The sequence below is a fragment of the Bradyrhizobium sp. P5_C12 genome (genome assembly GCF_054049735.1).
The window spans coordinates 1-82,757 of record NZ_JBFULU010000034.1; the positions used below are offsets into that span (position 1 = coordinate 1).

82 protein-coding genes are annotated in these 82,757 nt (G+C 64.8%); 44 read left to right on the forward strand and 38 right to left on the reverse strand.

Translation table 11 applies throughout. The features are described 5' to 3' along the window. Nucleotides 1–90: 90 nt before the first annotated feature. The 10 genes from ACXJMY_RS26120 to ACXJMY_RS26165 all read right to left on the reverse strand — a co-directional run bounded on the left by ACXJMY_RS26120 (nt 91) and on the right by ACXJMY_RS26165 (nt 10,929). Nucleotides 91–741, reverse strand: a complete 651-nt coding sequence (locus ACXJMY_RS26120; protein ID WP_456622220.1) for a hypothetical protein — start codon at nt 739–741, stop codon at nt 91–93. Between the two features lie 57 nt (nt 742–798). Continuing rightward, nucleotides 799–996: a hypothetical protein gene (locus tag ACXJMY_RS26125; RefSeq protein ID WP_456622221.1), complete on the reverse strand. Its 198-nt coding sequence runs from the start codon at nt 994–996 to the stop codon at nt 799–801. A gap of 179 nt (nt 997–1,175) precedes the next feature. Beyond that, entirely contained in the window at nt 1,176–3,242 is a 2,067-nt protein-coding gene (locus tag ACXJMY_RS26130) for a phospholipase D-like domain-containing protein (RefSeq protein WP_456622222.1), read from the reverse strand. 213 nt (nt 3,243–3,455) lie between these two features. Continuing rightward, on the reverse strand, nt 3,456–4,862 hold the full coding sequence (locus ACXJMY_RS26135; protein WP_456622223.1) for a hypothetical protein: 1,407 nt from the start codon (nt 4,860–4,862) through the stop codon (nt 3,456–3,458). Between the two features lie 293 nt (nt 4,863–5,155). Continuing rightward, nucleotides 5,156–5,944 (reverse strand): fumarylacetoacetate hydrolase family protein, encoded by a 789-nt coding sequence (locus ACXJMY_RS26140; RefSeq protein WP_456622224.1) that lies wholly within the window; start codon nt 5,942–5,944, stop codon nt 5,156–5,158. After that, on the reverse strand, nt 5,941–6,960 hold the full coding sequence (locus ACXJMY_RS26145) for a 2-dehydropantoate 2-reductase (RefSeq protein WP_456622225.1): 1,020 nt from the start codon (nt 6,958–6,960) through the stop codon (nt 5,941–5,943). The genes ACXJMY_RS26140 and ACXJMY_RS26145 overlap by 4 nt, the downstream gene beginning before the upstream one ends. A 101-nt stretch (nt 6,961–7,061) precedes the next feature. Continuing rightward, nucleotides 7,062–7,490: a CBS domain-containing protein gene (locus ACXJMY_RS26150; protein ID WP_456622226.1), complete on the reverse strand. Its 429-nt coding sequence runs from the start codon at nt 7,488–7,490 to the stop codon at nt 7,062–7,064. Nucleotides 7,491–7,670: 180 nt separating this feature from the next. Then, nucleotides 7,671–8,993 (reverse strand): oxalate/formate MFS antiporter, encoded by a 1,323-nt coding sequence (gene oxlT, locus ACXJMY_RS26155; RefSeq protein WP_456622227.1) that lies wholly within the window; start codon nt 8,991–8,993, stop codon nt 7,671–7,673. A 263-nt stretch (nt 8,994–9,256) separates the two neighbouring features. Next, nucleotides 9,257–10,546 carry an oxalate/formate MFS antiporter gene (oxlT, locus tag ACXJMY_RS26160; RefSeq protein ID WP_456622228.1) on the reverse strand — a complete coding sequence of 430 codons (1,290 nt, stop codon included), beginning with the start codon at nt 10,544–10,546 and terminating at the stop codon, nt 9,257–9,259. Nucleotides 10,547–10,791: 245 nt separating this feature from the next. Beyond that, complete coding sequence (locus ACXJMY_RS26165; RefSeq protein ID WP_164938782.1) at nt 10,792–10,929, reverse strand: hypothetical protein; 138 nt, start codon at nt 10,927–10,929, stop codon at nt 10,792–10,794. 356 nt (nt 10,930–11,285) lie between these two features. On the opposite strand from ACXJMY_RS26165, the gene ACXJMY_RS26170 reads away from it, so the two are divergent. Then, on the forward strand, nt 11,286–12,617 hold the full coding sequence (locus tag ACXJMY_RS26170) for an Hsp70 family protein (protein WP_456622229.1): 1,332 nt from the start codon (nt 11,286–11,288) through the stop codon (nt 12,615–12,617). Between the two features lie 31 nt (nt 12,618–12,648). On the opposite strand, the gene ACXJMY_RS26175 is transcribed toward ACXJMY_RS26170, so the two are convergent. Both ACXJMY_RS26175 and ACXJMY_RS26180 read right to left on the reverse strand, forming a co-directional pair. After that, complete coding sequence (locus tag ACXJMY_RS26175; protein ID WP_456622230.1) at nt 12,649–13,092, reverse strand: SRPBCC family protein; 444 nt, start codon at nt 13,090–13,092, stop codon at nt 12,649–12,651. A gap of 171 nt (nt 13,093–13,263) precedes the next feature. Continuing rightward, the gene (locus ACXJMY_RS26180; protein ID WP_456622231.1) at nt 13,264–13,701 is read right to left on the reverse strand and encodes a DUF2147 domain-containing protein; all 438 of its coding nucleotides are present in this window, start codon (nt 13,699–13,701) and stop codon (nt 13,264–13,266) included. A 147-nt stretch (nt 13,702–13,848) separates the two neighbouring features. Here ACXJMY_RS26180 and ACXJMY_RS26185 point away from each other — a divergent pair, with 147 nt between their 5' ends. Together ACXJMY_RS26185 and ACXJMY_RS26190 are read left to right on the forward strand one after the other, a co-directional pair. Continuing rightward, the gene (locus ACXJMY_RS26185; protein ID WP_456622232.1) at nt 13,849–14,406 is read left to right on the forward strand and encodes a DUF2975 domain-containing protein; all 558 of its coding nucleotides are present in this window, start codon (nt 13,849–13,851) and stop codon (nt 14,404–14,406) included. Nucleotides 14,407–14,417: 11 nt separating this feature from the next. Then, complete coding sequence (locus ACXJMY_RS26190; protein ID WP_456622295.1) at nt 14,418–14,660, forward strand: helix-turn-helix domain-containing protein; 243 nt, start codon at nt 14,418–14,420, stop codon at nt 14,658–14,660. A 43-nt stretch (nt 14,661–14,703) separates the two neighbouring features. On the opposite strand, the gene ACXJMY_RS26195 is transcribed toward ACXJMY_RS26190, so the two are convergent. Further along, nucleotides 14,704–15,393: a hypothetical protein gene (locus tag ACXJMY_RS26195; RefSeq protein ID WP_456622233.1), complete on the reverse strand. Its 690-nt coding sequence runs from the start codon at nt 15,391–15,393 to the stop codon at nt 14,704–14,706. Nucleotides 15,394–15,671: 278 nt separating this feature from the next. Between ACXJMY_RS26195 and ACXJMY_RS26200 the strand changes: the two genes are divergently transcribed. After that, the gene (locus tag ACXJMY_RS26200; RefSeq protein WP_456622234.1) at nt 15,672–16,643 is read left to right on the forward strand and encodes a hypothetical protein; all 972 of its coding nucleotides are present in this window, start codon (nt 15,672–15,674) and stop codon (nt 16,641–16,643) included. A 129-nt stretch (nt 16,644–16,772) separates the two neighbouring features. Here ACXJMY_RS26200 and ACXJMY_RS26205 read toward each other — a convergent pair whose 3' ends face one another. Beyond that, complete coding sequence (locus ACXJMY_RS26205; protein WP_456622235.1) at nt 16,773–17,114, reverse strand: hypothetical protein; 342 nt, start codon at nt 17,112–17,114, stop codon at nt 16,773–16,775. Between the two features lie 70 nt (nt 17,115–17,184). Between ACXJMY_RS26205 and ACXJMY_RS26210 the strand changes: the two genes are divergently transcribed. Continuing rightward, entirely contained in the window at nt 17,185–17,763 is a 579-nt protein-coding gene (locus ACXJMY_RS26210; RefSeq protein ID WP_456622236.1) for an alpha/beta hydrolase family protein, read from the forward strand. A 24-nt stretch (nt 17,764–17,787) separates the two neighbouring features. Here ACXJMY_RS26210 and ACXJMY_RS26215 read toward each other — a convergent pair whose 3' ends face one another. Next, a complete protein-coding gene (locus ACXJMY_RS26215; protein WP_456622237.1) occupies nt 17,788–17,985 on the reverse strand; it encodes a hypothetical protein in 198 nt (65 codons plus the stop codon). A gap of 514 nt (nt 17,986–18,499) precedes the next feature. Here ACXJMY_RS26215 and ACXJMY_RS26220 point away from each other — a divergent pair. From ACXJMY_RS26220 to ACXJMY_RS26230, 3 genes are all read left to right on the forward strand, one after another. Further along, entirely contained in the window at nt 18,500–18,709 is a 210-nt protein-coding gene (locus tag ACXJMY_RS26220; protein ID WP_247990441.1) for a cold-shock protein, read from the forward strand. 98 nt (nt 18,710–18,807) lie between these two features. Next, nucleotides 18,808–19,050 carry a transcriptional regulator gene (locus tag ACXJMY_RS26225; protein WP_456622238.1) on the forward strand — a complete coding sequence of 81 codons (243 nt, stop codon included), beginning with the start codon at nt 18,808–18,810 and terminating at the stop codon, nt 19,048–19,050. A gap of 54 nt (nt 19,051–19,104) precedes the next feature. Beyond that, nucleotides 19,105–19,329 carry a hypothetical protein gene (locus ACXJMY_RS26230; RefSeq protein ID WP_456622239.1) on the forward strand — a complete coding sequence of 75 codons (225 nt, stop codon included), beginning with the start codon at nt 19,105–19,107 and terminating at the stop codon, nt 19,327–19,329. 63 nt (nt 19,330–19,392) lie between these two features. On the opposite strand, the gene ACXJMY_RS26235 is transcribed toward ACXJMY_RS26230, so the two are convergent. From ACXJMY_RS26235 to ACXJMY_RS26250, 4 genes are all read right to left on the reverse strand, one after another. Beyond that, on the reverse strand, nt 19,393–19,575 hold the full coding sequence (locus ACXJMY_RS26235; protein ID WP_456622240.1) for a hypothetical protein: 183 nt from the start codon (nt 19,573–19,575) through the stop codon (nt 19,393–19,395). A gap of 364 nt (nt 19,576–19,939) precedes the next feature. Then, the gene (gene frc / locus ACXJMY_RS26240) at nt 19,940–21,217 is read right to left on the reverse strand and encodes a formyl-CoA transferase (protein ID WP_456622241.1); all 1,278 of its coding nucleotides are present in this window, start codon (nt 21,215–21,217) and stop codon (nt 19,940–19,942) included. 66 nt (nt 21,218–21,283) lie between these two features. Beyond that, on the reverse strand, nt 21,284–23,017 hold the full coding sequence (gene oxc / locus ACXJMY_RS26245) for an oxalyl-CoA decarboxylase (RefSeq protein ID WP_456622242.1): 1,734 nt from the start codon (nt 23,015–23,017) through the stop codon (nt 21,284–21,286). Between the two features lie 66 nt (nt 23,018–23,083). Then, entirely contained in the window at nt 23,084–23,776 is a 693-nt protein-coding gene (locus ACXJMY_RS26250; RefSeq protein ID WP_456622296.1) for a GntR family transcriptional regulator, read from the reverse strand. Nucleotides 23,777–24,124: 348 nt separating this feature from the next. On the opposite strand from ACXJMY_RS26250, the gene ACXJMY_RS26255 reads away from it, so the two are divergent. From ACXJMY_RS26255 to ACXJMY_RS26305, 11 genes are all read left to right on the forward strand, one after another. Beyond that, nucleotides 24,125–26,254: an acetate--CoA ligase family protein gene (locus ACXJMY_RS26255; RefSeq protein WP_456622243.1), complete on the forward strand. Its 2,130-nt coding sequence runs from the start codon at nt 24,125–24,127 to the stop codon at nt 26,252–26,254. A gap of 205 nt (nt 26,255–26,459) precedes the next feature. Continuing rightward, nucleotides 26,460–27,302 (forward strand): IclR family transcriptional regulator, encoded by an 843-nt coding sequence (locus ACXJMY_RS26260; protein WP_456622244.1) that lies wholly within the window; start codon nt 26,460–26,462, stop codon nt 27,300–27,302. A gap of 105 nt (nt 27,303–27,407) precedes the next feature. Continuing rightward, complete coding sequence (locus tag ACXJMY_RS26265; protein WP_456622245.1) at nt 27,408–28,376, forward strand: Bug family tripartite tricarboxylate transporter substrate binding protein; 969 nt, start codon at nt 27,408–27,410, stop codon at nt 28,374–28,376. Then, nucleotides 28,373–28,858: a tripartite tricarboxylate transporter TctB family protein gene (locus tag ACXJMY_RS26270; RefSeq protein WP_456622246.1), complete on the forward strand. Its 486-nt coding sequence runs from the start codon at nt 28,373–28,375 to the stop codon at nt 28,856–28,858. Before ACXJMY_RS26265 ends, ACXJMY_RS26270 begins: the two co-directional genes overlap by 4 nt. Further along, entirely contained in the window at nt 28,858–30,357 is a 1,500-nt protein-coding gene (locus ACXJMY_RS26275) for a tripartite tricarboxylate transporter permease (protein ID WP_456622247.1), read from the forward strand. The genes ACXJMY_RS26270 and ACXJMY_RS26275 overlap by 1 nt, the downstream gene beginning before the upstream one ends. Nucleotides 30,358–30,401: 44 nt before the next feature. Next, nucleotides 30,402–31,202 (forward strand): NYN domain-containing protein, encoded by an 801-nt coding sequence (locus tag ACXJMY_RS26280; RefSeq protein ID WP_456622248.1) that lies wholly within the window; start codon nt 30,402–30,404, stop codon nt 31,200–31,202. 85 nt (nt 31,203–31,287) lie between these two features. Further along, nucleotides 31,288–33,090 carry an adenine deaminase C-terminal domain-containing protein gene (locus ACXJMY_RS26285; RefSeq protein ID WP_456622249.1) on the forward strand — a complete coding sequence of 601 codons (1,803 nt, stop codon included), beginning with the start codon at nt 31,288–31,290 and terminating at the stop codon, nt 33,088–33,090. A gap of 152 nt (nt 33,091–33,242) precedes the next feature. Beyond that, a complete protein-coding gene (gene gcl / locus ACXJMY_RS26290; RefSeq protein WP_456622250.1) occupies nt 33,243–35,033 on the forward strand; it encodes a glyoxylate carboligase in 1,791 nt (596 codons plus the stop codon). Between the two features lie 9 nt (nt 35,034–35,042). Then, nucleotides 35,043–35,828 carry a hydroxypyruvate isomerase gene (hyi, locus tag ACXJMY_RS26295; protein ID WP_456622251.1) on the forward strand — a complete coding sequence of 262 codons (786 nt, stop codon included), beginning with the start codon at nt 35,043–35,045 and terminating at the stop codon, nt 35,826–35,828. Between the two features lie 272 nt (nt 35,829–36,100). Continuing rightward, nucleotides 36,101–36,988, forward strand: a complete 888-nt coding sequence (locus ACXJMY_RS26300; protein ID WP_456622252.1) for a 2-hydroxy-3-oxopropionate reductase — start codon at nt 36,101–36,103, stop codon at nt 36,986–36,988. A gap of 128 nt (nt 36,989–37,116) precedes the next feature. After that, nucleotides 37,117–37,500, forward strand: a complete 384-nt coding sequence (locus tag ACXJMY_RS26305; protein WP_456622297.1) for a DUF1236 domain-containing protein — start codon at nt 37,117–37,119, stop codon at nt 37,498–37,500. A gap of 43 nt (nt 37,501–37,543) precedes the next feature. On the opposite strand, the gene ACXJMY_RS26310 is transcribed toward ACXJMY_RS26305, so the two are convergent. From ACXJMY_RS26310 to ACXJMY_RS26320, 3 genes are all read right to left on the reverse strand, one after another. Then, nucleotides 37,544–37,921 (reverse strand): VanZ family protein, encoded by a 378-nt coding sequence (locus tag ACXJMY_RS26310; protein WP_456622253.1) that lies wholly within the window; start codon nt 37,919–37,921, stop codon nt 37,544–37,546. Nucleotides 37,922–37,998: 77 nt separating this feature from the next. Next, a complete protein-coding gene (locus ACXJMY_RS26315; protein WP_456622254.1) occupies nt 37,999–38,607 on the reverse strand; it encodes a thiamine pyrophosphate-dependent enzyme in 609 nt (202 codons plus the stop codon). A gap of 10 nt (nt 38,608–38,617) precedes the next feature. Continuing rightward, the gene (locus ACXJMY_RS26320) at nt 38,618–39,184 is read right to left on the reverse strand and encodes a thiamine pyrophosphate-binding protein (protein WP_456622255.1); all 567 of its coding nucleotides are present in this window, start codon (nt 39,182–39,184) and stop codon (nt 38,618–38,620) included. A gap of 285 nt (nt 39,185–39,469) precedes the next feature. Between ACXJMY_RS26320 and ACXJMY_RS26325 the strand changes: the two genes are divergently transcribed. Further along, nucleotides 39,470–40,519, forward strand: a complete 1,050-nt coding sequence (locus ACXJMY_RS26325; protein ID WP_456622256.1) for a hydroxyacid dehydrogenase — start codon at nt 39,470–39,472, stop codon at nt 40,517–40,519. A gap of 117 nt (nt 40,520–40,636) precedes the next feature. Beyond that, complete coding sequence (locus tag ACXJMY_RS26330) at nt 40,637–41,086, forward strand: flagellar basal body rod protein FlgC (protein ID WP_456622257.1); 450 nt, start codon at nt 40,637–40,639, stop codon at nt 41,084–41,086. Between the two features lie 52 nt (nt 41,087–41,138). Here ACXJMY_RS26330 and ACXJMY_RS26335 read toward each other — a convergent pair whose 3' ends face one another. Continuing rightward, entirely contained in the window at nt 41,139–42,080 is a 942-nt protein-coding gene (locus tag ACXJMY_RS26335; protein ID WP_456622258.1) for an ornithine cyclodeaminase family protein, read from the reverse strand. Between the two features lie 221 nt (nt 42,081–42,301). On the opposite strand from ACXJMY_RS26335, the gene ACXJMY_RS26340 reads away from it, so the two are divergent. Next, on the forward strand, nt 42,302–42,514 hold the full coding sequence (locus tag ACXJMY_RS26340; protein ID WP_456622259.1) for a hypothetical protein: 213 nt from the start codon (nt 42,302–42,304) through the stop codon (nt 42,512–42,514). Between the two features lie 3 nt (nt 42,515–42,517). Here the strand turns inward: ACXJMY_RS26340 and ACXJMY_RS26345 are convergent, their stop codons facing one another. The 6 genes from ACXJMY_RS26345 to ACXJMY_RS26370 form a co-directional block, all read right to left on the reverse strand. Further along, nucleotides 42,518–43,096: an N-acetyltransferase family protein gene (locus tag ACXJMY_RS26345; protein WP_456622260.1), complete on the reverse strand. Its 579-nt coding sequence runs from the start codon at nt 43,094–43,096 to the stop codon at nt 42,518–42,520. A 6-nt stretch (nt 43,097–43,102) separates the two neighbouring features. Further along, nucleotides 43,103–45,460: an Orn/Lys/Arg family decarboxylase gene (locus ACXJMY_RS26350; protein WP_456622261.1), complete on the reverse strand. Its 2,358-nt coding sequence runs from the start codon at nt 45,458–45,460 to the stop codon at nt 43,103–43,105. A gap of 97 nt (nt 45,461–45,557) precedes the next feature. Further along, nucleotides 45,558–47,765 (reverse strand): xanthine dehydrogenase family protein molybdopterin-binding subunit, encoded by a 2,208-nt coding sequence (locus ACXJMY_RS26355; protein ID WP_456622262.1) that lies wholly within the window; start codon nt 47,763–47,765, stop codon nt 45,558–45,560. Nucleotides 47,766–47,772: 7 nt separating this feature from the next. Further along, nucleotides 47,773–48,789 carry an FAD binding domain-containing protein gene (locus ACXJMY_RS26360; RefSeq protein WP_456622263.1) on the reverse strand — a complete coding sequence of 339 codons (1,017 nt, stop codon included), beginning with the start codon at nt 48,787–48,789 and terminating at the stop codon, nt 47,773–47,775. Next, nucleotides 48,786–49,325, reverse strand: coding sequence for a (2Fe-2S)-binding protein (locus tag ACXJMY_RS26365; RefSeq protein WP_456622264.1), 540 nt, complete (start codon nt 49,323–49,325; stop codon nt 48,786–48,788). Before ACXJMY_RS26365 ends, ACXJMY_RS26360 begins: the two co-directional genes overlap by 4 nt. 138 nt (nt 49,326–49,463) lie before the next feature. Then, nucleotides 49,464–49,943: an Lrp/AsnC family transcriptional regulator gene (locus tag ACXJMY_RS26370; RefSeq protein ID WP_456622265.1), complete on the reverse strand. Its 480-nt coding sequence runs from the start codon at nt 49,941–49,943 to the stop codon at nt 49,464–49,466. A gap of 141 nt (nt 49,944–50,084) precedes the next feature. On the opposite strand from ACXJMY_RS26370, the gene ald reads away from it, so the two are divergent. Continuing rightward, on the forward strand, nt 50,085–51,200 hold the full coding sequence (ald, locus tag ACXJMY_RS26375; protein WP_456622266.1) for an alanine dehydrogenase: 1,116 nt from the start codon (nt 50,085–50,087) through the stop codon (nt 51,198–51,200). A gap of 9 nt (nt 51,201–51,209) precedes the next feature. On the opposite strand, the gene ACXJMY_RS26380 is transcribed toward ald, so the two are convergent. The 4 genes from ACXJMY_RS26380 to ACXJMY_RS26395 are packed head-to-tail and all read right to left on the reverse strand — an operon-like array spanning nt 51,210 to nt 55,907. Next, complete coding sequence (locus ACXJMY_RS26380) at nt 51,210–51,845, reverse strand: DsbA family protein (protein ID WP_456622267.1); 636 nt, start codon at nt 51,843–51,845, stop codon at nt 51,210–51,212. A gap of 17 nt (nt 51,846–51,862) precedes the next feature. Continuing rightward, nucleotides 51,863–53,773: a flavin-containing monooxygenase gene (locus ACXJMY_RS26385; protein ID WP_456622268.1), complete on the reverse strand. Its 1,911-nt coding sequence runs from the start codon at nt 53,771–53,773 to the stop codon at nt 51,863–51,865. Continuing rightward, entirely contained in the window at nt 53,770–54,417 is a 648-nt protein-coding gene (locus ACXJMY_RS26390; RefSeq protein WP_456622269.1) for a TetR/AcrR family transcriptional regulator, read from the reverse strand. Before ACXJMY_RS26390 ends, ACXJMY_RS26385 begins: the two co-directional genes overlap by 4 nt. Beyond that, nucleotides 54,414–55,907 carry an AMP-binding protein gene (locus ACXJMY_RS26395; RefSeq protein WP_456622270.1) on the reverse strand — a complete coding sequence of 498 codons (1,494 nt, stop codon included), beginning with the start codon at nt 55,905–55,907 and terminating at the stop codon, nt 54,414–54,416. The genes ACXJMY_RS26390 and ACXJMY_RS26395 overlap by 4 nt, the downstream gene beginning before the upstream one ends. Before the next feature lie 172 nt (nt 55,908–56,079). Here ACXJMY_RS26395 and ACXJMY_RS26400 point away from each other — a divergent pair, with 172 nt between their 5' ends. From ACXJMY_RS26400 to ACXJMY_RS26430, 7 genes are all read left to right on the forward strand, one after another. Next, the gene (locus ACXJMY_RS26400; RefSeq protein WP_456622271.1) at nt 56,080–57,339 is read left to right on the forward strand and encodes an ABC transporter substrate-binding protein; all 1,260 of its coding nucleotides are present in this window, start codon (nt 56,080–56,082) and stop codon (nt 57,337–57,339) included. A 90-nt stretch (nt 57,340–57,429) separates the two neighbouring features. Continuing rightward, nucleotides 57,430–58,332, forward strand: coding sequence for a branched-chain amino acid ABC transporter permease (locus ACXJMY_RS26405; RefSeq protein ID WP_456622272.1), 903 nt, complete (start codon nt 57,430–57,432; stop codon nt 58,330–58,332). After that, nucleotides 58,329–59,348 (forward strand): branched-chain amino acid ABC transporter permease, encoded by a 1,020-nt coding sequence (locus ACXJMY_RS26410; RefSeq protein ID WP_456622273.1) that lies wholly within the window; start codon nt 58,329–58,331, stop codon nt 59,346–59,348. Before ACXJMY_RS26405 ends, ACXJMY_RS26410 begins: the two co-directional genes overlap by 4 nt. A 132-nt stretch (nt 59,349–59,480) precedes the next feature. Beyond that, entirely contained in the window at nt 59,481–60,236 is a 756-nt protein-coding gene (locus ACXJMY_RS26415; protein ID WP_456622274.1) for an ABC transporter ATP-binding protein, read from the forward strand. Then, nucleotides 60,233–60,946, forward strand: coding sequence for an ABC transporter ATP-binding protein (locus ACXJMY_RS26420; protein ID WP_456622275.1), 714 nt, complete (start codon nt 60,233–60,235; stop codon nt 60,944–60,946). Before ACXJMY_RS26415 ends, ACXJMY_RS26420 begins: the two co-directional genes overlap by 4 nt. Before the next feature lie 205 nt (nt 60,947–61,151). Next, a complete protein-coding gene (locus ACXJMY_RS26425; RefSeq protein ID WP_456622276.1) occupies nt 61,152–61,331 on the forward strand; it encodes a hypothetical protein in 180 nt (59 codons plus the stop codon). A 111-nt stretch (nt 61,332–61,442) separates the two neighbouring features. Further along, a complete protein-coding gene (locus ACXJMY_RS26430) occupies nt 61,443–62,501 on the forward strand; it encodes a YeiH family protein (protein WP_456622277.1) in 1,059 nt (352 codons plus the stop codon). A 143-nt stretch (nt 62,502–62,644) separates the two neighbouring features. Here ACXJMY_RS26430 and ACXJMY_RS26435 read toward each other — a convergent pair whose 3' ends face one another. From ACXJMY_RS26435 to ACXJMY_RS26455, 5 genes are all read right to left on the reverse strand, one after another. Continuing rightward, nucleotides 62,645–63,517 carry an ABC transporter ATP-binding protein gene (locus ACXJMY_RS26435; RefSeq protein WP_456622278.1) on the reverse strand — a complete coding sequence of 291 codons (873 nt, stop codon included), beginning with the start codon at nt 63,515–63,517 and terminating at the stop codon, nt 62,645–62,647. Further along, nucleotides 63,514–64,416: an ABC transporter permease gene (locus ACXJMY_RS26440; RefSeq protein ID WP_456622279.1), complete on the reverse strand. Its 903-nt coding sequence runs from the start codon at nt 64,414–64,416 to the stop codon at nt 63,514–63,516. Before ACXJMY_RS26440 ends, ACXJMY_RS26435 begins: the two co-directional genes overlap by 4 nt. Beyond that, nucleotides 64,413–65,834, reverse strand: a complete 1,422-nt coding sequence (locus tag ACXJMY_RS26445; RefSeq protein ID WP_456622280.1) for an ABC transporter substrate-binding protein — start codon at nt 65,832–65,834, stop codon at nt 64,413–64,415. Before ACXJMY_RS26445 ends, ACXJMY_RS26440 begins: the two co-directional genes overlap by 4 nt. Before the next feature lie 181 nt (nt 65,835–66,015). Further along, a complete protein-coding gene (locus tag ACXJMY_RS26450; RefSeq protein WP_456622281.1) occupies nt 66,016–66,789 on the reverse strand; it encodes a Crp/Fnr family transcriptional regulator in 774 nt (257 codons plus the stop codon). Nucleotides 66,790–67,012: 223 nt separating this feature from the next. Beyond that, nucleotides 67,013–67,318, reverse strand: a complete 306-nt coding sequence (locus ACXJMY_RS26455) for a gamma-butyrobetaine hydroxylase-like domain-containing protein (protein ID WP_456622282.1) — start codon at nt 67,316–67,318, stop codon at nt 67,013–67,015. 223 nt (nt 67,319–67,541) lie between these two features. Between ACXJMY_RS26455 and ACXJMY_RS26460 the strand changes: the two genes are divergently transcribed. The 14 genes from ACXJMY_RS26460 (at nt 67,542) to chvE (ending at nt 82,713) form a co-directional block, all read left to right on the forward strand. Continuing rightward, the gene (locus ACXJMY_RS26460) at nt 67,542–68,315 is read left to right on the forward strand and encodes a ferredoxin--NADP reductase (RefSeq protein WP_456622283.1); all 774 of its coding nucleotides are present in this window, start codon (nt 67,542–67,544) and stop codon (nt 68,313–68,315) included. Nucleotides 68,316–68,418: 103 nt separating this feature from the next. Further along, nucleotides 68,419–70,161 carry a fumarate reductase/succinate dehydrogenase flavoprotein subunit gene (locus tag ACXJMY_RS26465; RefSeq protein ID WP_456622284.1) on the forward strand — a complete coding sequence of 581 codons (1,743 nt, stop codon included), beginning with the start codon at nt 68,419–68,421 and terminating at the stop codon, nt 70,159–70,161. Between the two features lie 29 nt (nt 70,162–70,190). Then, nucleotides 70,191–70,424, forward strand: a complete 234-nt coding sequence (locus tag ACXJMY_RS26470; RefSeq protein ID WP_008141081.1) for a 4Fe-4S dicluster domain-containing protein — start codon at nt 70,191–70,193, stop codon at nt 70,422–70,424. A 2-nt stretch (nt 70,425–70,426) separates the two neighbouring features. Next, nucleotides 70,427–71,404: a HEAT repeat domain-containing protein gene (locus tag ACXJMY_RS26475; RefSeq protein WP_456622285.1), complete on the forward strand. Its 978-nt coding sequence runs from the start codon at nt 70,427–70,429 to the stop codon at nt 71,402–71,404. Between the two features lie 131 nt (nt 71,405–71,535). Continuing rightward, nucleotides 71,536–72,708: a fumarylacetoacetate hydrolase family protein gene (locus ACXJMY_RS26480; RefSeq protein ID WP_456622286.1), complete on the forward strand. Its 1,173-nt coding sequence runs from the start codon at nt 71,536–71,538 to the stop codon at nt 72,706–72,708. Nucleotides 72,709–73,322: 614 nt separating this feature from the next. Continuing rightward, a complete protein-coding gene (ytfQ, locus tag ACXJMY_RS26485) occupies nt 73,323–74,288 on the forward strand; it encodes a galactofuranose ABC transporter, galactofuranose-binding protein YtfQ (RefSeq protein ID WP_456622287.1) in 966 nt (321 codons plus the stop codon). 116 nt (nt 74,289–74,404) lie between these two features. Beyond that, nucleotides 74,405–75,946: a sugar ABC transporter ATP-binding protein gene (locus tag ACXJMY_RS26490; RefSeq protein WP_456622288.1), complete on the forward strand. Its 1,542-nt coding sequence runs from the start codon at nt 74,405–74,407 to the stop codon at nt 75,944–75,946. Then, on the forward strand, nt 75,943–76,935 hold the full coding sequence (locus ACXJMY_RS26495) for an ABC transporter permease (protein ID WP_456622289.1): 993 nt from the start codon (nt 75,943–75,945) through the stop codon (nt 76,933–76,935). Before ACXJMY_RS26490 ends, ACXJMY_RS26495 begins: the two co-directional genes overlap by 4 nt. Then, nucleotides 76,932–77,912 (forward strand): galactofuranose ABC transporter, permease protein YjfF, encoded by a 981-nt coding sequence (gene yjfF / locus ACXJMY_RS26500; protein ID WP_456622290.1) that lies wholly within the window; start codon nt 76,932–76,934, stop codon nt 77,910–77,912. Before ACXJMY_RS26495 ends, yjfF begins: the two co-directional genes overlap by 4 nt. Then, nucleotides 77,909–78,685 (forward strand): FadR/GntR family transcriptional regulator, encoded by a 777-nt coding sequence (locus tag ACXJMY_RS26505; protein WP_456622291.1) that lies wholly within the window; start codon nt 77,909–77,911, stop codon nt 78,683–78,685. The genes yjfF and ACXJMY_RS26505 overlap by 4 nt, the downstream gene beginning before the upstream one ends. Continuing rightward, on the forward strand, nt 78,682–79,608 hold the full coding sequence (locus tag ACXJMY_RS26510; RefSeq protein ID WP_456622292.1) for a Gfo/Idh/MocA family protein: 927 nt from the start codon (nt 78,682–78,684) through the stop codon (nt 79,606–79,608). Before ACXJMY_RS26505 ends, ACXJMY_RS26510 begins: the two co-directional genes overlap by 4 nt. 2 nt (nt 79,609–79,610) lie before the next feature. Then, entirely contained in the window at nt 79,611–80,690 is a 1,080-nt protein-coding gene (locus ACXJMY_RS26515) for an aldose epimerase family protein (protein WP_456622293.1), read from the forward strand. Next, entirely contained in the window at nt 80,690–81,568 is an 879-nt protein-coding gene (locus ACXJMY_RS26520) for an SMP-30/gluconolactonase/LRE family protein (protein WP_456622298.1), read from the forward strand. The genes ACXJMY_RS26515 and ACXJMY_RS26520 overlap by 1 nt, the downstream gene beginning before the upstream one ends. Before the next feature lie 71 nt (nt 81,569–81,639). After that, entirely contained in the window at nt 81,640–82,713 is a 1,074-nt protein-coding gene (chvE, locus tag ACXJMY_RS26525) for a multiple monosaccharide ABC transporter substrate-binding protein (protein WP_456622294.1), read from the forward strand. Nucleotides 82,714–82,757 lie beyond the last annotated feature (44 nt).

Consider the following 82,757-nt stretch of genomic DNA (forward strand, 5'->3'; position numbering starts at 1 on the left):
ACGTTCGGTACTCCGACCGCGCACAATCGATAGACCTCGCGGTATGGGTCCCGGYCTTCGCCGGGACGACACTGGGAGGGTACCTGCGCGCTACTCCGCCGACAGCCGCACCATCTGGCGGCCGCCGTTCATTTCCTTGAGGTTGTTGACGAAGTTTTCCGGGCGCTGCCAGCGGTAAGGGACCTTCAGGCCCATGAACTCGGCGATGTCACCGATGAAACCGGTGCAGTTGGTGGTCTCGGCGTTCCAGACCGGCGAGCTCGCCTGCAATTTCTTGATGTAGGCGAACACGCGTTTCGCGTCGGCTTCGTTGAGGTAGACGCGGTAGCTGGCGGTCAAATAGTCCGGATCGAGATCGCCGTAGCTGGCGCCGGTCTCGGACGGCACCCAGGTCAGGTGACCGAGCACGTAGGCCCAGGTGTCGCCGGCAGGCGTGAGGCCCGCGACCTCGACGGCCTTCTCGCTGGTCTTGCCATACCAGATGAAGGCATGGCCCCAGCTCGCCGCTGTCCGCGCGCGGAAGTCGACGTAGTAGGGACCTTTCTCCGTGCGCGCGACCGGGCGCCGCGTCGATTGCGGTGCCGGTCGTGATGCGGTGTCGGCCGGGACAAGCGCATTTGCGTCGGCAATGCGCTTGTTCGCTTCATAGGCCGAGGCCGAGGGCGTCGTGCATGCGATCATGGCCGCGAGGGCGAATCCCGCGAGGATGCAGGGTCCCGATCGATCAGATGTGTTCGCCACTTTGTGCCCCTCGACTGCCGGCCGTTCACGCTGATGCAGCGATCGCCATGCTGCGCGTCAGTAGCGCGACACGACCGGGCCGGGCGCCTTGCCGATCGGGGCCTTTCCAATCGGGCTCTTGCCAATCGGCATCTTGCCGATCGGCGCCTGCTCCTGGGCATAAACGGGCTGCCGGCGCGGCAGATCCGCAGCGTTCGCCACCGTCACCAGAGCGAACGTAGCACCCACGACAAATACAATCTTCTTCACAGTCATACCCCTGAAGGTTTGGTCCAAACACGGCAGTGCCGTGCCCCCAGACACGCCTCACAGATGCGCGTCGGAATGCGTCCACAGTGCGGCGGACGCGCGACATGTTGGCGGCATATGTCGGCGTGCAGAGATGCGATGTGTGTCCGAATGTTTCGCTGCTGCGCGACGCCGGCGGCACCGCTTCAAGAGAACAGCAGGCGATCCTTGATCTTGTGTGCGACGGTGAAATCGTCGTCCCACCACGGCTTTTCGCCCGGGCCCGGCGGCCGTGCCAGATGCAGCTTCTCTCCCTTCTCGTTGGCCTTCTTGACGGCGACCCTGAACGAGTAATGGTCGAACAGGCTAAGGGCCTCGATCATGTAGGACACGGCGATGCGCCGGTCCCGGATGATCAGGAGATTCTCGCCGTTCTGGCGATCGGCGGGTTTGGAGAAATTGTAGGATCCCAGATAGACACGTGCCGTCGGCTTGTCGAAGTCGATCACGGTGAACTTGTGATGCATGCGCGTGCCGGTGCCGCCGGTCGGCTCCGACTTGAAGGGTTCCGGCACGTTCTTGCCGAGCTCGGCGGCGAACACCGGGACAACGTTTCCGTCCGGGTTCTGCACGTCGATGCCGCCCACCTCCTTGTCGGATATGCCGTAGACGAAGACGTTGCTGTTGGCGGTGAGATCGGTGATGGCGTCGCGCACGGAGCCCCCCGTCTGAGCCAGGAAGGCAAGCGAATAGAGCAGGGACGACGTCGCGCTCTTGAGGTCGGCCGCGATCTCGTCAAGCTTGGCGTTGGCGGCGCGGTGCGGCGAGAGCGCCACCTTGGCGTCGATGCCGGGAAGACCGAGATCCTGCCAGTCGGCGGAGGGGGTTGCGCCGAAGCCCGCGACGTTATTGCTATTGGCAACGTAGCTGTCGAAGGACGCGAAGGCGAGATCGACCGGCCTCTGACCAGTCACCACCAGGGCGTTGTTGGCCTGCACGTAGAAGCCGCGCCAGGACAGGTTGGTGGAGCCGAACACCACTTTCTTCACGGTCGGCCCGTTCACCGCGATCGTCTTGTTGTGCTGCAAATTGCCCATATGCTGGCGCAGCACGTTCGCGCGCCCGGCCGAGGCGACCAGGCGGACCTCCGCAGCGTTTTCCGCGGAACCGCTGTCGCCATGCGGGGAGCTGTCGTCGATGATGATCTTGAGCGACGGACCGAGCTGGACGAGGCGGTCGAGGATTTCGGGCAGATTGAAATCGTAGGCGACGACGCGGACTTCGGCATGGTCGGCGATCGCCTGATCGAGGGTTTCCAGGATCGCGGCGCGCGCCTCGAAACCCATCCAGGCCAGTGCGGCCTGCGTGTCGGGATGCGTGGGCTTGAAGTCGAGCCCGCCCGCGGCGAGCGGCGCCACCAGCGTGTTGATCGGGCCGTGCGCCAGATAGCGGTCGACGAAGGCCTGCGAGGAGATGAAGCCGCGGGTGAAGGTGACGTTGGCGATGCCGGGATAGGTCTCGCGCGCAAGCTGGATCGGCACCTGCTGCGCTTCGCCCTTGCTGAGGTTGCCCTGCGCGTCCATGAACATCGGCGTGACGCGATAGACGAAGTCGCCGACGAGCTCAGCGTTGCGCGGGAAATGCACCCAGCGGAATTTCTGGATCGGCGATTGCAGGGTCGGAAGCTTCTGCGGATTGACGTTGCCCGAGGCGTCGAGAAAGTTAAGCCGGTTGTTCAACGGAAAGAACTGACTGCCACCGGGCTCCTGGTACTCGATCGCGAAGCCGACGAAATTTTCCGGCGGCCGGCCGGTCTTCCAGTTCATCGCAACCAGCGTCATGCCGTCGCCGCGATGTAATTTCAGCGAGAACGGCGCATTGGCGTTGGTGCCGATGACCTGGAAGCCCGATGTCGAATTTGACGGAGCAGGCGCTATCACAGGCGGCGGCGTGACCACCGGCGGTGATGTCGTGGTCGGCGGCTTGGGCCGTTTCGGTTGGGTTGCGCCGGTCTTCTTGCTGCCCTTTCCAGTTTTGGACGCGCCGGCGATGGTCTTCTTCGCCTTGCTCGCCTTCTTGCTGGTCTTGGACTTGCCAGCCTTCGACTTGCTGGCCTTGGACTTACCAGCCTTGGACTTGCTGGCCTTCGCCTTGCGGGATTTGGATTTGGCCGCCTTCTTCGTCTTGGCTGCCGACTTGGCCTTGGAGCTTGGTTTCGATTTCTTGGCTTTGGATTTGGCCTTCTTGGCAGACTTGGTGGTTTTCCGGGCCATGGGCTCTTCCTCCGCTTATGAACGAGGGCCGGCATGTCGGGTAAGGGGCCGGCGATGAATGGCGATCGAGCTGACAATAATCTGAATCAAATATATTCGCGCCAAGATTGTATCACGGGCCAGGCGCCACGAAAATACCTCGTGATCTCATCGGCCGCCGACGTAGGTGAAATAGACGTGGGGGGAAGTGGGGGGAATAAGTGTGCCGGCGCCTCACCCGATCCTGTTCAGGCTGTTCCTGATCGTCGAGAAGATGCCGCCGATGTCCTTGCGCAGGCCGTCGAGCGCGTTGAAATTGTCGAAGATGCGGGCGAGCCGGTCTTCGACCTCGCGCTTGCTTCTGGTGAGCGCATCGACGCGCGAGGCCAGGGTTACCCCGCCATTGGCCTCGATCTCGCCGACCGTCTTGGCGAGGAGATCGCGGGTGGTGCTGACGTCGGCGATCAGGGCCTCGATGCCGAACACCGGGGCCTTCAGCGGGACGAGATCGGCCTGCGACTTTGAAAGTTCCGCCCTGAAGGCATTCAGCGTCGTCAGCGTCTCCTGCAACGCGCCGAGGCGCTGGCGCGACTGGAGCACGAAATCGTTCAGGGCGTTCTGGCGGTCGGCGAGGCTCTTGCCGTCGGCGTCGGTCTCGACCTCCGCGATCGCGCGCTCGAGCTGCGTCCGGCGCTGACCGAGCTCCTCGAAATCGAGCCGGATCGCCTTCAGGATGTTGAAACTGTCGTCGATGCGGGCCAGACGCTGCTCGATCTCGATCTTGTTGTTCGAGAGCGTCTCGACCCGTGCGCTGAGCGGCGCCTCGCCGCCGGTTTCGAGCTCGTTGATGGTTTTCGCGAGGCGGTCGTGGCTGAGGCTCAATTCGCCGATCAGGGCGTTGATGCCGGCCTCGGACGAGCGCAGCGGCACCAGCTCGGCGTGCGATTTCGCCAGATCTTCCTTGTACTGGTTCAGGGTTGCGAAGGTGTCCTGGACGGTGCCCACCCGCGACAGCATCGTCGATACGTCGCGGGCGATCTCCTTCAACCGGTCGGCGAGGTTGTTCTTGCGGTCGTCGGTCTCGAGATCGAGCAGGGACCGCTCGAGCTGGTTCTGACGGTCGCGGATCTCGGTGAAGACGGGCTCGACCGCGCGGCGCTGCTCGGCGACCTTGCCGACCATCTCGCGAAGCCCCTGCTGGCGGCGGCGGATCTCGGCGAGCTGGTCGTGCATGTCGGTGGATTCATTGCGGCCCTGCTGGAGCAGGGCGCGTTGCTCGGTCTCGCCCAATTTGTCGTGGAGCGCGGAGACGGCCTCCCGGGGATCGCTCTCGATCAGATGCTGGACGGTCGCGTCGAGGTGATTTTGCAGGGCGTGGGCGACGACGACGTCCTCCCGCGTCTTCCTGAGGCGGTCGCGCAGCGTGTTCAGGCGCCGGTCCTGGCGTGAGAGCCGCCAGACGGTTGCGCCGATCAGTGCGAGCGCCAAGGCCAGAAGTGCGCCGGTTGCGATTCGCTGCGGCATGGGCAGGCCCGCGAACAGGGCGGGCAGGTGGGCGATATCGTAACCAAACGCCTGCTGGGCGAGAAGCGCGATGGCGGCAAGCAGGACGAACCAGGCAACCAGGACAAACAGCCACATCGTGAATTCCTCACGCCGGCACACAATATCGCCATAGTTGCTATTGGAGAGCGGAACCGAGATCAAGGGGCGGGCGGGTTGCCGGACGCGTCAGCGAGCGCGATCCACAGCCGTCGGCGTCAGCCGATGGGTGGAGGGCGGTGCGGGTCTTGCCGAGTTTTCCCGAAGTTGGAGCGGCGGCGCACAGTCCCGTAGCCCGGATGGAGCGAAGCGCAATCCGGGTTCTGCGAGCCTCGAGGCGCCGGTCCCGGATTTCGCTTCACTCCATCCGGGCTACGGCACGGCGGTCGCAGCTACAGCCGAAACTCGTTGGTCAGCTCGCCGATGCCGTCGATCGCAACCGTCACGGTATTGACCGGCTCCTTCATCACGCCGACGCCGACGGACGTGCCCACCGCAATGAGGTCGCCGGGGAGCAGGGTCATGTCGTGCGAGATCCTGCTGACCAGCTCTTGCGCGCTGAAGATCATGTCCGCGATCGGATAGTTCTGCCGCTCCGCGCCGTTGAGAATGGTGCGCACCGTGAGTTTTGCCGGGTCGAGGCCGGTCGCGATGACGGGGCCGAACGGGCCGTAATCGTCGATGCCCTTGGCGCGGGCCCATTGGGCGAAGGTCGGGTCGCTGGTCAGGATGTCGTTGGCGGTGATGTCGTTGACGCAGGTGTAGCCGAAGATGAAGTTGTCGGCTTCCGCCGGCGAGACGCGGGCGCAGGTCCTGCCGATGACGATGCCGAGCTCGCCCTCATAGGTGGTCTTGCCGTCGTAATAAGACGGGCGGCGGATCACGGCGCCCGGCGTCGTGATGCTGGTGGTGGCCTTCAGGAGATAAAGCGGCTCCGGCGGCTCGGGCTGGTTCAGCTTGGCCGCAAGCGCATGAAAATTGTTCCAGAGCGCGACGATCTTGCTGGGCACGCAAGGTGCGAGCAGCTCGACCTCCGACAGCCCCAGCGTCTTGCCGGTGGCAGTGTTGCGGCCGAACATCTCGCCCTCATGCACGCTGATGCCTGACGGCGTCAGCGTGCCGAATCCGGCGGCGCCGGCGTGGCGGAAGCGGAGCCATTTCTTCATGTCGGCGGTCATCATGCCACCGCCAGCGCGCGAGGATCGGCCGGCGTCGAGATGCCGTCATAGAGGCCGGCGATGCGGGCGCGCTGCGTCACCATCGCCAGCACCGAGTCGAGCGCGGGCGTGGCCATCCCGGTCAGGCGGCCCATCTCCTGCACGACGGTGACGAGCGGATCGATCTCCATGGGACGGCCGCGCTCGAGATCCTGGAGCATCGAGGTCTTGTGCGCGCCGACCTTGCGGGCGCCTTCGATGCGGCGCTCGACATCGACGCGGAATTTGACGCCAAAGGTCTCGGCGATGCCTTGCGTCTCCACCATGATCGCACGCGACAGCGCGCGCGTGGCAGGATCGGTGCAGATCACGTCGAGGGTCGCGTGGGTCAGCGCGCTGATCGGGTTGAAGCAGACATTGCCCCACAGTTTTAGCCAGATCTCGTCGCGGATGCGGTCGAGCACCGGGGCCTTCAGGCCGGCGGCGACGAAGAGGTCGGCGAGGCGCTGCACGTCGGCGGTGATCTCGCCGGAGGGCTCGCCGAGCGGAAAGTTGTTGCCGTAGACGTGGCGGATCACGCCGGGCGCCTCGATCTCGGTCGCGGGATAGACGATGCAGCCGATGGCGCGCTCGGCCCCCAGCTCGCGCCATTGCCGCCCGCCGGGATCGATGCTCTCCAGCGTCGAGTTCTCGTATTGGCCGCCGTGCTTGTGGAAGTACCAATAGGGGATGCCGTTGACCGCGGTGACGATGCGGGTGTGGGGCCCAAGCAGCGGCTGCATCTTCTCGATCACGCCGGTGATCGAATGCGCCTTCAACGTGATGATGACGTAGTCCTGCACGCCGAGCTCGGCGGCATCATCGGTGCAGCGGGGATAGACGGTATGCGTCTCCTCGCCCGCGAGCAGCGTCAGGCCGCGCTCGCGCATCGCGGCAAGGTGCGCACCGCGTGCGATCAGGCTGACATCGGCGCCAGCGCGCGCGAGCTGAACCCCGAGATATCCGCCGATTGCGCCGGCGCCGTAGATGCAGATCTTCATGAAATCCTCGCGCGTGGCCGGAATTTTGGGACGAAAGATCCGGTCCGGCTCGGAAGGATCCGAGCCGGGGCCGGCAGTCGCAGGGGAAGGGTCGTTGCGCTTTAAGCTGCTGCTTGCGGCGTGCCGTTGATCGCTTCGTCGACGGCAGCCGCGATGTCGCGCATGCTGATGACGGAGACGAGGCTGTAATCGTCGATCACCGGCAGGTGGCGGATGTGATTGCGGTTCATCAGGTGCCGGACGTGCTCGATCGTATCGGTCGAGGAGCAGGACACGAGCTGCTGCACCGACACGAGCTGCGAGACCTTCACGTTGATGGCGTTGGCACCATGCTCCGCGACGGCGCGCACCACGTCGCGCTCGGTGAACATGCCGACGGCGGTGTTGCCTTCGGAGCGGACCACGTCCTTGACCACCAGGGCGCTGATGTTGTTGGCGCGCATCAGCTTGGCGGCGATACCCACCGTTTCGTTCATTCGCACCGTGACGACGCGCGGTGTCTTCTTGCGCAGAATGTCTCCGACTAGCATGGCGACCTCCCTGGGTGAATGATGGGACGAAGTGTGGTATACATAATGCCAATCGTCAAGCATTGGATTTGGCCGATCCGAAAATTCTTGCGGCAGGAATACTGACGTTTATCCACGCGCCCCAAAAGGAAAGGGGCGCATTGCTGCGCCCCTTTCCTTTTGTGCAGAGGCGTGTGGTTGCTACGCCGTCTCGGTCTTGGCGTTGCCCGCCGCGGTGCTCGCGCTCTCGGCTTCCTTGCCGAGGATGAAGGAACGCCGCAGCGGCTTGATCACGAACAGCGCCATCAGCGCGGCGGTCGCATTCAGCGCCACGGCCACCACGAACACGGCCTTCCAGCCGTAGGTTGCGGAGATCACGCTCGCGAGCGGGACCAGCAGCGAAGCTGTGCCCTTCGCCGTGTAGAGCATGCCGTTGTTGGTGGTGGCGAATTTCGAGCCGAACGTGTCGCCGCAGGTGGCGGGGAACAGCGAGTAGATCTCGCCGAACACGCCGAAGTAAACTGCGGTCGCGAGCACGAACACGATCGGCACATGGCCGTAGGCCGACAGCGTCAGGAGCATCACCGCGGCGGTGCCGAAGGCGATGAACATGGTGTGCTCGCGGCCAATCGTGTCGGAGACCCAGCCGAAGAACGGGCGGCCGAAACCGTCGAAGATGCGGTCGAGCGAGATCGCGAAGGTCAGGGCCGCCATCTGGAAGCCCGCGAGCGTCACCGGCGTATCGGCGATCTTGAAGTCGTGCGCGATCGGGCCGATCTGCGCCGCGGTCATCAGGCCGCCGGATGCGACCATGACGAAGACGAGGTACATCACCCAGAAAATGGGGGTGCGCAGCACTTGCGGCGGGGTGAAGTCGATCTTGGTCTGCGGCAGATTGAGCTGCTTCTTCTTCGGCGGAATCGAGAGCCGTGGCGGCTGGATGAAGAAGGCGAGCACGAACACGATCAGACCCTGGCCGATGCCGAAGGTGAGGAACGCGTGCTGGTAGCCGCTCGATGCGATCATCGTCGCGATCGGTACGATGGTGAGCGCGGCGCCCGCGCCGAAGCCCGCGGCCGTCGCGCCGGCGGCAAGGCCGCGGCGATCGGGGAACCATTTCAGCGCGTTGCCGACGCAGGTGCCGTAGACGGCGCCTGCGCCCATGCCGCCGACGATTGCAGCCGTGTAGAGCAGGGTGAGGCTGTCGGCATAGGAGTTGAGCACCCACGACAGCGCGATCATCACGCCGCCGAACATGATGACGATGCGCGGGCCGTATTTGTCGACGAACCAGGCTTCGACCGGAACGAGCCAGGTCTCGGTGACGACGAAGATGGTGAAAGCGAGCTGGATCGCGGCGCGTCCCCAATGGTGGGCCGCATCGATCGGATCGACGAACAGCGTCCAGCCGTATTGCAGGTTGGCGATCATCGCCATGCAGACGATGCCCATGGCCAGCTGGAACCAACGGAAACCGGTGCGAAGAGGCGCGGCCGTGACGGCGCCGTCCGTGCTGGAAATCATCAAGAACCTCCCAACGCGCCTGATTTGATGCGACCTGGGATTGCAAGATGACCCAGTGTCGCAAATATTGTGGCTTATCGTCGCAAGCGCGGTGAGGACATTGGTATACCATATTCCAGAAGGCAAGCCGAATCTTGTGACGCAGCGCAAGAAAACTGCGTGGTTCCGCGCGGTCGATGGTACCCGGAGGCGGATTCTGTAAAAACGAAAACGCCCGGCCGTGAGGCCGGGCGTTTTGCTTGAGTCGGTTGCGGTGGAGCGCGTCAGGCCGCAGTCGATTTCGCGACCACGATCTTGCGCCAGGGTTTCAGCACCGCGATCGCCAGCGCCGAGGCCAGGATGTTGGCGCCGGCCGCGATGATGAACACGCTGTCCCAGGTGCCCGACGACTGCTGCATGTAATTGGCGATCGGCACCAGCAGCGCGGCGGTGCCCTTTGCGGTGTAGAGCAGGCCCGCATTGGTGGTCGCGAACTTGGCGCCGAACGTGTCGGTGCAGGTCGAGGGGAACAGCGAGTAGATCTCACCCCAGGCGAAGAACACGAAGCCCGAGAGCAGCACGAACCAGATCGGATCGTGGCCCCAGAGATAGAGCATCCAGATGCCGAAGCCTTCCATGCCGAAGGCGATGAACATCGTGTTCTCGCGGCCGATCATGTCGGAGATCCAGCCGAAGAACGGACGCGTCAGGCCGTTGAGAACGCGGTCGATCGTGGCTGCGAACGTCACCGCGGTCATCGTCACCGCCATCAGCGTCACCGGAACGCTGTCAACCTTCCAGTCGACCGCGATCGGCTTCAGGTTCGCCGTCACCATCAGGCCGCCGGCGCCGACGATCACGAACATGAAGTACATCAGCCAGAAGATCGGCTGACGCAGCACCTCGGTCGGCTGGTAGTTGCGACGCGTCTGCACCAGCGCGGCGTTCGCCACCACGACCGGCACCTGGCCGGCCTTCGGCGCGAGCAGGAAGAAGGCGAGGATGCAGATGATGATGCCTTGTCCCAAGCCGAAATAGAGGAAGGTGGTCTGGAAGCCACTGTCCTTGATCATGGCCTGGATCGGCGCGACGGTCAGCGCGGAGCCTGCACCGAAGCCGGCCGCCGTGATGCCCGCAGCAAGACCGCGCTTGTCGGGAAACCATTTCAGCGCGTTGCCGACGCAGGTGCCATAGACGCCGCCGGCGCCGATGCCCGCGATGATCATGCCGAGATAGTAGCCGTTGAGCGAAGTCGCCTGGGCGTTGATCGCCCAGCCGGCGGCGCAGAGAATGCCGCCGATCAGCACGACGATGCGCGGACCGTATTTGTCGACGAACCATCCTTCGACCGGCACGAGCCAGGTCTCGAACAAGACAAACAGAGTAAAGGCCCACTGGATCGAAGCGCGATCCCAGCCAAACTTCTTCTGGATGTCGGGGACGAAGAACGTCCAGCCGTATTGATAATTGGCGATCATCACCATCGCCGCTACACCGACTGCCAGTTGCGCCCAGCGATACGTGTCGCTAACGCGCGCGGTAGTAGGGGCCGTTGCCTGCACCATGTCCGTCATAAAGCCTCCCGTGGCGCCTCTAATTTTTCTGCGAGCGCTGGAGTGGCATTCTTGTATTCATTATGCCAAGGTTCAAGCGCTGGTCCGGTCACCGTGCGCAAATGCCGCAGGACGTTCGCCGGCCGCGGCTGTGACTCGGGACAACGCAAATAGAAATGGCCCCGTCCTGCGGGGCCATTCATCAAAAGTAGTATGTGGACGGTTCTGAAACCGGCGCGTCGCGCTCGCAGCGCGGGAGGCGCTGCTTACAGGCCGAAGCGGGGCAGGTCGCCGTTGTGATTCGAAATCTCGGCGCTCGCCATCAGGAAGCGGTCGACCGCGGCCATGAAACGGGCGAACAGCGAGGCGGAGGGCGCGAGGGCGACGGAAGCGGTCTTGGACATTGGAAATTCCTTTCTTGAGACGGTCAGTACTGCTGTCTCATTTCGAAGGGCAATCTATGTATACCAGATGCCAATGTCCATGCATCCCATTGCATAGCAGCATTCAATCTACCGCATTGCAACATAATGATGCGTTAAAGCGGCCGCTTCGGGCTTAAAGTTGCCGCCGAAACGAGGCGCTGGCTCTAAAATGCCTGCCCCCGTGGCAAAAGACGTGGATCCAGGGGGCATGATCGGCCTGAAGCGCGCCATGGGAGCGAATTCCGACCGCGCCGCCGCGGACCGGGGCTCTTGGCAGGCTCATGCAAAGCCGCTAGTGGTCCGCCCCCTTATCCAATCATCTGTCAGAGTGGTTCATGTCGAGCGCCTCGCCCGCCGTCTCGATCGGCATCGATTTTGGGACCAGCAATACGGTCGTAGCGCTTGCGGCGGACGATCGCCGGGTCGAGGCCATCCGCTTCGATCATGGCGGGCAACGGCACAGCGTCTATGTGTCGGCGCTGTGCTTCTGGGAGGACCGGCCGGGAGCCGGAGCCCAGGCTGAAGGCGGCCCGTGGGCGATCGAGCAGTTCCTCGAGGGACGCCACATCTATCGCTTCCTCCAGTCGTTCAAGACCTTCGCAGGAAGCAGCAGCTTCAATTCCACCCAGGTGTTCCGCCAGCGCTACAAGTTCGAGGACCTTCTCGCCGCGTTCCTGCGCACGCTGGCGCGTCATGGCGGCGACCGGTTCGGCTTCGAGGCGGCAAACATCACGGTCGGCCGCCCTGTGCGCTTCGCCGGCGGCAATCCCGACGAGGCGCTGGCGATGGAGCGCTACCGGGCCGCTTTCGAGCGCCTCGGCGCCGGCCACGCGCGCTATGTCTACGAGCCTGTGGGAGCAGCGTTCTCCTTTGCCCGCCGGCTGGAGCGCGACGCCACGGTCCTGGTTGCGGATTTCGGCGGCGGCACCAGCGATTTCTCCGTGATGCGTTTCTCGCGCGCTGGCGGCAGCTTGCGCGCCGAGCCGCTTGGACACGCCGGCATCGGCATCGCCGGCGACACGTTCGACTACCGCATCGTCGACCACGTCGTCTCGCCGCGGCTGGGCAAAGGCTCCAGCTTCCGCTCGTTCGACAAGGTGCTGCCGGTGCCCAACAGCCACTACACCAACCTCGCGCGCTGGCATCAACTCGCGCTGATGAAGAGCAACGGCGATTTGCGCGAGTTGCGGGAGCTGTCGCGCACCGCGCTGAAGCCGGCCCTGCTTGAGGATTTCATCACCATCGTCGACCTCGACCTCGGCTTTTCGCTGTACCGCGCGGTGTCCGACGCCAAGGTCGCGCTGTCTGGCCGGGATGAGGTGGACTTCCACTTCAAGGGCGGCGGGGTCGACATTCGCTCGGCCATCACGCGGAAAAACTTCGAATCCTGGATTGCCGACGATATCGCCCGGTTGGGGGCCACCGTCGACAAGGTGCTGGGCGAGGCCGGAATCACCGCGCGCGAGGTGGAAAAAGTGTTCCTGACCGGCGGCACCTCCTTCGTGCCCGCCGTCCGAAAACTGTTCGCCGAGCGGTTCGGCAACGAGCGGCTGATGTCGGGGGACCAGTTCGAGTCGATCGCCTACGGCCTCGCTTTGATCGGGCACAGTCCCGACCCGGACCGCTGGACCGCGAGCGGCGGGCTTGCGCCGAAGGCGGGCGCGTAAGCATCACGGTCACGCGCCCGCAGCGCCGTTGTCATTGGTTGATCTCGGGCTCGACGAGCCGTGCCAGGTTGCGCAGCGATTCCTGCCAGCCGAGATAGCAGGCTTCCGGCGGGATGACGTCCGGGATGCCGGCCTGTGTGATGTCCACCTCGGTGCCGACCGAGACTTTCTTCAGCAGCACGGTCACCTGAATTTCGCCGGGCAGATTGGGGTCGTCGAATTTGTCGGTGTAGCGGAGACGTTCACCGGGGACGAGCTCGAGATATTCGCCGCCGAAGGCGTGGCTGTTGCCCGTCGTGAAATTCCGGAACGACATTTTGAACGTGCCCCCGACCTTGGGCTCGAGATGATGCACGGTGCAGGTGAAGCCGTTCGGCGGAAGCCATTTCGCCATCGCATCCGCCTCCAGGAAGGCGCGATAGACTTTCTCCGGACTGGTCGAGAGAACGCGGTGTAGACGTATCGTGCTGGGCATATTCTTTCATCCTCTTGCTTCGATGGGCCCGACCTCGGCGTCTACGGCCCATTCATGTCCCAAGGACGACCGGGATGCCCTCGATCCGACACGGCATCGCGGAAAACAGCGGCCGCCGAAATGGGCGGCCTTCGATGTTGCCTTTGACCTTGCCTTGGACCGATCTGCCGCTCACCGCGTCCAGTCTTCACCGGCGCACAGCGTTCCCATGCAGCCCTGGACGTTGAGATTGCCTGATGGCAGCAAGGTCACTGTGCTCGCGTAGGTCTTTCCGTCGTCGGCATTGTAGATCCTGCCTGACCATTTATTGGCACCTGCGGCCTGCATCTCGATGAACAGGGAGATGCCGACGATCTTGCGGCCGCGCAGCGCGGGATCGGCGTTATGGTCGTCGAGCTGTGCCTTCCCCGTCTTCTTGTCGATCGGCTCCTTGAGCCAGACGACCCGGCCGCACAGCGCACTGCCGCAGCGGCTGACCTTGATCTTCGCATCGCCCGACTGCGTCAGCCAGACGCCGGCTGGACCGCTGACCGTTGCGGCTTTGGCGTTTCCAAGCGGCGAGATGGACAGCAGCGCCGCGAGCAGGTGCCGGACGAGGAAGGAACGCATGGGAGCTCCGTTGTGAGTCGGTTGTCATGAAATATTTCATGATAAACGAGAAATATATCGCGTTTTAGGTTGAGTCAATTGGGCGTAACAGGCATATTAGGGGAGGGCGATTGCTTGGAAATTGCGGAGTGCCTGGAGATGAGTGTGGTGGGGATATCGGTACGCGAGGCCCGGCAGAGCTGGTTCCGACGTCTCGATCTTGCGTTCTGGGCGATCTGGGCGGCGCTGCCGGTGATGGTGTGGCTCGCTTATCGCGCAAACACGACCGCCTCCGCTTCGATCGCGGCGAGCCTCAGTCCCGAGCAGGTGAAATGCGCAGGGATCGTCGCCAACCCGCTCGACATGTCGCGCCACGGCCAGTTGCTGTTCTGGACGTTATTTGCGCTTCAGCTCTCGTTCTTCGCCGTGTTGATCGGCATCCTTCACCGCATGGTGCATCGTTTCGCGCGCGGCCGGATCTTCGTGTCCGAGACGCTTCAGGGGGTGTGGTGGATGGGGATCATTCTGGTGATCTGGCCGTTCGTCGACCTGATCACCAGCAACGCGGTGGCTTATGTCTTGCACGAGATCGGCGACATCAAGTTCTTCCTGCCGTCCTACAACATCGACATCGGCACGATCGCGGGCGGGGTGTTCCTGATGGCGCTGAAATTCGTCATCGAGCACGCCATCCTGCTGAAGTCCGAAAACGAACTGACGATCTGAGGTGAATGCTTGTGCCGATCGTCGTGAACCTCGATGTCATGCTTGCGAAGCGCAAGCGCCGCCTCGGTGACCTCGCCGACGCAATCGGCATTTCCATCCAGAACCTCTCGATCCTGAAGACCGGCAAGGCGCGGGCGATGCGCTTCTCGACCTTGGCCGCGATCTGCCGCGAGCTCGACTGTCAGCCCGGAGACATCCTCGAATATGTCGCGGGCGAGGAGGGGGGCGATGGGGATGCGGGCGAGGCAAGTTGAACGCGCTCAATCGAATCAAGTTCGCCCGGTGCGAGATCCGCCGTCAGATCGTTGCCACATCCAGCGGCGTCATCGTGAAGGCGAGCCGGTAGTGGCCGGTCGTTGGATCGTTCTGCGCGCCCAGAGCGCCGAGCGCCGCCGGCGAGAGTTGACCGGCGATCGCGTCCTCAATCACATCGCCATCGTAACCCGACAGCAGCACGATCCAGTCGGCGGCGCCGTCCTTGCCGCGGATCTGCTGCTCGATCGTGGCTGAATTCGTCCTGGGCGTGTCGGTCAGGAGGAGATCGGCGCCTGTCAGACCCGGCTTCTGCGCCAAGGCGCCGAGCGTCTCCGAGAGGTTCGCCTGCAACTCCGCCTCCCGTCCGACGGCTGGCGAGAGCCTGATGGTCGCGAGCGAGGTCGCGACACCGCCGCCAAAGCTCGCCACGATCCGGCACTGGCTGCGGACCATGCCGAGATGATGCGGCATCATCCTGGTCGACCACGGCGTCGGCGCGTTGAGGCGGTCGAGATATCCTTTCGATGTCAGCACGTCGTACCGCTCCAGCTCGTAGAGCACGAAGAAGCCGTCCGCGTCGGTCGCGCTGGTCCAGCGCGATCCGCGCCGGAAGCCGGCAATGCTCATCCGCTCCGGAAAATGCTCGTGCGAATGCCAGTCGCCGAACTCCGTGCGCTGCTCGGGGCGGACGTTCCACCACATCGCGACGGCGGCCTTTCCCAACAGTGACATGCTGACCTCGATCTTTTTCAAGTCGTTGCTCGCAGGAGCGCCGTCGAGAACCAAAGGACGACTGCGCTCGTTCTCAACACGTCCGGCGTCGCTTCCCACGTAGCGTTCGCGCTCGGCACCATCGGCCTCTTTTGCAGCGGCGTTCGATACGCTCCGTTCACACTTCGTAACGATCAAGCCGAACTTTAGCTCAACTCGGAGAGTAGCCATTTGTCGACAGCGTCTGGCGCCGGCGGCGACCTCGCTGTGCATCCATCGTAACCGAGGAGACCCGCGACATGAAGCAGACAACGCTGCGTTACCGGGCCTTGCGCCGGGTCCGCAGCCTGCCAGCGGAGATCGTCTCGAGATTGCTTGGAATGCCGGCCATCAGCCGGAAATTGGACAAGGCTTACGACAAGGCGCGATCATCTCACCGGTCGCGGCTGCCCAAACTCTCGTCGCTTGACGCGGAAATTGTCGCAGGGTTGGAGAAGAACGGCGTCTATATCACCTCGCTCGAAAAGCTGGATTTGCCCGGCACGGACGCGCTTTGGGCATCGGCGACCGAAATCGCGAACGCCTATTCCCTCCGCGCCAGAAAGGGCGAGTTTGGTGGCGAATACACGGTGCAGGTCGGCGCCGAAGACATGATGCGCCATCCGCATATCGTCCGCTGGCCTCTCGACGATCGCATCCTCAACATCGTCGAGGCCTATCTCGGCCTGCCTGCTGCATGTGACACGTTGAACTTCTTCTATACCGTCGCCGACGGCAGACAGGTGGCGGCACGCAGATGGCATCGCGATGTCGAGGACCGGCGGATGGTCAAGGTGATCGTCTACCTGCACGATGTCGACCTCGACACCGGCCCGCTCGAAATCCTGCACCGTCCCTTTCCCGGCAGCGACTCACTCGACGGTGCCAACTTTCCTGTCCTGACGCAGGAAATGCTGGAGGAGCGGCTCGGCACGACGCTGGAGAGCGGCGACGTGACGACCTGCATCGGCAGGGCCGGCACGGTGATCTTCACGGATGTCGCCAGTTACTACCATCGTGGGCGTCCGGCGATCGCGCGTGACCGCTGCGCGCTGTTCTACAATTTCTTCTCGCGCACGCCCCTTCGACCGTTCTTCTGCGAGCGGCATGTGTTCTCACGGAAGCAGCTTTCCGAGCTTGCTGCCGRCCAGTCTGCTCGCGCGCGCGACTGCTTGCTGTGGCGCTCTAACGTGCCTCTGTTCGCCCGCCTGGTGCCAACCGCGCCGCTTTGAACATCGACGGGGATCCGACGGGCTCAAGTGCCGCTCATGCCACCCGAGCGGCCGGTGCGGCGGGATCGGTGTCCACACCTGATCAATTGAAGCCACAATTTTGTTGTCCTTCTTCGCTCATGGGCTTGGTCAGGGGGACTTCCGTTGCGCAGCGCGCTTTTGGCTTTCGCCGTCACGCTCTCTTGTCTTGGCTCGCCTGCGCAGGCCGCGGGCATTCAGCTTCTCGAATCCGATCCCGCCCTGGCGGGCGCGATCTGGTATCCATGCGCGGCGGAGCCGACACATGTGGCGCTGGGCAGTCTTTCGGTCGGTGCCGATTTCGACTTGAAGGGCGTGAAGGATTGTCCGGTCACCGGCGCAAAGCTGCCGCTGGTCATTGTCTCGCACGGCCGGGGCGGGACGTTCGTCCAACAGCACGACACCGTGGAGGCGCTGGCCGATGCCGGTTTCGTCGTCGCCGCCATCAATCATCCTGGCGACACCTATAGCGACTCCTCGCGGCGCGACACCTTGTCGGTCTGGGGATCGCGCCCCCGCGGACATGGTCCGCCTGCTCGATTTCGTGCTGCACGACTGGAAGGACAGGGCGGTGATCGATCCCGCCAGGATCGGCTTCTTCGGTTTCTCGCTCGGAGGGGCTACCGGCCTCGTGCTGATGGGGACCAGGCCGGATTTTGCGAGGGTGGCGAGTTTCTGCAAGGAGGCGACCGGCGCTTGCGCACAGCTTCACAATGGTGAGACGCCGCCTGACCCGATACAGGATGCGCGCATCCGCACAGCCGTCATCGTTGATCCCGCGCCGGGCGTCCTGACGCGCGAGAACCTCGCCGCCGTCAAGGTGCCGTTCCAGTTCTGGCGGTCGCAGTTCGGCGGCCCGGGCGTGGGCGACGGTTCGGGCACGGCGCGCGTTGCAGAAAGCCTGCCGGGCAAGCCTGACATTCACGTCGTTCCGGCCGGCCACTTTGCTTTCCTCGCACCTTGCTCGGCCGAGCTTGCGGCGGCCATCCCGCGCATCTGCGCCGACGTGCCGGCGGGATTCGACAGGGTAGCCTTTCACCGCGAGTTCAATGCCGCCGTGGTGCAGTTCTTCCGCGGGCAACTCGGTGGCGGCGATCGCTGAGCGCTCAGTCGAGACTGAGCTGCATCATATCGGCGCCCTCAGGCCCGGAGAGCTGATCCAGGCATCGATCTGAATGGCCGTCTCGTCCTGCCGCACCCTTCGCAGCAACATCTCGCGGCGACGACCCGGAGGAAGCGAGCGCGCCTCCTCGCGCAGACGTTTGGCTTCATCCGCCAGCCGCTGCCTGAGGGATTGAGTCTGTTTGAAGTGACGCCGTCCCATGGTGTTGCTCCCTTGCTGAACAGGCGGGAGCGCAACCGGCGTTCTCATCACCGATGAAAGCCGCGTGCCGGGCGGTGATGGGCAATCGTAGCAAAAGACCCACGGCGCGTATGTCCACAAGGATACGTTGCTCGCCCGCAGGGGTGATTGGATCGGAGAAGGCAGGGGCCGCTATGACGTCGACCCGACATGGTCGCGCGGATGCGCTGATCGATGTGACGTGACCTGAAACCGTATATCAAATCGATGCTTGCGAAGGCTCGTTTGCCTCGCATCGGATGCCCGCAGGTCTTCGTCTTCAAGCCTGGAAATGTTCCACCGAAGCCGCGGGCGCAATTAAATCCGGGCAAGCCTTGCAAATGACGATGATGAGGTATACTTTAACGCAGTTCGTTCAGCCGCTGTGCCTTGTTGAATGCGCCCGCGGGCTCCTTTTCCAGAGACATCGACGAATTGAATCGGTTCTGCGTGAGTGTCACGCGGAATGCGCGCATGTGCGCTTTGGAGAAGAAAAATGACGACAGGTACCGTGAAGTGGTTCAACGGCCAGAAGGGCTTTGGATTCATTCAGCCCAACGACGGCGGCAACGATGTGTTCGTTCACATCAGCGCAGTCGAGCGGGCTGGTCTTGCGGGTCTCGCCGAGGGCCAAAAGGTCAACTTCGAGGTCAAGACCGACAAGATGCGGGGCAAGGTCAGCGCTGAGAATCTCTCGCTGGCTTAAGGCCTCTGGGCCGTTTCACGGATGTACTGAAACGGCCATGCTGCCCGCTCGATCCCAGGGATTGAGCGGGTTTTGTCTGTTGCGGAGCAGGGTGAGGGATGAGCGCCAGGAAATCGGCAGAACCGACACCCGAAAGCATCGCGCGTTCGAACCGTCAGCGTTTGGCTGCTGAAGAAGGAGCGCGGGCGATGGCGGATGCGGGAAAGCAAGCCGTCGATGTTCGCAAGAACATGGCTCGGCTGCGAGAGCTGCGCGAAGCCAAGGAAGCGGCCGACGCCACCCTTCAAGCATCGTTGCCGGCGCCCGCCCCGACGAAGCGCAAGAAGAAGGTGACGCCATAGCCGCGTTCCATAGCGCCGACGACAATCTGGAGAGGGCCGGTCACATGCCAAAGAGTGCGGGTCGTGCCTAGAGTCAAGTCGGACAGCGGTGGCACCATCACCTTCTTTCTCGCGCTGGGCGCGGGCCGGCAGATGTGTCGTCTTGCGACGACATTTCTGACGCAGAAGCAGGCGTTCAGCTACCTTCACAAGAACCGGACCGAATTCGAGCGCATGGCGCGGGCGCAGCTGGCTTCGGGGGACGTCGAGGACGGGATCGTCGTGCTCTCGATGCTGTAGATCAGGCGCGGATTTTGGCGCGCCTTCAGCGTGATCCGCGATCGCCGTCCGGTGCCGGCGCTCCTATTCGGAGCGGCTTGCCGGCTTGGCCTCGCGGGCCAATCGCTCCGCCTTCAGCCGCTCGCGATTCTCGTGCAAGGAGTTCTGGTCCTTCGCATAGTCATTGATCGGCTTCTGCGTTTTCGCAGGCTTGAACGCCTTGTTGGCTTCACGCTTGGCTCGATCAGAGGATTGATCTCTCAACATTTCGACCTCGATTTGATCAACGAGCGTGGTCCCGACGAGTGCCGGACGACGCCTCCCGCTTGCCAACTGAGTGTATCGACTTGTCCCCCTCCGGGCGAGAGGGCGGCCAATTCTTCGGCGTGGGGCGGGTCTTCTGCGAGGTGCTCAGTCACTCGCTGTGGAGACGGCGCGCCCGCATTTCCGAGAGCACACCGGTCGAGAGAATAACGGCGGGCCACCGGATCGGTTCCGCGGGGACCAATCTTTAATTCCACGTTGGCTGGTCCAGCGCGGGAAGCGTGCCGATTGCGGGACGCAGTCGCTCTCGCCGCCAACAAAAAAGGCCGCCGGAACCGGCGGCCTTTCGTGCATCTGGTTAACCCGCTTACTCCGCGGCCTGCTTCTGCGGCGGGTCGAGCGCGCCGGACTTGTGGATCTCGGCGACCTGGTGGTCGCTGAAGCCGAGCACGCTGCGCAGGATCTCGTCGGTGTGCTCGCCGAGCAGCGGGGAGCGCTCCACGTCGCTCGGGCTATCCGACAGCTTGATCGGGTTGCCGACCGAGATGTACTTGCCGCGGGTGGGGTGGTCGACCTCGACCACGGTGCCGGTCGCGCGGAGCGACTGGTCCTCGGCGATCTCCTTCATCGACAGGATCGGGCCGCAGGGGATGTCGTCCTTGTTGAGGATCTCCATCGCCTCGAACTTGGTCTTGGTCATCGTCCACTGCTCGATGCGGCCGAAGATCTGGTTCAGGCGCGGCAGGCGCGCCGCCGGCTTGGCGAAGTTCGGGTCGGTCTTCCAGGTCGGCTCGCCGATCACGTCGCAGATCTTCTCCCAGACCGGGGCCTGGGTGATGAAGTAGATGTAGGCGTTGGGGTCGGTCTCCCAGCCCTTGCACTTCAGGATGCGGCCGGGCTGGCCGCCGCCGGAATCGTTGCCGGCGCGCGGCACTGCGTCGCCGAACGGAATGCCTTCGCCGAACTGGCTGTATTCCTTGAGCGGACCGTGCGCGAGACGCTGCTGGTCGCGCAGCTTGACGCGCGCGAGATTGAGCACGCCGTCCTGCATCGCCGCGGTGACGCGCTGGCCCTTGCCGGAATGCGTACGCTGATAGAGCGCGGTGACGATGCCGAGCGCCAGGTGCAGGCCGGTGCCGCTGTCGCCGATCTGCGCGCCGGTGACGAGCGGCAGGCCGTCGCGGAAGCCAGTGGTGGAAGCCGCGCCGCCGGTGCACTGCGCGACGTTCTCATAGACCTTGCAGTCCTCGTAGGGGCCGGGGCCAAAGCCCTTGATCGAGGCGACGATCATCTTGGGGTTGATCGCCTGGATCTTCTCCCAGGGGAAGCCCATGCGGTCGAGCACGCCGGGGCCGAAGTTCTCGACCAGCACGTCGCACTTCTTGATCAGCTCGGTCAGGACTTCCTTGCCCTTGGGGTTCTTGGTGTCAAGCGTGATCGAGCGCTTGTTATGGTTGAGCATGGTGAAATACAGGCTGTCCACGTTCGGGATGTCCTGCAACTGGCCGCGGGTGATGTCGCCCACGCCCGGGCGTTCCACCTTGATCACGTCGGCGCCGAACCAGGCGAGCAGCTGCGTGCAGGTCGGTCCGGACTGGACGTGGGTGAAGTCGAGAATGCGAACGCCCTCGAGCGCCTTGGTCATCGTGTTGCTCCGTACTCTGTCTGCCCCTGCATCCGGCAGGGAATAATAAGGGTTGAAGGGGAGGACTTACTTTTTCTTCTGCAAGACGCTCTGCGGATTGAGGTTGCCGATACGGCCGCTCTCAGAGCCGGCAGCCGGATCGATCACCGCGTTGATGAGCGTCGGCTTGCCCGAGGCCATCGCCTCGTTGACGGCGCGCTTGAGCTCGTCGGGCGAGGTGGCATTCACGCCGACGCCGCCGAAGGCTTCCATCATCTTGTCGTAGCGCGCGCCCTTGACGAACACGGTCGTCGCCGGATCGGCGTTGACGCTGTTGACGTCGGTGCCGCGATAGATGCCGTCATTGTTGAAGATGACGACGCAGATCGGAAGGTTGTAGCGGCAGATGGTCTCGACCTCCATGCCGGAGAAGCCGAAGGCCGAGTCGCCTTCCACCGCGAGCACGGGGTGGCCGGTCTCCAGCGCCGCCGCAATCGCCTGGCCCATGCCGATGCCCATCACGCCCCAGGTGCCGACATCGAGGCGCTTGCGCGGCTTGTACATGTCGATGACGCCGCGGGCGAGGTCGAGCGTGTTGGCACCCTCGTTGACGAGGATCGCCTCGGGATGATCCTTGATGACGTTCTTCAGCACGCCGAGCGCACCGTGATAGTCCATCGGCGACTTGTTGTTCATGAGCTTCGGCGCCATCTTGGCGACGTTCTCTTCACGCTTGGACACGATGGCCTTGGTCCATTCGGCCGGCGGCGCGGTCCAGCTCGAACCCATCGCCTGGTTGAACGCCGCGACGACGGAGCCGATGTCGCCGACGACAGGCGCGACGATCTCGACGTTGGAGTCCATTTCCTTCGGCTCGATGTCGACCTGGATGAACTTCTTGGGCGCCTCGCCCCAGCTCTTGCCCTTGCCGTGCGAGAGCAGCCAGTTCAGCCGCGCCCCGATCAGCAGCACGACGTCGGATTCCTTCAGCACCGTCGAGCGCGCCGCGCCGGCGCATTGCGGATGCGTGTCGGCGAGCAGGCCCTTGGCCATGCTCATCGGCAGGAAGGGGACGCCGCTCTTCTCGACGAAGCTCTTGATCTCCTCGTCGGCCTGCGCGTAGGCCGCGCCCTTGCCGAGAATGATGAGCGGACGTTTCGCGCTCTTGAGCACGTCGAGCGCGCGCTTGATCGAAGCGGGCGAGGGGATCTGCGCGGGCGCAGCATCAATCACCTTGACCAGCGACTTCTGGCCGGCATCGGCGTTCATCACCTGGCCGAACAGCTTTGCCGGCAGGTCGAGATAGACGCCGCCCGGACGGCCCGAGACCGCGGCGCGGATGGCGCGGGCGAGACCAATGCCGATGTCCTGGGCGTGCAGCACGCGATAGGCCGCTTTGCACAGCGGCTTGGCGATCGCGAGTTGGTCCATCTCTTCGTAGTCGCCCTGCTGGAGGTCGACGATCTCGCGCTCGGACGAGCCCGAGATCAGGATCATCGGGTAGCAGTTGGTGGTGGCATGCGCGAGCGCGGTCAGACCGTTGAGGAAGCCGGGCGCCGAGACCGTGAGGCAGACGCCGGGTTTCTTGGTGAGGTAGCCAGCGATGCCGGCCGCGTAACCGGCGTTCTGCTCGTGGCGGAACGAGATCACGCGGATGCCTTCGGCCTGCGCCATCCGGCCCAAATCCGTGATCGGGATGCCCGGCACATTATAGATGGTGTTGATGCCGTTCAGCTTGAGCGCGTCGATGACGAGATGGAAGCCATCCGTCAATTCCTGCTCGGTGCCCGGTGCTTCGGACTTGGTCGCGGTATTCAGCATGGGCCTTGTCTCCCTGGTCTCAAGGTCGTTGGGGCGAATTGTTCGCCCTTCTGGTGAAGTTGCTAGTTAAAACAGTTCCTGGCCGTGTGCCTCGACGTAGGCGGCGAGCCCAAGCGTGTGGTCACGCGCACGCTTCTCGGCGAGTTCGGTGTCGCGCGCTTCGAGTGCTTCGATCATGCCGAGATGCTCGGGCAGGGAGGTCGCGGTGCGATCCTTCCGTCCGATCGTCAATTGCCGGTAGCCGCGCACATGCAGCAGCAGGTCGTTGGTGAGATCGACCAGCACCGGCGATTCCGACAGCGAGATCAGCGCCTGGTGGAAGGCGATGTTGGCGCGCGAATATTCCTCGACATGATCCTCGGGCAGACGGTCCTTGCCAAAGTCCTTGAAGAAGTCGCGCAGCGCCGTGATGTCCTTCTTGCGTGCGGTCGTCGTGATCAGGCGCGCGGCCATGCTCTCCAGCGCCGCCCAGGCGCGGATCATGTCGACGATCTCGCTCTTGGTCCGGCGCACCACCATGATGCCGCGGCGCGGCACCGTCTTCACGAAGCCGTCCTGCTCGAGCATCGCGATCGCTTCGCGGATCGGCGTGCGGCTGACACCCAGGCGCTCGGACAGCGCGCGCTCGTCGAGCATGACCGGCTCGGGCGTCGAGTAGATGTCCATCTTGAGGATGGCTTCCTTCAAGGCGTCATACGCCTTGCTCTTGAAGCTGCTCTCCGGGGCAATACGAACGATTGCGATGTCTGCCTCGGCCATGTTCGGCAACGCCTTGGTTGGTTTCCGCAGTGACACGACGATTCTCCTCCAGTGGGAGTCGTCTTTTACAGGAATATTAACCGGAAAGTTTTTGGCATACCACATGCCAGCATGTCAAGCTGCCTATTTTTTGCAGCGTTCTAAGCGATGCCACAGCTTGACAAGTTGGCTTCTGGCATACCAAATGCCATCGCCAGCCATTTTTGATCCAAACCGGCGGAGTAATCTCGGCGTTTGTGCCACTCCGTTCCGCCGCATGGAACAGAGCGCGGCGAATGGCAAGCATCACGTGCAGCCGCGACACGCGCGCTTTGCAAACCAAGAACTGAAGGTCAAGGGAGAAGCCACATGTCCAATTCCAAAGACGCCGTCCGCAAGGTCCTTGACCAGGCCAAGGCGGACAACCGCACCAGCCTGACGGCGCCTGAAGGCAAGCTGGTCTGCGACGCCTACGGCATTCCGGTGCCGAAGGAGGGCGTGGCGAGGTCGGCGGGCGAGGCCGGCAAAATGGCCTCCTCGATGGGCTTCCCGGTGGTGATGAAGATCGTCTCGCCGGACATTCTCCACAAAACCGAAGCCGGCGGCGTCATCGTCGGCCTCAAGACGGCCGAAGACGCCGAGAAGGCCTACGAGACCATTCTCGGCAATGCCAAGAAGTACAAGGCCGATGCCAAGATCGAGGGCGTCCAGGTGCAGCAGATGCTGGCCGGCGGCACCGAAGTCATCGTCGGCTCGATCACCGACGGCTCGTTCGGCAAGCTGGTCGCCTTCGGCCTCGGCGGCGTGCTGGTCGAAGTCTTGAAGGACATTACCTTCCGCCTCGCGCCCGCGACCAAGGAAGACGCGCTCTCGATGCTCGACGGCATCCAGGCGCATGAGATTTTGAAGGGCGTTCGCGGCGGCGAGGCGGTGAACCGTACGGCGCTCGCCGACGTCATCGTCAAGGTCTCGCAGCTCGTCACCGATTTCCCCGAGATCGTCGAGCTCGACCTCAATCCCGTGTTTGCGACGGCGAAGAGCGCGATTGCGGCCGACGTGCGCATCGTCGTCGACTTCGCCTATGTGCCCAAGCCGAAGCCGCGCCCGACCGAAGAGATCGTCGCGGCCATGAGCCGCATCATGCAGCCGAAGGCGGTCGCCGTGGTCGGCGCCTCCGCCGAGGACGGCAAGATCGGCAACTCCGTGATGAAGAACCTCATCAACGGCGGCTACAAGGGCGACATCTATCCGATCCACCCCAAGGCCACCGAGATCCTCGGCTACAAGGCCTACAAGAGCGTCAAGGACGTTCCGGGTGTGATCGACACGGCTGTATTCGCGATCCCCGCGAAGTTCGTGGCGGCGGCGCTCACCGAGTGCGGCGAGAAGAAAATCCCGGGTGCGGTGCTGATCCCGTCGGGCTTCGCTGAAGCCGGCGCGCCGGAGCTTCAGGCCGAGATCGTCGAGGTCGGCAAGAAGTACGACATCCGCCTGATGGGGCCGAACATCTACGGCTTTTACTATACGCCCGCCAATCTCTGCGCGACCTTCTGCACCGCCTATGACGTCAAGGGCCACGCGGCGCTGTCGTCGCAGTCGGGCGGCATCGGCATGGCCATCATCGGCTTCTCGCGCTCGGCCAAGATGGGCGTCTCGGCGATCGTCGGCCTCGGCAACAAGTCCGACATCGACGAGGACGATCTGCTGGCCTTCTTCGAGCAGGATCCCAACACCAACCTGATCGCGCAGCACTGCGAGGACCTCAAGGACGGCCGCGCCTTCGCGGAAGCCGCCAAGCGCGTCTCCAAGAAGAAGCCGGTCGTCGTGCTCAAGGCCGGCCGCACTTCGGCCGGCGCCAAGGCGGCGTCCTCGCACACCGGCGCGCTCGCCGGCAACGACAAGATCTACGAGGACGTGCTGGCGCAGTCCGGCGTGATCCGCGCCCGCAGCTTGCGGCAGCTGCTCGAATTCGCCCGCGGCGTGCCGGTGCTGCCGACGCCGAAGGGCGAGAACGTGCTGATCATCACCGGCGCCGGCGGTTCGGGCGTGCTGCTGTCGGACTCCTGCGTCGACAACGGCCTGTCGCTGATGTCGATGCCGCCGGATCTGGATGCGGCCTTCCGCAAGTTCATCCCGCCGTTTGGCGCGGCCGGAAATCCTGTGGATATCACCGGCGGCGAGCCGCCGATCACCTATGTCAACACCGTCAAGCTCGGCCTGTCGGATGAGCGCATCCATTCGCTGATCCTCGGCTACTGGCACACCATCGTGACGCCGCCGATGGTGTTCGCCCGCAACATGGTCGAGGTGAAGAAAGAGATGGAGGCCAAGGGCTTTGTGAAGCCGATCGTGGCCTCGCTCGCCGGCGACGTCGAGGTCGAGGAAGCCGCCGAATATCTCTACCAAAACGGCATCCCGGCCTATGCCTACTCCACCGAGCTTCCGGTCGAGGTGCTCGGCGCCAAGTACAAATGGGCGCGCGGGGCAGGGCTGCTCTGAGCTTGCTTCGCCTCTCCCCGCTTGCGGGGAGAGGCCGAATTGCGAAGCAATTCGGGTGAGGGGGACTCTCCACGAGTCTAACTGTCACCGTCCTCGCGGAGACTCCCCCTCACCCTGACCCTCTCAGTGCGAGCGAAGCTCGTCGCGGCCCCGCAAGCGGGGAGAGGGAAAAAAGAATAGGGCGAGGGAGAACGGTCAGGTCGCGATGAGCAAGAACGTGATCCGGCGCAAATCGTTTGAGCCCAGGTCGCCCGCAGAGGCCGACCACGAGGGCCGTGACGGCGGCGTGCAATCGGTCGATCGTGCGCTGTCCATCATCGAAACGCTGGCCGAGGACGACGAGGGCTATCGCCTCAGCGACCTCGCCGTCCGCACCGGCCTGTCGGCCTCGACCGTGCACCGCCTGCTGGCGACGCTGGAGAGCCGCCGCTTCGTGCAGTTCGACCGGGCCGAATCCAAATGGCATGTCGGCGTCCGCAGCTTTACGGTCGGCGCGAGCTTTGCGCGGCGGCGCAATTTCACCGCCCAGGCGATTCCTTACCTGCGCAAGCTGCGCGATCTCACCCGCGAGACCGCCAATCTCGCCGTCGTCGATGACGAATTCATCATCGTGCTCACCCGCATGGAAAGCCGGGAGATCATGCGTTCGCTGACCAAGGTCGGCGGCCGCGTCCCCATGGTGACGTCAGGCGTCGGCAAGGCGGTGCTCGCGACCTATTCGGACGACGACGTCGGCGCCGTCATCCGCCATCACGGCATGCCCCGCCTGACCGAGAAGTCGATCGTGCGGCCGAGCGACCTGTTCAAGGAGCTCGCGACCATCCGCAAACAGGGCTTCGCGATCGACGATGAGGAGGCCTGCATGGGCCTGCGCTGTATTGCCGCAGTGGTCTACAACCACTGCGCCGAGCCGCTCGCGGCGATTTCCGTCTCGGGCATGACCAGCCGCCTGACCGACGACAGATTGTCGGGAATCGGCCAAATCGTGCGCGAAGTCGCCGGCGAGCTGACGGTTGCGCTCGGCGGGGTCATGCCGGCGTCTGGCTAACAGGAAACCCGGGCCCTATCGCTGGACAGTATCGGTCGTTTTGGCTGATATGCGACCAAACGACACAATGCGGCGAACGTCCGCATGAGCCCGGAGAATGCCCCCATGTTTCGATGTCCCGCGCGCCTCGTCGGCGCAGCCGTCGCGCTGACCCTTGCGGCAGCCACGCCGGGTTTTGCCCAGCAGCTCGAGCTCAAGCTGATGGCGCCGGCGGCACCGGGCGGTGGCTGGGACCAGACCGCGCGCTCGATGCAGCAGGCGCTGGTCGCCGCCGGCGTCGCGCGCAGCGTGCAGGTCACCAACGTTCCTGGCGCAGGCGGCAGCGTCGGCATCGCGCAGTTCGTCAACGGCGCCAAGGGCGACGGCAATCAGTTGATGGTCAACGGCTTCGTCATGGTGGGCGCACTCGCCATGAACAAGTCGCCGGTGACGCTCGATCAGGTGACGCCGATCGCGCGCCTCACCGAGGAAATCCAGGTGATCGTGGTGCCGGCGAATTCGCCGATCAAGACTGCGCAGGATCTGGCCGCTGCGGTGAAGGCCGATATCGCCAAGGTGACCTTCGCCGGCGGCTCGGCCGGCGGCGTCGACCATGTCATGGCGGCGTTGTTCGCTGGCGCCGTCGGCGCCGACGCGAAGAAGATCAACTACATCCCGTTCTCGGGCGGGGGCGAGTCGCTTGCCGCCATTCTCGGCGCGAAGGTCACCGCCGGCATTTCCGGCCTCAGCGAATATGAGGGGCAGATCAAGTCCGGCAAGCTGCGCGCGATCGGCGTGACCTCGGAGAAGCGCATCGCAGGCAGTGACATCCCGACCTTCAAGGAGCAGGGCATCGACCTCGTGATCGCCAACTGGCGCTCGGTGGTCGCGCCTCCCGGCATCACGCCGGAGCAGCGCAAGACCTTGAGCGATGCGGTCGAGAAGATGGTGAAGTCGGACGCCTGGAAGGAGATCCTCAAGCAGAAGGGCTGGGAGGACGCCTATCTCGGCGGCGACGCTTTCGCCGACTTCCTGAAGAAGGAAACCGTTCGCGTCACCGACGTGCTGAGGTCAGTCGGCCTGGTCAAGTCATGACCTCGGGCGATCCCGTGCAGCCGCCGCGGCGCGTCGATCGCGCCGGCATCGTCATCGCCGCATTGCTCGCAGGTCTCGCCGCAGTGCTGGTCTGGGACGCGCGCGGCCTGCAATCCACAGCGATGTACGGGATGGGGCCCGAGGCGATGCCGGTCGTGATCGCCACCGGCCTCGCGCTGCTCGCGATCGGCAATTTCATCGACGCGCTGCGCGGCAATTTGCCGGCGCGCGAGAGCGCCGATCCCGTGCCTGTTGTCTTGATCCTCGCTGGCCTTGCGCTGCTGATCGCCATCATCGGCTTCGGCGGCGGCTTCATCCTGGCGACATCGGCGCTGTTCGTCACGACGTCGGCGGCGTTCGGACGCCGTGCCGTCCTTGCCGACTCCGTCATCGCCATCGTGATGTCGACCCTCATCTATCTCGCGTTCGACCGGCTGTTGACGCTGAGCCTTCCCGCCGGCCCGCTGGAGCGACTGCTGTGATGGACACCTTTGCCGCGCTGGCCCATGGCATGGCGGTCGCCGTCCAGCCGATGAATCTGCTCTATGCGCTGATCGGCGTGTTCCTCGGCACGGCCGTGGGCGTGCTGCCCGGCATCGGCCCGGCATTGACGGTCGCGCTGCTGCTGCCGGTGACGTACAAGCTCGATCCCGGCGGCTCGCTGATCATGTTTGCCGGCATCTATTATGGCGGCATGTATGGCGGATCGACCACCGCGATCCTGATCAATACGCCCGGCGAGAGCGCGTCCATGGCGACCGCGCTCGAAGGCAACAAGATGGCCAAGGCCGGCCGCGGCGGGCCGGCGCTTGCCACATCCGCGATCGGGTCCTTCGTCGCCGGCACCATCGCCACCATCGGCCTCGCCTTTCTCGCGCCGTGGCTGGTCGATTTCGCCGTGCGCTTCGGCCCGGAGGATTATTTCGCGCTGATGTGCGTCGCCTTCATCACGGTGTCGGCGACCTTCGGAGATTCACCGATCCGCGGCCTGACCAGCCTTTTCATTGGTTTGACACTCGGCCTGGTCGGCATCGACAAGCTGACCGGTCAGGCGCGGCTCGCGTTCGGCGTCCCCGAACTGCTCGACGGCGTCGAGGTGACGACGCTCGCGGTCGGCCTGTTCGCGGTGGGCGAGGCGCTCTACGTCGCCTCGCGCCGCCACCACACCGAGGAGAAGCTCGAACCGGTGCGCGGCTCGCTGTGGATGACAAAAGAAGACTGGAAGCGATCGTGGAAGCCGTGGCTGCGCGGCACCATGTTCGGCTTCCCGATCGGGGCGCTGCCCGCCGGCGGCGCCGAGATCCCGACCTTCCTGTCCTATTCGACCGAGAAAAGGCTGACGAAGTACCCGGAAGAATTCGGTAAGGGCGCGATCGAGGGCGTCGCGGGGCCGGAAGCCGCCAACAACGCCTCCGCCGCCGGCACGCTGGTGCCGTTGCTGACGCTGGGATTGCCGACCTCGGCGACGGCCGCGATGATGCTGGCTGGCTTCCAGCAATACGGCCTCAACCCGGGGCCGCTGCTGTTCGCTGAGCGGCCTGACCTGGTGTGGGGCCTGATCGCCAGCCTGTTCATTGCCAATTGCATGCTGCTGGTGCTCAACCTGCCGCTGGTTGGCCTGTGGGTGCGGCTGCTCGCGATCCCGCAGCCGTGGCTCTATGCCGGCATTCTCGTGTTCGCGACCATGGGCACCATCGCCGCAAAGCCCTCGGTGGTCGAATTGTCGATGCTCGCTGGCTTCGGCGTGCTCGGTTTTCTGATGCGCCGGTTCGATTTTCCGATCGCGCCCGTCGTCGTCGGCCTGATCCTCGGCCCGATCGCCGAGAGCCAGTTGCGCCGCGCGCTCGCGATCAGCCTCGGCGATCCCATGACGCTGCTCCAGAGCCCGATCTCGGCGACGCTGCTCGGCATCGCGCTGGTTGCGCTCTTGGCCCCATTCGTGCTGAAGGGGATGGGACGCTTCAAGGCGAACGAGGACTAGCGGTCCCGGCGCGCGTGCTGCGTCCATCTGGTCGAGGAAACGCCATGCCGTCGGAACTTCGCTCGCCCCGTCTCGCCGTCCTGATCGATGCCGACAATGCCTCCGCAAAGATCGCGGATGGACTGTTCGAGGAGATTGCCAAGATCGGCGAGGCCAGCGTTCGCCGCATCTACGGCGACTTCTCCAATGCGCGATCCAGGGGGTGGGCGGACATCCTGTCCAAGCACGCCATCATCCCGCAGCAGCAGTTCGCCTATACGACAGGGAAGAACGCGTCCGACATCACCCTGGTCATCGACGCCATGGACCTGCTTCACAGCGGCCGGTTCGATGGCTTTTGCCTGGTGTCATCCGACAGCGACTTTACCCGTCTGGCGGCCCGCATCCGGGAGCAGGGCATCGATGTCTTTGGGTTCGGCGAACAGAAGACGCCGGAGAGCTTCCGGCAGGCCTGCCGAAGGTTCGTCTACACCGAGAACCTGCTTGCCGCCCCGGCGAACACCCAGGACGCCGCCTCGAGATCGACGTCGCTTCAACCGCTTGATGCCGCGACTCCCATCATCAAGAAGGTCATCACCCAGATGGAGAGCGAGGACGGCTGGGTGACGCTCGGCGAAGTCGGCCGGCAACTCGCCAATCTGGCGTCCGATTTCGATCCGAGAACGTTCGGGTTCCGCAAGCTGAGCGACCTCGTGCGGAAGACGAACTCGTTCGAGATCGACGAGTCAAAGGGCCGCTCGATGCGGATTCGGGTCAAGCCCGCTGCCGCAGCACCGCCGAGAAGGCGGAACCCGCGCAGGCCTGCACGGGCGGGCGCGGCGGGCGGCTCGGCGCCTAAGGCGTAAGCAGGGCCTGCCGTTATATTTGCGCTTGCCCGCTATGGCGCGGGGCGTAACCATCGCGGGGCCGTAACGCCACGCGAGGGGCCCGATGACCAGACTTACCCGCTTCGCCGTCGCACCGCTGCATTCGATGACCCGGCGTCTGGCCGATGTCGCCTCCGCGCGCGTCGCACCGGATCTCGTGGTCACGGGGGCCCGGGTGCTTTCGACCTATTCGGAGCGCATCCACGCGAACCGCGAGGTCTGGATCACCGGCGGCCGTGTCGCCGCGGTCAAGCCGGCCGGAACAGCCAAGAAGGCGTGGAGCGGCGTCGCGACCTACGACGCGGCCGGCGGCATCATCGCGCCGGGGCTGGTCGATCCGCATATCCACATCGAATCCTCCATGGTGACGGCCTGCGCCTATGCCGAGGCAGCACTGCTGAATGGGACCACCACGATCTTCTGCGACAGCCACGAGATCGGCAACGTCATGGATGTCGCCGGTGTCGAGGCGATGCTGGAGGACGCGCGCGAGGCGCCGCTCTCGATCTTTTTGACGGTGCCGTCGACCGTCCCGGCCACGTCGGCGGAGCTTGAGACCGCGGGCGGCGATCTCACGCCGGACAAGATCGCCGGCCTGTTCGATCGCTGGCCGGAAGCCGTCGCGCTCGGCGAGAAGATGGATTTCGTGCCGGTCACGATGGGCGACGAGCGCAGCCACGCCATCCTTGCCGCGGCGCTCAAGCGCGGCCGCCCGGTGTCCGGCCACGTCTACGGCCGCGAATTCGTCGCAGCCTATGCGGCGAGCGGCGTCACAGATACGCATGAGGCGATCGACCGCGACATCGCCGATGATCTGCTCGACGCCGGCGTCTGGGTCTTCCTGCGCGGCGGCCCGCCGACCACGCCGTGGCACTCCCTGCCGCAGGCGATCCGGACGATCACCGAGCTCGGTGCCTCGCACAAGCGCACGGCGGTGTGCACCGACGATCGCGATGCCGACGATCTCCTGCTGTTCGGTCTCGACTGGGTGGTGCGCGAGGCCGTGAAGGCCGGGATGTCGCCGGAGCAGGCCTGGTCGATGGGCTCGCTGCACGGCGCCACGCGCTTCGGCATGGAAGGCGATATCGGTGGGCTCGGCGGCGGCCGCCGCGCCGATCTCGTGCTGATGGACGACAATCTCAAGCCGCAATGCACCTGGTATGGCGGCGAGCTCGTGGTGGAGGATCGCAAGATCACGCCGCGTCTCGATCAGGCGCTGTCGCAGCGCTATCAATATCCGAAGGCGGCGTACGCCACGGTGAAGCTGCCCGAGAAGGTCAAGCTCACGCCGGAGCTGCCGGCCAAGGCCTGCACGGTCAACGCCATCAAGACGGCGCTGCCGGGCATCACGCTGATCCATGAGAAAGTCGCGATCGAGCCGGCAAAGGACTGGCCGTCGCTGTTCGCGCGCTATGGCCTGTGCTTCGTCACGGTGGTCGAGCGCCACGGCAAATCGGCCGGCAACGTCGCCTATGGCCTGTTGAAGGATTTTGGCCTGAAGCGCGGCGCGGTGGCCTCCAGCGTCGGGCATGACAGCCACAACATCATCGTCGCCGGAACCAACGAGGGCGACATGCAGGTCGCGATCGCGGCCATCAAGGAGCACCAGGGCGCCGTCTGCGTCGTCGCCGACGGCAAGGTGAGGGCGCTGGTGCCGCTGCCGATCGCGGGGCTCTTGTCCGACAAGCGCGTCACCGAGGTGGCGGAAGAGGTCAAGGCATTGAAGAAGGAATGGGCGGAGGCCGGCTGCACCATCCCCTACATGGGCTTCAATTTGATTCCGCTATCGGTCATTCCGGAAATTCGCATCACGGACAAGGGCCTCGTGCTGGTGCCGCAGATGGAACTGGCGCCGCTGTTCGAGTGATTTCTTTCATCCGTTTCGCAATGTAACCGATTGAGACCACCACGGTTTTTCCGCGGCTGCCGCATCGTGGAAAATAAAATCGATCTCGTTGAGCGGAGCCGACGCACGCCCGATGATCACGCTCGAACCAAGGCAACCGAGCGAGGTCCGATATGGCGAAGATGCGAGCTATCGATGCAGCCGTCCGTATTCTGGAGAAGGAAGGCGTCTCGACGGCCTTCGGCGTTCCCGGGGCCGCGATCAATCCGCTTTACTCGGCGCTGAAGAAGCGCGGCTCGATCCGCCATATCCTGGCGCGGCATGTCGAGGGCGCTTCCCACATGGCGGAAGGCTATACGCGGGCGAAGGCCGGCAATATCGGCGTCTGTATCGGTACCTCCGGGCCGGCCGGCACCGACATGATCACCGGGCTCTATTCGGCGATCGCCGATTCCATTCCGATCCTCTGCATCACCGGGCAGGCGCCGCGGGCGCGGCTCTACAAGGAGGATTTTCAGGCCGTCGACATCGAGTCGATCGCAAAGCCGGTGACGAAATGGGCGGTGACCGTGCGCGAGCCGGCCTTGGTGCCGCGGGTGTTCAGCCAGGCGTTTCACGTCATGCGTTCGGGCCGGCCGGGCCCGGTGCTGATCGATATGCCGCTCGACGTGCAGCTCGCGGAGATCGAGTTCGATGACGAGACCTATGAGCCGCTGCCGGTCTACAAGCCGACCGCGACGCGCAAGCAGGTCGAGAAGGCGCTGGAGATGCTCAACGCGGCCGAGCGGCCGCTGATCGTGGCCGGCGGCGGTGTCATCAACGCCGATGCCTCGGACCTGCTGGTGGCCTTCGCCGAGATCACCAACGTGCCGGTGGTGCCGACGCTGATGGGATGGGGCGCGATCCCCGACGACCACGTGCTGATGGCCGGCATGGTCGGCCTTCAGACCAGCCACCGCTACGGCAACGCCACGATGCTGGAGTCGGACTTCGTGCTCGGCATCGGCAACCGCTGGGCCAACCGCCACACCGGCTCCGTCGAGACCTACACCAAGGGCCGCACCTTCGTGCATGTCGACATCGAGCCGACCCAGATCGGGCGGGTGTTCAATCCTGATCTCGGAATCGTCTCGGACGCGAAGGCCGCGCTCGAGCTGTTCGTCACCGTCGCCAGGGAGTGGCGCCGATCAGGCAGGTTGCGCGAGCGCCAGGCGTGGCCCGCCACCTGCCGCGATCGCAAGCGTTCGATGCTGCGCAAGAGCCATTTCGACAACGTTCCGATCAAGCCGCAGCGCGTCTACGAGGAGATGAACAGGGCCTTTGGCCGCGACACCTGCTACGTCACGGTGATCGGCCTGTCGCAGATCGCCGGCGCGCAATTCCTGGGCGTCTACAAGCCCCGCAACTGGATCAATGCCGGGCAGGCAGGACCGCTCGGATGGACGTTGCCCGCTGCCCTCGGCGTGCGCGCGGCATGCCCGGATCGCGACATCGTCGCGCTGTCGGGCGATTACGACTTCCAGTTCCTGATCGAGGAGCTCGCGGTCGGCGCGCAGTTCAATCTGCCCTACATCCACGTCGTCGTGAACAATTCCTATCTCGGCCTGATCCGCCAGGCCCAGCGCGGCTTCGATATGGACTATCACGTCCAGCTCTCGTTCGAGAACATCAACGCGCCCGAGCTCGGCGGCTATGGTGTCGATCACGTCGCGGTCGCCGAAGGGCTCGGCTGCAAGGCGATCCGCGTCACCGACCCGAAGGACGCGCAGGCCGCCTTCGTGACGGCGCGCGAATTGATGGCGAAGCACCGCGTGCCGGTGGTGGTCGAGTTCATCCTCGAACGCGTCACCAACATCGCGATGGGCACCGAGATCGACAACATCGTCGAGTTCGAGGAGGTGCTGGACTTGGCCCTCGACGAGGTCGGGACCAAGCAGCCCGGCGTGCTTCAGCCGGCGGAATAGGGGAATATCATGCCGAAATTCGCCGCCAACCTCACCATGCTCTTCAACGAGATGCCGTTTCCCGACCGCTTCGCCGCGGCGAAAGCGGCGGGCTTTGCCGGGGTCGAGTATCTGTTTCCCTATGATTTCGACAAGGCGATGCTGCGTGAGCAGCTCGAGGCCCACGGGCTGACGCAGGTGCTGCACAATCTCCCCGCCGGCAATTGGGCGGCGGGCGAGCGCGGCATCGCGATMCWGCCGGATCGCGTCAGTGAATTCCGTGACGGCGTGTTTCGGGCCATCGACTACGCCAAGGCGCTGGATTGCGAGCAGCTCAACTGCCTCGTCGGCATCGCGCCCGCCGATGCCGATCCGCGCGAGCTCAACGAGACGCTGGTCGGAAATCTGCGCTTCGCGGCTTCGACGCTGGCGCGGGAGAACATCAAGCTGCTGGTCGAGCCGATCAACACGCTCGACATTCCCGGCTTCCACCTCAACGGCACCGAGCAGGCGGTGCAGCTCATCTCGGAAGTGCGGTCCAACAATTTGTTCATCCAGTACGACATCTACCACATGCAGATCATGGAGGGCGATCTCGCCCGCACCATGCAGGAATATCTCCCCCAGATCGCCCACATCCAGCTCGCCGACAATCCCGGCCGTCACGAGCCGGGCACCGGCGAGATCAACTATCCCTTCCTGTTCCGCCACCTCGACGCGATCGGCTATCGCGGCTGGATCGGCTGCGAATACAAGCCGCGCACAACGACGCTGGAAGGCCTGTCGTGGCACGCGGCGCAGACGTTCGAGACGTGAGAGCGCGCTGATGTGGCCGCGGTGACAGTGCCCTCCCTCTCCCGCTTGCGGGAGAGGGCTGGGGTGAGGGTGTCTCCGCGGTGGGACCGCAGAAATGCACCGAGAAAATCCCCCAGCGGACAGAGCCCTCACCCGGCGCTACGCCATAGCCGAGGCTTTGCCTCGGCGCCTCTTAAGAGACGGCCGCCGAAGGCGGCCTATGCCTCTCCCGCAAGCGGGAGAGGTGCATCGAGCCCGTGGACGGACTTAGCCCAAATCTAGAGGAATTAGACATGATCGACATCGGCTTCATCGGACTCGGCACCATGGGACGGCCGATGGCCGGCCATCTCCTGGCCGCGGGCCATCGCGTGCTCCTGCATGACGTCGCGCCGGTCGCGCCCGAGCTGATCACAGCCGGCGGCGTCGCCTGCAAGTCGAGCAAGGCGGTCGCGCAGGAAGCCGATGCCATCATCATCATGGTGCCGGATACGCCGCATGTCGAAGCGGTGCTGTTCGGCAAGGACGGCGTCGCGGCCGGGATCTCCAAGGGCAAGATCGTCATCGACATGAGCTCGATCTCGCCATTGGCGACCAAGGAATTCGCCAAGAAGATCGAGGCGCTGGGCGCCGACTATCTGGACGCGCCGGTGTCGGGCGGCGAGGTCGGCGCCAAGGCTGCGAGCCTCACCATCATGGTCGGCGGGCCCGAGCGCGCTTTCAACACCATGAAGCCGGTGTTCGACAGGATGGGCAAGAACGTCACCCGCGTCGGCGCCAATGGCGACGGCCAGACGACCAAGGTCGCCAACCAGATCATCGTCGCGCTGACGATCGAGGCGGTGAGCGAGGCGCTGCTGTTTGCGTCGAAAGCCGGCGCCGATCCTGCGCTGGTGCGGCAGGCCCTGATGGGCGGCTTCGCCTCGTCGCGGATTCTCGAAGTGCATGGCGAACGCATGGTGAAGCGCAATTTCGCTCCGGGCTTCCGCATCGAGCTGCACCAGAAGGATCTCAACCTCGCGCTCGAAGGCGCGCGCGCGCTCGGCCTGTCGCTGCCGAGCACGGCGGTGGCGCAGCAATTGTTCTCGTCCTGCACCGCGCATGGCGGCAAGGGCTGGGATCACTCGGCGATGGTGCGGGCGCTGGAACTGATGGCGGGTCACGAAATCGCCGCAGCGTAAAATGTTCCTCGGGAACATTCTTCGGGAACAGTCTTCAGTGCGATGGCGCCGTCTTTCGCCGCGCGAAAACCGGAACAATGGCCGGGCCCCGCGGTTGAAGGCGGACAACAACACTGGAGAGTGTGGACATGAAGACCCGTCTTGCAATTTCGTTGGCTGCCGTGTCGCTGCTGGCGTCGAGCGCAGCCTTTGCCCAGTCGACGACCGAACAGGGCGCCCGGGACGGCGCACGCGCGGGCGGCGACGTCGGCGGCCCGGTCGGCGCGATGGTTGGTGGCACCGTCGGTGCGGCCGTTGGTGCCGGCCTGGAAATTCCGAATGCCATTCTAGGCGGAATTCCGCGCGATGATTCGGTGGTGATTCACGAGCGCGTCGTGGTCGGCGAGCCGCTGCCCCCGACGGTGGTGCTGCGCCCGGTGCCGAACTACACCGAGTATCGCTATGCGGTCGTCAACGATCGCCGCGTGATCGTCGAGCCGCGCACGCGTCGCGTCGTCAAGATCATCGACTGATCGATCACAGCTTAGGCTGTGAAAAGTCGGGCCCTGTGGAGCGTCACTCCGCGGGGCCTTGGCTTGTGACGGCGGAGCTTGTGCGGAAGCGCGTCATGACCCAATCGGCGGCGGCCGCGAGCACGAAGCCGAAGCACGCCGTGAGCGCGTCGACCAGAAAATCCTCCAGCCGCGCATGGCGTCCGGGCGCCCAAAACTGCATCAGCTCGAGCAGGCCGATCAGGACCACCGCAACGGCTGTGGTCGCCAGGCGCCGCCGCGGATAGGCGAGGCCGAAGGCCAGTCCAACGAGGATGAAGGCGATCGCATGTTCGCCGTCCTGGCCGAGGTCGGAATGCGGCCTCAGGCCGGGCGGCCCGAGGGTCGCGAAAGTGACGGCGGCAGCGAGCAGCCAGGCAAAGGAACGAACCAAAATGGACATCCGGTCCGCATAGCACGGATTTGCAACAGGCTGTTGCGGGGCCGGGATCAGATCGCCGTGTAGTTAATGACCAAACGTTAAAGGGGTTCGCGCACGCCGAGCCCGTGCATGAAGCGCTCCCTGATCTGCACGGGATCGCGCCTTGTGGCGCCGATTCCGGGCTTGTCGTCGATGCGGACTGCGACCAGGCTCGGCTCGGACGCAGACATTGCTACGTCGACCAGGCGCTCGAAATCCTCCTCGTCCGCGGCCCAGGCGCTGTTGGCAAGGCCGGAGCCTGCGGCGATGGCGACGATGTCGGCTACGTTCGCGGCCGGTGTCGGCTGCGCGCCGGTGATCTGGTAGATGCCGTTGTCCATCACGATCATGACAAGGTTCTTCGGCGTCAAGGTCGCGATGGTCGAGAGCGCGCCGAGCTGCATCAACAGCGAGCCGTCGCCCTCGAGCGCGAAGACGCGGCGGTCGGGCTGGGCCAGCGCCACGCCGAGCGCAATCGGGAAGGCGAGGCCCATGCTGCCGAGCATGTAGAAGTTCTGCGGGCGGTGGCCGGCGGCCCAGAGGTCGAAATTGGTGTTGCCGATGCCGCCGATCACCGCCTCCTCGTGCTTGAGTTTTGCGATCAGGCGCGAGGTCACGTCGAACCGGTTCATCACCTTGGTGTTGCGCGTGTCCATATCTGAACTCATTGGGGCCGCCTCACTTGTCGAAAACCTTGCCGCCCGTGAGCAGCGGGTTGAGGATCAGCGCCACCGGAGCCTGTGTCGTGACGGCCTGCTTGATCGATCGGTCGGCGATGAATTCGAGCTCGTCGAGGCGGGTGATGGTGTGATGCTCCAGCGCCAGCGAATCCAGCACCGGGCGCATGGTGCGGCAGACCAGCGACTGGCCGTAATTGAATTCGCCGAGCGTGCCGCGCTCGGAGACGAACATGATCAGCGGGATCTGGTAGGGCACCGCGAGCGAGGCGAGCACGTTGGCGAGCGTGGCAAAGCCGGAGGTCTGCATCAGCACCGCGCCGCGCCGTCCGCCCATCCAGGCGCCCGAGACGATGCCGACCGCTTCCTCCTCGCGGGCCGTCGCAAAGGTCGTGAAGAAGGGATCGGCGTGCAGGTTCTTGATCAGGGGCGTCAGCACGCGGTCGGGAACGTAAGGCACGAGACTGATCTCGTTCCGCTTCAGGGTTTGCAGGACGATGCCGTGCCAGCTCCCGTCGCTGGACGCTTCTGTCGCCTGGGGCGAGGACTGCTGCTCCGCAATCGCCATTGCGTTCTCCCTTGGCGGCTTTCCTTGGGCCGCGCATGCTTCTTGGTCTTGAGCCTTTGATCTTGGCTTTTGATCTTGGGCCGTCGCGGCGGTCTGCCGAACTTGACGGAGCGAGCGGGATTGTCAACATGTCCCGGCCGGCACCGTGATCTGCGCCAGACGGCCTGCCGTGGCCGGCACCGCCATGTCATAAGCGGCGACAATGAAAAAGCGGGAGGGAGGCATGGGAGGGCGCGCGCCGCGCTGACCTTGCGGATCTCCCTCGAGCGAGCCGGAAGGGTCCTGATGTCCGTCAACAGCAAGCGCGTCTTCTACTCCAATTATTTGGCCAATCCGATCTATATCGACATCCTGAAGGCGCGGCCCGACGTCCGGCTCGATCGCATCGAGAACGAGAGCCCCGAAGATTTCTATGCGCCGATCATCAGCGCCGCCCATGTCTACCAGATCGGCGCGGCCCGCGACGAGCTCGCGCCGCACTTCCATGTCGATGCCGCCTTCCTGAAGCGTACGCCGAACCTGCTGCTCGTCTCCAGCAATGGCGCGGGCTTCGACCCCGTCGATGTCGAGGCCTGCACGGACGCGGGCGTGCTGGTCGTCAACCAGTCCGGCGGCAACGCCCATTCGGTCGCCGAGCATGCGCTGGCGATGATGCTGACGCTGTCCAAGCGCATCATCCAGTCCGACCGCCGCCTGCGCCGGGAGCGCGACGTCAACCGCAATGAGCTCGTCGGCAACGAGGTCGAGGGCAAGACCGTCGGCATCATCGGGCTTGGCAATGTCGGCCGCCGCATCGCCGCGCTCTGCAAGGGGCTGCTCGGCATGAAGGTGCTGGCCTACGATCCGTACCTCACGGTCGACGTGATGGCCGAGCGGGGCGGGGAGAAGGTCGAGCTCGACGAGCTCTTGCGCCGCGCCGATTTCGTCTCGATCTCCTGTCCGCTCGACAAGCGCAGCCGCGGCATGATCAGCGTGCGCGAATTTGCGCTGATGCAGCCGCACGCCTACTTCATCACCACGGCGCGCGGTTTCATCCACGACGAGGACGCACTGCTCCAGGCGCTGCGCGACAAGCGCATCGCCGGCGCCGGTCTCGACGTCTGGTCCAAGGAGCCGCCGCCGCCGGAGCATCCGCTGCTCCAGCTCGACAACGTGCTGGCGAGCCCGCACACCGCAGGCGTGACGATCGAGGCGCGCCGGAACATGGGCCGGATCGCGGCCGAGCAGGTTTTGGACACGCTCGACGGCAAGCGCCCGCCGCGCATCATCAATCCCGAGGTCTGGCCGCGCTATGCCGAGCGCTTCAAGCAGGCCTTTGGCGTGACGCCGGGGTAGGAGCGCGCGAAGTCTGATCGCGCTCCGATCGTTGGTTACAAGGATGAAAACAGAAAGCGGCGGATTTTACTGATGGCGTGAATGAACACGTATGACTTGTCCTGTAGATAAGGGTCCATGAGCATATTTTCGATTGCGACATCCGGACTTTCTGCAGCGAGTTTGCGCGTGAGCGTGGCCGCGAGCAATATCGCCAATATCAGCACGACCGGCCCGCTACCTGCATCAGGCGGATCGAGCACATCGGCCGGTGCGGGCAGTTCGGGCATTGCTCCGACGTTTCCGGCGGCCTACGTGCCGTTGCGGGTCGATCAGGTCTCCCAATCGAGCGGCTCGACGCCGGGCGGGACGGTCGCGACCGTGTCGACGGTTTCGCCGAGCTATACCGTGCAATCCGACCCGAGCGCTCCCTTCGCAAACCAGGACGGTCTGGTCGCCGCGCCCAATGTCGATCTCGTCAGCGAATTCGCTGAGCTTGCGACCGCAAAGTACAGCTTCATTGCCAATGCGAAGGTCATTGAAGCCTACTCTGAGACTGAAGACACACTCCTCGATATCAAGGCGTGATGGCCGATGCCGGCTCGTCCGCCTCTACCGGCGTGACGTCGGGGTAGCGCGTCTACCCCAGCTTTGCGCCGAGTTGCTGGAACACGGCCTCGCAGGTCATGAGGTCGAGATGGCCGCCTCCTGCGTTCTTGAAGAACGTGACATCGGACGGTGACGTTCGCCCCTGTACGCGACCGCCGGCGAGATCGTAGAGGTCGCCGAGGACATCCTTCTCGCTGATCGCACCGCTGGCGATCGGCTGCAGAATGTCGCCGACGCCATGGAAGGCGGATTCCCGCCTGTCGACGAAGACGCGCGACCGCTTTGCGGCGTCGTCATCCGCCTCGCGGGTTTGCGGCGTATAGCCGCCGACCAGGTCCAGATGCGTCCCCGGCCGCAAATTTCGTCCCTTGATCAGCGGTGCGTGCGACCGGGTGCAGGTGGTGATGATGTCAGCCTCGCGCGTCGCGGCGTCGAGGTCTGCGGTTGTTTCCGCCTTGACGCCGTCCGCCGCCAGCCGCCCGGCGAGCTCGGATGCCCGTTCCGGGCTTCGGTTCCAGATCAGTACCCGTTGCAGCGACGGCCGCACTGTTCGATGCCCCCGGACCAGCCACTCGGACATTTCGCCGGCACCGACGACAAGGAGCGTTTCGGGATTGGGGGCAGCGAGAAGTTTCGCGCCCAGCGCTGAGTCGGCGGCAGTGCGCCAGTGCGTGATCTCGGTTCCATCCATCGCCGCCAGCGGCCGTCCGTTGGTGCCGTCGAACAGCACGCATACGGCCTGCACCGCCGGCATCTTCCCTTCCGCGAGATTGGCGGGAAAGCTGGTGAACATCTTGCTCGCCATGTAGCGGCCGGGATCGACCGCGCTGCGGATGACGTATTGCCCCGTCTCGCTGCCGAGGAAGGCGTCAAGAACCTCCATCTTCGGCCGGCGATGCGCTTCTTCCAGGGCGGCAATGAGGATCGGGAATGTCAGGACCTTCGTAACGTCGGTGTCGGAGACAAAGTGCAAGGCAAAATCCTCGTTGGCGAAGGCCGGCGCCGGCCTCAATTTCTGGTTCTGGGGGCAAGCCTTGGGCCGCCTCCGAAACCCGCATTTCCGCTTAAACGCCCACAACGGGTTCCGCAACGAATCTTCCGCCGGGCTCATCGACTTTGATCCGCGTCAAAATCTCCTTTCCCCGTCCCGGCTAAATGGGACTAGAGTGCCGGCGGAGCAGCAGGGAGGTCCCCATGTCAACTTATGTCGTCAAGTTCATGAAGGACGTGCTCGGCCAGTACGGCCGGGAGATCGAGGTCTGCCAGGGCGCGATCGAGATCGACGCCGCCGACGAGGACGAAGCCAGGGAACGCGCGAAGGCCAAGTTCTGCAAGGACCAGGCGTTGCACCACTGGTCGCTGCATGCCGACCGTATCCAGATCAGACCGGCCGATTTTCCGTCCTGAGGCCTAGCGGCCGGGTGCCATCGCCGGCGGCGGCGCGGTTGTGCCTGCGCCGAGCGAGCGCTGCACCATGACGGTGTCGGACCAGCGGCCGTGGCGATAGGCGACACCGCACAGCAGGCCGGCGCGCGCGAAGCCGAACTTCTCGTGCAGCGCCAGTGAGGGCGCATTGTCGGCATCGATGTAGCCGATCATCTGGCGGAAGCCGGCCGCGGCACAAGTGTCGATCAATTCCTGGAGCAGCAGCCGTCCGATCCCGCGGCCGAGATGCTCCTGATGGACATAGATCGAGTGCTTGGCCGTGTAGCGATAGGCCGGGCGCTTGCGGAACAGCACCGCATAGGCATAGCCGACGACCTCGCCGCGAAAAGTCGCGACCAGATGCGGCAGGCGGGTCTGCTTCAGATTCTTGCGCCGGTCACGCAGATCGTCGGGCTCCGGCGCGCCGGTTCCCTCGACATCGCGTGGCACCCCATTGCGGACGTGATGGCGGTAGATCGCCAGCATCGCTTCGATATCGCTTTCGCGTGAGGGCCGGACCAGGACCGGCTCGTCATCCGCGCGGATTGCGGCTGTTTCGTTCATCGGCACCTACTCGGTAACGACGTAAGTGTAGAGGCCGATGCGGCCGGTCGCATCGATCTCCTTGTAGACGCCCTGGATTTCGACATCGAAGCCCGGAAACGTATTGAAGCAGGTCTCGAACATCTTGAGATAATCGACCATGGGCTTCGCCCGTTCCGTCAGCCGCTCGCCGGGAACAATGGTGGCGATGCCGGGCGGATAGACCACGAAGGGCGTGGTGGCGATGCGGCCCGCGATCGCCTCGATCGGCAAATAGTCGACGTCGTTCTTGAACAGATAGCGCGCGGCATCACGGGGCGACATCGCAATCTCAGGCATGTGCTCGGGCATGAATTGCCGGGCCTGCAGCGCGCTGACGTCGGCGGCGCGGAAGAAGCGGTGCATCTCGCCGCAGAGGTCGCGGAGCCGCACGCCGGCATAGCGCGCCTGCCGCCGCTGATAGAATTCCGGAATCGCGTCGGCCAGCAGCGCATTGTCGTCGTGCAATCTCTTGAACGCCACGAGGCCGGAGATCAGCGTGCCGGCCTTGCTCGCCTCGACGCCGGGCGTGAGCAGGAAGAGCAGCGAGTTGAGGTCGTTCTTCTCGGGCACGATGCGGTTTTCGCGCAGATATTGCGCGACCACAGGGGCGGGGATGCCGTGCTCGGCATAGGCGCCGGTGGTGCGGTCGAAGCCGGGTGTGAGCAGCGTCAGTTTGTTCGGATCGGTCATGGCAAAGCCTTCCGCGAGGCCGGGAAAGCCATGCCAGGTGCTGTCGGGCGAGAGCTGCCACAGGGCGGGATTGGTGGCGAGCTCGTCGGTGGAGAGCGTTTCCCAGGCGACGTTGTGCGCAGCGCCGGGGCGGCTGACGTCGGGAATCGCGACGCGATCGGGAACGAACGGCTCGAAGAACCAGCGGCGGTCCGGATTCTGTTCCTTCTCCTCGAACTCCCGGCGCATCGCCCGGATTTTCTTGCGCAGCTCGATGCCGAGGCGGATCGTGTCGTCCCACAGCACCTCGCCGGAGCGGCCCTTCATCATCTGCGCGCCGACGTCGAGCGAGGCGAACAGCGGATAGAATGGCGACGTGGATGCGTGCTGCATAAAACTCTCGTTGAAGCGGCGGTGCTCGACGCGCCGCTTCTGGCCGCGGATGTGACGGTCCTTGATGTGGATCTGGGAGGCCTGCGAGAAACTCGCGAGCTGCTTATGCGTCGACTGCGTCGCAATGATGCCCGGCGCTTCCGGGGGGAGGTTCGCGAGGCCCATGGCGAAGCGGCCGGCATAGAGCGGGTGGAATTTCATGAAGCCGGCCCAGGCCTCGTCGAACAGGATGTACTCGCAGAGATGGCCGATGCGCTTCAAAATCATCTCGGCGCTGTGGATCGAACCGTCATAGGTGCACTGCTCGACCACGGCGACGCGGAACGGCCGCTCCTTGCGCCAGGCCTCCTTGTCCTCGACCAGCGGATGATTGCGGATCGCCTCGCGCAAGGCTTTCTCGTCGAGCGCGTCCCAGCGCATCGGGCCGATCAGGCCCCAGGCGTTGCGGATGGTCGGCACATAGATCGGGATGCCGCCATTGATCATCAGCGCGCCGTGATGGGCGGCCTTGTGGTTGTTGCGGTCGAACAGCACGAGATCGCCGTCGGTGACGAGCGCGCCGAGCGCGACCTTGTTCGAGGTCGAGGTGCCGTTGAGCACGAAATAGGTCTTCTCCGCGCCGAAGATCGCCGCTGCTTCCTTCTGCGCCTTCAGCGCCGGGCCCTCATGAGTGAGGAGGTCGCCGAGGTCGAGCACGGAATTGTCGAGATCGTCGCGGAACACGGATTCGCCGAGATGCTCGACGAAGACGCGGCCGATCGGGCTGCGGTTGTAGAACACGCCGCCATTGTGACCGGGGCAGGTCCAGAGCTGGTTGCCTTCCTCGGCATAGTCGACCAGCGCGCCGAAGAACGGCGTCTTCAGTGTCTCGGCATATTGCTTCAGCCGGCTGATCAGGTTCTTGGCGATGAAGGTCGGCGTCTCCTCGGACAGGAAGACATAGCCGTCGATGAAATCGAGCACCTCGACCGGCAGATCCTCGAACCGCTTGCGCCGGATCAGCAGGATGATCGGGAAGTCGAGGCCGCGGCGCCGCATCAGATTGATCAGCGCCGAGGTCTTGCCCTCCAGGCCCTTCTTGCCCCAGTCCACCACCATGCAGCCGATAGCGGCGTCGGTCTGCACCGCCATCTCGGCGTCCTCAAGCTTGCGGGCCCGGACCACCTCGAAGCCGGAGCGCTGGATCTCCTCGATGATCTGGTTGAAGCGGACGCCCTCGAGGTCGTCGGCGTCGAACACAGGTGCGGCGAACAGGAAGTTGAAGCGCTTGAAATAGTCCATGTCGTGTCCCGAATCTACAGAGACTGGCAGGTCTCTGCACTTTCGATGACAGTTATATGACAGCCGCCCGATCCAGCGGGGATCGGGTAACGGGAGATCAGTCCAGCAACTTGTCCAGCGTGATCGGGAAGCGCCGGATGCGCTTGCCGGTGGCGTGATAGACCGCGTTCGCGATCGCCGCAGGCACGCCGACGATGCCGATTTCGCCAATGCCCTTGACGCCCAGCTTGTTGATCCGGTCGTCGGGTTCGTCGACGAAGATGACGTCGATGTCGTGAATGTCGGCATTCACGGGAATGTGGTACTCGGCGATGTTCGCGTTCATGATCCGGCCGAAGCGGTGATCCATCACCGTCTCCTCGTGCAGCGCCATTCCGATGCCCCAGACCACGCCGCCCATGATCTGGCTGCGGCCGGTCTTGGTATTGATGATCCGGCCGGCTGCGACGGCGCTCACGACACGCGCGACGCGGATGACGCCCAGTTCTTCGTCAACCTTGACCTCGGCGAAGACCGCCGAATGGGTGTTGCGCGCGTGCGACTTGTCCTCCGAGAAATGATTGAGCTTCTCTTTCTCGATCCGCTCGAGCTTGCCGTGACGCATCGCGTCGGCGATCGAGACGGCACGAGCCTTGTCGGCGGCCCTGGCGATCGTGCCATCGACAAGGATCACATCGGGCGCATCGACGCCGCCGAGGGGCGAGGCGGGCATCGCCTTGGCGAGCCGTGCGAGCTCCTGGCGAATGTCGTCGGCCGCGCCCAGCACGGCGTGCGCGGCCGACGCCGCCATCCAGGAACCGCCTTCGACAGGGGCCTGCGGCAAGGCCGAGTCGGCAAGCTTCACGTCGATATTCTCGATCGGCAGCCCGAGGGCGTCGGCGGCCACCTGTGCCACGATGGTGTAGGTGCCGGTGCCGATATCAGACGCGGCGCAGGACACCTCGGCATGGCCGTTCGACGTCAGCACGATACGCACCGCGACCGGCATCTGCAGCGCTTCCCACACGCCCGTCGCCATGCCCCAGCCGACCAGCTCCTTGCCGTCGCGCATGGAGCGCGGCGCAGGATTGCGCCGGCTCCAGCCGAAGGCCTCCGCGCCGCGTGCGTAGCATTCGCGCAGTTGCTTGCTGGTGTAGGGCAGGTCTTCACTCTGGTCGCGGTCCGAATAGCACTTCAGCCGCAGCTCGACGGGATCGAGCTTGAGCGCGACGGCCAGCTCGTCCATGGCGCATTCGAGCGCGCAGACGCCGGAAGCGGCCCCTGGCGCGCGCATGTCGCAGGGGGTGGAGACGTCGAGGCGGACGAGCTTGTGCGCGAGGCGCGTGTTCGGGCTTCGGTAGAGCTGGTCGGCCCAGCCGGCGTCGTTGCGCGAGAAATCCTCGTAGCGTGAGGTGATGGCGGTGGCCTCGTGCGTGACGGCGTCGAGCGTGCCGTCGGACTTCGCGCCGAGCCCGATGCGTTCGATGGTCGCCGGCCTGTACCCGAGTCCATACATCTGCTGCCGCGTCAGCACGACGCGAACGGACCGCTTCAGCGCGAGCGCACCAAGCGTTGCCAGCACCACCTGATATTGCGGCCGCAAGCCTGAACCGAAGGCGCCGCCGACATAGGGCGAGACCACGCGGATATCATCCGGCTTCTTGTCGAAGACGCCGCAGAGAAACTTTTGGACGTTCTGGACGCCCTGCGTCTTGTCGTAGACCGTGAGCCTGCCGTCCCCGTTCCAGACCGCCGTGGTCGCGAACAGCTCCATCGGGTTGTGATGCTCGGTCGGAATGAAATAGTCCGCTTCGTGCCGCACGGCAGCCCCGGCAAGCGCCGCTGGAGCATCACCGCGCGGCTTGTGCGGCTTCTCCACCTCGGCGGCCTTGCTGCGCTCGGCTTCGAGATCGGTCGCAAACGCCTGGTCCTCCTGGTATTCGACGCGCACCAGGGTCGCGGCGAATTTTGCGGTTTCCCAATTCTCGGCCACGACCAGTGCGATCGGCTGGCCGTTGAACTTGATCGTGTCGTCATACAGTGGACGGAAAGGCGAGCCTTGCTCGGGCGCCACCTCGTCCTTCCAGGCCTCGTCGTTGTCTGCGAGTGGCGGGCGGTTGGCATGCGTGAACACGTCGAGCACACCCTTCACCTTCAGCGCCTCGGCGGGGTCGAGGCGGGCAATGCGCCCGCTTGGAATGGTGGAAGCGACGACGAAACCATGGACGAGGCCGTCGGCCGGAAATTCGCCGGCATATTTGGCGGCGCCGGTGACCTTGGCCCGGCCGTCGACGCGGGACGTTGGTGTTCCGACATAGGCGTTCATCGGTCCCTCACGCGATCTTCTTGTGAGCCTGGGATTGCGGCGTGGCGCTCGCGGCCTGCGTCAGCGTCCGCACGATGGCGCGGCGCGCGAGCTCGATCTTGAAGCCGTTATGCGACCGGGCCGTTGCTCCCTGCAGCAGGAGATTGGCAGCGCGCGAGAAATGCTCCGGCGTCGCGGCCTGGCCGCGCAGCGCCGCTTCGGCTTCGCGGCTGCGCCAGGGCTTGTGAGCCACGCCGCCAAGCGCCACGCGTGCTTCGCTGATCGCGTTGCCCTCCATCTCGAGCGCAGCTGCAACCGAGACCAGGGCGAAGGCATAGGACAGCCGGTCGCGGATCTTCAGATAGCTGTAGTTCTCGGCAAAACCGCGTGGCGGCAGTTCGATCGCCGTGATGATTTCGCCGGGGCCGAGATTGGTATCGACGTGAGGCGTGTCGCCGGGAAGTCGATGGAAATCGGTCAGGGCGATGGTGCGCTCGCCGGAGCGGCCCGCGATGTGCACAAGCGCGCCGAGCGCGGCCAGCGCCACGCTCATGTCGGACGGGTTGGTCGCGATGCAGGCGGCGCTCGTGCCCAGGATCGCATGATTGCGGTTGAGGCCGTCGATCGCCGAGCAGCCGCTGCCGGGAGTTCGCTTGTTGCACGGCGTCGCGGTGTCATAGAAGTAGGCGCAACGCGTTCGCTGCATCAGATTGCCGCCGACCGAGGCCATGTTACGCAACTGCGCCGAGGCACCCGCCAGGATGGCGCTTGCGAGCAGGGGATAGCGCTGCTCGATCAACGGATGGTAGGCGAGGTCCGAATTCGGCACCAAGGCACCGATGCGCAGGCCGCCGTCGCCCGTCTCCTCGACCTTGCGCAGCGGCAGGCGGGAAATGTCGATCAGGCGGGAGGGGCGCTCGACATTCTCCTTCATCAGGTCGATCAGGTTGGTCCCGCCGGCAATTAGTTTAGCTCCGGGATCGGCGGCCAGCAGCCGGATCGCGTCGGCAACGTCGGTGGCGCGGGAGTACTGGAAGTTGTTCATGGCCGGCCCATTGCCTGCTGGATGGCGGCGACGATGTTCGGATAGGCGCCGCAGCGGCAGAGATTTCCACTCATCAGTTCCCGGATCTCGTCGGCGTCGCCGGCGCGGCCTTCGGCCAAGAGGCCGGCCGCCGAACATATCTGGCCCGATGTGCAATAGCCGCACTGGAAGGCGTCGTGATCGATGAAGGCCTGTTGCAGGGGATGCAGCGTGCCGTCGCTGGCGAGGCCTTCGACGGTCGTGATCTCGGCGCCGTCCTTCATGACGGCCAGCGTCAGGCAGGAATTGACGCGGCGGCCATCCACCAGCACGGTGCAGGCGCCGCATTGGCCGTGATCGCAGCCCTTCTTGGTGCCGGTCAGCCCGAGATGGTCACGCAAGGCATCCAGGAGCGTGGTCCAGGGCACCAGGTCGAGCGTGCGCCTGACGCCATTGACGACGAGATCGATCGGAATGCGTTCGGCGATCTGATGCGTGGCATCGGCCGAGTCTTGGGCCAAGTCTTGGGCCGTGTCTTGGGCCGTGTCTTGGGCCATGTCTTATTCCTTGCGACGGAGCCGGGCGGAGAGGTCAGGCGTGCTGACGCGAGGGCGTGTCGCCTCTGCTGGCCAATAGCGCCCAACTGACGACCGCTCGCTTGGTTCCCGACGGGCTCTACTGTCCCCGGACTGCGGTCAGCGCTTCGCCTCGCCGAACACCACGGTCGGCACGGCGCGGTTGACGATCTCGCGCAGCGCGAAGCTCGATTGCACCCGCGCCACGCGCGGCAGGCGCGACAGTTCGGTGCGGTGGATGCGCTCGAAGTCCTGGATGTCGCGGGCGAGCACGATCAGGATGTAGTCGTCGGTGCCCGACATCAGGAAGCAGCGCACCACGGAGGGGCACTTCACCACCTCCACCTCGAACGCCTTCAGCGCCTCGTCGCTCTGGCTCTCCAGCGCGATGCGCACCAGCACCGTCGTGGTGAGGCCGAACTGCCTGAGGTCGAGCGCGGCCTGGTAGGCCTGGATGTAGCCGTCGTCCTCCAGCGCCTTTTGCCGCCGCGCCAGCGCCGTGCTGGACAAGCCGACCTTGTTGGCAAGCTCGGTGTGGCTGGCCCGTGCATTGGTCGTGAGTTCCGCAAGGATGGCGAGATCTTTCCGGTCGAGGGCCAAGGTTTCGTTTCCAGCGTGAAAGGGCGTTTGCGCGCCCGAAACCGGCGCGGGGAGGCCGAACCTAGCGGATATTTGCACGAAACCAAACCTCACCCGTCGCTACCATGACGTTGTGAATCGGAACGTTGGAAGGAGCCCGGGATGCGCGTCGGTGTGCCCAAGGAAATCAAGGTGCAGGAATATCGCGTCGGGCTCACCCCGGGCGCCGTCCGCGAATATGTTGCGGCCGGGCACCAGGTGACGGTCGAGACCGGCGCCGGCAGCGGCATCGGCGCCTCCGATGAGGTCTATCGGCGCGCAGGGGCCGCGATCGCCGGGACCGCCCGCGACGTCTTCGCCAACTGCGAGATGATCGTGAAGGTGAAGGAGCCGCAGCGCAGCGAATGGGCTCAGCTTCGCGAAAGCCAGATCCTGTTCACCTATCTCCATCTCGCGCCGGATCCCGAACAGGCCAAGGGCTTGCTCGCCTCCGGTTGCACCGCGATCGCCTATGAAACCGTCACCGACGCGGACGGTCACCTCCCCCTGCTGGCGCCGATGAGCGAAGTCGCCGGCCGCCTCGCCATCGAGGCCGCCGGCGCCGCGCTCAAGCGGTCGGCCGGCGGCCGCGGCTTGCTTCTGGGCGGCGTGCCCGGCGTGCAGCCGGCGCGCGTGGTCGTGCTCGGCGGCGGCGTGGTGGGAACCCAGGCCGCGCGCATGGCGGCGGGCCTTGGCGCCGAAGTCACGGTGATCGACCGCTCGATTCCTCGTCTTCGCGAGCTGGATGATGTCTTTCTCGGGCGGGTGCGCACCCGCTTCTCGACCATCGAGGCGGTCGAGGAGGAGGTCTTTGCCGCCGACGTCGTGATCGGCGCGGTGCTGGTGCCCGGCGCGAGCGCGCCAAAGCTCGTCACGCGCGCGATGCTCAAATCGATGCAGCCCGGCGCGGTGCTGGTCGACGTCGCCATCGACCAGGGCGGCTGCTTCGAGACCTCGCATGCGACCACGCATACCGATCCGACCTACGAGGTCGACGGTATCGTGCATTATTGCGTCGCCAACATGCCGGGCGCGGTGCCGGTGACGTCCAGCCAGGCGCTAAACAACGCGACCCTGCCGTTCGGCCTGATGCTTGCGAACAAGGGCTTTGCCGCGGTGCTGGAAAATCCGCATCTGCGCAACGGGCTCAACGTCCACCGCGGTCGTATCACCAACAAGGCGGTGGCGGAGAGCCTCGGGTTGGAATTCGCTCCGGTGGAGAGCGGGCTGGCGGCGTAGGGGCGCAGCCTATACCGGCTTGCGGTGACGGCTGCCGAGCGCGGCCGCGATGGTCTCGGGCTTCTCGATGCGCCCGATCAGCATGTCGATGCGGTCGCCGCCCCAGAACAGCTCGCCATTGAACACCATGGTGGGAACGCCGAACACGCCCAGCGCCTCGGCTTCATCGATGATGCGATCGTGCTCGGCACGGGCAGGGCCGTGAACGTAGGATGCGAATTCGCTGGCCGATCCGCCGCATGCGGTGACGACGCCGGTGATCTCTCCGAGATCATCGATCTCCAGCTCGTGGCTCCAGAAGCGGCGAAACACCGTGTCGTGGTAGGGACGGAAAAAGCCGTGGCGTTGCGCGAACAGCATGCCGACGCTGGAATAGAACGCGTCGTAGATCCGTCGCGGGCCCTTCATGACGAGCCCTTGCGCATTGGCGTAGCGACGTGCGTCCATATAGGCGTAGCGCACCTTGCGCCAGAAATGCGGCGTGCGCTCCTCGACCGTCCCCATGAATTCAGCGACGCGCAGCGTATAGGGCAGCCACTCCAGCTCGACGCCATGCGTCTCCTCGAGCGCGAACAGCCGCTTGTTGGCGACGAACGCGTAGGGGCTCTTGTAGTCGGTGTAGATGCGTACGCGCGGCTTGGGCATCGGTCTCTCCCTACAGTCTACCCCTTCGTCAGCTTGTACTGCCTCAAATCCGGATCATGCGTCATGCGCCAATAGTCGACGAAGCGCCACGGCATCGCGGAAAACACGCGGCCGCTTGAGTTGCGATAGTAGGTCGTCATGCCCGGATGGGTCCAGATCATGCCCTCGTGCTCGGCGTCCACCTTCCGGATGTAGTCGTCGTGCACGTCCTGGCGGACGTCGATGGCGGAAACGTCGTGCTCGATCATGTCGACCAGACAGGCGGAGATGTAGCGGCTCTGGCATTCCGACTGAAAGATCACGCTGCCGCCATGGGCGGGGCCGGAGTTCGGCCCCAGCATGCAGAAGAAGTTGGGAAAATCGGGCACGGTGAGGCCGAGAAACGCGGTCGGATTGTCGTGGCCCCATTTGTCGCGCAGATTCTTGCCGTCGCGGCCGGTGATGTCGAGGCGGGCCGCCATTTCCGTGACCTTGAACCCGGTCGCGATCACGATGATGTCGGCCGGGCGGTGCTCGCCGTCGGCGGTGACGATGCCGCCCTGATCGAAATGGTCGACCCCGTCGGTGACCAGCTCGACATTCGGCCGCGTCAATGTCTTGAACCAGTTGTTGTCGAGCAGGATGCGCTTGCCATAGGGCGGGTAGGTCGGCACGCATTTGGCAATCAGGTCGGGGCGATCCTTCAGCTCGGTGAGGATGAAGTCGGTCAGCTCCTGCCGGTGCCGGTCATTGCCCTTGTTGACGGCGCGCTCGGGATGCGGCCAGGCCGGGTCCTTGCGCAGGAAGGGCAACAGTCCGTCGCCATAGCGCCAGAACATGTTGAAGCGATACCACTGCACATAGAACGGCAGATGCGCGAGCAGCCAGCGCGCGCCCTCGCTGATCGGATCGGCATAGCCCTGCACCGGCCGCGCCCATTGCGCGCTGCGCTGATACACGGTGACGGAGGCGACGCGGCCGGCGATCGCCGGCACGAGCTGCATCGCGGTGGCGCCGGTGCCGATCACGGCAACATGCTTGCCGTCGAGCTTGATGTCATCGGTCCACAGCGCCGAATGCAGGATCGTTCCCGCAAAATCGTCCTCGCCCTCGAAGCGGGCGCGGGAGGGGTCGTTGAGCTGGCCAATGGCCGAGACCAGCGCGGTGGATTCGAAGGTTTCTTCGCCGTTCTGCGTCCTCAGCGTGGAGATCCAGCGCCGCTTGCCTTCGTCCCAGCGCGCCGAGGTCAGCTCGGTGTTGACGCGCAGATGCTTGCGGATGCCGTATGCGTCGGCAACCTTCTGGAGATATCCGAGCAGCTCCTCGCGCTGGCAGAAATACCGCGTCCATTCGTTGTGCGAGCTGAAGGAATAGGAATAGGAGTGGTTCGGCGTATCGACGCCGCAGCCCGGATAGCGGTTGATCCACCAGGTGCCGCCGAGCTCGTCGTTCTTCTCGACGATGGTGTAGGGGATGCCGAGATGGCCGAGCGTCACGCCAAGCGCGATGGCGCAGACGCCGGCGCCGACGATCAGGACGTGCTGATCGGCGAGTTTGCCGTCGGAAGGGCGATTGGTCCAGCGCGGTTCGCGCGCCACAAAACCCATCTCTTCGCGCATCAGCGGCGCATATTCCGGCGCGACGTTTTCGCCGAGGCAGGCGCGCATCATCCTCAGCAGCAGCGTGTCGCCGGGGTCGGCGATCACGGGCTTGGGCGCTCCGTCGGCAAAGAGGTTGACGACCGCGGCGCGAATTTCGTCCTGAACCTCCCTGGGCACGCCGGCCTCGGGATCGGGGATCAGGCGGATGTCGCGCTTCGGCAAATAGGGCGGCTCGAGCCAGCGCTCGTCGCCCGTCATGTGCACCAGCACCATCAGGAGGCAGCGGATATCGCCTTCGGCAATCGCCGAGGCGAGGTCGAGCGGCTTGCGTGGAGATGCGATGTTCATGGTGTTTCCTGATCCCCGGATGAACTGAACAGGCCGCGCGTCATCAGCTTGCGATAGGCCGAGATGACGTGATCGGGCACGGCGCTGACGCCGCCTTTCGAATAGGAGTAGCGGCGGCTGAGATAGCCGCGCGAGCCCATCAGCATGTGGACGATCGCCTCGAACTCCTCGTCGCTGTAGTCCTCGATGGCCCCGGCGAGCCGGGCGCGGCGCAGGATGCGGACATAGGCGGTCGAGATGTTGTCGAGGTGCTTCTGGTAGCCGACGGGAGCGAAGAATTCGGCCTCGTTGAGGATGCGCAAAAATTCCGGCACCTCGCAGATGAAGTCGAAGAAGGCCGAAAAGCGCTCGATCTCCTGCCGCGCCGCATCGGCCGTGCCGGTGCGCGCGCGGATGAACTCGACCATGTCGAGGCCGATTTTCGGCAGCAGCTGATCGAGCAGCTCCTGGCGGTTCTCGAAGTGATTGTAGAAGGTGCCTTGCGCGACGCCGGCCTGCTCGGTGATGCGGGCCACGGAGGCTTCGGCATAACCATGTTTGCCGACGACTTTGGTCGCGGCGTCAAAGATCTTCTGCTTGGTCCAGGCGTTGCGCTCGACGCGGTTGAGCTTCGTCACTTTTGCCGCGGTGTCTGCTCGCGTCATTCAACAGTCTCCAGCTCGGCGCGCAGCACGCGCTTGAGGATTTTTCCGCTCGGGTTGCGCGGCAGGCTGTCGCGGACAACGAGCTGTTTCGGCACCTTGAAGCTCGCCAGCCGCGCGCGGCAGTGCTCGGTGAGGGCAGGCAGCTCGAGCGTGGCGCCTTCGGCCAGCACGACGATGGCGACCGGCTTCTCGCCCCAGCGCGCATCGCGCAGGCCGATCACCGCGACCTCGCGCACCTCCGGTAGCTCGTAGATGACACGCTCGACCTCGGAGGAGGCGATGTTCTCGCCGCCGGAGATGATCATGTCCTTCTTGCGGTCGGTCAGATAGAGGAAGCCGTCGTCGTCGAGATAGCCGACGTCGCCGCTGCGGAACCAGTCGCCGAAGAATGCGGCCGCCGTCTTCTCCGGATCCTTCCAATAGCCGCGCGTAATTTTGGGCCCGCGCAGGCAGATCTCGCCGTTGACGTTCGGCGGCAGCCTCTCACCGGCCTCGTCGCGGATCTCGATCGCGACATGGGTGATGGCGCGGCCGGTCGAGCCGATCTTCTCGATCTCGCGGCCGGCCTCCATGAAGGTGTCGCCGCCCACGGTTTCGGTGAGGCCATAGGCGTCGATGTAGCGCGCGTTGCGGAACAACTCCGAGAAGGCGCGGATGCGCACCTCCGGCGTCTTCTCGCCGCCGCCGATCGCCCATCTCAGGCTGGAGACGTCGTAGCGCTCACGGGTGGGGCAGGTGAGCATCGCGGTGGTCATCACCGGCGCGAACCAGGCTGCGTTGAGCCGGTCCTCCGCGATGGCGGCAAGCGCCGCCTCGGGCTCGAAGTTGCGCTCGATGCGGATGAAGCCGCCATGCCAGAGCACAGCGATCCCGGGCAGGTCGAGCGCGCCGACGTGATAGAGCGGGCCGACGACGAGCAGCCGCGTCTCGGCGCTCAAGCCCAGTGCGATGGTCTGGTCGGCCGACTTCCAGTAGAAATTGTCGTAAGCGAGCATCACGCCCTTGGGACGGTCGGTCGTGCCCGAAGTGTACATCAGCCGCATCAGGTCGGACGGTTGGCGGACGTGGATGGGGGCGGGCGGCGCGTCGCCTGCGAGGTGCGTCACGCTGTGCTGCGCGGCTTGGTTCAGCACGACCACCGTTGCGCCCGCCGCGTTCGCCGCCAGCTCTTCGTCGACGATCAGCAGGCGGGCGCCGGCATTGCCGGCGATGTAGCCGACCTCGTCGCGGGAGAGGCGGAAGTTGATCGGCAGAAACACCGCGCCGAGATGGCTGGTGGCGAAGACCAGCTCCAGGAACGCCGCGCTGTTCTTCATCAGGACGGCCACGACGTCACCGGCACCGATGCCCTGTCCGGCGAGCCAGCCGGCGACTTGCCGGATGCGCGCGTCGAAGGCCGCGTAGGAAATCTCCTCGCCGCGATATTTCAGCGCGGGCCGCTCCGGCGTCCGCCGGGCGTGAAAGGCGATGAAGCTCGAAAGGTTGATCATTTGCGGGCTTTGGGCCGGTGTCGGCCTCATTTCCTCCCTCGATGAATTATGACTCGTAATTCATCTTTGGCTTGACGTCACCCCCCTGCCTCTGAAATTGTTGGGAACACGGAGACGAGACGATCTCCGGCAGGGATCAGGACACGCCGACCCGACAGAGGGAGGAAAAAAGATGACGAGAACCCGCAGACCGGGCATCAGCCGCCGCTCGACACTGGCGCTGATGGGTGCCGGAGCGATGAGTGTTGCCGCGCCCTGGGTGGCGCGCGCTCAGGCCAAGACCATCAAGATCGGCATGCCGACGATTCTGTCCGGCCGCGTCGCGCAGCTCGGCACGTCCTCGCGCAATGCGGTGATGCTCGAGGTCGAGAAGGTCAACGCCGCCGGCGGCCTTGCCGGTCGGCCAATCGAGATGGTGATCCGCGACTCCAAGGGCCAGCCGCAGGAAGCCGCCCGCGTCGCGCGCGAACTCGTCAACACCGACGGCTGCGAGTGGCTGATCGACGGCGAGGCGTCCTCCGGCTCTTTCGCGGTGCATGAAGTGGCGCGCGATCTCGGCGTGCTCTGCGTCCACACCTGCTCGGAAGCCTCTTCGCTGACCGCCGATCCCAAGCAGCACATTCCCAATGCGTTCCGCTGCGTGCGGCAGGGCATTCACGATTCCATCGTCGGCGGCAGCTACGCCGCCTCGATCTCCAAGGCCAAGGGCCTGAAGAAATGGGCGACCTGCTCGCCCGACTATGCCTATGGCCGCGACACCACCGGCGAGTTCACGCTGTACCTGAAGCGCTTCGCGCCCGACGTCGAGGTCATCAGCGAGTCCTGGCCAAAGCTGTTCCAGCCAGACTACACCGAGGTCGTCACCAAGATTTTGCAGGCGAAACCGCAGGCGCTGTACTCCTGTCTGTGGGGCGGCGATCTCACCTCCTACATCGACCAGGCCAACATCTACGCGATGTTCGGCCAGATGGAGGTGTTCGCGGTCAACATGGCCGACTACACCGCGCTCACGGTGGTGAAGAACCTGCCCAAGGGCATCCACTCCGGCAACCGCTACATCAAGACGTTCCCGACCACGCCGGAAAATGCCGCCTGGGGCGATGCCTACAAGGCCAAGTACAACGAGTATCCGACCAACTGGTCGTGGCAGAACGCCACCGCGGTGATGTTCCTCGCCGAAGCCGCCAAGAAGGCGAACTCCACCGACGGCAAGAAGATCGCGGAGGCCTTGGCCGGCCTCACCATCAAATGCCCGTTCGGCGCCGACGGCTCCGTGACGATGCGCGCCGACGACCACACGCTGGTCGGCTACGCGATCGGCTGGGGCACCACGATCCCGCAGGAGCCCTATGTGCCGGAGGTCAAGGCCGGCGACTGGAAGACCATCTTCGAGCTCGAGGCCGAGTGGAAGAAGAGCAAGGGCTACACCTGACAACGCGTTCGGCGGAGACGGGCGACCGTCTCCGCCGTCTTGTTTTGGTTCTCCGCGCCGTATCAGGCGCGCCGCAATGAAAGTGCACCCGTGGATCTCGACGCGCTTGCCGGCTGCCTTTCCAGTTCCGCCTGCCTGGTGACGCAAACCACCAGCGGGCTCATCATCGGCATGCTGCTGTTCCTGGTCGCGGTCGGGCTGACCCTGATTTTTGGCGTGCTCAAGATCGTCAATTTCAGCCACGGCGCCTTCTACATGTTCGGCGCCTACTTCGCGATGACGGCCTATCAGCTCACCGACAGCTTCGCGCTGGCGATACTCGCGGGCGCGGCCGGCACCGCGATCCTCGGCCTGGTCTTCGAGCGCGTGTTCATGAGCCGCGTCTATGGCGCGGACGTGCTGATGCAGCTGTTGGTCTGCTACGCCTTCGTGCTGATCTTCGACGATGTGGTGCGGCTGATCTGGGGGCCGGAATTCAAGTCGATGGGCATGCCGGCGGCATTCCAGGTGATGCCGCTGTTCATCGCCGGCGGCGTGGTGCCGCCTTACTATCTGCTGCTGATCGGCGTGGCGCTGGTCGCGGCCGCCGTGCTCGGCTTTGGCCTGTCGCGCAGCCGCATCGGCAAGGTGATCCGGGCGGCGGCGCATAATCCCGGCATGGTCTCCGCGCTCGGCATCAACACCGGCCTGATCTATGGCGGCGTGTTCGCGCTTGGCGGCATGCTGGCGGGGCTCGCCGGTGCGCTCGCCGCGCCGGTGCGGTCGCTGACGCCGGGCATGGGATTTTCGGTGCTGATCGAATCCTTCATCGTCACCGTGATCGGCGGCATGGGCTCGATCCTCGGCGCGCTGATCGGCGCGCTGCTGATCGGCCTGATCCGCTCCTTCGGCTCCCAGGGCTTTCCGTTGTTCACGGAAGGCCTGATGTATCTGTTCATGGTGATCGTGCTGGTCTCCAAGCCCACCGGCCTGTTCGGCAAGGAGGCGGCATGACCGAGCTGGAGGCCGGACGCGCCGAGAGGCTGGTGCCGGTGCGCAACGGTGCGGTGCTGCAACGCTATCGCGACGTGCTGATCGCGTTGCTCGCCTTTGCCGTGCTCGCGAGCCTGCCGCTGTTCACCGGCAGCAAGGCGCTGCTCGACTTCGTCATCCGCTGCTCGGCCTACGGCCTGTTCGCGACCTCGCTCAATCTGCTGGTCGGCTATACCGGCCTGACCTCGTTCGGCCATGGCATGTTCTTTGGCTTGGGCGCCTATGGTTACGGCCTGATCATGCAGCGGCTCGGCGTGCCGATCCCGGTAGCCTTCGTCGCGACGCTTGCGATCACCGCCGTGGTCGCTGCCGTCATCGGCGCGATCTGCGTGCGGTTGAAGGAGATCTATTTCGCCTTCGTCACGCTGGCGTTCCAGATGCTGATCCACTCGACCATCCTGTCCTGGGCCTCCTTCACCGGCGGCGACCAGGGACTGCGCGGCGGCATTCCGCGGCCGGTGTTTCTCGGCGTCGATCTCTCCAACCATGTCCATCTCTATGTCGCGAGCTGCGCGCTTTTGATCCTTGGCCTGCTCGCGATGCGGCAGATCGCGCAGTCGCCGTTCGGCTACACGCTGCGCATGATCCGTGACAATGCCGCGCGCGCGAGCTTCCTCGGCATCGACGTCTGGCGCGCAAAACTCACCGTGTTCGTGCTGGCGGCGCTGTTCGCGTCGATGGGCGGCATGGTGATGGCGCTGTTCGTCTCCGGTGCCTATCCCGAATTCGCCTATTGGACGATCTCGGGCGAGGGCATCTTCATCAACATGCTCGGCGGCGTCTCGACCTTCCTCGGACCAATGGTCGGCACGGTGCTGCTGCTGCTGCTCAACGACACCGTCACGCGGTTCACCGAATATCATGGCATCGTGCTCGGCGTGGTCATCCTGTTCTTCGCGCTGGGCCTGCGCAAGGGCCTGCTCGATTTCGTCGCCGAATGGTTCGCACACCGTCGCGACGCAGGCGAGGAGCGCTAGTGATGTCAGGTTTATCCATCGGGCAGTCGTTCCGGGGCGCACGAAGTGCGAACCCGGAATCTCGAGATTCCGGGTCTGGTCCTGACGGACCATCCCGGAATGACGATGCCAGACAACTGCGCGAGACGCACCATGCTTGAAATCCGCAACCTCGCAAAATCCTTTGGCGGCGTGAAGGCGACGAACGACGTCACGCTCGATTTCCCCGACGGCTCGCTCACCGCGGTGATCGGCCCGAACGGCGCGGGCAAGAGCACGTTCTTCAACCTGATCACCGGCGCCTTGAGGCCGGATTCCGGCCAGGTCCTGCTCGACGGCGTCGACCTGGCCGGCCGGTCGCCGCCGGAGATCGTGCGCCACGGCATCGGCCGCGCGTTCCAGGTGGCCAGCATTTTCAAATCGCTCACGGTGCAGGAGACCATGCTCGCCGCGGTCAGCGCCGACCAGCGCACGTCGGCGGTGCTGCACAAGCGCTTTCCGTTGCCCGAGACGCGCGACCGTGCCGAGTATGTGATGGAATTGCTGGGCCTGGCGGGAAAACGCAACCGCACAGCCGCGACGCTGTCGCACGGTGACCAGAAGCTGCTCGACATTGCGCTGGCGCTGGTGCTCGAACCGAAAGTGCTGCTGCTGGACGAGCCGACCGCCGGCATGGGCCCGGAAGAGCGCTGGCGCATGATCGACAAGGTGYGCGAGCTCTGGGAGCGCGAGAAGATCACCGTCGTCTTCATCGAGCACGACATGGACATCGTGTTCAAGATCGCACCAAAAATCGTCGTGCTCTGTTACGGCCGCATTCTCGCCACCGGCACGCCCGACGAGATCCGCAACAACACCGCGGTGATCGAGGCCTATCTCGGCACCGAACATGCGGGAGCCGCCGCATGAGCGCAGCCATCATCGAGGTCGCCGATCTCGACGTCTATTACGGCACCAGCCAGATCCTGTTCGGCGTCAGCCTGTCGGTACGTCAGGGCGAGACCATGGCGCTGTTGGGGCGCAACGGCGCCGGCAAGTCCACCACCATGAAGGCGATCATGGGCCTGGCGCCGCCGCGGCGGGGCAAAGTGAGCCTGCGCGGCGCGGTGATCTCCGGCCTCAAGCCGCACAGCATTGCGCGCGCCGGGCTCGGCTTCGTGCCGGAGGACCGCCAGATCTTTCCTGAGCACACGGTCGAGGACAATCTTGTCATCGGCAAAAAGCGCGGACCGGACGGCGAGGACGTATGGTCGATCAAGCGCATCTACGAGGTCTTTCCGCTGCTGGAGCCGCTGCGCCATCGCATCGCGGGGCGCCTGTCGGGCGGCGAGCAGCAGATGCTTGCGATCGCGCGCACGTTGATGGGCAATCCGGCGCTGCTGCTGCTCGACGAGCCGAGCGAGGGGCTTGCGCCGATCATCGTGCAGCGGATCGGGGAGTTGTTACGGCAGCTCCGCTCGCTCGGTTCGACCGTGTTGATCGCCGAACAGAACATGCATTTCTGCCTGGGCCTGGCGAGCCACGCCACGGTGATCGACAAGGGCCAGATCGTCTATGCGGCTGACATCGATGAGCTGAAGGCCAACGACGCGATCCGTCGCCGTTATCTGGCCCTCTAGCCGGGCTGCCGGAGCCAACAGGGCCCCGAAAGAAGAAAACCATCGTCCCGGCCTCCCGGCACGGAAGGAGTTTTCTTTCCCGGGACCAAAAAAGCCAATCGCTTCCATTGCTGATCGGGGCGGAAACGACGACATTCTGTCCAGAAATCAAACGACTGGCCTGATCATGGAACGCACTGGATTTGAACCGTTTGGCGAGCGCCTGGTGTCTGCGACGGACACCCAGCCGCGTTCGCGCGCGTCAAAATACCTGCTCCGGGCCGGAACGGGCCTGTTCTGGTCCCTGGTTGCGGCCATCGTGTTTGCGCGTGCGGCGTTTTTCGAGCCGGGCGTCTATGACAGCTTCAGCCGCGTTGCCTCGCTCGCCAAGAGCCTGATCTTCTGAGGCATCGCATCGGGGCCTGAGGACAGAACTTCCCTCGGGCCTGATATGTCGAAAACTTATTTCCCAACCGGGTCGTCCTGCGTATAAATCCTTCTCCTCCGGGAGAGATTTGTGTCGCAGAATCAAGCATCCAGTTCGGCCACGGCCAAGCCGGCCACCACCGCAAGCCGCCTTCTCGCGCTGATCCCCGGCGTTCTCCTCTGTATCGCTGTCGCCGGTGTCTCGGCCCTGCTGGAGCGGGCGGAACTGGGCGTTTTCGAGCATCCCTATGTCGAGGCGCTGGTGATGGCGATCCTGCTCGGCATGGCCTTGCGCAGCTTCTGGAAGCCCGCGCCACGCTGGCAGGCCGGTATCGCCTTCAGCGCCAAGCAGCTGCTCGAAGTCGCGGTGATGCTGCTCGGCGCTTCCATCAGCTTTGCCGCCATTGCGGCCTCGGGCGTCGCGCTGCTGGCCTCGATCGCCGCCGTCGTCGTGGTCGCGCTCAGCGCCAGCTTCGGCCTCAGCCGCCTGCTCGGTCTCTCGACCCGGCTGTCGATCCTGATCGCCTGCGGCAACTCCATCTGCGGCAATTCGGCGATCGCGGCGGTGGCCCCGATCATCGGCGCCAACAATGATGAGATCGCGTCCTCGATCTCCTTCACCGCGATCCTCGGCGTCATGATGGTGCTGGGGCTGCCGCTGCTGATTCCGCTCCTTCAATTGTCCGCCACGCAATACGGCATCCTCGCGGGCCTGACCGTCTATGCCGTGCCGCAGGTGCTGGCGGCGACAGTGCCGGCCGGGCTCGTCAGCACGCAGATCGGCACGCTCGTCAAACTGATGCGCGTGTTGATGCTCGGGCCCGTCGTCGTCGGCCTGTCGCTGGTGGCTTCGCGTTGGCAGAGCGACGCCAAGAAGACCAGTGTCGGATTCTTCCGCCTTGTGCCCTGGTTCATCCTCGGCTTCCTCGTGCTGGCAACGTTGCGTTCGCTCGAGATCGTGCCGGCCACCGTCGTAGGGCCGGTGACGAAGATCACGGGTTTTCTCACGGTGGTGTCGATGGCCGCGCTCGGGCTCGGCGTCGACGTGCGCGTGCTCGCCAATGTCGGCGGCAGGGTGACCGCGGCCGTGACGCTGTCGCTGATGCTGCTGCTCGGCATCAGCATCGCACTGGTGCACTGGTTCAAGTGAGGGGCGCGAAGGTGCCGTAGGGTGGGCAAAGGCGCGAAAGCGCCGTGCCCACCGTTCGGTTCGGCGTGCGACCAAGATGGTGGGCACGCTTCGCTTTGCCCACCCTACGAGACCGTCATCCCCGCAAGCGGGGCGAGGTGAAGTCAGATCACATCCGCCAGCGAAGCGCCGTGCAGCTCGATGTTGAGCCCTTGCATGCCCAGATCGCTGATCTCGCCGCCCATCGCCTTGATGCTCTCCTCGCGGATCAAGGACATCAGTCCGCGGCGCAGCGCCAGAAATTCCGACGACATCATCATCGATTGCTGCCGCGGCCGCTCCAGCGGAATCGGGATTTCGGCCTTGATCGAGCCGGGGCGCGCGGTCATGCAGTAGACCCGATCAGACAGGAAGATCGCCTCGTCGATGTCGTGGGTGACGAACAGCACCGAGATCTTCAGCCGCTGCCACATGTTGGTGAGGATCTGCTGCATGATGACCCGGGTCTGAGCGTCGAGCGCGCCGAACGGCTCGTCCAGCAGCAGGACCTTCGGTCCCGTGGCGAGCGCGCGGACGATGCCGACGCGCTGCTTCATGCCGCCGGAGAGCTTTTCCGGATAATGCTTCTCGAAGGCCTCCAGCCCTGCCAGCCCGAGCAGGGTGCGCGCCGCGCGCTCGCGCTGGGAGCGCGCCATGCCGCGCATCTTCAGGCCGAACTCGACATTCTCCCGCACCGTCTTCCAGGGAAACAGCGAATATTGCTGGAACACCATGCCGCGCTCGGCGCTGGGGCCGTTGACCTTCTCGCCGTCGACGGTGACCACGCCGGTGGTCGGCTTGAGGAAGCCCGCGACCGCATTGAGCAGCGTCGACTTTCCGCAGCCGGAAGGACCGACGATCGAGACGAACTCGCCCGGATTGACGTGGATCTGGGTGTCGGTGACGGCCTCAACCGGTCCCTCGATGCTGTCATAGCTCAGCGAAAAATTCCTGACCTCGATATGGCCCTGCGGTGCTTTGGCCAGGATCTCGTTCATTTCAGCCTCCACGGCATCACCAATTGTCCGGCGCCCCGGATCAGCAGGCTCGAGCCGAGGCCGAGCACGCCGATCGCGATCATGCCGAGCGCAATGTCGGCATACTGAACCAGCGAATAGGCCTCCCAGGTGAAATAGCCGATGCCGTATTGCCCGGAGATCATCTCGGCGGCGATCAGCGACACCCAGGCGACGCCCATGCCGACGGTGAGGCCGGTGAAGATGTGCGGCAGCGAAGCCGGGAAATAGACTTCACGGAAGATCGAGCGCTCGCGCGCGCCGAGACATTGCGCGGCGCGCACCAGCACGGGATCGACCAGCGACATGCCGTGCAGCGTATTGACCAGGATCGGGAAGAACGAGCCGAGGAAGGTGATGTAGACGATGCTCTGCTCGTTGGTCGGCCACAGCATGATCGCCATCGGCACCCAGGCGATCGCCGGGATCGGCCGCAGCACCTCCGCCACCGGGAAGATGATCTCATGCACCAGCTTGAAGCGGCCCATGATCAGCCCGAGCGGCACCCCGACGATGGCCGCAAGCGAGAAGCCGATGAAGATGCGCCGGCAGCTCAAGAGGATGTGCAGCAGGAATTTTGGATCGTGGATCGCCTTGGTGAAGCTCGCATAGACCGCGAGCGGCGAGGGCACGTTGGTGAAGCGCACGAAGAACACGACGCGGTAGGTCGTGAGCAGGTGCCAGACCAGCAGGAAGGCGAGCAGCGACATGATGCCGATCGCGATCGCGCGCAGCCCGCCGCGGTTCAGCCGGTACCAGCGCAGCGCAAGCGTACCGAAGGAGGCCGGCGTCGCGGGCGATGCGGCGGGGACGGGGTCCGCCTCCGCGGTACCTGCCGGCATGCTGTCCTCGGAATGTCTGAGGATGGCGGGGCTGCTCACGTCTTGCCTCCGCTGACCGCCGCCTTCACCGCGTCGTCGAAGCCGAGCACCTTGCCGCTGATCTTGGCGGCATGGGCCTCGGCGTCCTTCTTCAGCAGGAACGGCGCCACCTCGCCATCGCCGACCGCGAAGAAGGCCTGGTCGGCGAACAGCTTGATGCCGCGCGTGGTGTCGAAGACGTAGGCGACGTTGATCTTCCTGCCCTTGGCCTTGTAGTCGGCATAGGCCCCCAGCGTGCAGGCCGCCGACGCAAACGGCAGGATGCCGGCCCCGTCGACCCAGACCTCGCCGGCCTTGCGCGGATCGGCGATCGGTTTCTTGCAGAAGGTGTCTTCGCCTGAAATCTCGTAATTCTTCGTGCTGCCGAGTTGCGCGTCATAGTCGAGCTTCATCTCGGCATAGGCCTTGCGGATGTAGGAATCATCGACCCACTTCTTCGGATCGAACTCCTTCATGCGGCCGAGATTCTGCAGCACCTTGACGTCGGTCGTGGCGGCATCGATCAGTGCCGGCTTGACGGTCGGGTCGGTGGTCATGTTGCCGCTGGGACCGAGGAAGATGTAGACGACCTCCTTGCTGATGCCGGTCCATTCCTGAATCTTTTCGGCGGCAAGTTTTGGATCATCCCGCAGCCACTGGTTGGCGGCGATGACCGCCTTCAGATAGGCGATGACGACCTCCGGATATTTCTCCGCAAAGTCGGTGCGGACGACGATGCCGTGGAAGGTCGGCAGGTTGGTCTCGACGCCATCAAAAATCTTTCGCGCGAAGCCGCGGAACGGCAAGAGCTCGGCGAAGGGAACGAAGTCGGCATGCGCGTCGATCTTCTTCTCCTGGAGATTGGTCGAGCCGACCTCCGGGCTCTGGCTGACGAGCTGGAAGAAATCGGCCGGATAGCCACGGTCCTGCATCGCCTTCAGCACCATGCCGTGCGCGGCGGAGCCGAAGGGAACGCTGACGAGCTTGCCCTTGAGATCGGCGAATTCGTAATAGGGTGAGTCCTTGTGGACGACGATGCCGTTGCCGGAGCCGGACAGGCTGTAGGCGGCGATGCCGATCAGCCGGCTCTTGCTCTCGGGATTGGTTTCGAAGGTGAAGCCGTTCACGATCAGCGGATAGTCGCCCATCATGCCGATCTGCAGCTTGTTCGCCATCATCGCGTTGGTGACGGGCGGACCGGACGTGAAGTTCTGCCACTCCAGCTCGAACTTGATGTTGGAATATTTGCCGTCCTTCGGCAGGTATTTTTCGAGGAGATGCAACTGGCGGATGACGACGCCGGCGGTCACCGTGTTGGTCGTGGTGTCCTGCGTTCCGATGCCGAGCGTGACGGTTTCCGCAATGGCCGGCTGTGCGAGGAGAAGCGCCAGCGACGTCACCGACATCGCGATCGAGAGCGTGGGAAGATGGCGGACCATTCTCATCCTCATTCGGTTGGATGTGCTGTGGTTGCCATGATTGGGTGAGGGCGCGGGCAGGGCAAATCCGGAATTACCGTCGCAGTCGATTAGTTGCCGGGAAAAGCTGATTGCATACTCCTTGGGCAGTCCTGCACGATAAAGCCGCTTGCATGTGCATCCGCGCGGGTCGCCGCCGGTTTTAGTCGGCCGCCTGGCCGCGCATCTCTTCCAGCACGTCGGGCCGGCAGACCACGATCTGCGACCGCTTGGTCAGCACGATTCCCTTCTCCTGCATGCGCTTCAGGCTGATCGTGACCCATTGCCTGGTGGCGCCGACCATGTGGGCGATGTCGGCATGAGTGAAGGCGGCCGCGATCACCCGGCCGTCGGCATCCTCGACGCCATAGAGCTCGACGAGATGCAGCAGCAGGTGCGCGAGCCGCTGCGTGATCGAGCGCGTTCCCAGCATCTGGGCCAGCGCCGAATAGCACTTGCCCTTGAAGGTCAGCCCTTCGATCAGGCCGATGGCCAGATTGGGGATCTCCACGGCAAGCGCCCGCAGCTCTTTTCCGGGCAGGTGCACGACACTGCAATTGCTGGATGCAACGCCGGACCATTGGTGCACGGTGCCCTCGAACACTTCGGGCCCGCCGACGAAATTGCCGACATGCCAATAGGCCAGCGTGATCTCGCGCCCGAGCGGAGAGGTGTAGAACACGCGAATGCGGCCGCTCTCGATCAGCCAGATGCCGTCATGCTTGCCGCCCTGGCTGAACAGCGTCTGGCCGCGGTTGAGCACCTTGCGGCGGCCCTGCTTCAGCACCAGCTCGCGCTCGCGCGGCGTCAGCTTGTCCATCAGCGGCGGCGGTCCGCCGATCCATTGCTGGTTCTCGGTGAGCAGCAGCGAGGAGCTGCCGGCAGGCCGACCCGTTGCGGGAACCGTCCCGCGAACCACACTGGCCGCCTGCAACATCACCTGCCTCCGGAACGTTCAAATCGTTCTAAAGAGGAGCAATGTCCGTGCCAGATGGGGTTAGGAACCGGGCGATATGCATGAAGCCGTCGTCCTGGCGAAAGCCAGGACCCATTACCACAGGCGTGTGTGGGTGCACGCCGCTGTGGCCACAACCCGCTTTCGCAACTCGCTCTTGGGGTAATGGGTCCTGGCTTTCGCCAGGACGACATTGAATGTTGAGCTAGCGCCCCGCCAAACTCAGCAAATACGGCTTGGGATAAATCCCCCGATTGTGCCCGTCCGAAAACGAGATGTTCAGCCCGTAGCCGAGATCGCCGATCTCGGTGATGGCGATGCCCGGGAAGCGTTCGGGGAAGCGGCCGTCGAAGCGGGCGCGGGTGCAGTGGGCGCATTTGCAGGAGAGGCGGAGCTGCTCGGCGGGAAGGCTGAGTTGATCGGCCTGCGCGGTGCGGACAAGCAGCGTCGCGAGATCGGCGCTTGCTTCATAGTCGGCCACGGTCGGCGGCACCAATGCGGTCACGGTCATGACGAACCTCCGACTCTCTTCTACGCGGGCGCGGCACCGCCGCGATAGCAACTAATTGCCAGCGCGGATGCGCGGCGGGAGTGGTCGTCTGCGCTTGCTGCCTCATCTTCAATCATCGCCCGCGAAATGTGAAACTAATCGACCGGGAATTTCAGTTCGGCGTTGCCGGAATCCCGCCTCTCCGAAACCTTGTGCGCAATCGATGGCTAAGGAGAGACAACGGATGAGTGCCTTTCAGAAGGAAACGGTTTTGTCGGTCAGGCACTGGACCGACAGCCTGTTCAGCTTCACGGCGACGCGCGATCCCGGCTTCCGCTTTCAGAACGGCCAGTTCGCGATGATCGGGCTGGAAGTCGAGGGCAAGCCGTTGATGCGCGCCTACAGCATGGCGAGCGCCAATCACGAGGAGGCGTTGGAGTTCTTCTCGATCAAGGTTCAGGACGGCCCGTTGACCTCGCGCCTGCAGAAGATCCGGGAGGGCGACGTCATCCTGGTCGGCCGCAAGGCCACGGGCACGCTGATCACCGGCAATCTCATTCCAGGCAAGCGGCTGCTATTGCTCTCGACCGGCACGGGGCTTGCGCCGTTCGCGAGCCTGATCAAGGACCCCGACGTCTACGAGAATTACGAGACCATCGTGCTCGCCCATGGCTGCCGCCAGGTCTCCGAGCTCGCCTATGGCGAGCACCTCGTCGACGGCTTGCGCAATCACGAATTCTTCGGGCCCCTGATCCGCGACAAGCTGGTCTACTACCCGACGGTCACCCGCGAGCCGTTCAAGAACCGCGGACGCATCACCGATTTGATCGCATCCAACCAGATGTTCGACGATATCGGGCAGTCCGGCCTCGATATCGGGACGGATCGCATCATGCTGTGCGGCAGCCCGGGAATGCTGGAGGAGCTGCACGAAATGCTCTCCGCGCGCGGCTTTGTGGAGGGGAACCACAGCCAGCCCGGCCATTTCGTGATCGAGAAGGCTTTCGTCGAGCGGTGAGGACAAATCGCATCGCGGCGACAACTAATTGCTATCGCCGAGAAGCCCCCTGAACAAATCTGATGCAACGGCGCCGGACCTGCCGGCGAACCAGGAGCAAGCGATGGCACTAGATCAGATCGTCGACGGACTTTCGGAGGTTTCCTGCGATGTGCTGGTCATCGGCGGCGGCACGGCCGGCCCGATGGCGGCGCTCAAGGCGAAGCTGAAGAACCCGAAGGCCAATGTCGTCCTGCTCGAAAAGGCCAACGTCAAGCGTTCCGGCGCGATCTCGATGGGCATGGACGGGCTCAACAACGCCGTCATCCCCGGCTACGCCACGCCGGAGCAGTACACCAAGGAAATCACCATCGCCAATGACGGCATCGTCGACCAGAAGGCGGTCTATAAATACGCGCAGAACTGCTACAAGATCATCGAAGAGCTCGACAGTTTCGGCATCCGCTTCCTGAAGAACGAGAACGGCGACTATGCCGTCAAGAAGGTGCATCACATCGGCACCTACGTGCTGCCGATGCCGAACGGCGAGACCGTGAAGAAGGCGCTCTACCGCCAGCTCCGCCGCGCCCGCATCCTGATCTCCAACCGCTACATGGCGACGCGGCTCTTGAAATCCGCCGACGGCCGCATTGCCGGCGCGATCAGCGTCAACACCCGCACCGCCGAGATCCTGGTGATCAAGGCCAAGGCGGTGATCCTGTGCATGGGCGCCGCCGGCCGCCTCGGTCTGCCGACCTCCGGCTACATGTTCGGCACCTACGAGAACGCCGCCAATTCCGGCGACGGCTACGCCATGGCCTATCACGCCGGCGCCGCGCTGGCGAACCTCGAATGCTACCAGATCAATCCACTGATCAAGGACTATAACGGCCCGGCCTGCGCCTATGTCGCCGGACCCTTCGGCGCCTTTACCGCCAATAATGAAGGCTCGCGCTTCATCGAATGTGACTACTGGTCCGGCCAGATGATGCTGGAGTTCTACAACGAGTTGCTGTCGGGCAAAGGACCGGTGTTCCTTCAGCTCAAGCATTTGCATCCCGACACCATCTCCGAGATCGAATCCACCTTGCACAAGGTCGAGCGTCCCACGCGCGGCCTGTTCCAGCAGGGACGCGGCGTCGACTACCGCAGCGAGTCGATCGAGATGCATATCTCGGAGATCGGTTTCTGCTCCGGCCACAGCGCCTCCGGCGTGTTCGTCGACGACAATGCCCGCACCACCGTGCCCGGCCTCTATGCCGCCGGCGACATGGCGAGCGTGCCGCACAATTACATGCTGGGTGCCTTCACCAACGGCTCGGTCGCCGGCATCGACGCCATGGAGTTCGCCGACAGCCACGACTTTGCGGAATTCGACGCGGCAGACGTCGCCAAGGAACGCGACCGCGTGCTGGCGCCGACCAGGCGCGAGGACGGCATTCCACCGAACCAGGTCGAGTACAAGACCCGCCGTCTCGTCAACGACTATCTCCAGCCGCCAAAGGTCACGCGCAAATACGAGCTCGGCATGCGCCGCCTCGCCGAAACGCGGCAGGACATGCAGGAGCACATGATCGCCCGCAACGCGCACGAATTGCTCCGCGCGCTCGAAGTGCAGTCGATCATGGATTGCGCCGACATGGCGGTGCATGCCTCGCTCTACCGCGAGGAAAGCCGCTGGGGCCTCTATCACTGGCGCACGGATTTTCCGGAGAAGGACAACGAGAACTGGTTCTGCCACACGCTGCTCTCCAAGCAGGACGGCAAGATGACCAGCGAGAAGCGCGCGGTGGAGCCCTATGTCGTGCCGATCGCGGACGACGAGAAGGACCTCTACGACAAGCAACGCATCCGCGCCACCGCCTGATCCACCGCACAAGCAACAGGAGAATTACGATGCCTCTCGCGTCCTATCAGACATCGGTTCCGGTGGTCGTCGACGACGCCAAATGCATCGCCGACAAGGGCTGCACGGTCTGCGTCGACGTCTGCCCGCTCGACGTGCTGCGCATCAGCGACATGACCGGCAAGGCCTACATGGCCTATGATGAATGCTGGTACTGCATGCCCTGCGAGGCGGATTGCCCGACCGGCGCCGTCACCGTCAACATTCCCTATCTGCTGAGGTAGTCATGGCGAGCCCGTTCGAGTCCTATGACGATCTCGAAGACGCCGACGAGCGGCTTCAGGCCGCCGATCCCGCCGAGCGCCGCGTCGCCATCATCGCACTCGGCCATTCCGGCGATCCGGCGGCGGTTGCGCATCTCGCCAACATGGTGGCCGATCCCGATGCCGGCGTGCGCCAGCAGGTCGCGATGGCGCTCGGCGAATTCGACGGGCCGGAGTCGGCGAGGGCGCTGATCAAGCTGTTGGTTGATCCTGAAAGGATCGTGGCGTCGGCCGCGGCCGACAGCATGGCGGAGTTCAAGGATCCCGCCTGTGCCGAGATCATCCTGCCGCTGGTCAAGCACGCCCACGCCTTCGTCCGCATGGGCGCGTTGCGCGCGCTGAAGGAGCTGCGCTGCAAGGATACGCTGAAGCCGGCGCTGGAAGCGCTGCTGGATTCTGACGCCGCGGTGCGCGTGCAGGCGATCGGCGTGATCGGCTTCCTGAAGCTGGAAGAATCGATCCCCGCGCTGACCGCGCTGATCAACGATCCCGACGCCCATGTGCGCCGCGCCGCCGTGAGCGCGCTGGCGTTCTCGCAGCTGAAACCCGCGGCGGAGACGATCACGCGTGCGTTGAAGGATTCCGACTGGATGGTGCGCGAGATGGCGGCGGAAACGCTCGGCCTCAACGTCAATGGTTCGCTTGCGGCCGATCAACTGGTCGCGTGCCTTGCCGACGAATTCTGGCAGGTGCGGCTGAAGGCGATCCGCAGCCTCGGCAAGATGAAGATCGAGCGCGCGGTGCGCCCGATCGGCAATTGCATCAACCACGACCAGGCCAATTTGCGGAAAGAGGCGGCTGCCGCGCTCGGCGAGATCGCCCATCCCGACGGCGAAGCGTTCCTGGCCGTCATCGCCGACGATGCCGATCCCGATGTGCGCAAGAATGCACGCTGGGCGCTCCAGCAGATTGCAGCCCGCAAGGCGCGCGCAGGCGCATAAAGGCGCGGGCAGGGGCATAGCGGCTCTTCGCTGCCGGTCTGGACTTCCCGTGCCAGACGTTTATTGGTCTTCGCCAATGGGATCGGCTGCTCTCAACGCGGCCGGTCCGAAAAACAGCGAGGACGCGGGCCATGACGACTTTGACGGTTAAAGATCTTCTCCCAGAGGACGGCACGCGGGGAACGCTCGTCGGCCGCGTCTGGCTGCCGCAGGTCAATGGTCCAGCCGTGGTCGCCGTGCGCGCCGACGGTGTCTTCGACGTCACCGCAAGGTTTCCGACCGTCAGTGCGCTCTGCGAAGAGGACAATCCGGCCAAGGCGCTTGCCGCGACCAAGGGCGAACGCATCGGCGATCTCGACGCCATCGTGGCCAACACGGCACCCGACGGGCGTGACCCCAAGAAGCCCTGGCTGCTCGCGCCGGTCGATCTCCAGACTCTGAAGGCCGCCGGTGTCACTTTCGCCATCTCGATGCTGGAGCGCGTGATCGAGGAGCGGGCCAAGGGCAATCCGGCCTCGGCCGAAGCAATCCGCAAAGAGGTGACACGGCTGATCGGCGACGACCTGTCGAAGCTCAAGCCGGGCTCGGATCAGGCGATGCACCTGAAGCAGGTGCTGATCGATCAGAACGCCTGGAGCCAGTATCTCGAGGTCGGCATCGGCCCCGACGCCGAGGTCTTCACCAAGGCGCCGACTATGTCCTCGGTCGGCACCGGCATGGATGCCGGTCTGCATCCGAAATCGACCTGGAACAACCCGGAGCCTGAGCTGGTGCTGTTCGTCTCCAGCCGCGGCAAGATTGTCGGTGGTGCGCTCGGCAACGATGTCAATCTGCGCGACTTCGAGGGGCGCTCGGCGCTGCTGCTCTCGAAGGCCAAGGACAACAACGCCTCCTGCGCGATCGGCCCGCTGCTGCGCCTGTTCGACGACAGTTTTACGCTCGACGACGCGCGCAAGCTCGACATCAGCCTGAACGTGAAGGGGGCGGACGGTTTTGTCCTCGACGGCCACTCCTCGATCAGCAAGATCAGCCGCGATCCCACCGATCTGGTTGAGCAGACGATCGGGCCCGTGCATCAATATCCCGACGGCTTCGTGCTGTTCCTCGGCACCATGTTCGCGCCGGTCAAGGATCGCGACGCGCCGGGGCAGGGCTTCACCCACAAGCGCGACGACATCGTCACGATCGCAGCGCCCCAACTCGGCAAGCTCGTCAACCGCATGCGCGGCAGCGACCAGTGCGAACCCTGGACCTTCGGCATCGGCGCGCTGATGAAGAACCTGGCGCAGCGGAAGCTGATCTAGCTCGCTGTTCTTCGCCTCTCCCCGCGTGCGGGGAGAGGCCGGAATTCGCGCGCGAAGCGCGAATTCCGGGTGAGGGGGACTCTCCGCGAGTCGATTTGGTCGATAGACGTTGAACTCTCTCCACATCGTCATTGCAATAACGGGATTGAGCAGCGAGCGCTTATCTCTCCCCGTCACCCTGAGGTGCGCGCTCTGCTGCGCGGAGCGTTGCAGGGCAAGCCTCGAAGGGCGACGGCCCGGCTGCGTCGGGGCCGCTCATCCTTCGAGGCTCTCCATGGGACGCGCTGCGCCCCATGGCTCGCATCTCCAGCGACAACGGCTTCGCCGTTGCGCGGGGATGACGGAACCAATAGTGCCCTCATTGCGCGCGCAGCGAAACAGTCCGGCCTACGTCATTTCCTTCATCTCCCCGTTGCATCGCTGGAACAAAATCGCGCTGGGCGTGTCATAGGACTGCCCTCCCGCTTCCAAGCCGCTCCGCGCAAATAGTCAGATAATATGACTAGTCGGAACCGATCTTCCGTGAAATAGTGCCTCCCGTCGCCCTAAAGGGCGATCTTTGGGTGCCATGTTACCAATCGGCGCCCGGGATAAACACTTGGGAGACACGCCTGATGACCCTCAAAGCCCTTTTTGTAGCCAGCGCCTCCGCCGCGTTGCTGCTAGCGCTGCCGGCCAGCGCCGGCCAGCTCACCATCGGCTTCTCGCAGATCGGATCGGAATCCGGCTGGCGCGCGGCCGAAACTTCCGTCTCCAAGCAGGAAGCCGCCAAGCGCCAGGTCAATCTCAAGATCGCCGACGCTCAGCAGAAGCAGGAGAACCAGATCAAGGCGATCCGCTCCTTCATCGCGCAGAATGTCGATGCGATCTTCCTTGCGCCCGTGGTCTCGACCGGTTGGGACTCGGTGCTGAAGGAGGCCAAGGAGGCCAAGATCCCGGTCGTGCTGCTCGACCGCGACATCGATCCCTCCGGCAAGGAGCTCTATCTCACCGCCGTCACCTCGGACAGCGTGCACGAAGGCGAGGTCGCCGGCGACTGGCTTGCGAAGACCGTCGGCGGCAAGGCCTGCAACGTCGTTGAATTGCAGGGCACGGTCGGCGCGAGCGTCGCCGCCAACCGCAAGAAGGGTTTTGACACCGCGATCGCCAAGCATGCGAACCTGAAAGTGGTGCGCAGCCAGACCGGCGACTTCACCCGTGCCAAGGGCAAGGAGGTGATGGAAAGCTTCATCAAGGCCGAAGGCGGCGGCAAGTCGATCTGCGCGGTCTATGCGCATAACGACGACATGATGGTCGGTGCGATCCAGGCGATGAAGGAAGCCGGCCTCAAGCCCGGCAAGGACATCCTCACCGTCTCGATCGACGCGGTTCCCGATATCTTCAAGGCGATGGTCGCCGGCGAAGCCAACGCCACCGTCGAGCTGACGCCGAACATGGCGGGCCCGGCGCTCGATGCCATCGCGGCCTTCAAGGACAAGGGCACCACGCCGCCGAAATGGATCCAGACGGACTCGAAGCTCTACACCGCCGCCGACGATCCGCAGAAGATCTACGACAGCAAGAAGGGCCTCGGTTACTGAGGCGGGGAATTGCGCCGTCGGCACTTGTCCGATGGCGCTCCCTTTCGAAACCGCTGCGCGAACGGATAGGCTGGGCGTCCGATTTGTCCGCGGACGCCGGTGGGAGTGACGTTACGATGGTGAACAGCCCCGATCCCGCGGCTTCCCTGCTGGAAGTGCGCGGGATCAGCAAGAGTTTCGGCGCGGTGCGTGCGTTGCAGGAGGTCGACTTCACGCTCCGCGCCGGCGAGATTCATGCGCTGCTCGGCGAGAACGGCGCCGGCAAATCGACGCTGATCAAGGTCGTCACCGGCGTGTTCGCGCGCGACGCCGGCATCGTCCGCCTCGGGGGCGAAGAGGTCGCGCCGCGTTCGGCCAAGGCGGCGGTTCAGGCCGGCATTGCGACGGTCTACCAGGAGGTCAATCTGCTGCCGAACCTGTCGGTGGCGCAGAACCTGTTTCTCGACCGCCAGCCGATGCGCTTCGGCATCGTGCGCGAGGGCGAAATGCGCCGCCGCGCCAAAACCGTGCTTGCCGAATTCGGCCTCGACATCGACGTATCAGCGCCGCTCGGCAATTATTCGGTGGCGATCCAGCACGTCACCGCGATCGCGCGCGCCGTCGATCTCTCGGCGCGCGTGCTGATCCTCGACGAGCCGACCGCGAGCCTCGACCGTCACGAGGTCGAGATTCTCTTCGGCATCATGCGCCAGCTCGCCGGGCGCGGCATCGGCATCGTCTTCGTCAGCCATTTCCTCGACCAGGTCTACGAGATCTCCGACCGCATCACGGTGCTCCGCAACGGGCGCCTGGTCGGCGAGCGCGAGACGGCGTCGCTGCCGCGGCTCGAACTGATCCGGATGATGCTCGGCCGCGAGCTTGCGGAGACCACCAGCGCCCGTGCGGCCACGCGCGAACATCAGGCGCGCGAGGTCTGTGCAAGCTTCGAGAACTACGGCAAGGCCGGCTATGTCGCGCCGTTCAATCTCGAACTGCGCCATGGCGAGGTCGTGGGCCTCGCCGGCCTGCTCGGTTCGGGCCGGACCGAGACGGCGCGGCTGGTGTTCGGCGCCGAGCGCGCCGATCGCGGGCAGGCCAAGGTCGAGGGCGCGGCCGTGCGGCTTCAGTCGCCGCGCGACGGCGTGCGCCACGGTTTTGGCTATTGCCCGGAGGAACGCAAGACCGACGGCATCGTCGCCGAGCTCACGGTGCGCGAGAACATCGTGCTGGCGCTCCAGGCCAAGCGCGGCCTGCACCGGCCGCTGTCGCGCCGCGAGCAGGACGAGATCGCAGCCCGTTACGTCAAGATGCTCGACATCCGCCCGCCCGACCCGGAGCGGCCGGTGGGCCTGTTGTCCGGCGGCAATCAGCAGAAGGTGGTGCTGGCGCGCTGGCTCGCGACCTCGCCGCGGCTCCTGGTGCTGGACGAGCCGACCCGCGGCATCGACGTCGGCGCACATGCCGAGATCATCCGCCTGATCCGCGAGCTCTGCGACGACGGGCTGGTGCTGCTCGTGATCTCCTCCGAACTCGACGAGATCGTGACCTATTCGGACCGTGTCGTGGTGCTGCGCGATCGCGCCCATGTCGACGAGCTCACGGGCGAGGCGATCGACGTCACCAACATTCTCGCGGCCATCGCCGCCGATGGTGCCGCCGCGCACGAGGCCCGGCCATGACAGCGCTGCTGCCGCGCCGCGGCCTTGCCCAGATCCTGGCGCTGATCGTTATCCTGGCGGTCGACCGCGTGGTGTCGCCGCAATTCTTCGATCTGCGGCTCCAGGACGGCCGGCTGTTCGGCAGCCTGATCGACGTGCTCAACCGCGGCACGCCGGTGGCGCTGCTCTCGCTCGGCATGGTGCTGGTGATCGCGACGCGCGGCATCGATCTCTCGGTCGGCGCGGTCATGGCGATCTCCGGCGCCATCGCGGCGAGCCTTGCCGATAGCCACGGCCTGTCGGTCGTGCTGGCGGCCGCCCTCGGCGCGGGCCTCGTGTGCGGCCTGTGGAACGGCTTTCTGGTCAGCGTGCTCGGCATGCAGCCGATCGTGGCGACGCTGATTCTGATGGTGGCGGGGCGCGGCATCGCCCAGCTCATCACCGAGGGGCGCATCGTGACCTTCAGCTCGCCCGATCTGATCTGGCTCGGCAATGGCTCCATTCTCGGCCTGCCGGTGCCGGTCGCGATCGCGCTCGGCATGTTGATTCTCACCGGCGCGGTGGTGCGTGGTTCGGCGCTCGGGCTGCTGATCGAGGCGACCGGCGGCAATGCGCGGGCGAGCGAGCTCGCCGGCGTCGGCACCCGCGCCATGATTCTGGCGGTCTATGTCTGGTGCGGCGTCTGCGCTGCGCTCGCCGGCGTGATCGCGGCGGCCGACATCATGGGCGCGGACGCCAACAATGCCGGCCTCTGGCTCGAGCTCGACGCCATCCTTGCGGTGGTGATCGGCGGCACCTCGCTGTTCGGCGGGCGTTTCAGCCTCGTGCTCGCCGTGCTCGGCGCGCTCATCATCCAGACCATGAACACGGGCATTCTGCTGTCGGGCTATCCGCCGGAATTCAACCTGCTGGTCAAGGCGGTGGTGGTGCTCGCGGTTCTGCTGCTGCAATCGCCGAAATTGTCGGGGTTCTCCGGGATCATGGCGCGACTGCGGAGGACGAAACCATGAAAGGCCTGCCGCCCGTCCTCATCACGGCGATCGTGCTCGTTGCCGGCTTCGCGCTCTGCGCGGTGCAGTTCCCCAACATCGCCTCCACCCGCGTGGTCGGCAATCTCCTCACCGACAACGCCTTCCTCGGCATCGTCGCGACCGGAATGACCTTCGTCATCATCTCCGGCGGCATCGATCTCTCGGTTGGYTCGGTGATCGGCTTCACCACGGTGTTCGTTGCGCTGGCGATCGAGCGCTGGGGCGTGCCGCCGCTGGTCGCCTTCGCCGCCATCCTCGTGCTGTCGGCCGGCTTCGGCGCGGCGATGGGCGCGGTCATTCATGTCTTCGATCTGCCGCCTTTCATCGTGACGCTGGCCGGCATGTTCCTGGCGCGCGGGGCGAGCTTCCTGCTCTCGACGGAATCGGTGCCGATCACCGCGCCGGTGTATTCGACCGTGTCGGACTTCGCATTGCGACTGCCCGGCGGCGGGCGGCTGACGGCCATTGCGATCATCATGCTCGTCATCGTGATCGGCGGCGCCTTGCTGCTGAACCTCACGCGGTTCGGCGCCAATGTCTATGCGCTCGGCGGCAGCCGCGCGACCGCGAGCCTGATGGGCGTGGCCGTCGGCAAGATGACGGTGAAGATCTACATGCTGTCGAGCCTGCTCGCGGGCATCGCCGGCATCGTCTTTTCCTTCTACACCAGCGCCGGCTACTCGCTCTCCGCCGTCGGCGTCGAGCTCGACACCATCGCCGCCGTCGTCATCGGCGGCACGCTGCTGACGGGCGGGCAGGGCTCGGTGGTCGGCACCTTCCTCGGCGTCCTGATCCAGGGCCTGATCCAGACCTACATCAATTTCGACGGGACATTGTCGAGCTGGTGGACCAAGATCGCGACCGGCGTGCTATTGTTCGCCTTCATCGCGTTGCAGCAGGCGCTGGTCGCGCTCGCGCGCCGGCCGGTCGCGAAGAGTGCAGGAGCCGCCTCATGACGTCGCGTATCGTCGTCATCCCGACGCGGCGGGCCCATTCCAACCACGCGGAAGTGGCCCGTTCGATCGGCGTCGACATCATCGCGGGCCGCTACGCGGAAGGCACACGGCTGCCGGGCGATGCCGAGATGATCGCGATGTTCGGCGTATCCCGGCCGGTGTTGCGGGAGAGCGTGAAGACGCTGGTGGCCAAGGGGCTCCTCACCACCAAGGCCCGGGTCGGCACCGTCGTGCGCGAACGCGGTGCCTGGAACATGTTCGACGCCGACGTGCTGGCCTGGCATCTCGATGCCGGCATCGACAAGCGCTTCCTCAACGACCTCGCCGAAATTCGCCTCGCGGTCGAGCCGCGCGCGGCGATGCTCGCGGCCGCGCGCCGGTCGGAGGAGGACCTCGCCGAGCTGCGGCGCAGCATGGAGCGCATGCGGCGCGAAGCCTCCGATTCCGTCAGCTTTGCCGACGCGGACCTCGCGCTTCACGTCGGCGTGGCGCGCGCGTCCGGCAATCTGTTCATGCGCTCGATCGGCCATGTGATCGAAGCGGCCCTGCGCGCGTCGTTTCTGCTCAGCGCACCGGTCGAGCCGGACGACCGCGACACCGTGCTGCTCTGGCACCAGAAGATCGTCGACGCGATTGCGGCGGGTGACGCCGACACGGCGTCCGAGGCCATGGTCTATGTCATTCACAACGGCATGCGCCGCCATGAAGGCACGGTGATCGAGACCGCGCCGGCCGATGCGCTGCCATCGTCGGAAGCTGGAGAGAGATCGTGACGGAACTTCGCATCGCCATCGTCGGCTTCGGCAAGATCGCACGCGACCAGCATGTCGGCGCGATCGCCGCGACACCGGGCGCGACGCTTGTTGCGGTTGCGAGCCGCAACGCCTCGCTGCCGGGCCTGCCGCATTTTGCGACCATCGAGGAATTGCTGGAAAAAGGGCCGCCGATCGATGCGGTTTCGCTGTGCACGCCACCGCAGGTGCGGCGCGCGCAGGCCATGGCGGCGCTCGCCGCCGGCAAGCATGTGATGCTGGAGAAGCCGCCCGGCACCGGTGTTGCCGAGCTCGATCCGCTGATTGCGATGGCCGCGCAAGCAAAGCGGTCGCTGTTTGCGACCTGGCACTCGCGCCATGCGCCGGCGGTCGAACCGGCGCGCGAATGGCTCGCGCCGCGCCGTATCGCGTCCGTGGACATCAGCTGGAAGGAGGATGTCCGCGTCTGGCACCCCGGACAGAGCTGGATCTGGGAACCCGGCGGGCTCGGGGTGTTCGATCCCGGCATCAATGCGCTTTCGATCCTGACCCACATCCTGCCGCGGCCGGTGTTCGTCACCTCGGCCGAGCTGTCGTTCCCCGCCAATCGCCAGGCGCCGATTGCGGCGAACCTGACACTGGCCGATGCGACCGGACTGCCGATCTCGGCTGAATTCGATTTCCGCCAGACCGGCCCGCAGAGCTGGGATATCGTCGCGGACACCGACTGGGGGCGGATGAATTTATCCGGCGGCGGCGTGCGCATGGCCGTCGATGGCAATGTCGTTGCCGAGGGCCCGGAGACGGAGTATCGCGGACTCTACCGGCGCTTCGTCGAGCTCGCCGCGACCGGGGCGAGCGACGTCGACCTTGCGCCGCTTCGTCTCGTCGCCGATGCCTTCCTGCTCGGCAAGCGCAGCATCGTCGAACCGTTCGTGGACTGATCATGGCTGGCTCAAGGAAAATAGAAAAAGACGTCTTTGGAACGCTGCCGGACGGACGCGCCGTGGAACGCATCGTGCTGCGCGGGGAGGGCGGGTTCGAGGCCCGCATCATCACCCATGGCGCGGTGCTTCAGGCGCTGACCGCACCGGACGCCAAGGGAAACTACGACGACGTCGTGCTCGGCCATGACGCTTTCGCCGGCTATCTCGCCGAACGCAAGTTTCTGGGCGCCACCGTGGGCCGCTACGCCAACCGCATCGCCAAGGGGCAGTTCTCGCTCGATGGCGAGAGCGTGCAGCTTCCCGTCAACAACGGCCCGAATGCGTTGCACGGCGGCCTCGACGGTTTTGATCGCAAGCTCTGGGGCATTGCGGCGATCGACGAGGGCGCCGAGCCTGCGGTGACGCTGACCTACACGAGCCCGCACGGCGAGGAGAACTATCCGGGCAAGCTCGATGTGCAGCTGACCTACCGCGTCACGGGTCCGGCCGAGCTGTCCCTCATTATGGAGGCCAGAACGGACCGGCCGACCATCGTCAACCTGACCAACCACAGCTTCTTCAATCTGGAAGGCGCGACGTCAGGCACACCCATCCTCGATCATCGGCTGATGGTCGCCGCCGAGCAGTTTCTCGCGATCGACCCGACCGCCATCCCGCTGCCCGAGCCGCCGCGCGCGGTGGCCGGCACGCCGTTCGACTTCCGCGACGCCCGCCCCGTCGGCGAGCGCATCCGCGAGAGCGACCAGCAGCTCCGCAACGGCAGGGGCTACGACCACACCTACTGCCTCGCGCGCGACGGCAAGCTGGCCCTCGCGGCACGGCTCGAGGCACCGCGTTCGGGACGGATCATGGAGCTTCTCACCAATCAGCCCGGCCTTCAGGTCTATTCCGGCAACTATCTCGACGGCACGATGTCGGGCAAGGGCGGCAAGCTCATCCGGCAATCGGACGCCATGTGCCTGGAGCCGCACATTTGGCCTGACGCGCCGAACCGGCCGGATTTCCCGAGCCCGCGCCTCGATCCCGGCCAAGTCTATCGCCATCACACGGCCTATCGCTTTGCGGTGAGGACGCCATGATGGAAGAGGTGCCGACGTCTGTTTTATCTGCCGAACCGTGTCATCTCGGCGAAGGTCCGACCTATGATGTGACCACCGATACGGCGTGGTGGTTCGATATCCGCGAGGGGCGGCTGTTCGAGGCGAACCTTGGCAGCGGCAGCATCCGCGTCCAGGCGCTCGGCCGGATGGCGAGCGCGCTCGGGCGCATCGATGCGGAGCGCCAGTTGGTCGTGGCCGAGGATGGCCTCTACATCCGCAAGCTCGCCGACGGCGCGATGACGTTGTTCCTTCCGCTTGAGGCGGACAATCCCGCGACGCGCTCCAATGATTGCCGCGTGCACCAGTCCGGGACGTTCTGGATCGGCACCATGGGCAAGAAGGCCGAGCCGAAGGCAGGGGCGATCTACGCGCTCCACCGCGGCAAGATCTCGACGCTGTTTCCCGGCATCAGCATTCCCAACTCGATCTGCTTCTCGCCGGATGGCGCGACCGGCTACTTCACCGACACCCCGCGCGCGGTGCTCTACGCCGTCCCGCTCAATCCTGCGACCGGATTGCCGCGCGGCGAGCCGGAAGTGCTGCTACGCCACACCGGCATCGGCGGCCTTGACGGCTCGGTGTGCGACGCCGACGGGCAGATCTGGAATGCGTGCTGGGGCGCGAGCCGCGTCGATGTCTACTCTCCGCAAGGCGAGCGGCTGCGCTCGCTCAGCGTGCCGGCCAAGCAGGCGAGCTGCCCGGCCTTCGTCGGCCCCGATCTGTCGCGCCTTCTGGTGACCTCTGCCTGGCAGGACATGGACGATGCGGCGCGCGCCGCCGATCCGCAGGCCGGCTGCACCTTTCTGTTGGAGGTCTCCGCGCGCGGTCGCGCGGAGCCGGACGTCAAGCTTGCATAGGAGACGAAAGGCAGCCCACATCGCGTTCTCGACGACACGAAAAACAGTCTGACACTTAAAGGGAGTGAAACATGCTGAAACTGAAGACGACATTCCTCGCGCTCGCCCTGACCGGCGCTGCCGCGTTGGTCGCGGGCGTTCCCGCCTCCGCCCAGGACAAGGCGACCGTCGGCATCGCCATGCCGACAAAATCCTCGGCGCGCTGGATCGACGACGGCAACAACATGGTCAAGGTGCTGAAGGAGCGCGGCTACAACACCGACCTGCAATATGCCGAGGATGACATTCCGAACCAGCTCTCGCAGGTCGAGAACATGGTGACCAAGGGCGCGAAGGCGCTGGTGATCGCCGCGATCGACGGCACCACGCTCTCCGACGTGCTGAAGCAGGCCAAGGCCAAGGGCATCACCGTGATCGCCTATGACCGCCTGATCCGCGGCACGCCGAACGTCGATTATTACGCGACCTTCGACAATTTCCAGGTCGGCGTGCTCCAGGCTGACTCGATCGTGCAGGGGCTCGGCCTGAAGGAGGGCAAGGGTCCGTTCAACATCGAGCTGTTCGGCGGCTCGCCCGACGACAACAATGCCTACTTCTTCTACAACGGCGCGATGAGCGTGCTGAAGCCGTACATCGACAGCGGCAAGCTCGTCGTCGCTTCCGGCCAGATGGGCATGGACAAGGTCGCGACCTTGCGCTGGGACGGCGCCACTGCGCAGGCCCGCATGGACAATCTGCTCAGCGCCTATTACGGCAACAAGAAGGTCCACGCCGTGCTGTCGCCCTATGACGGCCTCTCGATCGGCATCATCTCGTCCTTGAAGGGCGTCGGCTATGGCAGCGCCGACCAGCCGATGCCTGTCATCAGCGGCCAGGACGCCGAGGTGCCGTCGATCAAGGCGATGCTGCGCGGCGATCAGTATTCGACCATCTTCAAGGACACCCGCGATCTCGCCAAGGTGACCGCCGACATGGTCGATGCCGCGCTCGCCGGCAAGCAGGTGACGGTCAACGACACCAAGACCTACGAGAATGGCGCCAAGACCGTGCCGTCTTATTTGCTCAAGCCGGTCGTGGTCTACAAGGACAATTGGGAGAAGATTCTGGTCGACAGCGGCTACTACAAGAAGTCGCAGTTCCAGTAGGACTCTCCTTCTCCCTCTCCCCGCTTGCGGGGAGAGGGTCGGGG

Excerpts from the sequence above, each read along its gene's own strand:
- ACXJMY_RS26380 (WP_456622267.1), bottom strand. The coding sequence starts at position 51,845 with ATGCCCAAGCCGCGCGTACGCATCTACACCGACTACAAGAGCCCCTAC.
- ACXJMY_RS26275 (WP_456622247.1), top strand. The coding sequence starts at position 28,858 with ATGGACACCTTTGCCGCGCTGGCCCATGGCATGGCGGTCGCCGTCCAG.
- ACXJMY_RS26355 (WP_456622262.1), bottom strand. The coding sequence starts at position 47,765 with ATGAACGCCTATGTCGGAACACCAACGTCCCGCGTCGACGGCCGGGCC.
- ACXJMY_RS26395 (WP_456622270.1), bottom strand. The coding sequence starts at position 55,907 with ATGATCAACCTTTCGAGCTTCATCGCCTTTCACGCCCGGCGGACGCCG.
- ACXJMY_RS26460 (WP_456622283.1), top strand. The coding sequence starts at position 67,542 with ATGAGTGCCTTTCAGAAGGAAACGGTTTTGTCGGTCAGGCACTGGACC.
- ACXJMY_RS26475 (WP_456622285.1), top strand. The coding sequence starts at position 70,427 with ATGGCGAGCCCGTTCGAGTCCTATGACGATCTCGAAGACGCCGACGAG.
- oxc (WP_456622242.1), bottom strand. The coding sequence starts at position 23,017 with ATGCTGAATACCGCGACCAAGTCCGAAGCACCGGGCACCGAGCAGGAA.
- ACXJMY_RS26345 (WP_456622260.1), bottom strand. The coding sequence starts at position 43,096 with ATGAACGAAACAGCCGCAATCCGCGCGGATGACGAGCCGGTCCTGGTC.
- ACXJMY_RS26315 (WP_456622254.1), bottom strand. The coding sequence starts at position 38,607 with ATGAGTTCAGATATGGACACGCGCAACACCAAGGTGATGAACCGGTTC.
- ACXJMY_RS26470 (WP_008141081.1), top strand. The coding sequence starts at position 70,191 with ATGCCTCTCGCGTCCTATCAGACATCGGTTCCGGTGGTCGTCGACGAC.
- ACXJMY_RS26505 (WP_456622291.1), top strand. The coding sequence starts at position 77,909 with ATGACGTCGCGTATCGTCGTCATCCCGACGCGGCGGGCCCATTCCAAC.
- ACXJMY_RS26325 (WP_456622256.1), top strand. The coding sequence starts at position 39,470 with ATGTCCGTCAACAGCAAGCGCGTCTTCTACTCCAATTATTTGGCCAAT.
- ACXJMY_RS26175 (WP_456622230.1), bottom strand. The coding sequence starts at position 13,092 with ATGCCCAGCACGATACGTCTACACCGCGTTCTCTCGACCAGTCCGGAG.
- ACXJMY_RS26420 (WP_456622275.1), top strand. The coding sequence starts at position 60,233 with ATGAGCGCAGCCATCATCGAGGTCGCCGATCTCGACGTCTATTACGGC.
- ACXJMY_RS26465 (WP_456622284.1), top strand. The coding sequence starts at position 68,419 with ATGGCACTAGATCAGATCGTCGACGGACTTTCGGAGGTTTCCTGCGAT.
- gcl (WP_456622250.1), top strand. The coding sequence starts at position 33,243 with ATGGCGAAGATGCGAGCTATCGATGCAGCCGTCCGTATTCTGGAGAAG.
- ACXJMY_RS26250 (WP_456622296.1), bottom strand. The coding sequence starts at position 23,776 with ATGGCCGAGGCAGACATCGCAATCGTTCGTATTGCCCCGGAGAGCAGC.
- ACXJMY_RS26130 (WP_456622222.1), bottom strand. The coding sequence starts at position 3,242 with ATGGCCCGGAAAACCACCAAGTCTGCCAAGAAGGCCAAATCCAAAGCC.
- ACXJMY_RS26280 (WP_456622248.1), top strand. The coding sequence starts at position 30,402 with ATGCCGTCGGAACTTCGCTCGCCCCGTCTCGCCGTCCTGATCGATGCC.
- ACXJMY_RS26150 (WP_456622226.1), bottom strand. The coding sequence starts at position 7,490 with ATGCTAGTCGGAGACATTCTGCGCAAGAAGACACCGCGCGTCGTCACG.
- ACXJMY_RS26260 (WP_456622244.1), top strand. The coding sequence starts at position 26,460 with ATGAGCAAGAACGTGATCCGGCGCAAATCGTTTGAGCCCAGGTCGCCC.
- ACXJMY_RS26385 (WP_456622268.1), bottom strand. The coding sequence starts at position 53,773 with ATGAACATCGCATCTCCACGCAAGCCGCTCGACCTCGCCTCGGCGATT.
- ACXJMY_RS26265 (WP_456622245.1), top strand. The coding sequence starts at position 27,408 with ATGTTTCGATGTCCCGCGCGCCTCGTCGGCGCAGCCGTCGCGCTGACC.
- ACXJMY_RS26390 (WP_456622269.1), bottom strand. The coding sequence starts at position 54,417 with ATGACGCGAGCAGACACCGCGGCAAAAGTGACGAAGCTCAACCGCGTC.
- ACXJMY_RS26125 (WP_456622221.1), bottom strand. The coding sequence starts at position 996 with ATGACTGTGAAGAAGATTGTATTTGTCGTGGGTGCTACGTTCGCTCTG.
- ACXJMY_RS26490 (WP_456622288.1), top strand. The coding sequence starts at position 74,405 with ATGGTGAACAGCCCCGATCCCGCGGCTTCCCTGCTGGAAGTGCGCGGG.
- ACXJMY_RS26495 (WP_456622289.1), top strand. The coding sequence starts at position 75,943 with ATGACAGCGCTGCTGCCGCGCCGCGGCCTTGCCCAGATCCTGGCGCTG.
- ACXJMY_RS26285 (WP_456622249.1), top strand. The coding sequence starts at position 31,288 with ATGACCAGACTTACCCGCTTCGCCGTCGCACCGCTGCATTCGATGACC.
- ACXJMY_RS26220 (WP_247990441.1), top strand. The coding sequence starts at position 18,500 with ATGACGACAGGTACCGTGAAGTGGTTCAACGGCCAGAAGGGCTTTGGA.
- ACXJMY_RS26480 (WP_456622286.1), top strand. The coding sequence starts at position 71,536 with ATGACGACTTTGACGGTTAAAGATCTTCTCCCAGAGGACGGCACGCGG.
- ald (WP_456622266.1), top strand. The coding sequence starts at position 50,085 with ATGCGCGTCGGTGTGCCCAAGGAAATCAAGGTGCAGGAATATCGCGTC.
- ACXJMY_RS26410 (WP_456622273.1), top strand. The coding sequence starts at position 58,329 with ATGACCGAGCTGGAGGCCGGACGCGCCGAGAGGCTGGTGCCGGTGCGC.
- ACXJMY_RS26180 (WP_456622231.1), bottom strand. The coding sequence starts at position 13,701 with ATGCGTTCCTTCCTCGTCCGGCACCTGCTCGCGGCGCTGCTGTCCATC.
- ACXJMY_RS26145 (WP_456622225.1), bottom strand. The coding sequence starts at position 6,960 with ATGAAGATCTGCATCTACGGCGCCGGCGCAATCGGCGGATATCTCGGG.
- ACXJMY_RS26215 (WP_456622237.1), bottom strand. The coding sequence starts at position 17,985 with ATGGGACGGCGTCACTTCAAACAGACTCAATCCCTCAGGCAGCGGCTG.
- ACXJMY_RS26255 (WP_456622243.1), top strand. The coding sequence starts at position 24,125 with ATGTCCAATTCCAAAGACGCCGTCCGCAAGGTCCTTGACCAGGCCAAG.
- ACXJMY_RS26360 (WP_456622263.1), bottom strand. The coding sequence starts at position 48,789 with ATGAACAACTTCCAGTACTCCCGCGCCACCGACGTTGCCGACGCGATC.
- chvE (WP_456622294.1), top strand. The coding sequence starts at position 81,640 with ATGCTGAAACTGAAGACGACATTCCTCGCGCTCGCCCTGACCGGCGCT.
- ACXJMY_RS26300 (WP_456622252.1), top strand. The coding sequence starts at position 36,101 with ATGATCGACATCGGCTTCATCGGACTCGGCACCATGGGACGGCCGATG.
- oxlT (WP_456622227.1), bottom strand. The coding sequence starts at position 8,993 with ATGATTTCCAGCACGGACGGCGCCGTCACGGCCGCGCCTCTTCGCACC.
- ACXJMY_RS26340 (WP_456622259.1), top strand. The coding sequence starts at position 42,302 with ATGTCAACTTATGTCGTCAAGTTCATGAAGGACGTGCTCGGCCAGTAC.
- ACXJMY_RS26165 (WP_164938782.1), bottom strand. The coding sequence starts at position 10,929 with ATGTCCAAGACCGCTTCCGTCGCCCTCGCGCCCTCCGCCTCGCTGTTC.
- ACXJMY_RS26270 (WP_456622246.1), top strand. The coding sequence starts at position 28,373 with ATGACCTCGGGCGATCCCGTGCAGCCGCCGCGGCGCGTCGATCGCGCC.
- ACXJMY_RS26135 (WP_456622223.1), bottom strand. The coding sequence starts at position 4,862 with ATGTGGCTGTTTGTCCTGGTTGCCTGGTTCGTCCTGCTTGCCGCCATC.
- ACXJMY_RS26435 (WP_456622278.1), bottom strand. The coding sequence starts at position 63,517 with ATGAACGAGATCCTGGCCAAAGCACCGCAGGGCCATATCGAGGTCAGG.
- ACXJMY_RS26320 (WP_456622255.1), bottom strand. The coding sequence starts at position 39,184 with ATGGCGATTGCGGAGCAGCAGTCCTCGCCCCAGGCGACAGAAGCGTCC.
- ACXJMY_RS26330 (WP_456622257.1), top strand. The coding sequence starts at position 40,637 with ATGAGCATATTTTCGATTGCGACATCCGGACTTTCTGCAGCGAGTTTG.
- ACXJMY_RS26445 (WP_456622280.1), bottom strand. The coding sequence starts at position 65,834 with ATGGTCCGCCATCTTCCCACGCTCTCGATCGCGATGTCGGTGACGTCG.
- ACXJMY_RS26350 (WP_456622261.1), bottom strand. The coding sequence starts at position 45,460 with ATGGACTATTTCAAGCGCTTCAACTTCCTGTTCGCCGCACCTGTGTTC.
- ACXJMY_RS26205 (WP_456622235.1), bottom strand. The coding sequence starts at position 17,114 with ATGATTGATGGCGGCGACGACGAAACCGGCATCGGCCAGCGCCTCCAC.
- ACXJMY_RS26140 (WP_456622224.1), bottom strand. The coding sequence starts at position 5,944 with ATGATGACCGCCGACATGAAGAAATGGCTCCGCTTCCGCCACGCCGGC.
- ACXJMY_RS26520 (WP_456622298.1), top strand. The coding sequence starts at position 80,690 with ATGGAAGAGGTGCCGACGTCTGTTTTATCTGCCGAACCGTGTCATCTC.
- ACXJMY_RS26305 (WP_456622297.1), top strand. The coding sequence starts at position 37,117 with ATGAAGACCCGTCTTGCAATTTCGTTGGCTGCCGTGTCGCTGCTGGCG.
- ACXJMY_RS26195 (WP_456622233.1), bottom strand. The coding sequence starts at position 15,393 with ATGTCACTGTTGGGAAAGGCCGCCGTCGCGATGTGGTGGAACGTCCGC.
- ACXJMY_RS26400 (WP_456622271.1), top strand. The coding sequence starts at position 56,080 with ATGACGAGAACCCGCAGACCGGGCATCAGCCGCCGCTCGACACTGGCG.
- ACXJMY_RS26310 (WP_456622253.1), bottom strand. The coding sequence starts at position 37,921 with ATGTCCATTTTGGTTCGTTCCTTTGCCTGGCTGCTCGCTGCCGCCGTC.
- ytfQ (WP_456622287.1), top strand. The coding sequence starts at position 73,323 with ATGACCCTCAAAGCCCTTTTTGTAGCCAGCGCCTCCGCCGCGTTGCTG.
- ACXJMY_RS26365 (WP_456622264.1), bottom strand. The coding sequence starts at position 49,325 with ATGGCCCAAGACACGGCCCAAGACACGGCCCAAGACTTGGCCCAAGAC.
- ACXJMY_RS26455 (WP_456622282.1), bottom strand. The coding sequence starts at position 67,318 with ATGACCGTGACCGCATTGGTGCCGCCGACCGTGGCCGACTATGAAGCA.
- ACXJMY_RS26225 (WP_456622238.1), top strand. The coding sequence starts at position 18,808 with ATGAGCGCCAGGAAATCGGCAGAACCGACACCCGAAAGCATCGCGCGT.
- ACXJMY_RS26515 (WP_456622293.1), top strand. The coding sequence starts at position 79,611 with ATGGCTGGCTCAAGGAAAATAGAAAAAGACGTCTTTGGAACGCTGCCG.
- oxlT (WP_456622228.1), bottom strand. The coding sequence starts at position 10,546 with ATGACGGACATGGTGCAGGCAACGGCCCCTACTACCGCGCGCGTTAGC.
- ACXJMY_RS26235 (WP_456622240.1), bottom strand. The coding sequence starts at position 19,575 with ATGTTGAGAGATCAATCCTCTGATCGAGCCAAGCGTGAAGCCAACAAG.
- frc (WP_456622241.1), bottom strand. The coding sequence starts at position 21,217 with ATGACCAAGGCGCTCGAGGGCGTTCGCATTCTCGACTTCACCCACGTC.
- ACXJMY_RS26210 (WP_456622236.1), top strand. The coding sequence starts at position 17,185 with ATGGTCCGCCTGCTCGATTTCGTGCTGCACGACTGGAAGGACAGGGCG.
- ACXJMY_RS26450 (WP_456622281.1), bottom strand. The coding sequence starts at position 66,789 with ATGTTGCAGGCGGCCAGTGTGGTTCGCGGGACGGTTCCCGCAACGGGT.
- ACXJMY_RS26170 (WP_456622229.1), top strand. The coding sequence starts at position 11,286 with ATGTCGAGCGCCTCGCCCGCCGTCTCGATCGGCATCGATTTTGGGACC.